104 protein-coding genes and 2 pseudogenes (2 of these 106 cut by a window edge) are annotated in these 115,343 nt (G+C 43.7%); 55 read left to right on the top strand and 51 right to left on the bottom strand.

Annotated elements, in window-relative coordinates:
• Together L3V33_RS00780 and L3V33_RS00775 are read right to left on the bottom strand one after the other, a co-directional pair.
• Positions 1-291, bottom strand: the 5' end (the start) of a protein-coding gene (locus L3V33_RS00780; RefSeq protein ID WP_237288730.1) for a TonB-dependent siderophore receptor. It extends 1,839 nt beyond the left edge of the window; 291 of the gene's 2,130 nt are visible here — the first part of the coding sequence; the start codon lies at positions 289-291; the stop codon falls past the left edge of the window.
• 188 nt (positions 292-479) lie between these two features.
• Positions 480-2,516 carry a TonB-dependent siderophore receptor gene (locus tag L3V33_RS00775; RefSeq protein WP_237288729.1) on the bottom strand — a complete coding sequence of 679 codons (2,037 nt, stop codon included), beginning with the start codon at positions 2,514-2,516 and terminating at the stop codon, positions 480-482.
• 240 nt (positions 2,517-2,756) lie between these two features.
• Here L3V33_RS00775 and L3V33_RS00770 point away from each other — a divergent pair, with 240 nt between their 5' ends.
• The 7 genes from L3V33_RS00770 to L3V33_RS00740 all read left to right on the top strand — a co-directional run bounded on the left by L3V33_RS00770 (position 2,757) and on the right by L3V33_RS00740 (position 11,254).
• Complete coding sequence (locus L3V33_RS00770) at positions 2,757-3,968, top strand: hypothetical protein (protein WP_237288728.1); 1,212 nt, start codon at positions 2,757-2,759, stop codon at positions 3,966-3,968.
• Positions 3,965-5,776, top strand: a complete 1,812-nt coding sequence (locus tag L3V33_RS00765; protein ID WP_237288727.1) for an IucA/IucC family protein — start codon at positions 3,965-3,967, stop codon at positions 5,774-5,776. Before L3V33_RS00770 ends, L3V33_RS00765 begins: the two co-directional genes overlap by 4 nt.
• 6 nt (positions 5,777-5,782) lie before the next feature.
• Entirely contained in the window at positions 5,783-7,000 is a 1,218-nt protein-coding gene (locus tag L3V33_RS00760) for an MFS transporter (protein WP_237288726.1), read from the top strand.
• Positions 6,972-8,837, top strand: coding sequence for an IucA/IucC family protein (locus L3V33_RS00755; protein WP_237288725.1), 1,866 nt, complete (start codon positions 6,972-6,974; stop codon positions 8,835-8,837). Before L3V33_RS00760 ends, L3V33_RS00755 begins: the two co-directional genes overlap by 29 nt.
• A complete protein-coding gene (locus L3V33_RS00750) occupies positions 8,830-10,032 on the top strand; it encodes a type III PLP-dependent enzyme (protein ID WP_237288724.1) in 1,203 nt (400 codons plus the stop codon). Before L3V33_RS00755 ends, L3V33_RS00750 begins: the two co-directional genes overlap by 8 nt.
• 275 nt (positions 10,033-10,307) lie before the next feature.
• Positions 10,308-10,574: a DUF3081 domain-containing protein gene (locus L3V33_RS00745; RefSeq protein WP_171308387.1), complete on the top strand. Its 267-nt coding sequence runs from the start codon at positions 10,308-10,310 to the stop codon at positions 10,572-10,574.
• A gap of 47 nt (positions 10,575-10,621) precedes the next feature.
• Positions 10,622-11,254, top strand: a complete 633-nt coding sequence (locus tag L3V33_RS00740; protein ID WP_237288723.1) for a CIA30 family protein — start codon at positions 10,622-10,624, stop codon at positions 11,252-11,254.
• A 111-nt stretch (positions 11,255-11,365) separates the two neighbouring features.
• Here L3V33_RS00740 and L3V33_RS00735 read toward each other — a convergent pair whose 3' ends face one another.
• Positions 11,366-12,391 (bottom strand): zinc-binding alcohol dehydrogenase family protein, encoded by a 1,026-nt coding sequence (locus tag L3V33_RS00735; protein ID WP_237288722.1) that lies wholly within the window; start codon positions 12,389-12,391, stop codon positions 11,366-11,368.
• 156 nt (positions 12,392-12,547) lie between these two features.
• The gene (locus L3V33_RS00730; protein ID WP_237290150.1) at positions 12,548-13,315 is read right to left on the bottom strand and encodes a glycine betaine ABC transporter substrate-binding protein; all 768 of its coding nucleotides are present in this window, start codon (positions 13,313-13,315) and stop codon (positions 12,548-12,550) included.
• Between the two features lie 267 nt (positions 13,316-13,582).
• On the opposite strand from L3V33_RS00730, the gene L3V33_RS00725 reads away from it, so the two are divergent.
• Complete coding sequence (locus L3V33_RS00725; protein WP_237288721.1) at positions 13,583-14,515, top strand: LysR family transcriptional regulator; 933 nt, start codon at positions 13,583-13,585, stop codon at positions 14,513-14,515.
• A 156-nt stretch (positions 14,516-14,671) separates the two neighbouring features.
• On the opposite strand, the gene L3V33_RS00720 is transcribed toward L3V33_RS00725, so the two are convergent.
• Positions 14,672-15,061, bottom strand: a complete 390-nt coding sequence (locus L3V33_RS00720; RefSeq protein WP_237288720.1) for a hypothetical protein — start codon at positions 15,059-15,061, stop codon at positions 14,672-14,674.
• Between the two features lie 399 nt (positions 15,062-15,460).
• Positions 15,461-16,279 carry a hypothetical protein gene (locus tag L3V33_RS00715; protein WP_054545709.1) on the bottom strand — a complete coding sequence of 273 codons (819 nt, stop codon included), beginning with the start codon at positions 16,277-16,279 and terminating at the stop codon, positions 15,461-15,463.
• A gap of 418 nt (positions 16,280-16,697) precedes the next feature.
• On the opposite strand from L3V33_RS00715, the gene L3V33_RS00710 reads away from it, so the two are divergent.
• The 4 genes from L3V33_RS00710 to L3V33_RS00695 all read left to right on the top strand — a co-directional run bounded on the left by L3V33_RS00710 (position 16,698) and on the right by L3V33_RS00695 (position 21,429).
• Positions 16,698-17,459 carry a winged helix-turn-helix domain-containing protein gene (locus L3V33_RS00710; RefSeq protein WP_237288719.1) on the top strand — a complete coding sequence of 254 codons (762 nt, stop codon included), beginning with the start codon at positions 16,698-16,700 and terminating at the stop codon, positions 17,457-17,459.
• Positions 17,438-17,920 carry a hypothetical protein gene (locus tag L3V33_RS00705; RefSeq protein WP_114634911.1) on the top strand — a complete coding sequence of 161 codons (483 nt, stop codon included), beginning with the start codon at positions 17,438-17,440 and terminating at the stop codon, positions 17,918-17,920. Before L3V33_RS00710 ends, L3V33_RS00705 begins: the two co-directional genes overlap by 22 nt.
• A 169-nt stretch (positions 17,921-18,089) precedes the next feature.
• Positions 18,090-19,715, top strand: coding sequence for an MFS transporter (locus L3V33_RS00700; RefSeq protein ID WP_237288718.1), 1,626 nt, complete (start codon positions 18,090-18,092; stop codon positions 19,713-19,715).
• A gap of 73 nt (positions 19,716-19,788) precedes the next feature.
• Positions 19,789-21,429 carry an MFS transporter gene (locus L3V33_RS00695; protein WP_237288717.1) on the top strand — a complete coding sequence of 547 codons (1,641 nt, stop codon included), beginning with the start codon at positions 19,789-19,791 and terminating at the stop codon, positions 21,427-21,429.
• A 497-nt stretch (positions 21,430-21,926) separates the two neighbouring features.
• Here L3V33_RS00695 and L3V33_RS00690 read toward each other — a convergent pair whose 3' ends face one another.
• The 3 genes from L3V33_RS00690 to L3V33_RS00680 form a co-directional block, all read right to left on the bottom strand.
• The gene (locus L3V33_RS00690) at positions 21,927-23,663 is read right to left on the bottom strand and encodes an amidohydrolase (protein WP_237288716.1); all 1,737 of its coding nucleotides are present in this window, start codon (positions 23,661-23,663) and stop codon (positions 21,927-21,929) included.
• A gap of 821 nt (positions 23,664-24,484) precedes the next feature.
• Positions 24,485-25,678, bottom strand: coding sequence for an acetate/propionate family kinase (locus tag L3V33_RS00685; protein WP_054545715.1), 1,194 nt, complete (start codon positions 25,676-25,678; stop codon positions 24,485-24,487).
• 765 nt (positions 25,679-26,443) lie between these two features.
• A complete protein-coding gene (locus L3V33_RS00680; RefSeq protein WP_017081949.1) occupies positions 26,444-28,537 on the bottom strand; it encodes a DEAD/DEAH box helicase in 2,094 nt (697 codons plus the stop codon).
• Positions 28,538-28,846: 309 nt separating this feature from the next.
• Between L3V33_RS00680 and rnb the strand changes: the two genes are divergently transcribed.
• Positions 28,847-30,853, top strand: a complete 2,007-nt coding sequence (gene rnb / locus L3V33_RS00675; RefSeq protein ID WP_237288715.1) for an exoribonuclease II — start codon at positions 28,847-28,849, stop codon at positions 30,851-30,853.
• 189 nt (positions 30,854-31,042) lie between these two features.
• Positions 31,043-31,849: an AraC family transcriptional regulator gene (locus L3V33_RS00670; protein ID WP_237288714.1), complete on the top strand. Its 807-nt coding sequence runs from the start codon at positions 31,043-31,045 to the stop codon at positions 31,847-31,849.
• 161 nt (positions 31,850-32,010) lie between these two features.
• Here L3V33_RS00670 and L3V33_RS00665 read toward each other — a convergent pair whose 3' ends face one another.
• Positions 32,011-32,373, bottom strand: coding sequence for a DUF3024 domain-containing protein (locus L3V33_RS00665; RefSeq protein ID WP_237288713.1), 363 nt, complete (start codon positions 32,371-32,373; stop codon positions 32,011-32,013).
• Between the two features lie 309 nt (positions 32,374-32,682).
• Here L3V33_RS00665 and L3V33_RS00660 point away from each other — a divergent pair, with 309 nt between their 5' ends.
• Positions 32,683-33,498, top strand: coding sequence for a phosphate ABC transporter substrate-binding protein (locus L3V33_RS00660; protein WP_114634903.1), 816 nt, complete (start codon positions 32,683-32,685; stop codon positions 33,496-33,498).
• Between the two features lie 159 nt (positions 33,499-33,657).
• Here the strand turns inward: L3V33_RS00660 and L3V33_RS00655 are convergent, their stop codons facing one another.
• The 3 genes from L3V33_RS00655 to L3V33_RS00645 form a co-directional block, all read right to left on the bottom strand.
• A complete protein-coding gene (locus L3V33_RS00655) occupies positions 33,658-34,344 on the bottom strand; it encodes a MaoC family dehydratase (protein WP_237288712.1) in 687 nt (228 codons plus the stop codon).
• 333 nt (positions 34,345-34,677) lie between these two features.
• The gene (locus L3V33_RS00650; RefSeq protein ID WP_004731746.1) at positions 34,678-37,830 is read right to left on the bottom strand and encodes an efflux RND transporter permease subunit; all 3,153 of its coding nucleotides are present in this window, start codon (positions 37,828-37,830) and stop codon (positions 34,678-34,680) included.
• A gap of 11 nt (positions 37,831-37,841) precedes the next feature.
• Positions 37,842-38,978 (bottom strand): efflux RND transporter periplasmic adaptor subunit, encoded by a 1,137-nt coding sequence (locus tag L3V33_RS00645; RefSeq protein ID WP_029405039.1) that lies wholly within the window; start codon positions 38,976-38,978, stop codon positions 37,842-37,844.
• Positions 38,979-39,237: 259 nt separating this feature from the next.
• Here L3V33_RS00645 and L3V33_RS00640 point away from each other — a divergent pair, with 259 nt between their 5' ends.
• Positions 39,238-39,681: a cytidine/deoxycytidylate deaminase family protein gene (locus L3V33_RS00640; RefSeq protein ID WP_004731749.1), complete on the top strand. Its 444-nt coding sequence runs from the start codon at positions 39,238-39,240 to the stop codon at positions 39,679-39,681.
• 134 nt (positions 39,682-39,815) lie between these two features.
• Here L3V33_RS00640 and L3V33_RS00635 read toward each other — a convergent pair whose 3' ends face one another.
• From L3V33_RS00635 to pepT, 3 genes are all read right to left on the bottom strand, one after another.
• Complete coding sequence (locus tag L3V33_RS00635) at positions 39,816-40,658, bottom strand: mechanosensitive ion channel family protein (protein ID WP_054545721.1); 843 nt, start codon at positions 40,656-40,658, stop codon at positions 39,816-39,818.
• 150 nt (positions 40,659-40,808) lie between these two features.
• Positions 40,809-41,276 carry a DM13 domain-containing protein gene (locus L3V33_RS00630; RefSeq protein WP_237288711.1) on the bottom strand — a complete coding sequence of 156 codons (468 nt, stop codon included), beginning with the start codon at positions 41,274-41,276 and terminating at the stop codon, positions 40,809-40,811.
• Between the two features lie 76 nt (positions 41,277-41,352).
• Entirely contained in the window at positions 41,353-42,585 is a 1,233-nt protein-coding gene (gene pepT / locus L3V33_RS00625) for a peptidase T (protein ID WP_171315945.1), read from the bottom strand.
• Positions 42,586-42,933: 348 nt separating this feature from the next.
• Here pepT and L3V33_RS00620 point away from each other — a divergent pair, with 348 nt between their 5' ends.
• The 3 genes from L3V33_RS00620 to L3V33_RS00610 all read left to right on the top strand — a co-directional run bounded on the left by L3V33_RS00620 (position 42,934) and on the right by L3V33_RS00610 (position 45,392).
• Positions 42,934-43,080 carry a hypothetical protein gene (locus L3V33_RS00620; protein ID WP_004731758.1) on the top strand — a complete coding sequence of 49 codons (147 nt, stop codon included), beginning with the start codon at positions 42,934-42,936 and terminating at the stop codon, positions 43,078-43,080.
• Positions 43,081-43,429: 349 nt separating this feature from the next.
• Positions 43,430-44,482, top strand: coding sequence for an aldo/keto reductase (locus tag L3V33_RS00615; RefSeq protein WP_267136813.1), 1,053 nt, complete (start codon positions 43,430-43,432; stop codon positions 44,480-44,482).
• Positions 44,483-44,657: 175 nt separating this feature from the next.
• Complete coding sequence (locus L3V33_RS00610; RefSeq protein ID WP_102312690.1) at positions 44,658-45,392, top strand: RNA methyltransferase; 735 nt, start codon at positions 44,658-44,660, stop codon at positions 45,390-45,392.
• Positions 45,393-45,489: 97 nt separating this feature from the next.
• Here the strand turns inward: L3V33_RS00610 and fdxA are convergent, their stop codons facing one another.
• A complete protein-coding gene (gene fdxA / locus L3V33_RS00605) occupies positions 45,490-45,813 on the bottom strand; it encodes a ferredoxin FdxA (RefSeq protein WP_017074827.1) in 324 nt (107 codons plus the stop codon).
• 253 nt (positions 45,814-46,066) lie between these two features.
• Between fdxA and L3V33_RS00600 the strand changes: the two genes are divergently transcribed.
• Complete coding sequence (locus L3V33_RS00600) at positions 46,067-47,698, top strand: NAD(P)/FAD-dependent oxidoreductase (protein ID WP_017074826.1); 1,632 nt, start codon at positions 46,067-46,069, stop codon at positions 47,696-47,698.
• 114 nt (positions 47,699-47,812) lie between these two features.
• Here the strand turns inward: L3V33_RS00600 and bluB are convergent, their stop codons facing one another.
• Positions 47,813-48,481: a 5,6-dimethylbenzimidazole synthase gene (bluB, locus tag L3V33_RS00595; protein WP_237288710.1), complete on the bottom strand. Its 669-nt coding sequence runs from the start codon at positions 48,479-48,481 to the stop codon at positions 47,813-47,815.
• Positions 48,482-48,648: 167 nt separating this feature from the next.
• Here bluB and L3V33_RS00590 point away from each other — a divergent pair, with 167 nt between their 5' ends.
• From L3V33_RS00590 to L3V33_RS00580, 3 genes are all read left to right on the top strand, one after another.
• Positions 48,649-49,845 carry a DEAD/DEAH box helicase gene (locus L3V33_RS00590; RefSeq protein WP_136973988.1) on the top strand — a complete coding sequence of 399 codons (1,197 nt, stop codon included), beginning with the start codon at positions 48,649-48,651 and terminating at the stop codon, positions 49,843-49,845.
• Positions 49,846-49,958: 113 nt separating this feature from the next.
• Positions 49,959-50,363, top strand: a complete 405-nt coding sequence (locus tag L3V33_RS00585) for a PPC domain-containing DNA-binding protein (RefSeq protein WP_237288709.1) — start codon at positions 49,959-49,961, stop codon at positions 50,361-50,363.
• An 84-nt stretch (positions 50,364-50,447) separates the two neighbouring features.
• Positions 50,448-51,071, top strand: coding sequence for a 3'-5' exonuclease (locus L3V33_RS00580; protein WP_108118040.1), 624 nt, complete (start codon positions 50,448-50,450; stop codon positions 51,069-51,071).
• 70 nt (positions 51,072-51,141) lie between these two features.
• Here L3V33_RS00580 and L3V33_RS00575 read toward each other — a convergent pair whose 3' ends face one another.
• Positions 51,142-51,978: a DUF6279 family lipoprotein gene (locus tag L3V33_RS00575; protein WP_237288708.1), complete on the bottom strand. Its 837-nt coding sequence runs from the start codon at positions 51,976-51,978 to the stop codon at positions 51,142-51,144.
• Between the two features lie 302 nt (positions 51,979-52,280).
• Between L3V33_RS00575 and L3V33_RS00570 the strand changes: the two genes are divergently transcribed.
• The gene (locus tag L3V33_RS00570) at positions 52,281-52,454 is read left to right on the top strand and encodes a hypothetical protein (protein ID WP_017087326.1); all 174 of its coding nucleotides are present in this window, start codon (positions 52,281-52,283) and stop codon (positions 52,452-52,454) included.
• Positions 52,455-52,538: 84 nt separating this feature from the next.
• Here L3V33_RS00570 and dbpA read toward each other — a convergent pair whose 3' ends face one another.
• From dbpA to L3V33_RS23220, 4 genes and pseudogenes are all read right to left on the bottom strand, one after another.
• Positions 52,539-53,918 (bottom strand): ATP-dependent RNA helicase DbpA, encoded by a 1,380-nt coding sequence (gene dbpA / locus L3V33_RS00565; protein WP_017074818.1) that lies wholly within the window; start codon positions 53,916-53,918, stop codon positions 52,539-52,541.
• Between the two features lie 176 nt (positions 53,919-54,094).
• Positions 54,095-55,003: an aldo/keto reductase family oxidoreductase gene (locus L3V33_RS00560; RefSeq protein ID WP_237288707.1), complete on the bottom strand. Its 909-nt coding sequence runs from the start codon at positions 55,001-55,003 to the stop codon at positions 54,095-54,097.
• A gap of 217 nt (positions 55,004-55,220) precedes the next feature.
• Entirely contained in the window at positions 55,221-55,814 is a 594-nt protein-coding gene (locus tag L3V33_RS00555) for a hypothetical protein (RefSeq protein WP_237288706.1), read from the bottom strand.
• A gap of 211 nt (positions 55,815-56,025) precedes the next feature.
• Positions 56,026-56,180: pseudogene (locus L3V33_RS23220) on the bottom strand (phosphate ABC transporter substrate-binding protein); the annotation flags it as partial.
• 55 nt (positions 56,181-56,235) lie between these two features.
• Between L3V33_RS23220 and L3V33_RS00550 the strand changes: the two are divergent.
• Positions 56,236-58,083 carry a M3 family metallopeptidase gene (locus L3V33_RS00550; RefSeq protein ID WP_237288705.1) on the top strand — a complete coding sequence of 616 codons (1,848 nt, stop codon included), beginning with the start codon at positions 56,236-56,238 and terminating at the stop codon, positions 58,081-58,083.
• 93 nt (positions 58,084-58,176) lie between these two features.
• Here the strand turns inward: L3V33_RS00550 and L3V33_RS00545 are convergent, their stop codons facing one another.
• The 3 genes and pseudogenes from L3V33_RS00545 to L3V33_RS00535 all read right to left on the bottom strand — a co-directional run.
• The gene (locus tag L3V33_RS00545; protein ID WP_029222415.1) at positions 58,177-58,488 is read right to left on the bottom strand and encodes a hypothetical protein; all 312 of its coding nucleotides are present in this window, start codon (positions 58,486-58,488) and stop codon (positions 58,177-58,179) included.
• A gap of 165 nt (positions 58,489-58,653) precedes the next feature.
• On the bottom strand, positions 58,654-59,688 hold the full coding sequence (locus L3V33_RS00540; protein ID WP_054545742.1) for a porin: 1,035 nt from the start codon (positions 59,686-59,688) through the stop codon (positions 58,654-58,656).
• A gap of 156 nt (positions 59,689-59,844) precedes the next feature.
• Positions 59,845-59,922, bottom strand: a pseudogene (locus L3V33_RS00535) (DUF3187 family protein); the annotation flags it as partial.
• 219 nt (positions 59,923-60,141) lie between these two features.
• Here L3V33_RS00535 and L3V33_RS00530 point away from each other — a divergent pair.
• Positions 60,142-60,936 carry a LuxR C-terminal-related transcriptional regulator gene (locus tag L3V33_RS00530; RefSeq protein ID WP_171311620.1) on the top strand — a complete coding sequence of 265 codons (795 nt, stop codon included), beginning with the start codon at positions 60,142-60,144 and terminating at the stop codon, positions 60,934-60,936.
• Positions 60,937-60,975: 39 nt separating this feature from the next.
• Here the strand turns inward: L3V33_RS00530 and L3V33_RS00525 are convergent, their stop codons facing one another.
• Together L3V33_RS00525 and L3V33_RS00520 are read right to left on the bottom strand one after the other, a co-directional pair.
• A complete protein-coding gene (locus L3V33_RS00525; RefSeq protein WP_237288704.1) occupies positions 60,976-61,809 on the bottom strand; it encodes a RecX family transcriptional regulator in 834 nt (277 codons plus the stop codon).
• Positions 61,810-62,044: 235 nt separating this feature from the next.
• Entirely contained in the window at positions 62,045-63,649 is a 1,605-nt protein-coding gene (locus L3V33_RS00520) for a mechanosensitive ion channel family protein (RefSeq protein ID WP_146456440.1), read from the bottom strand.
• 252 nt (positions 63,650-63,901) lie between these two features.
• Between L3V33_RS00520 and L3V33_RS00515 the strand changes: the two genes are divergently transcribed.
• From L3V33_RS00515 to L3V33_RS00495, 5 genes are all read left to right on the top strand, one after another.
• On the top strand, positions 63,902-64,150 hold the full coding sequence (locus L3V33_RS00515) for a hypothetical protein (RefSeq protein ID WP_004731805.1): 249 nt from the start codon (positions 63,902-63,904) through the stop codon (positions 64,148-64,150).
• A 358-nt stretch (positions 64,151-64,508) separates the two neighbouring features.
• A complete protein-coding gene (locus L3V33_RS00510; protein WP_152960497.1) occupies positions 64,509-64,985 on the top strand; it encodes a hypothetical protein in 477 nt (158 codons plus the stop codon).
• 96 nt (positions 64,986-65,081) lie between these two features.
• Entirely contained in the window at positions 65,082-67,145 is a 2,064-nt protein-coding gene (locus L3V33_RS00505; protein WP_237290148.1) for a protein-disulfide reductase DsbD domain-containing protein, read from the top strand.
• A gap of 3 nt (positions 67,146-67,148) precedes the next feature.
• Positions 67,149-67,718: a protein disulfide oxidoreductase gene (locus L3V33_RS00500; RefSeq protein ID WP_114634850.1), complete on the top strand. Its 570-nt coding sequence runs from the start codon at positions 67,149-67,151 to the stop codon at positions 67,716-67,718.
• A gap of 127 nt (positions 67,719-67,845) precedes the next feature.
• A complete protein-coding gene (locus L3V33_RS00495) occupies positions 67,846-68,565 on the top strand; it encodes a DsbA family protein (RefSeq protein WP_054545746.1) in 720 nt (239 codons plus the stop codon).
• A gap of 291 nt (positions 68,566-68,856) precedes the next feature.
• Here the strand turns inward: L3V33_RS00495 and L3V33_RS00490 are convergent, their stop codons facing one another.
• A complete protein-coding gene (locus L3V33_RS00490) occupies positions 68,857-69,870 on the bottom strand; it encodes a succinylglutamate desuccinylase/aspartoacylase family protein (RefSeq protein WP_102456540.1) in 1,014 nt (337 codons plus the stop codon).
• 376 nt (positions 69,871-70,246) lie between these two features.
• On the opposite strand from L3V33_RS00490, the gene L3V33_RS00485 reads away from it, so the two are divergent.
• From L3V33_RS00485 to L3V33_RS00475, 3 genes are all read left to right on the top strand, one after another.
• Positions 70,247-71,245, top strand: coding sequence for a porin (locus tag L3V33_RS00485; protein WP_146456452.1), 999 nt, complete (start codon positions 70,247-70,249; stop codon positions 71,243-71,245).
• A 153-nt stretch (positions 71,246-71,398) separates the two neighbouring features.
• Entirely contained in the window at positions 71,399-72,289 is an 891-nt protein-coding gene (locus L3V33_RS00480; protein WP_017089881.1) for a DMT family transporter, read from the top strand.
• A 68-nt stretch (positions 72,290-72,357) separates the two neighbouring features.
• Positions 72,358-72,975 carry a glutaredoxin gene (locus L3V33_RS00475; protein ID WP_004731823.1) on the top strand — a complete coding sequence of 206 codons (618 nt, stop codon included), beginning with the start codon at positions 72,358-72,360 and terminating at the stop codon, positions 72,973-72,975.
• Positions 72,976-73,132: 157 nt separating this feature from the next.
• On the opposite strand, the gene L3V33_RS23140 is transcribed toward L3V33_RS00475, so the two are convergent.
• From L3V33_RS23140 to L3V33_RS00465, 3 genes are all read right to left on the bottom strand, one after another.
• Positions 73,133-73,267, bottom strand: coding sequence for a hypothetical protein (locus tag L3V33_RS23140; RefSeq protein WP_267136812.1), 135 nt, complete (start codon positions 73,265-73,267; stop codon positions 73,133-73,135).
• Positions 73,268-73,602: 335 nt separating this feature from the next.
• Positions 73,603-73,953 carry a hypothetical protein gene (locus L3V33_RS00470; RefSeq protein ID WP_065207013.1) on the bottom strand — a complete coding sequence of 117 codons (351 nt, stop codon included), beginning with the start codon at positions 73,951-73,953 and terminating at the stop codon, positions 73,603-73,605.
• A gap of 154 nt (positions 73,954-74,107) precedes the next feature.
• Positions 74,108-75,313, bottom strand: a complete 1,206-nt coding sequence (locus tag L3V33_RS00465) for a multidrug effflux MFS transporter (RefSeq protein ID WP_237288703.1) — start codon at positions 75,311-75,313, stop codon at positions 74,108-74,110.
• A 108-nt stretch (positions 75,314-75,421) separates the two neighbouring features.
• Here L3V33_RS00465 and L3V33_RS00460 point away from each other — a divergent pair, with 108 nt between their 5' ends.
• Positions 75,422-76,318: a LysR family transcriptional regulator gene (locus L3V33_RS00460; RefSeq protein ID WP_004731832.1), complete on the top strand. Its 897-nt coding sequence runs from the start codon at positions 75,422-75,424 to the stop codon at positions 76,316-76,318.
• Positions 76,319-76,449: 131 nt separating this feature from the next.
• Complete coding sequence (locus L3V33_RS00455; RefSeq protein WP_237288702.1) at positions 76,450-78,288, top strand: bifunctional diguanylate cyclase/phosphodiesterase; 1,839 nt, start codon at positions 76,450-76,452, stop codon at positions 78,286-78,288.
• A 122-nt stretch (positions 78,289-78,410) separates the two neighbouring features.
• Here L3V33_RS00455 and L3V33_RS00450 read toward each other — a convergent pair whose 3' ends face one another.
• The 3 genes from L3V33_RS00450 to L3V33_RS00440 form a co-directional block, all read right to left on the bottom strand.
• Entirely contained in the window at positions 78,411-79,703 is a 1,293-nt protein-coding gene (locus L3V33_RS00450) for a peptidoglycan DD-metalloendopeptidase family protein (protein ID WP_017077403.1), read from the bottom strand.
• Positions 79,704-79,926: 223 nt separating this feature from the next.
• Positions 79,927-80,226 (bottom strand): isoamylase early set domain-containing protein, encoded by a 300-nt coding sequence (locus L3V33_RS00445; protein WP_009845720.1) that lies wholly within the window; start codon positions 80,224-80,226, stop codon positions 79,927-79,929.
• Between the two features lie 126 nt (positions 80,227-80,352).
• A complete protein-coding gene (locus L3V33_RS00440) occupies positions 80,353-81,006 on the bottom strand; it encodes a hypothetical protein (protein WP_146456460.1) in 654 nt (217 codons plus the stop codon).
• 32 nt (positions 81,007-81,038) lie between these two features.
• Between L3V33_RS00440 and L3V33_RS00435 the strand changes: the two genes are divergently transcribed.
• The 4 genes from L3V33_RS00435 to L3V33_RS00420 all read left to right on the top strand — a co-directional run bounded on the left by L3V33_RS00435 (position 81,039) and on the right by L3V33_RS00420 (position 86,276).
• On the top strand, positions 81,039-81,521 hold the full coding sequence (locus L3V33_RS00435) for a GFA family protein (RefSeq protein ID WP_017077401.1): 483 nt from the start codon (positions 81,039-81,041) through the stop codon (positions 81,519-81,521).
• A 150-nt stretch (positions 81,522-81,671) separates the two neighbouring features.
• Entirely contained in the window at positions 81,672-82,346 is a 675-nt protein-coding gene (locus L3V33_RS00430; protein WP_004731845.1) for a YoaK family protein, read from the top strand.
• Positions 82,347-82,575: 229 nt separating this feature from the next.
• Positions 82,576-83,946 carry a YjiH family protein gene (locus tag L3V33_RS00425; RefSeq protein WP_237288701.1) on the top strand — a complete coding sequence of 457 codons (1,371 nt, stop codon included), beginning with the start codon at positions 82,576-82,578 and terminating at the stop codon, positions 83,944-83,946.
• A gap of 458 nt (positions 83,947-84,404) precedes the next feature.
• Positions 84,405-86,276 (top strand): methyl-accepting chemotaxis protein, encoded by a 1,872-nt coding sequence (locus L3V33_RS00420; RefSeq protein ID WP_114634832.1) that lies wholly within the window; start codon positions 84,405-84,407, stop codon positions 86,274-86,276.
• A gap of 148 nt (positions 86,277-86,424) precedes the next feature.
• Here the strand turns inward: L3V33_RS00420 and L3V33_RS00415 are convergent, their stop codons facing one another.
• Together L3V33_RS00415 and ppiC are read right to left on the bottom strand one after the other, a co-directional pair.
• Complete coding sequence (locus tag L3V33_RS00415) at positions 86,425-87,831, bottom strand: alpha-amylase family glycosyl hydrolase (RefSeq protein ID WP_237288700.1); 1,407 nt, start codon at positions 87,829-87,831, stop codon at positions 86,425-86,427.
• Positions 87,832-88,114: 283 nt separating this feature from the next.
• Positions 88,115-88,393, bottom strand: a complete 279-nt coding sequence (gene ppiC, locus L3V33_RS00410) for a peptidylprolyl isomerase PpiC (protein ID WP_004731852.1) — start codon at positions 88,391-88,393, stop codon at positions 88,115-88,117.
• Positions 88,394-88,675: 282 nt separating this feature from the next.
• Between ppiC and L3V33_RS00405 the strand changes: the two genes are divergently transcribed.
• Positions 88,676-89,590, top strand: a complete 915-nt coding sequence (locus tag L3V33_RS00405) for a chemotaxis protein (RefSeq protein WP_054545755.1) — start codon at positions 88,676-88,678, stop codon at positions 89,588-89,590.
• 125 nt (positions 89,591-89,715) lie between these two features.
• On the opposite strand, the gene L3V33_RS00400 is transcribed toward L3V33_RS00405, so the two are convergent.
• The 4 genes from L3V33_RS00400 to hutW all read right to left on the bottom strand — a co-directional run bounded on the left by L3V33_RS00400 (position 89,716) and on the right by hutW (position 93,030).
• Positions 89,716-90,258, bottom strand: coding sequence for an ATP:cob(I)alamin adenosyltransferase (locus L3V33_RS00400; RefSeq protein WP_065207004.1), 543 nt, complete (start codon positions 90,256-90,258; stop codon positions 89,716-89,718).
• Positions 90,259-90,369: 111 nt separating this feature from the next.
• Positions 90,370-90,900: a heme utilization protein HutZ gene (gene hutZ / locus L3V33_RS00395; RefSeq protein WP_237288699.1), complete on the bottom strand. Its 531-nt coding sequence runs from the start codon at positions 90,898-90,900 to the stop codon at positions 90,370-90,372.
• 141 nt (positions 90,901-91,041) lie between these two features.
• Entirely contained in the window at positions 91,042-91,563 is a 522-nt protein-coding gene (gene hutX, locus L3V33_RS00390) for a heme utilization cystosolic carrier protein HutX (protein ID WP_237288698.1), read from the bottom strand.
• A 57-nt stretch (positions 91,564-91,620) separates the two neighbouring features.
• Positions 91,621-93,030 (bottom strand): heme anaerobic degradation radical SAM methyltransferase ChuW/HutW, encoded by a 1,410-nt coding sequence (gene hutW, locus L3V33_RS00385; protein ID WP_237288697.1) that lies wholly within the window; start codon positions 93,028-93,030, stop codon positions 91,621-91,623.
• A gap of 160 nt (positions 93,031-93,190) precedes the next feature.
• Here hutW and L3V33_RS00380 point away from each other — a divergent pair, with 160 nt between their 5' ends.
• The 6 genes from L3V33_RS00380 (at position 93,191) to L3V33_RS00355 (ending at position 98,094) form a co-directional block, all read left to right on the top strand.
• The gene (locus L3V33_RS00380) at positions 93,191-93,994 is read left to right on the top strand and encodes an energy transducer TonB (RefSeq protein WP_237288696.1); all 804 of its coding nucleotides are present in this window, start codon (positions 93,191-93,193) and stop codon (positions 93,992-93,994) included.
• A gap of 2 nt (positions 93,995-93,996) precedes the next feature.
• Positions 93,997-94,698, top strand: a complete 702-nt coding sequence (locus L3V33_RS00375; RefSeq protein ID WP_054545760.1) for a MotA/TolQ/ExbB proton channel family protein — start codon at positions 93,997-93,999, stop codon at positions 94,696-94,698.
• Complete coding sequence (locus L3V33_RS00370; protein WP_017077389.1) at positions 94,695-95,108, top strand: biopolymer transporter ExbD; 414 nt, start codon at positions 94,695-94,697, stop codon at positions 95,106-95,108. Before L3V33_RS00375 ends, L3V33_RS00370 begins: the two co-directional genes overlap by 4 nt.
• A gap of 149 nt (positions 95,109-95,257) precedes the next feature.
• Positions 95,258-96,148, top strand: coding sequence for an ABC transporter substrate-binding protein (locus L3V33_RS00365; protein ID WP_237288695.1), 891 nt, complete (start codon positions 95,258-95,260; stop codon positions 96,146-96,148).
• Between the two features lie 126 nt (positions 96,149-96,274).
• A complete protein-coding gene (locus tag L3V33_RS00360; RefSeq protein WP_171311591.1) occupies positions 96,275-97,312 on the top strand; it encodes an iron ABC transporter permease in 1,038 nt (345 codons plus the stop codon).
• Positions 97,312-98,094 (top strand): heme ABC transporter ATP-binding protein, encoded by a 783-nt coding sequence (locus tag L3V33_RS00355; RefSeq protein ID WP_108187788.1) that lies wholly within the window; start codon positions 97,312-97,314, stop codon positions 98,092-98,094. Before L3V33_RS00360 ends, L3V33_RS00355 begins: the two co-directional genes overlap by 1 nt.
• Positions 98,095-98,520: 426 nt before the next feature.
• Here L3V33_RS00355 and L3V33_RS00350 read toward each other — a convergent pair whose 3' ends face one another.
• Positions 98,521-98,982, bottom strand: a complete 462-nt coding sequence (locus L3V33_RS00350) for a TetR/AcrR family transcriptional regulator (RefSeq protein WP_004731875.1) — start codon at positions 98,980-98,982, stop codon at positions 98,521-98,523.
• Between the two features lie 530 nt (positions 98,983-99,512).
• Here L3V33_RS00350 and L3V33_RS00345 point away from each other — a divergent pair.
• Complete coding sequence (locus tag L3V33_RS00345; protein ID WP_065206993.1) at positions 99,513-99,812, top strand: YfcZ/YiiS family protein; 300 nt, start codon at positions 99,513-99,515, stop codon at positions 99,810-99,812.
• Between the two features lie 39 nt (positions 99,813-99,851).
• On the opposite strand, the gene L3V33_RS00340 is transcribed toward L3V33_RS00345, so the two are convergent.
• The gene (locus tag L3V33_RS00340; protein WP_237288694.1) at positions 99,852-100,151 is read right to left on the bottom strand and encodes a DUF1496 domain-containing protein; all 300 of its coding nucleotides are present in this window, start codon (positions 100,149-100,151) and stop codon (positions 99,852-99,854) included.
• Positions 100,152-100,252: 101 nt separating this feature from the next.
• Between L3V33_RS00340 and L3V33_RS00335 the strand changes: the two genes are divergently transcribed.
• Positions 100,253-100,852, top strand: a complete 600-nt coding sequence (locus L3V33_RS00335) for a hypothetical protein (RefSeq protein ID WP_065206991.1) — start codon at positions 100,253-100,255, stop codon at positions 100,850-100,852.
• A gap of 141 nt (positions 100,853-100,993) precedes the next feature.
• Here the strand turns inward: L3V33_RS00335 and L3V33_RS00330 are convergent, their stop codons facing one another.
• The gene (locus tag L3V33_RS00330; protein WP_171311585.1) at positions 100,994-102,100 is read right to left on the bottom strand and encodes a 1-acyl-sn-glycerol-3-phosphate acyltransferase; all 1,107 of its coding nucleotides are present in this window, start codon (positions 102,098-102,100) and stop codon (positions 100,994-100,996) included.
• 175 nt (positions 102,101-102,275) lie between these two features.
• Here L3V33_RS00330 and L3V33_RS00325 point away from each other — a divergent pair, with 175 nt between their 5' ends.
• A complete protein-coding gene (locus L3V33_RS00325) occupies positions 102,276-102,902 on the top strand; it encodes a hypothetical protein (protein WP_017077381.1) in 627 nt (208 codons plus the stop codon).
• A gap of 112 nt (positions 102,903-103,014) precedes the next feature.
• On the opposite strand, the gene L3V33_RS00320 is transcribed toward L3V33_RS00325, so the two are convergent.
• Together L3V33_RS00320 and L3V33_RS00315 are read right to left on the bottom strand one after the other, a co-directional pair.
• Entirely contained in the window at positions 103,015-103,506 is a 492-nt protein-coding gene (locus L3V33_RS00320; RefSeq protein WP_171316001.1) for a hypothetical protein, read from the bottom strand.
• 22 nt (positions 103,507-103,528) lie between these two features.
• Positions 103,529-104,050 (bottom strand): nicotinate-nicotinamide nucleotide adenylyltransferase, encoded by a 522-nt coding sequence (locus L3V33_RS00315; RefSeq protein WP_017081421.1) that lies wholly within the window; start codon positions 104,048-104,050, stop codon positions 103,529-103,531.
• Between the two features lie 109 nt (positions 104,051-104,159).
• On the opposite strand from L3V33_RS00315, the gene nadE reads away from it, so the two are divergent.
• Positions 104,160-104,990, top strand: coding sequence for an ammonia-dependent NAD(+) synthetase (gene nadE / locus L3V33_RS00310; RefSeq protein ID WP_237288693.1), 831 nt, complete (start codon positions 104,160-104,162; stop codon positions 104,988-104,990).
• 97 nt (positions 104,991-105,087) lie between these two features.
• On the opposite strand, the gene L3V33_RS00305 is transcribed toward nadE, so the two are convergent.
• On the bottom strand, positions 105,088-106,944 hold the full coding sequence (locus L3V33_RS00305; protein WP_237288692.1) for a hybrid-cluster NAD(P)-dependent oxidoreductase: 1,857 nt from the start codon (positions 106,942-106,944) through the stop codon (positions 105,088-105,090).
• Positions 106,945-107,160: 216 nt separating this feature from the next.
• Here L3V33_RS00305 and L3V33_RS00300 point away from each other — a divergent pair, with 216 nt between their 5' ends.
• The 4 genes from L3V33_RS00300 (at position 107,161) to L3V33_RS00285 (ending at position 111,013) form a co-directional block, all read left to right on the top strand.
• On the top strand, positions 107,161-107,319 hold the full coding sequence (locus L3V33_RS00300) for a YqaE/Pmp3 family membrane protein (RefSeq protein ID WP_004731890.1): 159 nt from the start codon (positions 107,161-107,163) through the stop codon (positions 107,317-107,319).
• A 202-nt stretch (positions 107,320-107,521) separates the two neighbouring features.
• Entirely contained in the window at positions 107,522-108,550 is a 1,029-nt protein-coding gene (gene pyrC, locus L3V33_RS00295; protein ID WP_171316009.1) for a dihydroorotase, read from the top strand.
• A 275-nt stretch (positions 108,551-108,825) separates the two neighbouring features.
• Complete coding sequence (locus L3V33_RS00290; RefSeq protein WP_237288691.1) at positions 108,826-109,920, top strand: GGDEF domain-containing protein; 1,095 nt, start codon at positions 108,826-108,828, stop codon at positions 109,918-109,920.
• Positions 109,921-110,086: 166 nt separating this feature from the next.
• Positions 110,087-111,013, top strand: coding sequence for a M14 family metallocarboxypeptidase (locus L3V33_RS00285; RefSeq protein WP_237288690.1), 927 nt, complete (start codon positions 110,087-110,089; stop codon positions 111,011-111,013).
• Between the two features lie 252 nt (positions 111,014-111,265).
• Here L3V33_RS00285 and L3V33_RS00280 read toward each other — a convergent pair whose 3' ends face one another.
• From L3V33_RS00280 to L3V33_RS00265, 4 genes are all read right to left on the bottom strand, one after another.
• Positions 111,266-112,873: a BCCT family transporter gene (locus L3V33_RS00280; RefSeq protein WP_146456493.1), complete on the bottom strand. Its 1,608-nt coding sequence runs from the start codon at positions 112,871-112,873 to the stop codon at positions 111,266-111,268.
• A 486-nt stretch (positions 112,874-113,359) separates the two neighbouring features.
• Positions 113,360-113,932 carry a malate synthase gene (locus L3V33_RS00275; protein WP_017094519.1) on the bottom strand — a complete coding sequence of 191 codons (573 nt, stop codon included), beginning with the start codon at positions 113,930-113,932 and terminating at the stop codon, positions 113,360-113,362.
• 236 nt (positions 113,933-114,168) lie between these two features.
• The gene (locus L3V33_RS00270; RefSeq protein WP_237288689.1) at positions 114,169-115,089 is read right to left on the bottom strand and encodes a cache domain-containing protein; all 921 of its coding nucleotides are present in this window, start codon (positions 115,087-115,089) and stop codon (positions 114,169-114,171) included.
• Positions 115,090-115,100: 11 nt separating this feature from the next.
• Positions 115,101-115,343 carry the 3' portion of a TRAP transporter large permease gene (locus L3V33_RS00265; protein WP_004731904.1) on the bottom strand. The gene runs 1,098 nt beyond the window's last position, so 243 of the gene's 1,341 nt are visible here — the last part of the coding sequence; its start codon lies beyond the right edge, outside the window; the stop codon is at positions 115,101-115,103.

The raw sequence follows: 115,343 nt of genomic DNA, 5'->3' as shown, positions 1-115,343 counted from the left end.
AATGCCCGGTACACTTTGGAAGGCCGAATCAATCGAAAGTGCGCCAGTCTTTTTAATTTGTTCGTTAGTTAGAACGGTACGCGCTCCCGGATACTCTTTCACATCCTCTAGCTCTGAGTTACCGATCAAGCTACCTGTCACGACAACCGTTTCCATAGTCGTTGTTTGAGGATCAGACGCTGCAAATGCGCTCATGGAAGTCACTGAAGCGATGGCCATTGCAAGGGTACTTAGACGCAACTTTTGGTGTGATTGAGTACAGGGTTTACCATCCAAATTCTGGTAAGGCATGAAAATCTCCTAAGTAGGCAGGTTAGGATCAAAGGCCGTGTTTTCGGTTATATCGGCGCTTTGACCCTATGGGCTAAATGGCCTCAAAATAAGACCAACTGTTCACTCATTCGTAGCGAACAAAACAATCGTTTTTAGAGTAGAAAGAGCTCTTAGAAATGAACTCATTCTTAGAACATAATTAGCTTTTAAAACTGATAGCCGTAGCTGAGCATGAATTCGGCTGGCGCTCCGTAACCAATCTGGTTAGTACCAGACGTGCCGTTGGTTGCACCCAGAATGTATTTCTCATTAAGCACGTTGTAAGCGTTCGCTTGAACTTTGTGACGACCCGTGGTGTACGCTGCCATCAAGTCAACCGTGGTGTAGTCACCCAGAGCTACCGCTTCATCATTACCCGCGTAACGGTCACCTACGTATTTCACGCCACCACCTAAACGCCAGTTATCATCTAACTGATAAGTGCTCCAAAGAGAGAACAAATGATCAGACACATCGTTTGGCTTTTTGCCTGTCTCTTTGTTCTCCGCGTCTAAATAGCTGTAGCCCACAGAAATGTCCCATTGCTCTGTAAACTGACCGCGAGCTTCTAGCTCAATACCTTGGTGACGAGCTTCGATCTTGTTAACAACGTCTCCGTCTATATTGGTTTCAGGTTGTTCTTGATCAATTTGGAAGATTGCGGCATTCAGCATCAAGGCGTTATCGAGTAAGTAAGCTTTTGCACCCACTTCTTTTAGATCGGTATGGAAAAATTCAGCCAATTTAGGATTGATATAGATACCCGAGTAAGGCAGTTGCCATGAACGAGCTAAACTCGCATACACTGACATATCATTGTTGAGACGGTAGACCAAACCACCACGGTAGCTCACTTTGTCATCGTCTAGATTCTCATTTGCTGAGCCCGCTTTTTGCTGTTCAAGCTCCATCGAGTCGTAACGCACGTTACCGATCACTGAAAGATCACCAAAGGTGTAAACGTCTTGAATGTAAACACCTGTCGTCGTTGTGGTGTTATCACGGGAAGGTTTAAACCCCGGATCAGGCGTTGGGCCTGCTACAGGGTTATAGATATCTTTCGGAGGTAAGGTTTCATCTCTTGCGAGCATTAGGTCGATATTGATCTGATTATAATCCGCACCGATCATCATTTGGTTCGAATCCGTTTCCCAAACTAGCTCAGATTGAAGAGTCGTCGTGGTACGAGGGTCGTAACCGAGGTTATTTACACTCTGAGATACTCCATTCCCAGTTACCGTCCCTTGGCGTGTACCTTTTTGCTCAAGTTCGATATGGTTGTATGCTGCGCGGTTTGTCCATGCCCATTCGCTATTCAAAAGCCATTCATAATTAACGCCAACACGAATGCTGTCCGACTCTTGATAATCGTTCGTGCCACCGTAAAACGTGCTTTCAGAGACGTCGACAGGCTTACCATTCTTTGATGGAACACCACGATATGGCACCAACTCTTGGTGAGCATATTCGACATCGAGATCAATAATGTGTCCATCAGAAGGCATCACTCGAATTGTTGGCGCAATAAAGAAATCATTAGAGTCGACATGGTCTACATAGGAATCAGACTGTCGACTTTCCACGTTGATACGACCACTGACCTTGTCAGTAAACGCCATCGAACTATCAACTTGACCAACAAACAAATTGTTGCTGCCAACACTGCCATTTACGTTGGTGAAGTTATCACCGTTAGCTCGCTTGGTGACCAAGTTAATGATACCGCCCGCGGAGCCTCGGCCATAAAGTGCGCCCGCAGGGCCTTTTACCACTTCGACACGTTCGACATTCGCTAGGCTTCGGTACGATTGCATAGTCCCGTCATCACGCATACCATCACGGTAGATATCGTTGAGTGCATCAAAACCACGAATCACAAATTGGTCTCGGCTTCCCTCACCCAGGGTATTGTTAACCCCTGCGACACCATCAAGTGCATCCACTAAACGTACCGCGCCACGGTCTTCCATTTCTGTCTTTGTAACAACCGATACCGCTTGTGGCACATCTAACCACTCGACATCCGTTTTGGTTCCTGACTGAGGCATATGCTCTGCATAACCTTCGTATTGATGGCCAATAATTTGCACTGTTTCATCTACAGTGGCTTGTTCTTCCGCCACTGCAGTTGACACACCAGCCACCGCCGCCAAGGCTCCGCCAATTGCCAAAGCAAGAGGGGACAAGGTCAATCTCATGTTCATTTTCTAATTCCGTTTTAGTTTATAAAATAACAATATTGCGAATAAGAACAAATATCATTTATATTTGCAATATATATTTTTTGATCTATATTTGCTTTGCAATATGCAACACTACTAATGACATAAGAATCAATAAAAACAATAAAATAGAAAAATTCTCTTTCTTTTAACCCCGAAAGAGAGCACTTGAAAGCGAGTTGTGAGCAGGCGACAACAACGTTTTAAAATTAGGAAAGCCCCATGAAATCTACGATTATTATCGTAAGTCACGTCGTGAATGATGCAGTCACTCACGGCTTCGTACCTACCGCAAAGGCGATGGGTCTTCACGTCGTTTTGATCACAGATCACAAGCTCAATCACCTGAAATTGAGCAGTGATGATGAACGCTTTAATCCCGATGAAATTTTAGAATGCGATGTCTTCAACCCTCTTGAACTCATCGAAATCATCACCGAGAAAAATCTAGCACCTCATGCTGTTTTCAGTAATAGCGACCACCTACAAACTTCCACTGCAATCTGTGCACAATTCTTTGGTTTACCCGCTAAAGTTTGGAACGTGACGATTAAGGCGAAAAACAAATACTTAACTCGTCAGGTTCTCAACGAAAAATCGTTACCTAATACTCGAAGTGTTTTGTTAAGTCGAGAGAGCGCTCCTGTATTCGATTTCGATTTTCCTGTCGTTGCGAAGCCCAAGGAAGGCGTGGCTAGTTTAGACGTGCAGCGCTGCGATTCTGCGGCTGAGCTGGATAACTATTGCGATACGTTTTGGCAAAGGCACCCTACTACTCCCATCTTGGTTGAGGCGTTTTTGCAAGGCCCATTGATTACTGTCGAAACCATTGGCGACGGGGATCATTTGGTCGCGCTTGGTGGGTTTGATGTAGAGCTCTCAGCACCACCCTACTTCATCGAAACAGCGGCGAGTTGGAATGGTGTTAACAGCGTTCACTACCGTGATGAATGTATACGTCAGCTTCAAGAATTCGGGGTGGGGTTTGGTGTCTGTCATAGCGAATTCATCATCACAGATTCGGGGCCTGTACTGGTCGAAATCAACTATCGAAGTATTGGTGATGGACGAGAGTTTTTACTTGATAACCTTAGTGGTGGGAATTGGTTCAATACCATCTTAAGCCTTCACTTGGGTCACAAGCTTGATCCTACATTTCGTATTGATGGCAGTGCCCTTGTGCACTATGTAGTGGCCAAACAAAGCGGTTTAATTGAAGGGTCATCAACCTCTTTCATTCACCAAGAGGGCGATATTGTCATTCAGCAGCAAGTGCTTAAAAAAGTTGGTGATACGTTCCAACAAAGCTATTCCAACAAGGATTACTTAGCGAGAATTTCGGTCGTTTCTCCTTCTGGTCGAACACTAGAACCCGCGCTACAACAGGCAATCTCTCGCTTCAATCTAACAGCAACAAGCGAGGTAACAGCATGAATGAAAACGCGTTATACCTCACTCAGCGACTAATCGATACTTGCTTGCGTGAAGATTTGTTTGGATTAGTTTCCCAAAGCCAATTTAAATCTCAGCTACCAAATACACTCAAACTATCTTCTTATCCTCGTAATCAAATTTGGGCTATTTTTGCGGGTTCAGACTTTACACTCTACTTGCCCGTTACTCCCAGCTATTACATGCAGCGTTGGGTATACGGCCAACCAGATGGCTCGAAAGGTGATGGTTGGTTCATCGAGAGAAATGGTGTCGTTGAAACCCAGCAGCACTATCAAGATTGGATCGAATTATTGAAAGCAAGTGCTCACGAAAGCTCGCATTCGTTATTAGATGGTTATTTGCAAGAACTCGAATGCGCAGAAAAACACAAAGGATTGTGTGATAGCGCCTTCAGTCAGCAATCCGAATCACTCATGCAGCCGATTTCTCAACTAGAACGTTGGGAGAAAAAGTTATTACGTGCCGATCAAATCGCATCCTATCTTGACCACCCTTACTACCCGACAGCACGTGCTAAGTTCGGTTTAAGCGATCACGACCTAGAGCAATTCGCGCCAGAATTTGCACAAAACTTTGAACTTCGTTGGCTCGCAATCGAGAAGTCACTCGTTACATTGACCAGTCCACAACCAGAATGTTGGCCAACGATGGAGCAAGTAGGTCTGCCCGCCGATTTTGCTCTTAGCCATGAGCTATTCCCCGCACACCCATTAACACTAAGAAGTCTTGATGGCATTCCTGACGGTGTCATTGAAGCACCGGTTGCGTATCTTGAGGTAACTCCAACCCTGTCAGTGCGCACTGTGGTCGTGAACACAGCACCACAGGTCCATATCAAGGTGCCGCTGATCATGCGATCTTTGGGTACTAAAAACATTCGCCTAATCAAACCATCTACGCTCTATGATGGGCATTGGTTTGAACGTTTGTTGACGCACTTAGAGCAAACAGATCAAGACTTACATGGCACGCTTTTCCATTGTAATGAGAAACATGGCGGCCATGTTGGAGACGATAAAACCTTTGCTTACATTGTGCGTGAATACCCGCCGAATTACTTCCAAGACAAAGCACTGGTGCCTGTGGCTGCGCTTGCCAGTCCAATGCCTGATGAACGTTTGTTCTTGGAACACCTCGCCGAGCAGTATTATCAGCAAGATACGCTGACTTGGTTTAAAGATTACGTTGATCTACTTTGCAAAGTGCACCTTACATTGTGGATTCGTTACGGTATCGCTTTGGAGTCCAACCAACAAAACGCCATCATTGCATTCGATGAGCAAGGTAAGATGACCTTAGCCATGAAAGACAACGATGCAGCGCGTATTTGGCCAGAACGTTTCCAAACCTTTGAACAACAATCGCCTGTAAAATGTGCGCAGCTTTTAGATCAACGTATCACTGTAGATAACGAGCTTGCTCTTGGTCAGATGTTTACCACGATTACTTTGCAGTTAGACATTGCCGCGATTGTCGAAGCAATGGCGACGAAAGGAATCGCCACTTCAGCTTATCTGTATGAAATGGTCGCCAATAGCCTCTCCCAACAACTTAACCAGTTGGATGAACAAGGACACAACACCAAGCTCGCAAACGAGATGTTGTTTGAATCACCTAACCTATACGCTAAGTATCTATTGAGCTCGGGTAGCTTATTGTCTAAAGAGGCGTCTGGCGCAAGCGATATCAATAAGTTCTATGGCTTGTCGGCACCGAACTTTTTATTGCTAACCAGCGAAGAAGCACAACACGCTTACCTTGAAGACATCAAGCAGAGCGTGAGTTAACCCATCATGACCAAACTCATCTATTGCGTGCTTTTAAGCCACTTTATCGCCGCGTTTGCAGCCTTAGGCATGCCGCTGTTTTTACCAATGGTATTGCCAACACTGGATGCAAACATTACTTCGGATTGGGCGGGGGTACTGTTCATTTTGCCGACCTTTTGCACTGCCGTTGCGGCGCGATTTTGGGGGCAGTTTGCTGATAAATATGGCAGACGTCGCTCTCTATTACGTGCTCAACTCGGGCTTGCAGCAGGCTTCGCGCTGTGTGGCTTAGCCGATAATCTCTCAATGTTTGTGTTTGGTCTTATCGTTCAAGGAACCTTTGGTGGCACCATGGCCGCCTCAAACAGCTACTTATCCAGCCAAATCAAGGATGCAAAATCACTCGGTAAGTCACTCAATAAAACTCAGCTTTCTGCTCGTCTGGCGCTAATTATTGCTCCGATAGGGCTTGGCTGGAGCTTATCAGAAACAAACCCGCTGAACGCGTATCTGTGGCTGTCCGCTTTACCGCTATTCGCGCTATTGATCACCTTAACATTACCCATCGATGACTTAGCGAAATCTAAGGGGATTGTAAAAGATCAGGCGTCGAATAAAGCTCAAAGCAGCCAAACTAATTCGTTAAATACGCTTTATTGGGTGTTTGGCGCGCAGTTCAGCTTTGCTTTCGCCATGGTCGTCACGTTCCCCTATTTCTCGCCTTATGTGCAGCAATATGGCGTGACAAGCCAAGCGTGGATTGGGTTTTTATATGCCCTCCCACATGGTATTTATCTGATCTTTGCAGGAAAAGTTCATCTGTTCTCAGAATGGGTTGATCGCCACCAGCTTGAACGCAATCAAGCGCAGCGTACTTTATGGCTAGGCTTTGGTTTGCTTTCACTCAGTGCAGCAATGCATCTCACTCCTTATCAAGAAGTGTTGATTATTGCTCGTATTGTTTTCGGACTTGGCATGGTTTGCTGTTATCACGGCTTGCATCAAGCGTTAGCAAACCAAATTGATCGACGACAAAGCGGCAAAGTATTTTCGCGCTTTGATGCCATGTCTAAATGGGGTGGCGTTGCGGCTGGATTGAGCGCTTCTTTTATATCAAGCCTGGGCTGGCTTGAGGTTCCTTTCATACTTTCTATGTTGGTCAGTGGCATTGCGGCGATCGCGCTGATCATCCATTCAAAATTTGGACATCAACATGTTACAGACTCAATTATCTCCAAGTGAATATTCCGATGAAGACCAAGTTCTTCAAAATCGTAAAAAAGTACTGCTAAACCGAGAAAAAGCCCAACTCAATACCATCATGGGCGTGGTGAACTGTTACTTACGTGAATACGCGATACCAAAGAAACAGGTTAATTGGTGCTACAGTTCGGCCTCTCTTCCTCAAACTTTGAAAAGAAACTACAACGCTCACCAACGCGTGGCCATTCACCTACCTCACCAAGATCAACCTCAGAAATATGGTCTGATGGTTTTGCCCGTTGAGTACACCAGTAAACTGGGGAAAGTGAAGCTCAGTGATACACCTTGGGCCAAAATGCCTGGTGCAACTTGGTGCAAATTGGACGCAACTCAAACCCTGACGCTTCTACTCAGTTACCTAAAAGAAATGATGACGATTCCATTCAATCACGAGTTGGTCGAGCAAATGGAAAACAGTTTGTTGATTACCGAGCAGTTCCTAAACTCAGACAACTCACCTCAGCATCACAATGCGTTTATCGCATCAGAGCAATCGTTACTTTGGGGACATACTTTTCATCCAACGCCAAAGAGTCGATCAGGTGTCAGTATCGATGATCTGCTCGCGTGTTCCCCTGAGGTTGGCGCTAAAGTTCCTCTCTATTGGTTTAAGGTCGACACCACGTTGCTCGATGTCTTGAGTTCAGATGACCGTACCTCACCAACGACCATGCTTGAACAACTTGCACCTGATGAAAACAATTCAGCAGGTACCATGCTTTACCCTTGCCACCCTTGGGAAAGTTACACACTTTTGCAAAACCCAGTGGTCAAAACGGCCATTGAACAAGGCAGAATCATCCCGCTTGGATTAGGTGGTGAAAAACTCTTACCCACTTCATCCGTGCGCACTCTGTACCACCCAGATATGGATTGGTTTGCTAAGTTCTCTATCAATGTACGTTTAACCAACTGCGTACGTAAAAACGCATGGTATGAGCTCGATAGTGCCGTTCAATTAACCTCGATTCTGCATCCAATCAAAGAAAGCGAACAGTTACGTAATCCAGTATTCAAGGTAATGACTGAACCTTACGCGACCACATTGGATCTAGAGTCGGTTGCCGAGCAGGAACAAACTGAGGTTATTAAAGCTCGCGAGTCGTTTGGTATTTTGTATCGAGAGAATTTCACCTTAAGCGAAACCGATATTTTGCAACCAACGTTAGCGGGAGCCCTCTTTGCTTACGATACAGACGGGAACAGTTGCATCGCCACTCAGCTCAAACAAAAAGCGCAAACAACCCAAAGCCAATATGAAAATGTCGCCACACTGTGGTTTGAGCGTTATCTGCATTGTTTGATTCCGGGCGTCTTTAACTACTACTTCAAACATGGGGTTGCGTTTGAACCGCACTTACAAAATACATTGATTGGATTTGAAAAAGGCATGCCTTGCTGTGTATGGATTCGAGACTTAGAAGGTACCAAGCTACTACAAGAGTTTTGGCCATCAGAAACACTTCAGCAACTTTCAGAACGTGCTCGTCAATCGGTGTACTACAGTCGTGAGCAAGGTTGGAACCGTATTGGCTATTGCACCTTCATAAACAATATCAGTGAGGCCATTTTCTTTATCGCTGAGGGTAATTCGGCACTTGAGAGCTCGTTATGGGGAACTTTAAAAGACGCTATCGTCCGCTGGCAGTCGATCAATGGTCAGCAACCTGAGCTAATGGCATTGCTCAACGATGGTCATTTCCCAAGCAAAAATAACTTCACAACACGTTTGATGCAAAATGCCGATAAAGAGTCAGGGTACACCCAAGTTGCAGCACCGTGGCCAACTTATTCGAAAGGACCTCACCATGCTTAATTCACCTCAACTTCCTGCGAGCATCCACCAAGAAATACAGCAATTGGCCAAGCAACAAACGCAACCATTATGTGCTTATCTTTATGATCTCCACGCGTTGGAGCAGCACATTAAGCAGATGCGCCATGTATTGCCGAAAAACGTCGAACTATTTTATGCCGCGAAAGCAAATCCTTCTGCGCCAATACTGCGCACTTTAGCCCCTTATGTTGATGGTTTTGAAGCGGCATCAGGCGGTGAGCTTACACACCTCCACCAACAACAACTCGACAAACCACTGATCTTTGGTGGCCCGGGGAAAATGCCCAGTGAGCTAGAGCAAGCAATTGAACTCGATGTTGATGCGATTCATGTAGAGAGCCTCACCGAATTACAACGCATTGGTTCTTTAACACAAAAGTTGAATCGACCTGCTTCGATCTTCCTGCGTATGAACATAGACATTGGTGACATCACACTTAGCAAATTAGCCATGGGAGGAAAGCCAACCCCGTTTGGCCTAGATGAGAGTGAGTTAAGTAATGCCTTGATGTACCTACGCGATTTCCCCTTAATAAAGTTGAAAGGCTTTCACTTCCATTTGATGTCACATCAACTCGACGTTGATCGCCACCTCGCCTTGATGCAACGCTATTTCCAAGTGGTCAAAGAGTGGCAAAAAACGTTCTTACTCGATGAGTTGATCATCAACCTCGGTGGTGGCATGGGGATCAATTACCAAAACCCTAAACAACATTTTCCTTGGATGGAGTTTTGCGACAAATTGGAGTTCCTGATTTCCAAGGAACATTTACAAGATTGGAAGCTGCGTTTTGAATGTGGCCGCTACATCTCTGCACCTTGTGGCTATTACGTAATGGAGGTCTTGGATATTAAGCAAAATCTTGGCGAGCATTTTGTGATTGCCCGTGGTGGCACGCATCATTTCCGTACTCCGGCAGCGCAAAGCCATGACCACCCTTTTGTAATCGTGAAAAGTAATCAGCAAACCACTATTTCATATCCGATAAACCATGCCACAGCCACGTTGGTTGGACAGCTTTGTACGCCAAAAGATGTTCTGGCACGAAATCAACATATCGAGCAGGTCGATATCGGTGACTATGTGGTGTTCACTCTAGCAGGCGCTTACGCATGGAATATATCGCATCAAAACTTTTTAATGCATGAACCTCCGGTGTTTCATTACTTCTAAAGCTCTCCAGTGCTCTATGATTTCTAACTTACGGGTTGAGTCAAAACGCCATAGAGCCAGCTAAAGACACTAAATATAAAAGGCACTCAATAAAAAGGCGTTAGTAAACTCAAGCCTACTAACGCCTTTCTTCTGTTTATCGTAGCCCTTTTGCAAAACAGCTGCAGTGATTGAGTAACCGACTCCCCACAGTGATCGTAATGCAGAACCAAACCGTAGTTAATTCAAATACAAGCACTTAGCATTTTTCATCGACTGCGCAGCGGGAGTGGTACATGGACAACAGAATCACCATTTTAGAGTTTCTCAGAGTGTTCGACTGCATTCGCTCCTCGGGCAAGCAATTGGATAGCAAATATCAGTTGGACGAGATGGTAGCGTGGCACGATTACGATGGTTACACCTGTTGGTTGAGCTACCGAGACGTTACGGTAACCCTGATGTTCCACGGCTCATTGAAGATCGAATACGACAAGGCGTCGAACTATGAAGACTTCATCAATCGTTGTTTAACTATGCTTGAAACTGAGCCTTCTTCATAAGTGAACCATCGCTATCGAGTAAACAACGCATAGCCTACGGGGAAAGAGTGGAGAAAAAGATGAACGGAACCCATTGTAAAACGCAGTTACTCCTTAGGTTAACCACACCTTTATTCCTTCTACTCTGCCTACATTCGTTAGGTCTTAAGGCTGAGGCAATAGGAACAATCATGATCGACTTTACACAAGCGAGTGAGCATCAAAACTGGACAGTGACCAACGACGATGTAATGGGCGGCATCTCAACAGGTGAGCTCATTTATGTTGATAATATGAGTCGATTTAGGGGCGAGCTATCGTTAGAAAACAATGGTGGTTTCAGTTCTGTAAAGCGCTCCATTGAATCACCTGCCCATGAAATAGATAGTGCAGAGCTGATATTCGTTGGTGATGGTCGCACCTACCAACTGAGGTTCACCACTTGGAAGGAGGGTAATCGAGTTCAATACAAACACGATTTCGATACCATAAAGGGAGAGCAGCTAAACAAGGTCTTCCACTTCAATGATTTTCAAGCGGTGTTCAGAGGTCGGCTACTGAGCGATGCCCCGGAACTTAAGGCACAAGACATCAAGCAAATTGGCTTTTTGATTGCAGACAAACAGCCCCTGCCCTTCGAGCTAAACCTAATCCAGATTCAATTCAAAGTATCCCAAAAACCTGAGCAAGACTCTAAGTAAACCACAGACGAACAAAAGCCCCTGATATCTTACCGATTCGCGAGTAATATAAGGGGCTTGCTGTTCAAGAGATCATTACTTCAAACCGTCAAAGATCTAAATCATTAACTATTAATATTTAATGGCTGTTTTACCAATCGAAGCGCTGCTTTCAATACGTTGATGCGCATCTTTAATTGTGTCTACACTAAAGCCACCTAGGGTCGTGGTCAGCGTCGATTTAATACGGCCTGCATCAATCAGATTCGCTGCTTGGAATAAGATATCTTGTTGCTTCTGGATATCGTCGGTGTTGAACAGTGAACGTGTAAACATCAATTCCCAAATAAAGCCTGCTGATTTGCCTTGCAGCGCTGATAAGTCAATCCCGCCATCGAACTCTACAATCGAACTGATCAGGCCTTGTGGTGCAATCAGCTCTACCATTGCATCCCAATGACCTTTGGTATCTGCAACATTAAAGATGTAGTCGACATGTTGAATGCCCTGCTCTCGCACAGACTCAACCAAATTACGGTGATTAACCACATGGTCAGCCCCCATGTCTCTTACCCACTGTTCCGTTTCAGGTCTTGAAGCTGTTGCGATAACATTTAAGTTAGTGAGTTGCTTAGCCAGTTGAATAGTGATCGAACCTACACCGCCCGCTCCACCAATGATCAGGATAGACTTTTTCTCTTCAGGACGAACACGCAGACGATCGAACAAAGCTTCCCACGCCGTAAGTGTTGCTAGTGGCATAACTGCTGCAGCTTCATCAGAAAGGCTCTTAGGCGCTTTAGCGGTAATACGGTAGTCCACAGCTTGGTATTCTGCGTTAGCACCCATACGCGTTACATCACCCGCATAGTACACACGGTCGCCAACCTCAAAACCTTCAACGTCTAGGCCTTTTGCAACCACTTCCCCTACTGCGTCATAGCCAAGCACTTTAGGTTGTTCGAGTGTTTTATCCTTGGCATTGCGAATACGAATTTTTGCGTCTGCAGGGTTGATAGAAGTCGCGCTCACTTTTACCAACAAGTCATTATTTTTTAGTTCTGGCAGACTCGTTTCAAACTCAAATAAACTGTCTTGCTCTGTAATCGCAAGTGATTGAGTAAATCCGATAGCTTTCATTTTTGATGGTACTGACATTGTGCTTTCTCCTTGAATTAGACGAGTTAATCTTAGTCAATTCTCACTCTAGATAAACCGCCTAATATTTGAATAATTCTCAAATAATTTTTGATAATGGTGTTACCGCTATCTGGGTAATGCAGACATCTAACTGCATTGCCAAAGACTGAGAGGTTAAATCAGGCCTTTCTCAATCAACCAATCATGTGTGACTTGATCTTGTGGTTTACCTTCACGGCAAACTTTGTAATCCAGCTCTGCGATAATGTCATTCGAGAAGCGTAGGGAATCCAACTTCTGAATCTGCTCTTCGTTAAACAAGTGCTTCTTGTCATCTCTTAAAAGCAGTACCGCTCTGTCAACGATTCCGAGTAAGCCTTTAGGCTCTTTAAGTTCTCGAATATCGTAACGATGGTGCAAAAACTGAGGTTTCCACAGTGGCACTACCACCCACTCTTTGTTTGCCACTGCACTTTCAAAGGCAGTGAAACAATCGTCTTCACTGCCAGGCAAGAACTGGTAACCAGCATCGCTCAGGCCATAGTCTTTCATCATCTGGATAGAGAAGCGTGTGATACCAGCACCGGGGTTGATACCCTGGATGGTCGAGTTCATTTTCTCGATCACTTCGGCTTTTAATAAATCAGATACTTCAGAAACCGCTTCTTCAGGGACATAATCAGGCACACCCCATAACGCGTAAGGTTCATAATGAAGCCCAAGCTCGATAAGCGGCTCAACTTCTTCAACGCCCGCTTTGTAGATGCCGTGACTTGATGGCAGCCACGCAGAAGAAAGCATATCCACTTGGCCTGTTTTCAGCTTTTCAAAGTTCTCCTGATGTGGAGAGAAAATGCGCTCTACCTCAAAACCCATGGTTTTCAATACATTGGCAACCAATGAAGCGGTCGTACGGTGGAACGACAAATCCGTTACACCCATTGTGATTTTCTTAGTCATCTTGTCCCCCTAGATCGTAGGCTTCGTCCATACGGTGTGTACTGCGCTACGTTGTCGATAGGGGAAATGATAGTGAGAAAATTACTAATGAAAAACAGCTTCACATTTGAATTATTATCAAATTAATTTTGACAATAAAGTGTTTGAAGCTAACTTAGAAGCGACAAGTAGAGATAATCCATTTGCAGATTGTGATCGAGAAATATCCCAACCCCATGTTTAGAACATAATTCAATACAGGTAGATAATATGCTTCTTGAAGACTTACAGGTCATCTTAAAAGTGGCGGAGTTTCGCAGTATTACCGCAGCCGCGACGAACCTTGATATGCGTACTGCTACCGCAAGTGCTGCCGTGAAACGTGTTGAAGCCGCGTTAGGCGCTGAACTATTTGTAAGAACCACTCGCCACTTAAGGCTCTCTTCAGCAGGCGAACGCTATTTACCTGAATGCGAACAAGCCTTAAAAATATTAGAACAAGCGAAGCTCAACATGCGAGAAGAGTTGGGCATCGTTGATGGTGAGATCCGTATTGCGCTTTCATCGGATCTAGGGCGAAACTTAATCACACCTTGGCTTGATGAATTTTTACTGGAATACCCTAACGCCGCACTACGTACTAGCATCAGCGATAGCAATATCGATTTTTACCGTGATTCTGTTGATATGGCACTGCGCTATGGTTCGCCAAATGACGCCAACATGTACGGTTTTAAGATATGCGATGTTCCTAGAGTATTGTGTGCGACTCCTGAATACTTGGCAGACAGGGGCACACCCAATGAGCCTAGTGACTTAACTCAGCACAATGGTTTGCTCTACCAACTTCATGACATATTGCAAGACGAGTGGATATTTAACGATGGTACTCAAGATCATAAAGTGAAACTAAAGGGCAATCGCGCATCTAACGACGCCGATTTGGTGAGACGTTGGTGTATTGCAGGGAAAGGAGTCGCGATAAAATCTTGTCTAGACATGTCCCCTCATCTGCTTTCAGGCGAAGTAGTTAAAGTCATGCCTGAATTTAAACCAACATCTACAGAGTTGTGGTTAGTGTGTCCAAGTCGTCAATCCATCACCCCTACTGTGCGTCTACTGAGAGATTTGTTCAGAGAGAAGACCGCGGAGATCCTTTCGCAACTTAGTGAGCAAGGCATTATAGAAAGCAAAATATCATAGGATCTAATACAGCTTAGAGATAAAAAGTAGAGATACAAAAAAGGCGTTAGCGAACTTCAATTCGCTAACGCCTTTAATCATTTGAACATCATATGGGTATGATGAACATACTGACTTTATTACAAGTACTTGGTTTAATAACCTTAATACAAGAGTTTAGTTTGACTCGTCTTCAACAACGTCACAACCTGCACAGCACTGAAGAGCAATTTCATGTTCGAAGGTGATGGTGTCTTCGCCTTCTTCCAGTAGCTCAGCTATTTCATCCGCGACTTCTTTCTCATCATCCGCTTCGATGTCGCTTGCTAGCTCTTCTTCTGAATAACCGAAGAAGTTTAGTAGTAGGTACTCACGAGCTTCCTCTTTAGTACAGACCACGTTTGCTGAAAGATCAGGTGTAACCTCACCTTGCGCAAGCGTCGCTGTCAGTTGAGCGAGAGCATCCTCTTTCATCGCAGGCGTTAACCAACCAAGATCAGTACTTACTGTTGTTTTTTTACAGTCGAAGCAAGGCAGTTGGTGGAAGTAGTATTGAAAGGTAGTCATAGGTAATTTCTTCGTTAAGTGTTGTATAGCAAGATTATGCGCGTTTTGTAGCAAAATACTATCTCAATCAACAACGAAGACGGATTGGTCGTTGATAATTTATACTAAACACATAACAAGGTAATGAGTGAAGTAACTCAGTTGTTTTTTAGACGACCAATACATTTCGTAAACTTACTGTAAGACGATAAACGAAGCCTCGTAACTGCCACGATATAATGTGTCATATGTAGATGCTCTAGCGATAAAGAAAACTAGAGCAATTTGTTTATGGTCTTGAAATTCAGTGAGGAAAACAGAACAACAAGAATGAAGTCTTGCGATCTCACATTATTTAAATAAACCTAGAAACAGCACTAGATGAAGTAAATAGCTCACTAAGACTTACCTTATACCCAGTTAAAAGTAATAGCTGTAGGTAAACTTTAATTCTGTTCCCTGTCTATTGTGACCAAAGCTTTGCTCCGTATCATCGAAGAATTCCGTATACGTCACTTTACCCCAGTGCTTGCGGTTGTCCGATAGTGGGCCTTGAAATGCGAGGTCAAGTTGCAACTGATTTATAGTCCCGACACTGCCACCAAAATCAAGCAAGCTAAATTGAGGGTTTATTTGTACATGAGTGCCGTTTTCATGCAAATAAATCGAGTTCAAGAAATTAAATTGAACGCCATAAGTATAGTCATCGGTAAGGCCTAAGCGACTAAAATCGCTGTTGTTTTGCCCTACTGCACCGGCCAAAATTGGGAAAGATAACCAGTTATCAAACGGAGTATTTACACGAATCAGACCACCGACTGCGAACAAACGATCTGAAATAGCATCGGTGAAACTGGTTTCTATATAATCAAGCGATACACCAACCATTGGCGCATGCTGCCAATCAGTTCGACTTACTTCGAAATAACGAGCGCGAACTTGAGATAGGTTAAAGTCTTCACTCCCCACTTTTCCGTTATCTTGACCTTGTATTGTTAACTGCCCAAGAAACAAGTTCTCATTGCTCTTTTGTCCGGAAATCTGAGCCTGGATTTGCGCGAGGTCGTTATCTTCTTCTCTGAAACTTTGCTTCCCGTAAGTCACGTTGATAACAGATGAAACTTTGGTGTGGTCGCCGGGGTCTGGGGCATCATCTGGTGTGATGTGGTCATCTGACAATGCATGAGATGAGAAAAGAATAAGGGCACTACTGAGTGTTATTTTTTTATAATTAGTCATGATCAAAAACCTATTATACGTTATTGGGTTCTTAGCCTAGTTAAGCCAAGTTCCAAAACACTTTAGAGAAATTCGATCCCGCTAGATAACAAAATAAAGAGACAAAAAATAAAAAAAAGTAGGGCTAAAAGTATCAAATGACAAAACCTTAAATAACGTTAACTTTGTCACTCTTTCCCATACATGAAACTCGTCCTCCTCTAATTTAATATTCAATAAATTTATATTTAGGCAAAACACATTCACTAGATATAGTTTCATTAATATTTAAATACACATGGTTATTTTTATTTCTGCTTAAATTCTCATTTTTTAATATTCGCATTTCGATGTGAAACATTTATTGCTGTGGATCAAAATGAAAAACCACATATACCAGTTAGCATATTTAAAGATGTTACGTAAGTGAGAAGACTAAATGCTCAAACTATGCCTAGAGCCACCAGTATATAAAGTTGGTGAACTCTATTATTCACCAACTTCTGCTGTGATAGATAGCCAGGGAGAGCGAAGTCGCCTAAGAGCACGAGAATCCAACCTCTTTCACGAACTCATCAAGACATTCCCTGAAGTCCTTTCACGTTCGTCGATCGAAGAAACACTTTGGAAAGACTCTTACGCGACAAACGCAACAATTAATCAAACAGTTAAAGCGTTGAGGTTTTCTTTAGAAGACACTGATAGAACTTTGATTAGAACCATCCCCAAGCAAGGCTATGTTCTGGCAGTTGCACCAAAGATTGACAACAACACAGTACCAAAACTCAACGAGTCAAACGCTAACGAGTTGGCCGTAGACGTATCAATAACTGCCCAGACAATATCAAGTACTGAGGTAGAGACAGTTGACACCGCCAGCGAACAGAGCAACTCAGTAACTACTAATAATACCAAAACAGAAGCCACACCACGGAGTATCGTTAATTCAATCACTCTATTACTGGCTATCTCTATCGCTACTTTCGCCCTCTGCGCATCTGGCCTTTTTACTGATCAACCTGAGCGTATTAGCCACCAATATGGCAATCACTGGATACTCTTCAATGCTACAGAGCAGGAGCTCAGCTCGTTACCTATACAACCCGGAGACTCGACAAAATATGTGTCTAAGAATAAGTCGTTCTATCGAATTTGTTCAGAGATAAGAGGAGTTTTGGAATGCCAGCAAGTCGAACTTTAACCCTTTTATCCATAGTCATTGCCATTGTCGTTTCTGGCGTACTTGGCACACAAGCTTATCAATATTTAAATAATCCTCTCCGATTAAATGAAGGGGCATGGGAAGGGAAAGGGGCTGTCTATATTGATGACTCAAGGATTGACAGTAATGCAATGATGTTAGTCGCAAACGATGGGATTCGACTTTCAATAAGCAATCGGTACAACGAATTTAACTACACCTACGATGTCACATTAGAATTGAAACGTGTTGATCACGTCAGTACCGATTTCGAGATAAAAAAGAGAGAAGTGCGAGGTTTAGAAGCGTTTATCGAAAATACCAATATTGACATACCACTGGGTAGTAATTTGATCCGTCTGAATGCTTGGAACCTCGATGAAGGTCGAATTTTTATTGAGGTCGAGCAAAGTGCAGGCTTAGATGTATCTTATATTTTAGACAAGAAATCAGGTAGTTAGTACTAATTTACTTTTTTTTATCTCTCAATTTACAAATACAATTTTTTTTCTTCTAAAGATACTTTTTTTGGTTGGAGAGTAAGTGAGCTCACAGGTTTAAATGGTGATGAAGATTATTTCATAACTATAACGACTTGAGCTTTCGCTCTTCAACATAAAGGTATCTACAATGACGGTATCCGCAACCACACTCCCTACTCCGGAAGAAAAATCAGGGTTAGCCAAATGGTTCCCTCTGATTGTTCTCCTCGCAGCCCAATTTTCAACCATGGCCGATAACTCTGGATTGGCTATTTCTACTGAGGCACTTATAGCCCTTCACGGTGCAAGCATGCCGCAAATTCAAATGGCTAATGCAATGTACCCGCTTATTGCAGGCGCCGGCATGATCGCTGGTGGCCTGATCGGTCTGATTATTGGATGGAAGCGTCAAATGGTCATCGGAGCAGGCATGCTTGCTGTGGGGTCATTTGCAGCCGCATTCGCTCCAAATATGGAAGTCTTAAATTATGGAGCTCGTGTGGGTTCTGGTTTAGGTGCTTGTTTGCTGATCCCTGCAGTGCTGGCAAACGTGGCAGGTATTTACAAAGGTAAAGACCAAGCGATCGCGTTCTCTGCGATTGCAGCTCTGGTTGGCCTCGCAAGTGCAGTTACGCCATTGTTGTTTGGCTTTATTTTGGATGTCGCGAGCTTCCAAGTCGCTTTCAGTGGCTTAGGCATTTACTGCTTATTTGTGATGTTCGGTAGCATGAAACTACCAACGCTTGAGTCTAGCCCTTTCAAAGGTAAACTCGACACTATCGGTATCGCCTTAGCAGGTGTTGGCCTTCTTTGTTTCGTGACTGGTTTGCTTAAAATCTCTGATTGGGGATTGATCAAGCCCCTAACTGACTTCAACCTTTTGGGCATGTCTCCAGCGATTCCAACGGTACTATTAGGCGCTACACTACTTAAAGTGCTGATGGTGTGGGAGCGCCGTTTTGAAGAGCAAGGTGGCACACCTCTTCTTCCTTCTTCTTATGTTAAAAATCCACAAGTTGTGGTCGGCTTAGTCTTGTGTGCCACGATCTTCTTACTGTTTGGCGCTACGGGTTTCATCAACGTTTCTTACATGCAGCTTGTCGCGGGTATGAGTGCATTCTCATCTGGCATGGCATTATGTGCATTCGCTCTTGGCATGATGATTGGTTCCCTTGGTGCTCCAGTTAAATTGGCTCACTTAACGTGTCAGCGTATTTGCCAATTGGGCTTCAGTATTGCTGCGACAGGTACTGCGCTGATGTTCTTTGGCTTTACCACTGAAGGTATCACCTTCTGGCAATACATTTCTCTAACCATCTTTGGCACAGGTGCTGGCTTACTGGCTTCTCAAGCTTCAATTGTTGTAACGTCTGCACTAAGTGAGCGTGAGGCTCAACAATCAGGTGGCATTCAAGCGACGTCTCGTAACGTAGGACAAGCGTTTGGTGTGGCTATCCTAGGTTCAGTGATGCTGTTCTCTTTAACTGGTGCGATTAAGTCAAACGTAGCTGAACATGAGGCGCTATCAGCAGAAACGAAGCAAATCATTATTGAGCAACCTTCGCTACCATTCGTATCAAACGCTATGGCAGTTGACCTTATGGAGAATCTGATTGCAGATAAAGAAGAGCAACGCATTGTCATCGAAGTCATGGCGGAGTCTCGCTTACAGTCGGTTCACTATGCGCTATTTACTTTGATTGGATTAATGCTTGGTGGGTTAGCCTTGTGCTCTAAACTTCCCCAACGTTCATTAATGAAGAGCGAAGAGTAACATTTCAAGCCTCGGCAATGCCGGGGCTTTATTCGTTTCACCCGACGTAATTTCAATCACCTAATGAGATTTTATGGATAAGAAAAACGATAGCAAAACAACTTGGTTACTCATCGCGCTCTGCTTAGCACAATTCACACTCTCGGCAGATGTCGCCAACCTGTCTATCTCCACCTCCGCACTGGTTAATGTTTTTCAAACAGACATTTCGAACATCCAGTTTCTAAGCAGTGTTCAACCACTTGTTGGCGCGGCTTTGATGCTTTCTGCAAGCATTTTCGGTTTGATTATTGGTTGGCGACGATTATTGATCCTTGGCACAAGCATCGGCTTTATTTCCACACTTGGTTTTATCGCAATCGATGATATAACCACCATATCCCTTTTAGTCCGCCCTCTTGCAGGCATTGCCTCTGCGCTCATACTTCCCGCTGTTCTGGCGCTTGTGGTTGCGCATTTCCCGGGGAAAAATCGCGCTGTTGGATTCGGCTTTATGGCCGCCGCCACCGGATTAGCAGCAGCCATCATCCCTTTGTTGAGCGGTTGGCTGCACGACAACACCGATTGGTATTGGTCTTTCGTTATTATTGCAGTGTGCTATTTCTCAAGCTTAATGGCGGCCATCTTTGCTATTCGTCCTATTCATACTAACAGCCCGACTAAGTTCGATGTTGTTGGTGCAATACTCGGTGCAGTAAGCACGGTCGCTGTTTTTCTAGGGCTAATTAAGATGCCTTATTGGGGCGTATTCACAGTCTTAAACGGCGCAAAGGTTCCCTACTGGCTGAACGTAATTTACCCATTAAGCCCTGCTCTGCTTTTGCTCGGCCTAGGCGTTTTGCTATTTACGCTGTTTGTTATTCAGCAAATTAGGTTTGAACGGAAGCACGGCTTTGCGCTTTTACCATTTAGCTGGTTCAAAAATAGTGCGTCAAGAACGGGATTTATCGTACTCTCACTGATGTACATCGCACTAGGCGGAAGTAGCTTTGTCACCGTCACTTACTTGCAAGTCGCCATCTCGCTCTCTTCTGCTCACTCTGGTAGCATTATTCTTCTGTTCTCTGCCTGTATGATTGTTCTATCAGTGGCGACTCCAATCATATTTAAACAGCAATCACAGAAAAAACTCTGCCAAATTGCTTTCATCACAATGTTTTTCGCCGGGTTAACATTGATATTATCGAGCCAAAGCCAGCAAATATTAGCCCCTTTCTATTTGGGCATGGCGTTGCTAGGGGCTGCGATGGGTATTTTGGCTTCCCAATGTCCCGTCATCATTACAAGCGCCTTAGGTGAAAGAGATGCGGAGCAATCTGGTGGCTTACAAGCAACGGTAAGAAACATTGGTTTGGTATTAGGTATCAGTCTATTTGGCGGATTAAACCAAGGTGCAATGGACCACAACATTCGCTCTAACCATGAGATCGCGACCTACTACCCTCAAGATTTCGTTTCGGATTTGAACCAACTTTCTCATGTACCCTATGTTGATGATAGCCGTGTTAACACATTGATTAAAAATTATCAGTTAGATAACCATCAAGCTGAATATCTATTAAATGAAAATGCAAACGCTCGCGTTTTTGGTTTCAACTTAGCGATGATGGTTCTGGTGTCGATTTCACTCCTCGGTGGATATATCAGCTCTCGAATCGGTCCACCGAAGCTTCAGCCTCGTCCCCCCACTCTCAAACACTCTCTAAAAATCTAGTGAAAGGTCAACCTTAACGGGTTGGCTTTTTAAGTTTTGCTCCTCAGGTCATCAGCTATCAAGCCTTTAGAGACAACTCCACTCATCGATTAAAGCGCCTTAAACACTGTGAAAACGATAGTCCAGTATCAACGCCCTAATATTGTTTCTCTCGACATTCCCCTCTCCATTGGCAACTCATCCAACTTTAGAAAATACATTTGTGAATAATGGCGTTCTATAACCCTCAGCTCGTTAATCGAAAATTTAGATTTAGGGTTTCAGCTGTATTCTTGTCCACTTATAAGTAATCCATAGCGGCGCTAATATCTGCCATTACAGACCTTGGTTATATTGCTTGCCACCAATGCTGGCTCTGAAGCGGCTTCTTACAGCATGTTTTAAAAGGTACCGTGAAACCCTCACGTTATAGTGAATACTTTTAAGGGCTTTCTATAGACACAAAAAAAGAGCACTTACGTGCTCTTTGAGTTGATGTGAAAGTTGTATTTATATGATTAAGCCATTTCTGGTTCTTTCACTGACGTTGTTGCATTTTTGTGTACTGAAACATCGCCACCTAACACCGTGGCATGTACTCGTATATCTTTAATCTCTTGTTTTGGCGTCTCTAGTGGGTTTGCGTCTAGCACAGCAAAATCAGCCAATTTCCCAGCACAAATCGAGCCTTTACTGTCTTCGTGCCCCATTAGATAAGCTGCACCAAGTGTAACAGCGTGCAGAGCTTGCTCAGCGGTTAGGCACTCTTCTTCTCCATACACGTTACCTGAGAAAATGCACTTACGATTCATTGCACCCCACATCATAAACAACGGGTTAACCTGCGTTACGCCATCATCACAGTGAATAGAGAACGGGATGCCTTTTTTCGCCGAAGTTTGGAACGGGTTTAATCGATTGACATACTCAGGCCCAACGGTTTGTGTTGCGTGTACGTCACCCCAAACCGGAATATGAGTACCAAACAAGTTGTGACACACACCTAACTTGACCATTCTGTCCATTTGCTCATCAGTCACCATTTGGTTATGTTCTAAGCAGTGACGAGCTTCTGGCATTGGTGTGTCTTTCTGCATGCGTTCGATAATATTTAGCAGTTTTTCTGTGGTGCCATTACCGTTACAGTGGAACGAGATGTTGTAGCCCGCTTTATGGAACGGCAAAGCAGACTCGTAGATCTCTTCTACGTCGCGAGTCAGCGAGGTACTCGGCTTGCCATTATAATAAGTTTGGCCGTCTAACAGATTCGCAGTGAAACCTTGAATTGAGCCATCGGTATTCACATACTTCACGCTACCGATACAAAGCCTGTCTGTATCGTTCTGCTTCATGGTGTTTACGTCTTCCAAATTGAAAGGCCCTACCAAAGGGTAAGCCGTAATACGAAGCTTAAACGCTGGGTTGGTACTCAATGCTTGGTAAAGCGGATATGGATTCGACGGCAAGCCCATGCCACAATCCGAGACTGTAGTCACACCCAATGAGTGGGCAATATTCGCGTAATCGATCAAGGTCTTTCCGATCACGGCCGGGTCAGTTCCGTAGTTAAATGCTCCAACATCGAGTGCACGGTAGATGTCTTTCATTTCGGCAATATCGCCTGTCAATCGACCATTTTCACGTAATACAAATTCAGCATTGTCGTCCAAGCTGAACCCTGACATTTCAAGCGCTAATGTATTGAGTCCTGCTAAGTGGCAGCTTGCGTGCATAAAAAACACCGGAGAGTCATCAATAACAGAATCCAAGAAATCACGATTCACAATGGTCCCATCAGTCATCAACAGTGGGTCTAAGCCCCAAAGATTGATCCATTCTCCTGTTTTACCTGCCTTGTCGTGCTCTTTTTTAAGATCTTGTAAGTGCGCTTTTAATGTTTCAGCAGTTGCACACCCCTTTAGTAACTTACCTTCTACACCTAGACGGTCGTATTGTCCGCCATATTCAAACATACCTGTAAACAATGCTGCAATCAGTGGATGCATATGCGCTTCAATAAAACCTGGCACAATTGTTTTGCCTTCGAACTGAGTATCTAAGCTATATTCTAAGCTTTTATCGGTTAAAAATGTTTCAGCCTGATCTTTAGTACCTGCGAATAGTATTTTCCCATCTTGTACAATGGTCGCTGCTGCCTTTGGAAGCTCTTCATTCATAGTAATAAAGTTGCCTGTGTAAAGGACAGTTTCGACGTTGTATTGAATACCAGGCTTAAGAGCTGTTTTAGTTGTCATAGTTAAACTCCAGATGTGTAGGGTTCATTGTAATTTTTGTTCCTCTTCAACTTGCCTTAACCTGTCTTTCGTTTCGAGAATTTTAAAATGAAATAAAATTATGAAATAAAATTTCGATATAAAAAAAGATAAAGACGATGATTTATATGGATTTTTAACTATAAGGAATGCCAATGCTGATCAAAAAAAGCATGAACTTCGAAACTGCCCATTGGATAGTGATGTTCAACATCAGGCGTAAAAGAAAAGGAAGAGAGCTCAGGGAAAATCAACAAACTCAATAGTGTCCCCAATATAATGACAACGAACAATTTAAAATAAACACTCATCACTGCATTCCTTATTTATTAGTAATGCAGACTTTATAAGGCTTATTTAACCGTCTTTTATTGACAATCCACGCTGTAAAACAATTTCTTATCTATTATCATTTTTATTTGTTAACCTAGATATCGTTGAATGAAACCATTTAGTAGTTCGCCAACACCAATCATTCGCCAAGCTTAACAATAGCAATGAAATATTGATAAAAACTTAGAACAACAAACAATGAACCCATTAATTTATCCTAAATACGTTCATTCACTCGGCCACGAAGCGCTTTATCGCATACCTCAGATAACAATCGAATAAACTCATATTATTTCTCCCACTACACAATAGGAGTAAGATAATGAACGCTCAGTTAGTAAGAAAAATTTTAAGATGAGCACATGTTGTTTGCACATTATTAGCTACTAAAACATTTCAACGTCCAAAAAAAAGCGAGCCACTTAGGCTCGCTTTTGATTGTCTTTTTCTTGCTTAGACTTCAGTTCAGATTACAGAAGCTCTACCGACTGTTGAGCAATAACGAACTCTTCGTTGGTTGGGATAACCATTGCTACTGCGTCTAACATTTCAGACTTACCGATGATGCCTTCTGCACCAAAGCGAGCCGATTCGTTACCCGCTACATCTTCAACGAAACCAAGAATCTTAAGGTTGTCTAGGATTTCACGACGAATTGGTAGAGAGTTCTCACCGATACCACCAGTGAAGATGATGCCGTCTAAAGAATCTAACGTTGCAAGGTAAGAAGCAATGTACTTTGATACGCGGTAAGTAAACACCTCAAATGCAAGCTTAGCGCCTTCATGGCCCTCTTCCATCGCTTCTAAGATGCCACGAGCATCGCTCGTAAGACCAGACACGCCAAGGAAGCCAGACTCCTTGTTTAGAGAGTTAAATACTTGCTCTTGTGACCAGCCTTTCTTAAGTAGGTATTCGATAATACCTGGGTCTAAGTCACCACAACGTGTGCCCATCATAAGGCCAGAAAGCGGTGTGAAGCCCATTGATGTATCAACACTGTTACCATCTTTGATAGCACATACAGAAGCGCCGTTACCTAGGTGAACAGAGATGAAGCTCGATTCTTCTACTGGCTTGTTGACCATTTTCGCAGCTTCACGGCTAACGAAGTAGTGGCTAGTACCGTGGAAACCGTAGCGACGAACACCGAAATCTGTGTATAGCTCTTTTGCAATTGCACCTGTAAATGCACGTTGTGGCATTGTTTGGTGGAAAGCAGTATCAAACACGGCGAACTGAGGTAAAGAAGGGAAAGCTTCAATTGCAGCACGGATACCGATAGCACCTGCTGGGTTATGAAGTGGAGCTAAGTCAGATAGGCTTTCAATCTCACTCGTTACTTCTTCAGTAATACGAACAGTTTGAGTGAACTTCTCACCGCCGTGAACGATACGGTGACCGATCGCCACGATATCAGCTGTGAAGCCTAAGTCTTCCATCAGGCCAACCAATTTGCCAATGGCAATTTTGTGGTGGTTACCCTCGCCTTGAATAGCAATTTCTGTTTTCTGACCTTGATGCTTCCAGCTCATACGAGCATCTTCAAGACCAAAACACTCCCCTAAGCCACTTAATACTGCGTCACCAGAAACAGAATCGATGACAGCAAATTTAAGGGAAGAACTACCCGAGTTAATAACCAGAACAAACGAATTAGACATTGGATATGGATCCTGTTTCAGTACGAATTTAGTGAAGTTTGCGCTTCAATTTTAGTTAAGTCTATTATTCAATAATTTTTGAATCTTTCAACTTTTGTTTTGCAAAAACCACCAAATGAACACAATTAAGTTGATCTTAGTCATCAATTCATTTCTTTCGAGAACGAAAATTAAAAAATAGTTGAATTAGATGAAGTAAATGCAGTTATGAAACTGATAGGTTCATACAAACCACATTGAGAGCAAAGTCATCTAGGATTGAAATCTTATCCAAGAGTCCAATTCATAAATTAAGCCCATAAAGCAAAAAAACAAGCTGGCGTTCTACGCTGCGACTTAAAAAATACAGCACGACACTTAAATATAGAGCTGTTGGTTGCCAATACCCGCTAATAGACTTTAAGGCGTTTAACTTCGCCTCAGCACTATAAAGAGATCACTTATTTGGATCGAAAGGTTGAATAGATCTTACTTCAAAATCCATTTTCATTTTTCATTATAGCTGTGCATTTCTTTTGCTAGACATCGCTCGACTCCCATACCTCTAGACTAGACACGCTAAACGGCGCTTTACGCACATGTCACTGTGGCAGCCTTATGATGCGAGGCACTATCTTAATCAGGGCTTAGGACGTGCTACAGGCGTAAAGAATAAAATAGCAGGCACAAAAAAGCCGAGCATAATACTCGGCTTCTAATTTCACTGTTTAAGCTATTCGTCTATAAGCACTTGGCTTGTAAATTTCAACTTAAACTAAAGGTTGATTAACCTTCGCTGCGCTCTGGACGACGACCGCGGTTGCCGCCATTGCCAGCTGCTGCGTTGCCATGGCCACGTTCGCCACGGTGGTTACCACGGTGATCACCACCACGGTTACGGTCAAAACGACGTTCGCCATCACGACCACCTGCAGAGTTACCATCACGTGCGCCGTCACGGTTGCCACGGTAGCCACCACGACCGCCATTGCCACCTTCACGGTTACCACCTTCGCGATTACCGCCTTCACGGTTACCACGGTAGCCGCCGCCATCACGACCGCCACGACCGCCATCACGACCGCCACGGTTGCCATCACGACCGCCGCCGCCACGACGAGGCTCACGGAAGTCGTTGAAATCAACAACTACAGCGCCAGCTTCTTTTTGACGAATGCGAAGTTTGCTTAGCTTACCAGCAGTTTCAGAGTTCATTGCTTTTGGCAGTTGAACGTAAGTAGAACCTTGGTCTAGCTTGATAGCACCGATAGAACCTTTAGTTAGGCCTAGTTCGTTTGCTAGTGCGCCAACGATGTCTTTAACCTGAACGCCTTGCTCACGGCCAACTTGTAGTTGGTACGTATCCCAATCTTGAGTATTGAAGTTACGACCACCACCGTCACGGCCATTGTCACGATCTTCACGACGCTCTTTGCGACGGTTCTTATCACGCTCAATAGCAGCGATCATTGGGTCTTCGCCAACGTAGAATAGTGGGCTCTTACCTTGCTGACGCTTAAGAAGCATTGCAGCTAGAGTAGCAGCATCAACTTCTAGAGACTCTTGTAGTGTAGAGATTAAACCTGCGAAGTTTTCTAGAGCTTTGCTCTCTTTCTCAGTTTCAAGCTCAGCACCAAGCTTAGCAACACGTGCAGCAGCAACTTCGTCACGTTGTGGAAGTTGGATTTCTTCCATTTGAGACTTAGTTACACGCTCGATTGTGCGAAGCATACGGATTTGGTTAGTGCGAACTAGTAGGATCGCTTTACCTTTACGTCCAGCACGACCAGTACGGCCAATACGGTGGATGTAAGATTCAACATCGAATGGGATGTCGTAGTTAAATACGTGAGTGATACGTGGAACATCAAGACCACGTGCTACAACGTCAGTTGCAACTAGGATATCGATAACACCTTGTTTGATGTGATCAACAGTGCGCTCACGTAGAGACTGAGGAATATCACCGTGTAATGCAGCAGCTTTGAAGCCACGTGCAGATAGCCAGTCAGCTAGACGCTCAGTGTCTTGACGAGTACGTACGAATACGATTGACGCGTCAGTTTCTTCAGTTTCAAGAAGACGAGACATTGCTTCGTCTTTCTCTACACCTTTAACAACCCAGTAATTCTGCGCTACTTTGTCAACTGTGTGGTTAGTACCAGCAACGTCAACTCGTGCAGGGTTACGTAGGTAACGGTCAACAATAGTCTTAACCATTGGAGGCATAGTTGCAGAGAAAAGTACACGTTGTGCAGATTCTGGAGCTTGCTCAAGGATCCAAGTAACGTCATCTACGAAACCCATTTTTAGCATTTCATCTGCTTCATCAAGAACAAATGTATGCGCTTCATCTAGGTGTAGACGGTCACGAGTTAGTAAGTCTTTAACACGACCTGGAGTACCAACAACAATGTGAGCACCGCGGCTTAGAGCACGCATTTGGTCAACAATTGAAGCACCACCGTAGATTTCAAGAACTTTAAGACCGTTGATGTCACGACCTAAGTTTTTGATTTCCGCAGCAACTTGAATCGCTAGCTCACGAGTAGGAGCCATGATGATTGCTTGTGGTTTGTGTTGGTTCAGGTTGATTTTGTTAAGTAAAGGCAGAGAGAATGCTGCTGTTTTACCAGTACCAGTCTGTGCTTTACCTAGTGCGTCACGGCCTTCAAGAAGAAGAGGAATAGCTGCTGCTTGGATTGGAGTCGGAGAAACGAAACCCATGCTATCAAGAGCTGAAAGAATGTTATCGTTAAGGGCTAATTCATTAAATTGAATTACAGATTCGGACATTGGGATCCCACTATATATAAGTAAACAAAAGGTCCCGGGAGCTCTATCAATTCCAATACTGATCCAATCAGATACTGATTCCATTCAGAGTTACGAAGCAGTAATAAAACACTTCAAGCCATTAGGGACGTCTAAGGGAGGCGGATTATTCCCTAAATGCATAAAAAAATCCAGAAAAAATTGAAATACATCACATATTTTTCGCTTTTACATCAATACTGGTTATCATATCGTCAAAACTTGATGAATATCTCGTCACAGCACCCATCTTCTAGCAAATTGACCTAGTTAAATAAGAGGGCAATTAATTAACGCTCACTTCGCCTTTAAGTAGTAATCAAGCCTCGCAATGATTATAGTGTGCTCAATTGTCCTCGATAGATAAAAGTCAAAATGTTTCAAGATAATCCTCTACTCGCTCAACTCAAACAGCAAATCCAAGAAACCCTCCCTAAAAAGGAAGGTACAATCAAAGCCACTGAAAAAGGGTTTGGTTTTCTCGAAGTCGATAGCAAGACCAGCTTCTTCATTCCACCTCCATACATGAAGAAATGTGTACACGGTGACAAGGTAATTGCCATCATTCGCACCGAGAAAGATCGCGAAGTAGCAGAGCCTGAGGAATTGATTGAACAAGGCCTTACTCGTTTTATTGCTCGAGTGAAGTTGTTTAAAGGTCGTTTGAACGTTGTTCCAGATCACCCGCAACTGAAAAAGCTGCAACTTAAAGCGAAAGCAAAAAAGGGGCTAAACCCTGAAACGCTAAAAGAAGGCGACTGGGTTGTTGCTCATATCATTCAACACCCGTTAAAAGGTGACAACGGCTTCTTGGCTCAAATATCTGAAAAAATCACAGATGCTGACGACAAGATCGCACCTTGGTGGGTAACGCTTGCACAAAACGACCTACCAAACAGCGAACCTGAAGGCATCGACGACTGGCAGATCAAAGACGACGCTGATCTTGAACGTATCGACATGACTCACGTCCCTTTTGTGACTATCGATGGCGAAAGCACAAAAGATATGGACGATGCGCTTTACGCTAAAAAGAAAGAGAACGGTGATTTTGAGCTAACTATTGCGATTGCTGATCCTACCGCTTACATCTCTCCAGATGATGCGATGGATAAAGTGGCTCGTGAGCGCGGTTTCACTATTTACCTTCCAGGTCGTAACATTCCTATGTTACCTCGTGATCTAGCTGATAACTTATGCTCACTAATAGAAAACGAAGTTCGCCCGGCACTTTGCTGCACAGTGACAGTATCTAAAGAGGGTGTTATCGGTGATGACATTAACTTCTTCGCTGCGAACATCAAATCTCATGCTCGTCTTGCTTACGACCACGTATCAGACTGGCTAGAAACCGGTACATCAGACAAATGGCAACCATCAGAAGAGATCGCTGCGATTGTTTCTGACCTTCACCAATTTGCACAAGCACGTTCAGCATGGCGCTCAACAAACGCTGTAGTGTTCCCAGATCGCCCTGACTACCGCTTTGAGCTTAGCGAAGATAACGATGTTGTCGCTATCCACGCAGACATGCGTCGCACTGCAAACAAGTTGGTTGAAGAATCTATGATCAGCGCGAACATCTGTGCAGGTCGAGTATTAAAAGAGAGCTTCAACCAAGGTGTCTTTAACTGTCACTCTGGTTTTAAAGCTGAGAAATTAACAGACGTTCTAGAACTGGTTAACCCAGAAGCAGAAACACCGTTTACAGAAGAGCAGATCGTTTCTCTGGAAGGTTTTGCTACTCTGCGTCGTTGGTTAGGCTCTCTAGACAACAGCTACTACGACAACCGTATTCGTAAATTCCAAGCGTACAGCGAGATCAGCAATGAACCTGCGCCACACTACGCTATGGGTTTAGACATTTACGCGACGTGGACTTCCCCAATTCGTAAATACGGCGACATGATTAACCACCGTATGCTTAAAGCACACATCTTAGGTAAAGCGCCAATTCAAACACCAGACGAAACTATTGGTGATGAACTTGCCCTGCACCGCCGTCACCACGGTATGGCTGAGCGCAATGTTGGCGATTGGTTGTACGCTCGCACTCTAGCAAACGCTCCTGTAGAAGAGACTCGCTTCCAAGCAGAGATCTTCGACATTAACCGTGCTGGTATGCGTGTGCGTCTGCTTGAGAATGGTGCAGCTGCATTTATCCCTGGTTCTCTCATTATTGATAATAAAGAGAGAATAGAGTGCAACGGTGATATGGGTACTGTATCTATCGATAAAGAAATGGTATACAAACTGGGAGACGTTTTAGAAGTAGTTCTCTTCGAAGTTAATCAGGAAAACCGTAACTTAGTAGCAAAACCTACTCAAGTATTTGCGGACTTGCCTAGCGAGCCTGAAACGACAAACGAAGCCGAAGCTTAAGAGCTTTAACGGTTACGGCTTTCAAGGTTAGGACTTGCAAGGTTTAGATCTTTCAAGGTCAAAAGCTTCAAAGGTTCACTTCTAAAGGCGCTAATTATTAGCGCCTTTTTTGTAAATGTCTCATGCTTAAACAATACTTAAAAAAAATAATCAATAAGCAATCAGTTTACAACGTCAAAGAAGCGCACTATGTCATCAATCACAGTTACTCAATACAGAAACTTCATTCCCAGGAAACGGGAACGTTACCCCGCCTCTAAAAACGGTATTTTCATCGTTTCTAAAGGCAGTATTTCTTTCGTGCTACCTGATGGGACTGAAGCCTCATTGCAAGCCGGAGATTTTACTCTTTACAATTCTGGTCAGATTAAAGACATCACCGTTGACACTGAGAATGGCGAATTCAGCGCAACCTGTGTAGATTTTGATTTAGCTATTTTTCAGAAGTTCATTAATCAGTTCAGCGATTTAGAACCCACACGAGTCCCAGATAAATACATTAAGTTTAATCAAACTGATACCGAAATATGCCAATTGAAAGAGCTCATCATGTCGCTCGTTCATTCATCGACTCAGAATGACTACGCACTCACTCAATTAGGTTTAGGTTTGCTCTCTCTAATGGTGGAGCAGCACCCTGCTCTACTAGTTATTATTGCCCGAGCGTCAAGGTTAACCGTGACGCAAAAGGTCATTCATTACATTGAACAGAACATTGAGAATAATATCTCACTCGATACCCTAGCCAGCTATATGGGGATGTCACCAGCCACACTTAAGCGCCGTTTATCGGCTGAAGACCTTTCCTTTTCAAATCTATTAAAGATAAAACGAATCGCCCACGCAGCAACACAGCTCAGAACATCGAATAAATCTATTACTCAAATCGCTTATGAATCTGGATTTAAAAGCGCGGCACACTTCAGTACAGCCTTTAAAACCTATCATGGCAAGACTCCAAAAGACTTCCGCTCTTTGGTTGCACAGTCTTATTAGTTGCATAATATTATTGGCTGTACTGTCTTATTGGTTGAACAGTCTTAGAAAGTACGGGGGCAGGTGCAGGTAAAAGTATAAATCTGAAATGTGTTGATTGGAATTTACGAAGGTCGTTCGTTTTTGGTATCAAACCACCAGCGAACGCCTAAGTAAAATGGTCACGACCAGAAGTAAGATTTAGGGTCTTTTTCTATTTCAGCCAAAATAGCATCAAGATCCTTGGATTGAGGAAGATAAGGGTAAGGTCCCCAATTTACAGAGTCGGTTTCCGCATTACCTTCAAGTGGCACCATCACCAACCAGCAAGATAACGACTCATCAAAGGTAACGCAGGCGATCTCGTTGGTATAATCACTATGAGATGAGTCGAGTAGATAATGCGCCTGAGAAAACAGTACACCACCCTCACACTCTTCATAAAGGGATTTTCCTAGCTCTACAGGTAAACTACGATTTCGTGAAGTACAGAGCCTCTCTGCTCCAATTAAAAGACGATTCAGTTCTATATGAATAACGGACATAACACCCCTTGTAACTTCATAGAAACTTCTAAGTAGTGAATTCCTCTACTTAGCTTAGGACTCAACGATCATTTTAGCGAACAAGTGCAAACAAAATACCCGCCCTGCTCCCAGAAACGAATCCTTCTTCAGTAAACACATTCTAAAAGGGCAAAGCCGTCTAAATTTCATTAACCAGTGCCATTTTGGCAGCCACACTGTCTTTCACTAACCAGACTAACGGCTATAACGTATCCGTATAGAATTTCACAAAAGTGTCATATAACCGACCTATCATAGCCAGCAAATGTTATTAACTAGGAGTTGTTTATGTTACGAGTCGCGCTTGCCTCTCTTTTATCCTTAGCCCTGTCTTCTCAAGCTGCTTTAGCACAAGAAACCAATATTTCGGGCTCCACTTCTGTATCACGAGTGATGGATGTTTTAGCAGAGGAGTACAACAAGACTCACCCTGATAACTACATTGCGGTTCAGGGCATCGGTTCTACAGCGGGTATTACCATGGTTAATAAAGGTGTCGCTGATATTGGTATGAGCTCGCGTTACTTAACTGACCGCGAACAGGACGAAAAATTGAAGGTATTTCCAATTGCCTTTGACGGCCTAGCAGTCGTAACTAACCGTTCAAACGGTGTAAGCAACGTTACACGTGAACAGTTATTCGATATCTATAAAGGAAAAATCACAAACTGGAAAGCCGTGGGTGGTGCGGATCAGCCTATCGCAGTTGTAACTCGTGAAGCTTCTTCTGGTTCACGCTACAGCTTCGAAAGCTTGCTTGGTTTAACAAAAATCATTAACGACCGTCTGGTTTCTGACATCAACCCAAACAACTTGGTTGTAAACAGCAACAGCATGGTTAAAACGATTGTTAACCATAACCCACACGCGATTGGATTTATCTCTGTTGGTTCTATCGACCGTTCGATTAAAGCCATTACCTTTGAAGGCATAGAGCCAACATCAAAGAACATTGCTAACCACAGCTATGAATTGGCTCGCCCGTTCTTGTTGCTACACAAAACTGAATCAGTTTCTGACGAGAGCAAAGATTTCATCAAGTTCGTGAAGTCACAGCAAGGGCAAGATCTTATCGAAGAGTACGGCTACACACGTATTAAGTAGCTATTCACGAATGGAGTAAGATAACTACTTTTAGTGCTGTTATTAGGATGCTGATGATATCGCCTTGATAGACACAAACAAAAAGAGAGAGCCTTAAGCTCTCTCTTTTTTTTCGAATCTATAATCTTCGCTTAAAGCAGTTCCACTTACAAAAAAGCTCTAGAAGTGAAGTTGGATGACCGAAACAATCACAGCGCCAGGACGACGAATACCTTCGATTTCTACGCGAATTTCGCGTTCAATCTCTAGGCCTTTCTTAATTGGCGTTACTTTTGTTAGCGTACTTTTAGCACGAACGTTACTGCCCGATTTTACAGGATATGGGAAACGTACTTGGTTGAGACCAATGTTTACAACCAGCTTCGCTGTTGGGAATTGAGACTTATCAGGATCAACACTGTCAGTCAGTCTAGGAAGCAGAGACAAAGTCAAAAAACCATGTGCGATGGTTGTTTTGAACGGAGAATCTGTTTCAGCCTTAGAAGGTTCAGTATGGATCCATTGCATATCTTCAGTAACAAGGCCGAACTGGTTGATACGGTCTTGACTAACATTGATCCAGTCGCCAGTATGAATAACTTCACCGATCTGCTGATTAAGCTCATCAAACACAAGCTGTGCTTCTCGCGTTAATACGAGTGGCTGTTCTATTGGCATCTCTGGTGCATCTTCATTTACAGCAGGTTTGTGGTGATCACGAACCCAAGCAAAGAAATGGCTATTTTGCGTACGATTCAGAAAGTCACCCCAGTAATCTCTAAGAGCTGGAGACATCCATTGCATAAACTCTGAGTGTTGCGAAGACACGCTATCGCCTCGGTGTTTAAATAAATCAATGACTTTCATGAGAACCTCAATGCACAAAAAATTTCAATATAACTAGTTAATTTTGAAACACTTCACACTATTGTGCAAATGTTTTCGAGCATACACTCGTTAGCTGAACACTGTTATTTCCATAGTAAACAGACACTTAATAATAAAACATCATTTTATTACAAAACCTAAATTAGAGTGTTAGCTCCATCACAAAACGAACATTTGATTATATAAATGGCGTTTTTATTCACAAGCGGAATAAAAAAGGCTTAGCGCAATGCTAAGCCTCAGTTTTTATAAGGATTTAATCCTGTAAGGGATTAGCCTTGCAAGGCGTTAATCTTACCGGAGTTAAGTCTCCTATTCGTCATCAAGTGGAATCAACTTAGTCGTGCCACCGTGTGCCTTCTCACGCTTACGTTGCACGAATGCATAGAAGCCTGGGATTAGGAACGTACCCGCTAACAACACACATAGCAGACCGCCGATCAGTGAAATACCCAACGAGTTCTGGCTCACGTGACCTGCGCCCGCTGCGAAGATAAGCGGGAAGATACCTAAGATGAACGACCAAGAGGTCATGTTCACAGCACGGAAACGCAGCGTACCGCCCTTCACTGCCGCATCTTCAATTGATGCGTCTTTCTCTTCACGCTCCACTTTTGCGAACTCTACAATCAAGATTGCGTTCTTCGCGGCCAAGGCTATCAAGAGAACCAAACCTATTTGTGCATAAAGGTTTAGCGGTGTGCCCGTCAGATTCAATGCTAAGAAGGAACCTAATGTTGCAACCGGTACCACTAAGATAATCGCTATCGGTATTGTCCAACTCTCGTATTGAGCCACCATAAACAGGTAGATGAAGATCAGAGCCAGTGCAAAAGCAAAGATCGCTTGGTTGCCTGCCAATACTTCTTGGTAGGCCATGCCTGTCCATTCGTACTGATAGCCCTGAGGTAAGACTTCAGCGGCTACACGTTCCATTGCAGCAATCGCATCACCACTTGAGTAACCCGGTGCTGGTTGGCCTTGAATCACGGCACTGCGGTACATGTTGTAACGCCATGCGACATCTGGTTCAAAGATCTGGTCGTACGTTACTAATGTACTTAGCGGGATCATTTCACCATTAGACGAACGTACGTGGAATCGTTGGAGATCATCCATGCTGCTACGGTGTTCACTGTCAGCTTGCATGGTCACGCGGAAGTTCTTACCAAACATGGTGAAATCGTTCACATACAGAGAACCTAGGTTACCTTGTAGTGTTTGGAAGATTTCCGACAACGGAATACCTAACTGTTGCGCTTTCTCACGGTCGATATCGACATAGTAGTGAGGAACGTTGGCACGGAAAGTACTGAACGTATGTGAAATCTCAGGCTGTTTGTTCGCCTCAGCAATCACGTCATTCATTACCATCGCCAGATCAGTACGACTACGACCTAATGTATCTTCTAGAACAAATTCGAAACCAGAAGCAGCACCCATACCCGGAACTGCTGGAGGTCCCATTGCAAACACAATAGCTTGAGGCAGTTCTGTGGCCGCTCGACCATTAATACGTTGTGAGATAGCTTGTGCGGAATGTTGACCATCCAGTGCGTTACGCATATCCCAATCATGCAGTTTGATAAATAGCGACGCGCCATTCGAAGCAGAAGCGCCTGTCATGAATGCGTAGCCGTTTACCAGTGTCACACCATCAACACCCGGCTCTTGCTCAACCATCTCTAGCAACTGCTCAGTCACATCTTCTGTACGAGACAGTGATGCCGCGTCAGGAAGCTGCACGTTAACCAGCAAAATACCTTTATCTTCTTGAGGTACAAACGCGGTTGACGTCGTTTTCGCGAAGTAAGTAACCGCTGCTAGCGCCACAACAAAGAAGGTGAACAGCAGAACACCTTTTTTCACAAGGAAGCCGGCGATTTGGCCGTATTTGTTAGTAACAGACTCTAAGCCACGGTTGAACGCTTGGTACCAACGAGCTGTGTTGCCACCGCCCTGCTTGAGAACCAGTGAACACAATGCTGGTGAAAGCGTTAGAGCATTAATAGAAGAGATAACAACCGCAATACAGATGGTCAGAGCGAACTGACGATACATGATGCCAGTAATACCCGGCAACATCGCTACAGGGATGAACACCGCTAACAGAACCAAGGTTGAGGTAACGATAGGTCCCGTTACTTCTTTCATCGCAATCAGCGTTGCTTTACGCGGTGAAATCGTTGGGTCTTTAGCCATCGTGGTATCGACATTCTCGATAACCAATATCGCATCATCTACTACGATACCAATCGCCAATATCAAACCAAACAGGGTTACCGTGTTGATGGTAAAGCCGGTCATCTGCATGACGGCAAATGTACCAATCAACGACACCGGAATCGCAACCACAGGAATCAAGGTTGCACGCGCACTGCCCAAGAACAGGTACGTCACCGCGATAACCAGCAAGATAGCTTCGATGAGTGTTTTGACTACGCCTTTAATCGATTCAGCAACGAATACCGTGGTGTCATAACTCGCCTCGTAAGCCACACCTTCAGGGAAGTTAGTGCTTAGATTGTCGAGCATCGCCATGACCGCTTTACCACTTTCCAACGCGTTTGCGTCTGACTGAAGTGACAGCGTTACGATTGAAGCGTCTTGTCCTCGGTATTTACCATTGCCATCGTAGAATTTTTTACCTAACTCAACGCGTGCAATGTCTTTTAAGTAAACGGTTGAACCATCTTGATTTGCGCGAAGTACAACATTTTCAAACTCATCAGCCGTTTCTAAGCGGCCTTTTGTCACCAAGTTGAACTGTACTTCTTGTGGATTGGCGTATGGTGCAGCACCAATACGACCGGCAGCGACTTGAACATTTTGTTCGGCCAATGCGCCATACACATCAGATGTTGTTAGGTTCAGGTTAGCCATTTTCTCAGGGTCTAACCAAACACGCATCGAATACTCACCGCCGCCCAACACGTTTACTTCACTAATACCCGACACACGTGCCAGTTGGTCTTTAATGTTTAAGTTTACGTAGTTGATTAGGAACTGATCGTCATACTCACCGTTTGGAGAGTAGAAGTTCAATACCATCAAAAGGTCAGGTGAACGTTTCTTAACCGTTACGCCGACCATTCTAACTTCTTGTGGAAGCTTCGATTCGATTTGGGCTACTCGGTTCTGAACGTTGACCTGAGCCATATCAGCATCAGTACCGACATCAAAGGTCACATTAAGATTGTATGAACCGTCGTTAGCACTTTTAGAAGACATGTAGATCATATCTTCTACGCCATTCACCGACGTCTCTATGGGGTCGGCTATCGCCTGTTCCACAACTTCAGCACTGGCACCCGTGTAGAATGCCGATACACTGACCGATGGTGGGCTAATTTTTGGATATTCGGCCACTGGTAAGATAGCGAGAGAGATCGCACCCGCCAGCGTTAATATTATGGATATGACAAGGGCAAACTTAGGCCTTTGAATAAAGAAACGACTTAACATAAATAGCCCTCTTACTCAGCTTGTTCAGCAGAAGCTTGAATACGAACGGACATACCATTACGTACACGCTGTAGGCCTTGAGTGATCACCGCGTCGTCTTTCTCTAATCCAGATTGAACAATCACGCCACCTTCAACTTGTCGCCCCATCTCAATATTTCTACGCTCAGCGACTGGTGCAGCTTCGCCTTCAACCAGTACCATTACAAAGTCACCTTCTAGGTCGGTTTGAACTGCACGTCGCGGGATAGTCACAACATCAATAGATTGCTTTTCACGTAGATCAACGCGAACGTGTTGGCCTGGAAGTAGTTGCTGATTCGGGTTATCAGCAATGGCGCGCATCGCGATTGTACCAGTATTAAGGTTGATACGGTTGCCCAAGAAATCAAGCTGACCTAGATGTTCAAACGCTTCACCATTCTCAAGTATGATCTGAACTTCAACCCCTGCAGAGTCACTGCTGCCGTCGCCTTCAATGCGATCCATCCCTAACTCAATACGCTCACGTTCACTGATGCTGAACGACGCATGGATTGGGTCTAGGCTAACCAACGTAGTTAATACACCTGAAGACGGCGAAACCAGATCACCCGTACTCACTTTGGTGTCGCTGATTCTTCCAGAAAAAGGCGCGGTAATTTGGGTATGGGAAAGCTGAACATTGGCTGCGTTTAGCTGAGCATGGCTAGCTTCAAGTTGCGCTTGAGAACCTAATAAGTTTGCCGTCAATGCATCAAATTCCGATTGAGAAATACTGCCTTTAGGAAGCAGATTCTTACCGCGGTTGAAATCAAGTTCGGCTTTTTTAAGGTTTGCATTCGCTTGAGCAACAGACGCTTTTGCGCTTGCGACTTCAGCTTCAAAAGAAGATGGCTCGATCGAGTAAAGCAATTGGCCCTTTTCGACCATTTGACCTTCATTGAAATGACGGCTTTGTAGATAGCCTGAAACCTGCGCGGTGATAGCCGTGTCTTCAACGGCTTCAATACGACCGATGTACGACTTACTTTGCTGGTGAGAAACAACGCTAACATCCTGTACAGCTACGAGAGGTAGAGGCGCTTGCTTGGCATTTTGAGCATCTTGCCCACACCCAGCAAGAATAAGAGAGCTTGCAAGAGCCGTAAGGATCAACTTTTTACGCATGGTTATACCGTCACTTATTAGTATTTGAACAGCATAAAATTTACGTAACACACTCGTCACCATTGTCCGAGGAATATCAATTATAACTAGCCAAAGTGTATCAATATGTTAATTGAAACCAAGTGCTTATAAAGTGATTACAAACGCGTTACAATTTCTAAGTAAATCAACCTCTCAGCTTTTGTTCTCTATGGATATTGTCTAACATCATGTATTGTCGGACAGATAAGCATTCACATTTAATTGTTAAGGAATTCTCATGATTTCAAAATGGGCTAAACGTTTCTATCAAATGGCGGAATTGGTCGGTTCTTGGAGTAAAGATCCTTCAACTCAAGTCGGCGCCGTAATCACTAAGCACAACCGTATTGTTTCCGTTGGTTTTAATGGCTACCCACATGGCGTGTCTGATAGTGCGGATACTGATGACAGAGAAATGAAGTACCTTAAGACGCTTCACGCTGAAGAAAATGCAATCTTGTTTGCTAAACGTGATTTAGACAGTTGTGAAGTTTGGGTGACTCACTTCCCTTGTCCGAACTGTGCAGCAAAAATCATCCAAACTGGGATTTCAGCGGTACATTGCCCAGAGCAAAGTGAAGACTTCCTTTCTCGTTGGGGCGATAAAATCAAGATAAGCCAAGATATGTTTGAGCAAGCTGGTGTGGAAGTAGACTGGTTACCACTCGCTGATCTGGACTAATATCGAAGCTGAATTTCAGATACAAAAAAGCCGAGAGTCGATATATCGCTCTCGGCTTTCTTTTTTTCGGGCGCTATAGTTTGGACACTATAGTTTAGACGCTGTAGGTTGGTCGCAATAGACTGACGAGTAAATTAATCGTTGCTTGGGAATGCAAGAGCGTAAGCTTCCATGAAATCCTTACGGATATCCTGTTCAAGGTGAATCGCTTTTTCGGTCGGACAGAAGATCATAAAGTGCACTTCTTGCTCACCCGTCGAACTGCTCGTGATATGGATATGAGGCTCAGATCCCGGAAGGTCAACGCCAGCGTGTTTTTCGATCACACCGTTATAACGGCGGGCAACATCGATAAATTCTTCACAATGCTCTTCAATTTTAACGATAAGGCCCGGCACCATAGGGTATAGGTTTACAAAGTCTTTTACCGTCACAAAAAAGTTATGATAAACGTAGCGCTTCATGAAATTAAGGTTCTTGACCGGGTAGGTGAAGAACATGCTATTGGGCAGCGTAGCGGTCTTACCTGTGAAATGGTATTGCCCATGATATAGGTCGATTTCTTGAATCACAGTCGCCATCAAGTTGTGCTCAATCACCTCACCGCTGATTTTACCTACTTCAATCCAGTCACCAATTCTAAATGAACGAGAGCTTGCGCGTTGAATCGACCCCGTAAAACACAAGATGATCTCTTTTGAAGCAACCACGATTGCAACAGCAATAGCGGTGACCGACAGTGCAAATTCGCTGATTTCAGATTTCCACAGCACAAATAAAGTGACCATAATAATGGCAAACGTACCGTTCTTGGTACGTGACATCCAGTTACGTTGATCTTCACTGAGAAAAGCGACATCACCACGGATTCGAGACAGAGTGATTCGTCGGATTATTAATATAATGCAGATGATCAGCACACTAAAAATAAACTTATTAGCGAGTAAGAAATCGATCACTTGCCACAACTTTTCCATTACGTATTCCTTTGTATTACAACAATTAAGCTTTATAACGACGAACTTTACAGCAATTGGCATTTGAAGAACTAGCTGGGCAAGCATTATAAAAAAGCGCTCAAAAATAGAGCGCTTTCTTTCATGCCTAAAGCAGCTTAGGTAAGGCTATCATTTTATCTTGGCAGAAGTAATAAATTGGCCAAAAGTTTCACACCAAATCACAACCGTATTAAATCGATTGAGATCAGCACCCTCGGGAAGCTCAACCATAAATCGGTCGAATGTTTTTACATCTCCGACTCTCAGTAAATCGCTTTTACTATCATTGAAGGCCTGTTCGGTTTCAATAAACTTAGGTGATAGGTAAACTTTATAATCCGGTCCCGGTGCCAGTTCACCTTCAAAAGCTATCGCACTTTCAGAAACCGAAACGATGCCTTCTCCCCAATGCAAAAAGTCACTGTCTTGTCGGTCTTTGGTGAACTCACCTGTGTAGATAGCCTGCTGACTGATCGCTTCAACAGAACTTGAGGAAGGAGAATCAGGCTCAATCAAGATAGGTAATGCATAGACACCAAGCCCAAAACCAAAAGCACCCACGGCTAAGTGGGTGCAAAGTAAAACTAACTTTTTCATCGCGTACTCCCTTATGCTTAAAGAGAGTATTAGTGAATACTCATAAAAATACAAAGAGATATAACGCTTTGATATCCTATTTTTGGTAATGAGTCGCCGTACGCTGAGACAATTCGATAATCACTTTTACCGCTTGCTCCATGCCTTGAATGGTAATGAACTCATGAATACCGTGGAAGTTATAGCCGCCAGTGAAGATATTCGGACACGGTAGCCCCATGAAAGATAAGCGAGCGCCGTCTGTACCGCCTCGGATCGGTTTGATCATTGGCTCAACATCGCACTCGATCATCGCTTGCTTCGCTAATTCAATAATATGTTGATGCGGTTCAACCATCTCTTTCATATTGAAGTAGCTATCGGTTAGCACCAGCTCAACACGGCCTTTCTCAAGACGCTCATTCAGCTCATCCACTTTCTGTTGCATGAATGCCTTACGCGCTTCTACACCCTCACGTTCAAAATCACGGATGATGTAACCCAGTTCAGAGCGAGCCACACCCATTTCAGCTGATTTCAGGTGGTAGAAACCTTCATAACCTTCTGTGCACTCTGGTGTTTCTTGCGTTGGCATCATCAATTGGAATTGCGCCGCGATGTTCATCGAGTTCACCATTTTACCTTTTGCGGTACCCGGATGAACGTTCACGCCATGACAGACAACATCGGCGCTCGTGGCATTAAAGTTCTCAAATTCCAACTCCCCTACCGGGCCACCATCAATGGTATACGCCCATTCGGCACCAAACTTCTTAACATCAAACAAGTTAGCACCACGACCGATCTCTTCGTCTGGCGTGAAGCCAATACAAATATCGCCATGTTTAACGTCTGGGTTTGCTTTAAGGTAAGCAATCGCGCTGATGATTTCAGCGATACCCGCCTTATTATCAGCCCCAAGCAGAGTCGTACCATCGGTAGTGATGAGGTCATGGCCATGCAAGGCATCAAGATCTGGGTATTGGCTTGGATTCAGGCATTCACCGCTTGCACCTAATTCTATCGTTCCACCTTGATAATCTTTAATCACCTGTGGTTTCACGTTCGCGCCGGAAGCATCAGGAGCGGTATCCATATGTGCGACAAAGCCAATGGCAGGCACATCGTAATCGACATTCGACGGCAGTTTCGCCATCAAATAGCCATTTTCATCTAAAGAGACATCAGTTAACTCTAATGCGATCAATTCTGATTTTAAGGCTTCAGCAAATGTTATTTGACCCGGTGAACTTGGGCACTGCTGATTAGAAGGATCGGATTTAGTATCAAAAGTAACGTAATTCAGAAAACGTTCTACAAGCTTTTCCATAATTCATCTCACCATGGATTAAGTAATTGATTTACTGACTTAATTATTATGTCGATAAGCGATACATCGTTAAATTAAGACGAACATAGAGTCAGTAGCGAGGTTTTTCATCTTACGCCCCTGACCATGTATGTAATTGCTCTACATCATTATTGTGCGAAATTAGACGAGCTTCCTATACTTGAAATAAGAGGGTTTCGTCAGTTCAACATTGCATACGGATGATAAGAGATCGCTTTGTACGCATTCTACGCCCTCCGCTCTCAGCCTAAAAAAAGTACAAAGTGGATGATGATCACAATTTATCCTTGATGCAGAATCTGTCATACGTTACACGGAGACACAGTTATGACGATTAATAAATATTTCATTTTATCTCCTCAAGCCTCTGAGGAAACGCTTCAACCAGCATTAACTGAGAAAGAAGTTCAAAGGCAGGAAGCTCTAAGACAGGCGCAATCTCAAGGTGGGTTTGACACCAACGCGACCTCGTAACTTAATCAATACTCAGAACATATTTAAGAACCCCTAATAAAAGAGCTCTACTTCTCTATGATGTAGAGCTCTTTTGTCTTTGACTCTTCTTCTCTCTTTCTATGATGTCCTATTCAGGCGTCGAACCCATTCACGTTTTGTGACTCCCCTGCTTTATATCTATAGCTCCACGACTATGCAGCTAGCTCATTCGCTACGTTGAGAAATGACTCATTAAACTTCCCTCAGCCATACCTTGTCGTGTCATTTTGTGCTAATAATTTATATTCGTTTTCATTCCTCACTCGCTCTCTTTTCAAAAACTCTAATGCGAGTACCAGAGAACTTAACCACAGGAATCCCGAATTCAATGGAATATTCAAAACTAGGAAGTAGTCAAATTCCCGTTTCCCGCATCTGTCTTGGCAGCATGACTTGGGGGCTGCAAAATACGCAACAGCAAGCCGACCAACAAATCGAATACGCACTAAGCCAAGGTATTAACTTCATCGATACTGCAGAAATGTATGCGGTTCCCCCGTCTCCAGAGACCTACGGCAAAACAGAAGCGATTATTGGTAACTGGCTATCGCGCCACCCGCAGCGCCGCCAAGAACTGATCATAGCGAGTAAGATTGCAGGCCCAGGTCTTCCTTGGGTTCGAGATGGTGGTCCTATAACGGGTGAAGCCGTAATCGAAGCGGTTGATGCGTCATTAAAGCGTCTACAGACTGATTATATCGACCTATATCAACTGCATTGGCCAAATCGAAATACACCTCACTTTGGAAAACAGTTCCCAAATCAAATTCGCTTCAGTGATATCGACCGAAAGCAGCATGAAGGGGAAATGTTGGAGATCCTTCAAGCCCTAGCGAGCTGCATTAAAGCAGGAAAAATCCGTCATGTTGGTTTGTCAGATGACACCACTTGGGGCATCAACACTTATCTCAAGCTGAGCGAAAAACACGATTTGCCACGCATGGTCTCGATTCAGAATGAATTCAGCCTACTTCACGCAAAAGACTGGCCGTATCTGATTGAGAACTGTGTGCATGAAGATGTCGCTTACCTGCCTTGGTCACCGTTATCTGGAGGAATGCTCAGTGGCAAATACATTGATGGTGCAAGACCAGAAGGAAGCCGTTGGACTTACATGCAGCGTAAAGGCATTTTCCGCGACACTGAGTCTGCCAATGAAGCCGTAAAAGGATATGTCGAAGTTGCGAACTCTCATGGATTTACGCCGAGCCAATTGGCTTTGGCATGGTGTAATCAAGTCGATGGCGTGACTTCTACAATTATTGGAGCGACGACCATGGAACAACTGAAAGAGAACGTGGTCGCTTTCAGTAAGCCGCTATCACAAGAGATTCTCACCGATATCAACACCGTCTTTAAGCGCTACCCTGCTCCGTATTAAATAATAGGGCTAGCCTAGTCTTAGGCAGTAATTCACGCAAGAGCGCACTATTTAGTGCGCTTTTCTTTGTTAAGTGGGTCGCTTTTGCTTTTTATGTGGATCGCATTGAGCTCTCACGCTTTTGGTTCTCCAACCTTTGCTCTATAATGCGCGGGCTTATATCTAGGATAAAAACATGATTTCAAAAAACCAATTAAAACTCCTTCGTGCTTTGGGCCAAAAGAAACAACGTAAAGCCCACGGCTTGTTTCTAGTTCAAGGTGAAAAGAACGTTCTTGAGCTGTTCAATAGTGACTTAGTCGTGAAGAACGTCTTTGCTACCGCTGATTTCTTATCTGAAAATCACGCTTCACTGTTTGAGTTTGATTGTGTTGAAGCCTCGCTGGATGACCTAACCAAAGCGAGTACTTTGGTGAGTAACAATGCGGCGATTGCTGTCGTTGAGATCCCAACATTTGAACTGCCAGAAGCAACTGGGCTGATGATTGCACTGGATGGCGTTTCAGACCCGGGCAACCTAGGTACGATTATTCGTGTAGCAGACTGGTATGGCATTAAGCATATCGTTGCGAGCAGCGATTGTGCAGACCCATACAACCCTAAAACGATCAGTGCAACCATGGGTAGCTTTGGCCGAGTACACGTAAGCCAAACAGACTTACCTGAATACTTAGAGCAAGCTAACCTGCCTGTTTACGGCGCGTTTTTAGAAGGTGAAAGCGTTCATAAGACGGAGTTTACTGCCAACGGTATTTTATTGATGGGCAGTGAGTCTCACGGCATTCGTGAACATGCGGCTAAGTACGTAACTGATAAGATTACGATTCCAGCATTCGGTGGCGCAGAGTCTTTGAACGTGGCAATGGCGACAGGCATCATTCTCGACAACATGCGTCGTCAGCATAGCTAGATTTCATAAGCTAACGAGCCAGTCGACAGTGTTCAGACATTAAAAAAGGCGTATTGATCAAATCAGTACGCCTTTTTATTTGAGTTCTTTTCAACAATTACTTTTCTAGCATTGCCAACTTATCAGACACACCATTCCACTTTTCAGCGTCATCCATCGGTGCTTTTACTTCTGTTTGTACAGGCCAGATTTCTGCAAGCTCGGCATTCACTTCAATAAAAATCTTTTGGTCTTCTGGAAGATCATCTTCTTGGAAGATCGCTTGAGCGTCACATTCAGGTACACACAACCCACAATCAATGCATTCGATTGGGTTGATTACCATGAAATTCGGGCCTTCATGGAACGCATCTGCGGGGCATACCGCCACACAGTCTGTGTATTTACATTGGATACAATTATCGCCTACGACAAATGCCATGATGCTCTGCTCTATAAGTTAGTCAAAATTGAAGAATGGGGGATAATACTCATCCCAAGGCAAAATTCAACATCATACGACTCTAATATCGTGTCTATTTGCTCGATGCTTCCAAATTAGTATGACAGATAAATCAATTTCTCGTAAAATGCGCGCCATTGTGAGCTTATCGCTTCTTTCAACACCAGCGTTTTATCAAACTCTGTATTAAGAAACGATCTAGCTAAGACACCTATAAAAACGAGACATCAAAATGATACGTTTAACCGAAATTAAACTCCCACTAGACCATGAAGAGTCAGCCATTCAAGACGCTATTGAAGCAAAGCTTGGCATTAACGCTGATCAGGTACTTTCTTTTAATATCTTTAAACGTGGCTACGATGCTCGTAAGAAATCAAAAATCTTACTTATCTACACGCTTGATGTTCTCGTTGAAAACGAAGCTGAGTTGTTAGAACAATTCATCAGCGACCCACACGTAAAAGTGACTCCTGACATGGAGTACAAATTCGTGGCTAAAGCGGTTGAGAACCAAACTGAGCGCCCTGTCGTTATCGGTTTTGGCCCTTGTGGTTTGTTCGCAGGCCTAGTGCTTGCTCAAATGGGCTTCAATCCAATCATCGTTGAGCGTGGTAAAGAAGTTCGTGAACGTACGAAAGATACCTTTGGTTTCTGGCGTAAGCGCACACTGAACACTGAATCAAACGTACAGTTCGGTGAAGGTGGCGCAGGTACATTCTCTGACGGTAAGCTATACAGCCAAGTTAAAGATCCAAAGCACTACGGCCGTAAAGTAATCGAAGAATTCGTAGCTGCTGGCGCACCAGAAGAAATTCTATACGTAAGTAAGCCGCACATCGGTACCTTCAAACTGGTTACCATGATCGAAAAAATGCGTGCTTCTATCATTGAACTAGGCGGCGAAATTCGCTTCAGTACGCGCGTAGACGACGTTCATATGGAAGATGGTCAAATCACTGGCTTGACGCTTTCTAACGGCGAAGAAATTAAATCTCGCCACGTAGTACTGGCCGTAGGCCACAGTGCTCGAGATACGTTTGAAATGCTCCACGATCGTGGCGTTTACATGGAAGCGAAGCCTTTCTCTGTTGGTTTCCGTATCGAACACAAGCAAGCAATGATTGACGAAGCTCGCTTCGGCAAGAATGCGGGTAACCCTATCTTAGGTGCTGCGGACTACAAATTGGTTCACCATTGTAAGAATGGCCGAACTGTATACAGCTTCTGTATGTGCCCGGGTGGCACTGTAGTTGCTGCAACGTCTGAAGAAGGCCACGTGGTAACGAATGGCATGAGCCAATACTCTCGCGCTGAGCGTAACGCAAACAGCGCCATCGTGGTGGGTATCGACCCTGAACGTGATTACCCAGGTGATGCATTGGCTGGTATCCGTTTACAACGTGAGCTAGAAAAAGGGGCTTATGTACTTGGTGGTGAAAACTACGACGCCCCAGCACAGAAAATCGGTGACTTCCTAAAAGGTCGTGATCCAAGCGAAATCGGTGAAGTAAAACCATCATTCACACCAGGTATACACCTAACGGATATTTCAAAAACGCTACCTGATTTTGCTATCGAAGCGATTCGCGAAGCAATCCCTGCGTTCGAGAAGAAGATCAAAGGCTTCTCTACACCAGACGGCCTACTAACCGGTGTCGAGACTCGTACGTCGTCTCCTGTCTGCATCAAGCGTGGCAAAGACTATCAAAGCATCAACTTAAAGGGCTTCTTCCCTGCAGGTGAAGGTGCAGGCTATGCTGGTGGTATCCTATCTGCTGGTATCGATGGTATTAAGGCTGCAGAAGCACTAGCGATATCAATGGCAGAACAGAACCAAGCTGAGAAAATTGAGATCGCTTAGGCTCTCGGTTTGTATATCTAAATCAGATAACAGCAAGCAAATATCAAAAAGGGCTCAATGAGCCCTTTTTTAGATCTTGATACTAGCCATCGAGATTAATGTCGGTAGATGCAATTACTCTTCGTCTGACTTGATTTGGTCTGAGTTCCACTTCCCTTCATGAATCGCTGAATTGACGTCCCTTCTTGGTAGCCAGCCCATGGTTTCAAGTTCGGGTTTATCTTTGAAGTGTTCAACGTAGCCGATACATAAGTACGCCACGATATCAATGTCTTCCGGGATATCTAATGCGTCTCGCAGTGTTGAGTCATGCAGGATGCTCACCCAACCTAACCCTAGGTTTTCAGCTCTTGCCGCCAGCCATAAATTTTGAACCGCACACACGGTGCTGTACAGATCCATCTCTTGTTTGATGGTTCTACCTAAAACGACTTTTCCGGTTCGATTACGGTCACAAGTGACGCAGATACCGATAGGTGATTCGACGATACCTTCGAGCTTTAGACGCTTATACATCGCCTGTTTTTCATCGGTGAACATTTCCGCGGATTCTGCATGTGCTTTATTGAAGCCGGCTTTGATTTGTTGCTTGGTTTCAATATCACGGACAACGACAAAGTCCCAAGGCTGCATAAAACCAACACTCGGCGCATGGTGCGCTGCGGTTAGCACACGCATCAAAACGTCTTCTGGGATCTCATCAGGAAGAAACTGACCACGAACATCTCGGCGAGAAAAAATCGTTTTATATACTGCATCGCGTTCATTCGGCGTAATTTCCATACATCCCTGTCTTATCGTCGTCTTATTGAGCCAGTATTATCCAACTAAAGTGTCTATGTTACTAGCGGTACACAAGCAACATGGTAGAATGCCGCCATTAATCTTATCCTTGTATAAGATTGTTGAACCTTTCCATCGCTATTTAGCCAAATCATACCGAGAAACTTATGCCATTTTCCAAGCTTGGATTAAGCTCACCTATTGTTAAAGCCGTTGCAAAACAAGGCTATGAAAAGCCAACCTCTATTCAAGAAAAAGCAATTCCGATTGTGCTTTCTGGTAAGAACCTAATTGCTGCTGCACAAACAGGTACAGGTAAAACTGCGAGCTTTGTTCTCCCTATCTTAGAAATGCTAAGTAAAGGTGAAACACAACGTAAAAAACGTATTCGTGCTGTTATTCTTACACCTACGCGTGAGCTTGCGGTTCAAGTTGAACAGAACATTACTAAGTACGCGAAATTCCTAAACCTTACATCATTAGCGATGTACGGTGGCGTGTCTTACCAACACCAAAAAGACCGCTTGATCGAAGGTGTTGATATTCTTGTGGCAACACCTGGCCGTTTGATCGATATGTACGGACAACGTGCCGTTCACTTTGATGAAGTTGAAGTTCTGGTTCTTGATGAAGCTGACCGCATGCTAGACATGGGTTTCATCGAAGACATCAACAAGATCATCGCGCGTTTGCCACAAAACATTCAAAACCTGTTGTTCTCAGCAACGCTATCAACGCCAGTTCGTGCGCTAGCGAAAAGCGCAATCAGTGAAGCGGAAGAAATTTCTATCGCCAAAACTGACGCTTCTAAAGCGAACATCGAACAATGGCTAGTTACCGTAGATAAAGACCGTAAGTCTGCGCTATTAAGCCACATGATCACTGACGGTGAGTGGGACCAAGCGCTTATCTTTATCGAGACTAAACATGGTGCCGCTAAGTTAGTTGCTCAACTTGAAAAACGTGGCATCCAAGCAGAAGCTTTCCACAGTGGACGTAGCCAAGCGATTCGTGAAAAGATTCTGGCTGACTTCAAAAAAGGTCGTCTAAAATATCTAGTTGCAACAGGGGTTGCTGCTCGTGGTATCGATATCGATAACCTAAGCCGTGTAGTGAACTACGACATCCCATTCCCAGCAGACGACTATGTTCACCGTATTGGTCGTACAGGCCGTGCTGATGCATCTGGTGAAGCGATCTCTTTCCTATCGAAAGATAACTTCAAGAACCTGTGCATCATTGAAAAACGTCTCGGCCACTTGATTGAACGTCGCGTTGTTGAAGGTTTCGAACCACGCAAAGAAGTACCAATTTCAGTATTGAACTTCGTTCCTAAGAAGAAAAGAGAACAGCAACAAGACTAAGTAATTTTAGCGACAGAAAATGCTACAGTCACGTTAGCCAAAATGAAAATAAAACGAAGCCCTATGTGGCTTCGTTTTGTTCTTTGAAATACAAATAAAACTGAGGCAATAAGATGATCACTCCTATCGCAACGAGATTAACCCGCGGGCAAGATCTAAAACTTGAGCTCCAAAAGCTTGTGACAGCGCACAATATCTCAGCGGGCTCTGTCGCGTCTTGTGTCGGTTGTGTTTCTCAACTCAATATTCGTTTGGCTAATGCGAACAACACCAAGCTAATCACAGATCCGTTCGAAATTGTGTCACTTATGGCGACGCTAACCCCAAACCACCAGCATGTTCATATATCCGTTGCTGATCAAAATGGAAATGTGATTGGTGGGCATTTGCTTGAAGGGACGATTATCGCAACCACCGCTGAATTGATTGTTCACTGCTACGATACTTTGACCTTCAACAGAGAGCATGACGATTCTACAGGTTACACTGAGCTCACAGTCAGCAGCAACACGCAATAGAACAACAACACGCAATAGATCGCCCCGTAGCAACACTAAGCGCCCCATATAAAGCGATACAACCAAATAGTATTAGGAAACACGATGGCTCCAAACTCCGCAGACTCCGTTATCGTTCTCGATTTCGAAACCACAGGCTTATCACCAAACATGGGTGATCGAGCGATTGAAATCGGTGCGGTTAAACTCGTTAACGGCGAAGTCGTCGACACCTTCCAGCAGCTAATGAATCCAGGGTTTCGTGTTAGCGGGTTCATTGAAAGCTATACCGGAATCAGTAACCGTATGTTAAGCACTGCGGCCAGTTGCAGTGAAGTGATGGATGAGTTTGCAGACTTTATCCAAGGCAGCCAACTTGTTGCTCACAATGCATCGTTTGATAAGCGCTTTCTCGATGCGGAATTAGACTTTATTGGCCGAGACTACATAGGCAAGTTCGCTTGCTCAATGTTGATTGCTCGCCGTCTAATCCAAGACGCACCGACTCATAAGCTAGGCGACCTTGTGCGTTTCAAAAATATCGACAACGACGGTACTTTCCACAGAGCGTTAGCCGATTCAGAAATGACAGCACGGTTATGGTTATTGATGATTGATGAACTGCAAAGTGATCACGGTATTCAACAGCCGAGCTTTCAATTGATGCAAAAAATATCTAAGACAGCTAAAGGCTCGATTCCAAAGCTGCTGATGAGTAACAGAGGCTAACTCTCTGCATTCGGTTTAGGGTTTGTCAGAAGGCTAGTAGCAAACAGTCACTAGCCTTAATATAGCTACCCTACTCCTGCAGTGACACTAACGTCGTCTTGAGGCTTTCTAGTTCACTCATAAAATAAGCCCATTGTTTATCACTGCTCACTGCGGCGATATCCACCAAGAACTTCGCTGATGTTTGCATATTCTTATCAAGCTTAGACTCCAGTTCTTGCGGATAATAATCTTCATTGTTCAAAAGTAGCTTCATAATAATTGGCTGTGCAATATGTAAATAGGTCTTCTTTTGCATAAGTGTCGTTAGGTCTTGATACGTATTATTTTGATATTGTCGCCAGCTGTCGTTAGTATTTACCCACTCTTGAGACCACGTCAAAATAATCGTTTTTTGCTCTTTCGATACCGACCCTAACCATCGCTCTAGCCTATCTTCTATTCGACTTCGATATCGTTCTCTCGAATCTTCATCATTCAATGATAATCTTTCTTCGTAATACTCTTGCTGCTTTTCTCTAAAGTTCTTTAAGAATTCGTTATCTTGCTCAGGGGTAAGCTGCATACTTAATGCGTAAATATCAGGAGAGAACTTGTTAACGATTAAGCGAATATGATTTTTAGTTTGTTCACTTTGATCAATGATAAAAGCTGAATTCATATCAGAACGGTCTAGGTTTTGAATCGCTTGCAGTTGCGACATATACAGCGGAAGTTGGGTTTCTTTATGCCATTGCTGTAATAAGTCGAGGCGCTCTTCGAGCTCTGATTCTTGACTGTTGGATAGAGAAACAAAGTCTTCAATATAGCTAACCGCAAACCAGCTTATATTGTTGTAGGCAAATTTAGTCCCGCAACCAGCGAATACAAAACAGACTAATAAGACTAACCATCGACACTTTCTCATTTAACCCTCTCACGATATTCAACAAATCCACAATCCATTAACTCACCCTTTTAAGGTTAGCTCTAGTTCTTATAACGCTCGTTCTAGCTCTTATAAAAGTAGCCTTAATAAGCAGTGGCTGTAAAAACTTTGAGATAAATTGAGACTCAGACTTGCTAATCTAGCTATTTCGGCAAATGATTAAACTAAAAATAATTAATGGCAGTGATGTAACTTGATTTTTATTGCTCATTTGATGTAAACGAAACCTATAAACGAATGGTTTATTTATTTTCAAATGATTAATATTTGGGAGGTAAGCTATGGCCGCTACTCCTCATTATACAAGCGAGTTAGAGTACGAGCTTTGTTATTTTGACGATGGAAGACTAACCACAATTACGATATCCGCTAATAATCGACAGGAAGCGATGATTTGGTATCTTAGCGAAGGAAGACATATCAACGATTTCTATTCGATCAGACCTGATGAATAAACGTTTGATACGTTACTGGCTGTGGAACACCCTTTACTGCATTATCACTAGCATGACTTAGCAGTAAAGGGAGACAATCTCGAATTACTTCAGAATTCGGGCGCGGAATTGACGACCCTTCATTTTACCTGATTCGATTTTACCTAATGCTTTCTTAGCCATTGATCTTTCTACAGCAACGTAAGCACGCATCGCGAACAAGTTGATCTTACCTACTGACTTACCATCAATACCGCCTTGGCCTGTCAACGCACCAAGGATATCGCCTGCGCGAAGTTTCGCTTTCTTACCACCATCAATCTGGATGGTTACCATGTTTGAGTAGTACGGCTTAGCGATTGGTTTAGCTGGCAACTGAGATGGTTCGATTGGCATATCCATGTACTCATCAATTTGAGCAACACGGTGCATCTCTTTTTCGCTAAAGAAGCTGATAGCGACGCCTTTGCTTCCTGCACGTCCAGTACGACCGATGCGGTGTACGTGAACTTCAGGATCGCGAGACAACTCAAAGTTGAACACAGCATCTAGGTTATCAACATCAAGACCACGAGCGGCAACATCGGTTGCAACCAAGATAGAGATGGTTTTGTTTGAGAACTGAACCAAAGCTTGGTCACGTTCACGCTGTTCCATGTCGCCATGAAGCTCGATAACACTGAAACCACGGTGGCTTAGCTCATCATTTACGTTCTGTACTTCTTTCTTAGTATTACAGAACACAACCGCTGACTCTGGTTGATGATGAAGAAGCATTAGCTCTAGTGCGTCATCACGAGCTTCAGTACCTTCAACCTTATAAAAGTGTTGTTGGATGCTTGAGTGATCGTGCGTTGATTCAACCTTCACCATTTCAGGGTTATTCATGATGCGGTCTGCAACAGATTTAATCTGTTTAGGGAAAGTTGCACTGAACAATAACGTTTGACGATCTTTTGGTGCTGCTTCAATAACAGCATCTAGTGCATCTTGGAAACCCATTTCCAGCATGCGATCGGCTTCATCTAACACAAGTGTGTTCAACTCAGACAGGTCAATACGCTCTCTCTCTAGGTGGTCCAGGATACGACCAGGAGTGCCCACAAGAATGTGTGCGCCATGCTCTAATGAACCAATTTGTGGCCCCATTGGCATACCGCCACATAGTGTCAGCACTTTAATATTGTGAATGCCACGAGCAAGAGTACGGATCTCTTTTGCTACTTGGTCTGCAAGCTCACGAGTCGGACATAACACTAAAGATTGAACACGAAAACGCTTAACGCGTAGGTTTTGCAGCACGCCTAAACCAAAGGCAGCTGTTTTACCTGAACCCGTTTTACCCTGACCGATAACATCCTTGCCATCCAGAATAATAGGAAGACTTAACGCTTGAATAGGCGTCATTTCAGTATAACCAAGAGAATCTAACGTATTTAGAAGCTCTGGCTTAAGGGCGATTGAAGAGAATTTTGAAGTGCTCAATGGAAATATCCAACTGGTGAAAAACAGAGTGCATTATGAGTGTTTTTGAAAATTATTCCACCTTAATCACAGTTTTGGAGCAACATGTTAGGCGAATACAAAAAAACCAGCTGGGGTGCTGGTTTTTTACGTTGAAACATCTAAGTCTGTGGATAAATGCCAGACCCCAAAGGTCTCTATGGCACACCGTGGCCTTTAGATGCAACCCATACGCGATACCATTGCTCGCGAGTCAGTTCTATTTTCAGCGCATCAACGGCCGTCTTCACACGTTCAATCTTACCTGAGCCAATAATCGCAATTGGATTAGACGGTAAACGACGAACCCAAGCGTAAATCACTTGGTCAATGCTGTCTGCACCCACTTCTAGACGAATCGTCTCTAGCTCATCACGAACGCGAATCGCTTGTTCTGAATCACCACTGAAGATGCTACCGCCACCGAGACAAGACCACGCCATTGGACGAATACGGTTCATCTGCAGTTGATCCAGCGTACCATCATGGGCGACTTCGAAGTTCAATGGATTGATTTCAACTTGGTTAGTCACTAGTGGCTTACCTAGTCGAGATTGCAGTAAGTCGAACTGACGCGGTGAAAAGTTAGAGACACCGAAGTGCTTAACTTTACCGACCTTATGTAATTCAGCGAACGCTTCTGCTACTTCATCTGCATCCATCAGTACATCTGGACGGTGAATGAGTAATACATCAAGTTCGGTTACACCCAAACGCTCTAGAGAGTTATTTACCGATTGGTAAATATGATACGCGCTGGTGTCATAGTGATTGATCTTGCGATCAGGAGTGTGGTCACCACACAAGTTGATGTCGCACTTGGTGACGATTTGGATATCATCACGAAGGCTTGGCTCAAGCGCCAATGCTTCACCAAACAACTTTTCACATTGGTAGTTACCGTAAATATCCGCGTGATCAACAGTTGTGATGCCAAGATCAATGTGCTGCTTCAGGAAAGTCAGGCGTTGTTGCGGGGTCATGCCCCACTCTGCTGTACGCCAGTATCCTTGCACCAACTCAGAAAGTTCTGGGCCTTGTGGCGCTGTCGTTACTCTTGCAACCATGGGTTGTCTCCTTTATCAATACTGCACGTATCCTAAGATCGTTTTACCGAAGGCTCAACGTATAACAAATGGCAAAGGTAAACGCTTACGAAAAATGTGAGAGCCACAGAAAAACGAACACTTAAATAAATAATAGCTTGCTGTCTGCCCGTCAACCGTTCTCCTGAAAGGCTTGTTTACTCTGATGAATGACGAAACCATCTATAAATTTGAGCAATTAAAAGCGATTTAGTTCAACCGTTAAGTTGTCACCATCACTATGCAGCTGAATCCAAGGAACTGAAGAACCAGAAGAAGATGAGGAAGAACTAGGCACATTCCATACACTCATTTTCTCAGAGGAATGATGTGGTGAGTTGATGAATTCAACGAGTTGTTTATCTACCATGTCGTAACCAACTCCCTCACGCTTCGCTTGTTCGAGTTGAGCGACCACATCAAACTCATCTTCCCCAATACGAATAGAACTGAGAGCAAAGCCATCTTGGCGAAGGTAGGCTTGAAGCTTTGTGTAACTTAGGTTCGAATATGACAGGTTTAAGCGAACCACCTCGACACTTGAGCCACCCAACTCCAGTTCAACATAAACATCCAAATCGTAATATTGGGTTAAGTCACTGCACAACAGAGTGCCTTCAACTTCGCCACAATCCATGAGTTCAGTATCGTTAATATAGTCTTGAGAACTCGGCAGACTTGCGCTGCTGTTAAATACTGTTCTTAGCCACCAGCTTTCGGTTGCTTGCGCGGAAAATGCAAAAGCATTAAGGGACAGCATTAGAGGCAAGATTAGAACTTGAAGGATTTTCATCGACTGGGCTTATTTAGCGCTATATGAAGTGTCCATTATACGTGACCAATCGACAAACAACTGCTCGAGTCGCAAATTTTAGGCGAAAAAAAAACGGGCATACATGCCCGCTAGATAAATTCATCACCGAATAACGTAATCCGTCACGTTGAGAACCATTACGAAAAAGATAATATCACTCCCCTGTAAAAGTTACAACATATCGTACCCATTACTCATATCCACCTTCAATAGCAGGTCTTCAAGCGACAATCTAACTTTGTTACGCTGAATAGTTTCTGGTGGAAAGCTGATGAAACCGTATTGGATCAACACGGCTTTATAGCCATGTAATTTACATTCCGTTATATGCAACATCACAAAATACATTCAATGAATGTGTCATAATGTTGAAATTACTGGTTAATTTTCAAGGAATGTCATGACTGCAACGAACTATCTCAACCAATTGAATCAAAAGTATCTTGCGACTCATAAAGCGAAAGAAGACTTCTTTTGGGATACATATATGGGGATCAGTGACGACCACGATGGCTCGACACTCGCGCAGACTCAATGGACTGAATTTCTAAGCTCTGCCGAACAGATTGCTGCTATCGAAACTCAACTAGCTGCTATCGATAAAATTCAAGATCCCCTAGAAAAAGAGAGTACGCTAACAGGCTTGAATGGTTGGTTAGCGACCTTTAGATCTCACGCTATTGAGTCTGAGCAGTCACAGAAGCTTAAAGCCGATCTCATAAAGTTTGAGGCTGAACTGTTTGAGAAAAAACAGAATCATGTGATGACTTACGTAAATGAAACAGGCGACGAAACAGAAGGATCACTGCCAGTTTTAGGTTCAGCCGTTAGAAGTAATGGTAATGAACAAGTCAGGCTTTCTGCACACCAAGCACTATTAGATTTAGAACAGTGGCTGCTGGCTAACGGCTTCATTGAACTGATCAAAAAACGTAACCAATTTGCTCAATCACTGGGTTTTAAAACCTTCTTTGATTACTCGGTGGTTAAAACCGAACAGATGACGACAGAGCAACTGTTTACGATTCTTGACGACTTCGAAGCACGTACACGCGATAGCCATCAGCAAAGTCTAGCCAATTTAGCAGAACAGAAAGGCGAGAATGCACTTCAAGCCCATAACTTTACTTACTCTTTTGCAGGTGACGTTATGAATGATCTTGATCCTTATGTTCCGTTCTCAAAGTCACTTCGACGATGGATTGAATCTTTTGGTCGCCTAAACATCGAATACTCTCAAGCGACATTAAAATTGGATCTGCTTGATCGTAAAGGTAAGTACCCTAATGGTTTCTGCCATGGCCCTATCCCATCTTTCTACGATCAAGAAACTTGGGTAGCCGCTCAAGTTAACTTCACGAGCAACGCCAAGCCCGATCAAGTTGGCAGCGGTTATGATGGCATCAATACACTATTTCACGAGGGTGGTCATGCGGCCCATTTTGCTAACGTGAAAATGAACGCACCGTGTTTCTCGCAAGAGTTTGCACCAACCTCGATGGCTTATGCCGAAACTCAATCCATGTTCTGTGACAGCTTATTGAATGACGCCGATTGGCTCAAACAATACGCGCTTAATGCAGATGGCCAAGCAGTACCTGATGAGTTAATCAAAGCAATCATCGATAACAAACAACCTTTCAGAGCTTATCAAGAACGCAGCATTTTAGTGGTTCCATATTTCGAGCGAGCACTTTACGAATTGGCGGATGAAAATCTGACACCTGAAAAGATTACCGCTCTTGCTCGTAGCAGTGAGAAAACGATTCTTGGATTAGCTTGTAGCCCTCGCCCATTAATGGCGATCCCGCATCTGTTGTCAGATGAAGCGTCTTGCGCGTATCAAGGTTACCTGCTGGCTCATATGGCGGTGTATCAAACTCGTGCATATTTCACCGATAAGTTTGGCTACTTAACGGATAACCCAGAAATCGGCCCTTTGTTAGCTAAGCACTATTGGCACCAAGGCAATAGCGTGAATCATAATGGGACAATCGAAAGCCTGACTGGGGAAGGTTTTAATGCCAAATACCTCGCTGACGAGTGCAACTTGTCGCCAGAAGAAGCTTGGGCTATTGAGGAGCAAAAAATCAAACAGCTGTCGACAAGAGAACGAGCACCAGTCGCTGATTTGAATGCGAAGATATCGATCGTTGATGGGGCCACCGAGTTGGCGAATAATGATAAGTCAAACCATCAGATGTGTGATGAGTTTGAACACTTTATCGTTGGGCAATACGGCCGATAGCGGGTGCTGAGCATCTGTAACCAAGGTTGAACCAAAAAACTCAAACGAAAAAAGGACGATAATTTATCGTCCTTTTTATATTCAGCGTTGGATCTATGCCGTGACACATATCGAGCGAGTTTCACAATTAAACTCAACATCAACAGAATCAACACTTCGCAATGATTTTCGATGAATGCCAAACACTTGCCCCGTCAAAACAATATAAAACTTCTCTGTTTTGAGTAGATTCCAAGCTTCATCAAGAGATTCAGCATAAACCTTGTTCTTGAGATCTTGCGGGCGAGTACCGGCTACTCTTCCATGTTTGCGCGCCAATTCAAATAATCCATTACGATTCGGTTTACACGTAAACAGGGTATCATTTCCGTAAATACTACCCTTAGCAGTAATGTTTTTAACCATTACATTTCTCCAAATAATAATTCCACTCGTAACACCTTAGTGGCATACCACATGTCGAACTGTGGATATTTAAACTGCGTAAAGAAGAGAAGATGGTGTAAAGACCGGGCAAGCTATTACACCATTATCATCAAATTTCTTAGAAGTTCTTAAGTTCTTAAGTTCTTAGAAATAGTAGTAAGCTGCTGCGAATACGTGTGTTTCTTCGTCGTATTGCGCGCTAGTTTTACCCACACGGTAACCGTCTAAGTCTTGCTTGATATCAATACCCATGTCAGCGTTGTCAGCAATACGGTACATTGCAGCGATATTGATGTAAGAAGAATCTACGTCAGATTGACCATCTAATTCATTGCTGCTAGACGCGTAACCTGCTGCGATTGTTAGGTCTTCAGAAACTGTGTAGCCACCTGAAACGTAGTAACCCGTATTCTTAGCAGAATCACTCTCTTCAATCCAAGAGTTCATACCTAGTTTAAGAGCACCAACCTTAACGTTACCTGTCACTGTGTAAACTTCGTAATCAGCATCGTCATCACGAGCTTCATAACCTGCGTATAGATTGAATACCTCTTGCTCTAAACCGATGTAACCGTTAATGCCTTTATCCGCATCATTATGATCGTCACCTGTTTCAAAGTAAGAAATACCATAAGCGATACCGTTTGTTGCGCCTTGGAATTTAACAACATTGAAGCCGTCAGATGCATCACCAGCAGAAGCGCCAAACTCGTAAGTGTTATCGCCAGCGCCATCCACTTTGTCTAGTGCTGTGTCGTTTTCCCAACCGAATGAAGCAATACCGTAGCCAGTATCGAAACCTAACCATGCTTTGTCTACGTCTGTTGCTGGACCAGTATCGATACCGTTTGTCCAACCAGCTGTTGCTGCGTCGTTCGCAGATACGTTGTTGTCTGTCGTGTAGTTCACCATCAAATCAGTTTCGAAATAACCAACAATACGGTTGTTACGGTAGTTTACGGCAAGAGTAAGACCCGTTGCCCAGTCATCGTAGAACGCTTTAGAGCCAGTGTCGTAGTAACCACCAACACCGAAAGAGCCTGATACTGAGAATTGATCTTTGTGCATTGAATCGAATGCAAACATGTCTTCGTTTTGGCTGTTTTGGCTGCTTGTGCTTACTGCGAAAGCTGAACTTGAAATGCTCGCAATCGCAAGTGCTACTAATGTCTTTTTCATGATAACCACTACCTATATATTAATTCGGCCTTGTTAGTCCGGCCTTTTGGAGTGGCGCTATTGTTCAAAAAAATACGTTATTGATATACCGTAAATTTACTGAAAATTTTATAGCTTTGGTGAATTGAATTACATAATGATATGTTGATATGGCTTTTATATTGAGAATCGCAAGCCGAGCTTAAACCCGATATCCGTGCTGTTATCCATATTCCGGATGTTCTCAATCATCACGGGGTTTGTTAGGCAGAATTAAAATCCTGAGCCTATAAAAAACACCGTTCAATTAATGCAGTAAATGTACTGCTTATCATTCGACAATCTAGAACTAAGAGTTATAAAAAACTTAAAAATAGAACCTATGATATATATAAGAATCTTATCTTGCACTGAGCCACTCGAACGAATATCTTCTGAGTATTGACCTAATGAATATATCGAGAAAGGAAAAACGTGCCTGCTTTAAGCCTAAGTTTTGAACAGCTATTAATGAAACAATCAACCTCTCTTATTAATAGCGATCCTAAAAACTTTCAAACAACGTGGTCAGAAGCAAGCTTTGACGTACTCGATTGGTTCGGGATTGATCGTTTAACGCTATACCCGAATTCAATGGTCTTACTCGAAGACGGGAAAACTTGTTCAGTATCCAAAGCAAACATACCTCCTGTCGATAAGAAAAGTTTGGTTGGCGGTAACTACCTTGATTACCTAAAGCTATTGAAAACCAATGAAACATATCTCACTTTTACCAGCGACGAACTCGTTTCAACCAAAAACTATGTGTTAAAGAGGATCTATAAAGAAGGGGGAAGATGGCACTGCATCATTCCTTTGCAGCTGTTTAACCAACGCTGGGGAGCATTGTCTTTCACTAACTTTCACGACAACGATACCACCTTCGATCTCGAAGACATCCAGCGCTTAAAGTTAGTCTGTGAACTTTGGCTCTGTTATTGGCAGCACTCAACGCTAGCGAGGACACTAAAGCAAAATGAGAATCGGCTAGCAGATGATAGTGAGAAGCTATTATTACTCACAAAAAAACAAACCAAGGTTTTGGCTCTCATTGCTCAAGGGTTTAGTGCAAAAGAGTGTGCAGAACAGCTCCACCTTAGCTCTCGAACGATAGAATCGCATAAATACAGAATGCTTGGATTGCTCGATTTAAACAGTCACAATGACCTGATTCAATTCGCCTTACGCAATGGCCTAGGTCTTACAGAAAACCTACACACGACACGTTAAAGTAAGGCTATGTGCACTCTTTACGCATAATATTGGTTGTTATTCGTTGCCTTCACTCAGAGCAAATTTGATTTCATCCGACGAAAAGCCCTTTCGACTTAACATTGCGTACGCCTTTGAACGCTCTTTGTGATCGTTGAGGTCATATGATTTCTTCTGCAGCTGTTCCAAACAAGATGAATAGAAATCCAGTTGCTCCTCATTAGTTAATCGGTCGACCAACGATGACAACTCGCTGGTGTCGATTTGTCGCTGTCTGAGCTCTTGCTGAATAGCAGTCAAGCCTTTGCCTTTACGAGCATACTTAAGCACCTCTTTTTCCAAATCAGCTTTCTCAGCCTTAATTTGAATATTACTTTTCAGTTCATGCGACTGCGTGTGCTGGTCAATCGCTACCTTCACCTGCTGGTAGCTAAAACCGCGCTTTTGCAGGGTCGCGACCAGCTTTTCACGGCTCATGGTAAAACTTGTATAGTAATGGTTGATGCGGTCTATCAAGATGGTTTGTTCATCAATAGACTTTTCGAAAGACACCTTATGGATTGCATCAGAAATCACTGAGTCCGTCAGGCCCTTCTTTTTCAATTTTTCGACAATGTATCGAGAACCAAATTCACCAGAGAAAGCTTGTTCCACGAATTGTTCAGCAAACACTTGGTCAGACTTGAGATACCCAAAGCCTTTCAAAGTATTCAACGTTTCATCGATCCATTCTTGATTGTCGGTTTTCACTTTGAGCTTCGCAACCAACTCGCTTTCCGTCATATCTCTCTGGGTTAGGTGCCACATCGCAGAGTTCATGACACTTTCAATTCGTGTTGCTTTTCTTACCGTTGTATTTCTACTATTCGTTTTTTGCTGTGAATCATCCATTCGCTTTCAACTGTCCAAACTAAGCCTACCCCATCATAACGTAATTCTAAGGCGGTTGAGTGACATAAAAGAATGAAGCTCAATATAAACGGAAGCCAATAAAAATGGACGCTTATTCAGCGTCCATTTGATATCACATTAAGAATGATGGCTCTAAGCCATGCTTAGCTTTTTCGTATTAGCTTTTTTCGTAATAGCTCTATTCGAAATTACTTCTCGTACTTAGCTCTTTCGTTTAGTTCTCTTCGTGATTGTAAATATGCACATCTCGTTGAGGGAATGGGATCGTGATGCCTTCTTCATCGAAGCGTTTCTTCACGGTTTCCGTCACATCCCAATACACATCCCAATAGTCATCGGTCTTAACCCAAGGTCTGACGACAAAATCAACAGAAGACGTATTCAAGGTATGAAGCTTGATCATATGCTCCGGTTTTTTCAGTACTAGAGGGTGCGCAAGAATGATGTCGTTCAATACCGCTTTCGCTTTATCGATATCATCTGAGTAACCAATGCCGAAGACCATATCAACACGTCTCACACGTTCTGCAGTGATGTTGTTGATCACGTCACCCCAAATCTTGTTGTTCGGGATCACCAAGCGTTGGTTATCGATGGTTTGAATGGTCGTCGACACTAAGCTCATGTCTTTTACTGTGCCTTGAACGCCGGCCACTTTAACCATGTCGCCCACATCATAAGGACGATAGATCAAGATCATCAAACCTGACGCAAAGTTAGACAGTGTGTCTTGTAATGCGAAACCAATAATGACACCCGCCACACCGAAACCGGTTAATAGTGGCGCTAGCTCAATCCCAATTTGAGACAGAGCGATAAGCAAACCAATAAACACGACCGCTTTAGATGCGATGGATACGAAGAACTCCTGCATCAATACGCTAAAGTCCATTTTAGAGTGCGAGACACTCTTACGAACGGTCTTACGAGCCACGTTAGCAATAAGGCGAGTTACGTATAAAATACCGAGAAACAGAGCTAGTTTAACGATAAATGAAGGCGTGTTGTCAAACGCCCATGAACTGAACGATCGAAGCCAGCTATCCAATAGATCCAGTGCAACATCGACATCCAACACATCGGCGTTAATGTCCCCAGTAGTCGCTAATAGAATGCGCTTGTACGAAGTGACATCCACACCAAACGGGGCCATCATAGAGATACTGGTCTCTAAGCTGGCAACCATTACACTGGTTCGTTCGCTGAAACGTATTAACTCAGTTTTTATTGTCGCCTTTTCGTCTTCACTAACAAAAGACAAACGACGCTCTAGATCTTGACGCTGCGTGTCTGTATACAGGATCGCATTGGTCAGATATTGAGAACGAGAAACCAATGCGGTTTTTAACTGACTTTCCGCAGCCGATACATCAACGCCTCGATCTTTTGACCAACTTAAGGTTTTAGAGAGTTGCTGATAGTAATCATCCATCATTCCGATACGTTTTTGAATCAACAATTCAAGACGCTTTTTTGAATCCCCCTCAGCCGAACGGTTGTCTTTGCTCATAGAGACAATTTTGACTTCGTTCAATGACAGTAAATGTTGTAAAAGATCTACCTGTTGGGCAAGAACAGCGTCTAAGCCTTCCTTCTTATCGGATGATAATTGGGAGGAAATCTCTTTACGTAGTGCTTGGTTCTTTCGTCTTAATATATCTTCTAGAAACGGCTTCTCAGCATCGTGCGCTGTTTCTAATGTTGTTAGGTCCAGCATTAGCTGGTCTTGTACTTCTGCTATTTTATCGACACTTTGTGCAAAACTCCCTGATGCAACAAACGCCAACATTAAAAATAGACAACGCCAAACCTTTATCATGTTAATTCCTATGAATGTCTAAATTGACCCCTTAAATAGTAGTAAAAAGAATATGGATAACAAGCATTTAAACGTATGTTGTGTTAAAAATTCGCAAAATATCAGTACGTATCTAATATTTGAGAGTTCCAATCCCCTCTTATGATCTGTAGAGTACGCAACCAACAAAGAACAACAGCCAATATCGTCACTTAAGCACATGCACAAAAACGCCTTAAATCCGATGTTAGCTAACAGCAAGAGAGCATAGAAATGAACAACGAACTTGATATTATCGAATCCTTAGAAGAACTAGAAAAGTTCCTAATCTCAGTGGAAGCTGGCGGTTTGGGTCTTGAAGGCGTTGAAGGTGTAGGCATGGCAACCAATAATTCAGATGGTCGTCACTTCGTTGCTGTATTCAACAGCAGCCACAAAGTTCTGCTCGCTCGCTGGATCACCAAAGAAGTTTTCGAAAATGGTAAAGACTTGGTACGTAATGGCCCTCGCCGTACTCACTAAGCCTTTCCAATAGAACCAACGATTAAGCCCAATAAGTTCCTCTAAGATCTGTTGGGCTTTTTGCATCTCCTCATCGTGAATAAACAAATCGACACAGAATAAATTAGTTCTAATTGCCGGTTGTTGTGAACTTTAACCAGAGCCCAATGTCGTACTCGCGTGAGTTGATGTTTATACGTCTTTTATCGTGTATATGCCGTTTCCCGCGTTTATATAGTTTCTCTAGTTTATACATGGTTTCACTTTAACAATTTTATGACTTGTGGCGCGAAGAGAACTTATCTAAGCTAGCCACAATTCAATGAGCTCGCTTTAGCTATTAACTATTAACTATTAACTGATTTGATTACTGACTAATTTGCTGAACACATCGCTACTTTTCTTACCCACACAGAATCGCCAACAAAAGCAATCGCTTTGGGCGCTTCTCCTTACCGGACTGGTTATTGTAACTTGTCTGGCGAGTACGCTGTCTGCAAATAAAGTAACGGCTTCAGCTTCCTTAGTTGGACAATCAATATTTGTCGGCGCAGAAACCAGCAACCCACATGCTGTCATCGCATCTTTAGATAAAATGTCTGAGCTTTATGCCAGCGTTTTTGGTTCAGAAGCATCTAAAGCTCTGACAACACCAAATTCAAGTTCATGCAGCCTGAGTTCGAAAATGCTGACCTTTGCCGCCCCGAAAACCGGCTGGCTGATCCCATTCGTACTTATTATTGCTGTTGCATTTAACTTACCTCCTCACATCTCGAGATTATCTAGAGACAATCATCGCTCTGCTCGACCTACAAAACACCGCTTACACCTAAAGCACTGTATATTTAGAGAGTAAATAACCGGGCTATTCCACCCTTTTATTTATTTTTTTGGAGATACATTTGTGTACAACACACTACTAACTAAGTTTGTCGATTCGTTGGCATTCTGCATGCGCACATGCGCAAAAGCTTTCGTCACTGCAATCTTAGTCATGACGTCATTTACCGCCCTGGCTCAAACCACGGGCTGGATAAGCGTGCCTGAGCATCCGCCAGTTAAGATGCGAATGATGTCGACGGGTGAACAGTCGGATAACGGTGGTACCGTTCAAACTGTATTGGACGTTACACTCGACGGTGACTGGAAAACCTATTGGCGCAGCCCAGGTGAAGGTGGCATTCCGCCAAGCTGGGATTGGTCTGATTCAACTAATATAGAGTCTGTAGATTGGCATTGGCCGATCCCTAAATACTACGAACAACTTGACGTAATGACGCTGGGCTACAAAAAGCACGTAAGCTTTCCTGTCACCCTAACGTTGAAAGACAAAACGCAACCCGCTGTATTTAGGGCTTCTCTCTCGTTCCCGTCGTGCACCAATATTTGTGTTTTGACTGACTATGACATCGAACTCCCTATCGACACGCAGCAATTGCAGTTCGATGAAGAAGCGATGTTCTTGTTCAACCAAGGCATGAGCCAATCTCCAAGAGAAGCGAACCGGACTTCAGTGAACGGTCTATTTTGGGACAAAAGCAAGCAACAACTGGTCACTCAACTAACCAGTAACGAAGGCTGGGATAAGCCGATGGTGTTGATTGACGGGCAAGAAGTCATCGATGACTTCTTTGCTCAACCAACCGTCCATATCACCGGCAATACGATGACCGCGGTATTTGACGTCAGCAACTGGATAGGCGAAGTCGACTTAACGGATCGCACCGTTAGTGTCACAGTTTCAGACACTAATTTTGCCGAAGAGATGACGGCTCAAGTCGGCTCAGAACCTATCGCTTATCAAGCAAGTAACAACGGTTTTCTTGCAATGATCGGCTTTGCTTTGATTGGCGGTTTGATCCTCAATATTATGCCATGTGTATTGCCTGTATTAGGAATGAAGTTAAATAGCATCATTCAAAATCAAGGTGCATCCAATCGACATATCCGACTCTCATTCTTAGCTTCTGCGTCAGGTGTCATTACGTCATTTGCACTCCTAGCCCTTGGCATGACCGCTCTAAAAATGGGTGGCAATGCGATTGGTTGGGGAATCCAGTTCCAAAATGTTTGGTTCATCGGGTTCATGCTGATCATCACTTTGCTGTTCTCGATTAACCTACTTGGGTTATTCGAATTCAGACTACCATCAGGTTTAAACACTTGGATGGCGACTAAAGGCGACGACTCACATTCAGGCCACTTTATTCAAGGCATGTTTGCTACGCTGTTGGCAACACCGTGTAGCGCTCCATTCCTAGGAACCGCAGTCGCTTATGCACTTGGGGCAAGCTACCAAGAGTTGTGGGCTATCTTTATCGCACTCGGCATCGGTATGAGTGCACCTTGGTTGATTTTCGCGCTGTTCCCAAGTCTTACAAAACTGCTTCCAAAACCTGGGGCATGGATGTTCAGAGTTAAGCTGGTATTTGGCTTAATGATGTTCATTACCAGTCTATGGTTAGCAAGCCTAATGAGCCCATTCATTGGTAAATTTCCGACGATCCTGTTGTCACTGTTTATCGTGATTACAGTATTGATTTGGATTGGCCGTAAGTTGGGTCGCAAGGTACTTATTCCTATCGTCGCAACCACAACCTTGGTGTTTGGTGCTGCATTAATCGTAGGCAGTGTGACCGCAGACAATTGGGCGACACCGATTGTTGACGATCTCGCTTGGCAAAAGCTAGATGCTCAACAAATCCCTCAATTGGTTGAGCAAGGCAAAACGGTATTTGTCGATGTGACCGCTGATTGGTGTATTACCTGTAAAGCCAACAAAATCGGCGTCGTTCTCCAAGACCCTGTCTACAGCCACCTACAGCAAGAAAACATTGTTTTGATGAAAGGCGATTGGACAACACCAAGTGAAAGTGTCACTCAATACCTACAAAGTAATGGTCGATTTGGTGTGCCATTTAATATCGTCTACGGCCCAAGCTATAAAAGCGGTATTCCACTGCCTGTCATTCTCGACAGTGACACTGTCGTTCAAGCCATCAACGCTGCGAGATAATTGATGAAGACTCCCAACAATGAAGATAAATCTAGCACGACTGAAGACAGCGCTGTAAAGGGTGAAACCAAAAAGCCAAGTCGTCTTAAGAAGTGGGGAAAGGAACTGGTTTCAATGATATTGATCGTTGGCGTGGTTTCATTTGCGATGGACTTTTATCACAGCAGAAGCATGCCTCAGGGCGACGCGATTCCAATTGTGGGTCAATCACTCAAAGGCAAAGATATTGATGTTATCGAGCTAAGCAAAAATGGTAAGCCAGTCATTGTCTATTTTTGGGCAACTTGGTGTGGCGCCTGCAAATTTGTGAGCCCAACCGTCAATAGCTTCAACGACTCCCATCAAGTGGTTTCGGTCGCTCTGTCATCGGGCCCAGACGAACGTGTTCAGCGCTACTTAGAGGCAAAAGAGTATGACTTCCCTGTGATCAATGATCTTTCTGGATCTATCAGCAGAAGTTGGGGCGTTAATGTCACTCCAAGCATCGTCATCATCAAAGATGGAAAGATTAGCAGTATCGCAACAGGCGTTACTTCCCCGATAGGGCTCTGGTTAAGAACCTACTTTGCATAACTCGCTTACAAAGAAAAACTGAGCAAAGCAAGGCGAATAACTCGATTTAGCCCGTTTAACGAACAGTATTACCGTGATCGCGACCCAATGAGCGCTCACGATTATCAAGAATTAGAGAATATATAGCATGAAAAAACATCTGATTAGTACACTGATTTTAGGCTCACTAATGAGCACCGCTGCCTTCGCTGAGTTAAGTACAGAGCAAACCCAGCAACTTGAAGAGATTAACCAATTTCTGAAAGAGAACCCTTCTACGATCTCTGGCTTACATACCAGCTTAGAGCAGTACGTAGCAGGGCAAGAACAGTCGAAGAAAGCTCAAGCAGGAAGCCATGATTGGTTATACAACAATGACGCTCACCCAATCACGGGCAACCCGGATGGCAAATCAGTCATCATTAACTTTACCGACTATAACTGTCCTTACTGTAAGCGCTTGGAAAAAGGCTTGGTTCAATTAGCCTCTGAAAATAGCGACATCAAAGTGATCAACGTGTACTTATCGTTTAAACAACAACAAGTTGCAGGGCTAGACACCAACGCTGCGCTATACGCGATGAAAGTATGGAAAGATAACCCAGAAGCATTCCCTGAAGTTAATAGATTGCTGATGGCCAAAAGCGGTATTCACTCGAAAAGCTCACTAGAAGCCGTTGCCAAGAAGACGGGAACAGAGGCGGAACTAAAAACAACTAAAGAACAAAACCAGGTTCTAACCACTAACCACCAAACGTTCAGTGCACTCGGCTTAACGGGCACTCCAACCATGATGATGAACGGAAATGTTTTACCAGGATATGTGCCTTACGACCGACTTAAAGATATCGTGGATGACGCTTTTTAATCGAGTGTAGATAGAGATAAAGACTCGAAAGAGAAGTGAATAAAAGCCGACTCGCGCAAACCGCAGTCGGCTTTTTCATTGCTTCGAAACAATAGAACACTTTGAAACGACAGTTCTGAAGTCATGGTTTTGAAGTCATGGTTTTGAAACAAAAAAAGTCGAAGTGTCACCATCTCGCAATAGATTCTTAATTAACCCTCTCTAGGCTAAAAGCAGTTCTGTCGATGAGTCAAAGACGTGTTAACTCAAGACAACTGTCCTTTGACCGAGCCTTGCTCGGTCTTTTTTTGCTTAACTCAGCAAGCGACAAACAAGCGCGCCCGGCTCCCTTAATGCATCCACGTTATAGCTGAGTACACGACCAGAAGATGGTGCGTGATAACGACGACATTCATTACCGAACGCATCATATTGGATGGCGAGCAGATCATCTTGTTCGACACTTTGCAAAAGCTCGACCTGAGGCAGCACAAAGCCACCTATGTCGGCGCGGATAGACACAACGTTGTTACCTTCTATCCAGTCCATACTTGGCAGCTGATTTGCCTCAAACGGGTCTTCACCATCAAGCATCTCGTAGTAAGACAGCATATTAAAAACACCGTCCACGGCTCGTTGAATCATATCAGGCTGAGTAAACTTACCCATCCCCACTTCCACCGTAATACTCGGAATTCCACTTCGATTCCAAACCGTTTCAAGAATACCTGGATCGCCGGGATCATTGAGAACACAATCTGGTGTCATCAACCTTGCCATTTCAAGGCATTGTTCAATTCGGTAGTCAGCAAAAACATAAAGTGGGTAGACCGCGCCACGAGTTTGGGTATGCAGGTCAACGGCGAATGTCGCATTGTGTTTGAGTAAGCGATCCCACAAAGACGCAACAAAGCGCTCTGCCGCTAAGCCATTCGCATCCCCTGGAAAGAGTCGATTAAGGTTGGCAGGGCAAGAGCCCGGATCCGAAGAGATAAAATCGCGGCTATGGTTAAGCAAACCCGACAAATTCACAGTAGGCACTATCGTTACCGTGCCTTTGAGAGTTTTACCGACTAAGTCTCTGATAATTTGCTGAGCAGCCAACACACCGTTGAGCTCATCACCGTGAATACCAGCGGTGATCATCAACTTAGGACCTGCTTGACTGCCTTTGAAAACAGAAACCGGCATGTTCTTGGGTTGCCCTAGCCCATCACTGGTTACTTGAAACCAAAACTGGTGCTCTCCAACGGGTAGGTCTTCAACATTCAAGGAGCCAATAACCTGCCTACCTTGTAAAACATCGCCTAAGTACTCTGTTTTCATCCAACGTCTCCATCTTGTTGAGCAAAATCTATTCTCGTCTAAGTTTTTGCATCATAGAGGATATCTTAATCAGTACAAACAGTTAATAAGATGAACGAGCTCTGACTTCCCCATAATACTCACTCATATCATCATCACTTCCCCTAAATAGAAACTCGCAAAAGTAACTACACAAAAACAGATAAGTTGTATAACCATTCACAAATCACTCAGTCTATTGAAATAAAAGTGCAATAAAATCAACACTTAAAAAGTCCCCTATTCACGAAAATGTAATTTTATAGAAATGAAAGCTTAATTTAGCTGCTCTAAATTAGCTTCATATCGAAACGGAGAGCACATTGCTCACGGATTTTAAAATACAAGGTAAGTGATTATGAAAAAGGCAGTTCTAGCTTCTGCAGTGGTAGCGGCACTAGTTTCAGGTTCATCTCTAGCAGCAACAGTTTACAGCTCTGATGGTACAGAACTTAAAATTGGCGGTCGTGCGGAATTCCGTGGTGATTTCATCGGGTCAGGCGGTAAAGAAATCGACGGAACCATGAAAAATAAAAGCCGTGTGCGTTTAAATGTTGGCGGTACTACTGAAATCACTAGCGATCTATCTGGTTTCGGTTTCTACGAAGCAGAACAAGGCGTAAATTCTTCAGCGGATAACGATGAAACTGATAACTTTAAACAACGCTATATGTACGCTGGCCTTGAAGGTAACTTTGGTGCTGTTTCGGTAGGTCGTCAAGATACAGCTGCTGCTCAAATCTCAGAAATGTCGGATGTTACTATCTACTCAGGTGATCAAAAAGCCTTCATTAACGCGGGCAACGAGCAGATTAACAACACGTTCGTGTACGCTTACGATGCTGATGCTCTTTCGTTGAAGGCAAGTTTAATCGCTGGCGAAGATAAAGATACAGACGGTTACGGTATCTCTGGTATCTACACATTACCTATGGGCTTAGGTTTTGGTCTTGGTTACTCAGGTAATGACAATGGTGCAGGTAATGGCTCTGCAACCGCTGTAATTGCTGGTATCAACTACAAAATGGATGCTCTATACCTAGGTGCCACCTACACAATGGGTGACCTAGACGACAAAGCTAAGACTGAGTTCTCTGGTGTAGAAGTTGCGGCGAAGTACAAACTTACCGATCAATTTGAATTGGCTGCTTTGTACCAAAAACAAGAAAAAGACGCGACACAGAACATCACTGTAGATACAGCTGATTTCTTCGAGCTAACGGGTACATACAAGTTCAACAAGTCTATCCGTACTTACGTTGCTTACCAATTAAACAACCTAGACGATGTACAAGTTGCAGGTCTAGAGACACAAAGCGAAGATTCTCTTCGTCTAGGTCTACGCTACGACTTCTAATCTAAATCGGCTTTAGATACAGACTAAAAGGTTGGGCAATAGCTCAACCTTTTTCATATTCAAATATTCTGACTAACTTCATCAATGCTTTTTCTGGTTAAGTGGTGCTAAATCCGTATCATAGGTGAACCACATCAAATAATTAGAAGCATCATGTCACAACACCATCCGATCCAAGGCGCTAGCTGGATGCTAACCGCAGGCCTAGCCTTTGCCGTCATTAACAGCCTAACTCAAATCGCTAGCATTCATTTCGGACTTACTTCTACTACCGTTGCCGTCATTCAATACGCCATCGCGTTGTTCGCTATTCTTCCTTATCTGAAAACGCTGGGCATTCGCCGCGCGCTAAAAACCGACAACCTCAAGTTGCATGTATTCCGTGTGTTTTTATCGGTAATTGGTATTCAACTTTGGATATGGGCGCTGGCTTACCCTGTTCCTATTTGGCAAGGCATTGCCCTTCTCATGACGTCACCACTGTTTGCAACCATAGGTTCAGGGCTTTTCCTCAAAGAGAAAGTTGGAGCTGCTCGCTGGGGTGCGACCTTAGCAGGTTTCGTGGGTGCGATGGTGATTCTAGAGCCGTGGGCTGAGGACTTTAATTGGGCAACGCTACTACCGATTGGCGCCGCTTTCTTTTGGGCATGCTACTCACTAATGGTGAAAAAGCTCTCTTCACAAGACAGCCCTTCTACCATGGTGGTCTACCTTTTACTATTGATTACGCCATTTAACATCCTACTTGCTGCGCCAGATTGGCAGACTCCAAGCGGCGGTACGATTTGGGCGATCTTAATTGTCATCGGTGTTATGACGGCACTCGCTCAATGGGCAATTGTAAAAGCCTACTCAGTCGCTGATGCTTCATTCGTACAACCATTTGACCACGCAAAATTACCGCTAAATGTCCTAGCAGGTTGGATTGTATTTAGCTGGGTTCCACCGGGTCGTTTATGGCTCGGGGCTGCTATTATTATTGCGTCAGTCGCATTTATAACGCACTGGGAAACGAAAAAGCCGTCAAAACTGAAGAAAGTTTAGGGTTAGTGAAATAAATAGTTCAACTGTCCGTTCTATATGGATAAGAGAATTCAAACGAGGCCGTAACCATGAAGAAACCAGTCAAGATTACACTATACCGTTGGGCAGGCAGCTGGGGTCCATTTAAAGTTAATATCCCATGTGGGGAATGTACCCTTACCAAAGACATTCTTAAGGATACTTTTGAGAATGAATTATCAGATGTCGATGTCGAACTGGAAGTGAAAGATTGGTTGTCTCACTGGTGGGAGCCTCTAAAACTGGGCTCTTGGCATGCTCCAATCCTTGTTGTTGAAGGCAAGGTTGTAAGCCAAGGCGAAGCGCTTAACCGCGGTGTGTTAGTTCAATCCGTGATCAAAGAGTGGACCAAACGCGACAGTCTAAAAGGCAACATCGTTTATGGTAAAGCGACCTGTCCATTCTGTGTTAAGGCAAAGAAAATGCTTGATGAAGCGGGTGTTGAATACCAATACCACGATGTTGTAAAAGACAGCGCAGCTTTGTATCGCATGATTCCAGAGGTCAAAGCGCACATTGGTGAGAAAACACCAGTAACCGTTCCTCAGATCTGGCTCGATGGTAAATACATCGGTGGAGCAGACAACTTAGAAGCGTGGATGAAAGAAAATGGTTTAGATACCATTCCAAATAACGTTGTCGACCTGTCCAACCAATCGGCAGGCTAAACTCACACAGAGTTACAAATCCGATCGTGAATTAATCAGTGTTTTTTTGTGTCCATCCACAACAAAACGAGCGATGACCTTCATTAATCGCTAAAACGAAAAAGGCCTTAAACTTCATCGAGTTTAAGGCCTTTTTAAATTCCGTTTTTGAAAATGCTTATTTCGCCATTTTCTTCATCATTCGCTTAAAGAATGATGCTTTTTTTTGCTTTGACTTGCCATACAATGCTTCGTGCATCATGTTTTTTGCTACCATTTGACCAAGGTATGCGTGGCCTAGTTCGTAATTCATGCTTATCTCCGCACATAATCGATTTTCTTATGCGCGAATTCTACACTTAAAGCGCTCAAAAACAAGATCTAAATCACACTTTAATGCAAGCAAACCATCCTATTGCAAAATCCGTATTCTTGTCTCTGCATCAGTCAGCATTGTATCGTTATATCATGAGTTAATGTTAAGCCCGTCTAACCTTGATTCACCATACCCACTTGCAATCCAAGACATTGGTTTAGACATTCATAAAAAAAGCAGCTCAAGAGAGCTGCTTTTTAAATACTTAGCTTAGAAACACTGACCTTAAAAGGACACTATTTGCTAATGCCTAATAGTTAGTAACTAAAACACTAGCTACGCTTTGGCTGTCTGTAAGTTTTACCCGCAATTTGGTATGTGTCTTTTTGCTTTAATTCAAACATAGTTTCAAAGAACCAAGCTGCAAATTTGATTAAGTCATCGCCTTCATTCATGACATGTTCGATGTACTCTTGCTCTTCGCCTTGTTCATTTTCTTGAAGCGTCACGTGGTAAATACGCTTTTCGCCTTCTACTTCAGCTAGCGCAAATTGACCTGTTAGTGATCCAGCAGCCTCAGCGACTTCTGTATCCTCATTGGATTTCAATAGCTCAAGCGCTTGAGGCAGGCTATCTAGTGCGCAGATAGCTTTTACCAGTACTTCAAATTCATTTTGCTGCATGTTTATTACCTATTAAATGGACGCAGGTATTGTAGAAAACCATCCATACAAATACAACGTATTAACGACTGTACTCTGAACTATAGCGAGCTAATTGTTTAACTGTACTCTACTTCAACTGTTTAACTGTTTAACTGTACTCTACTTCAGCTGTTTAACTGTATTCTACTTCGGTAGCTGCGACTTTCTTATTCATTTTGGTTGAAGACCAAAGTACTGTGCCCATGCAAGCACCAATAATCAGATAAAACACGCCTAACTGTAGATGAGTCGTGACCCAACTTTCTACTAGATACCCACCCAATAAACCCGCTAAACACATCTGAATTGAGCCAGACAATGCAGACACTGCGCCCGCTTGTTTCTTATGGGGTTCTAATAACATGCTGATTGATAGTGGGAACGAGATGCCTTGTGCTATCGCCAACCAAGTAAACGCCCAAACTAAGTTAAAGATGGATAACTCATGACTAAGAAGCCAAGTTCCCGAAGCCAAAATAATCAAAATCGCAAGGCTCATCAATTGCGGAGTGCTAAACCTACGATTGAGCAAGTTCAAAGCCACGCTACCTATCAGTAAACCTGCCGAAGGGACAATCATCAATGATCCATATTCAGCGGCGGTCAGCCCCAATTGCTCTTGCATTAAGAATGGAAACAGCGATAAAGATACCAAACTTGCCATGTAGCTCATCCAGTTATAACTGGCACTGGTCAACACTTGGCGGTTAGTCAACAAGCGTCCGTAGTTCTTCACTACTTGGCAGGCATCAAAGCGACTCTTTCCATATGGCAAAGTCTCAGGCAACACAAAGTAACCCAGCGTAAATATTGCCAGTAGATAAAGTAGAACAAACAGGAACACCGCCTGCCAACCTAGGTGAAATGAAATCCAACCACCAAATACGGGGGCAATGATCGGCATGATCGAAGCGGTGATCGAAATATAAGACAACGCTTTGGTCAGTTGAGGGCCATCATAGCTGTCGCGAAGCACACTTCGTCCGAGAACCGAGGCGCTACCCGCCCCTAAACCTTGCAACAAGCGACCAACCTCTAGCGCCGTCATGTTGTCAGAAAAAACAACACAAACGACAGTACCAATCAAATAAACACCCTGACCTAACAAGAAGATAGGTCTTCTTCCCACTGCATCAGACATCGGTCCGTAAAATAGCTGAGACAAGCCAAAACCCACCAGAAACAGCGTGACAAGCAGCTGTACATCTACCTGAGTCACACTTAAGTCAGAAGCAATTAACGGCAATGATGGCAAGTAGATGCTCACACCCACCTGTCCCGTAGCAATAATCATCATTGCTAAAAGTAACGGCGTTTTTTTAAAGGTCGATTGGCTCAAAAAATTCCCTATTCGTTTGATATTTGTTCATGATATAAGTTTATATTCAAAACCAGTAATTGATAATTAACCAAATTGGAATTTAATTAAGTCCTAACAGGAAATAATATGGATTGGATTCTCAACGTAAAAAGCTACGTTAGAGTGGTAGAAGAAGGCAGTTTCAATGGCGCCGCTCGCAAACTTAACACCACCAGCTCGGCGATCAGCAAAAGAGTAAACTGGCTCGAAGAACGTATCGGTACTCAACTTTTAAAACGGACCACTCGCTCGATTAACCAAACCGAAGCGGGTGCACTCTTTTACTTACGGGCCAAGGATCAACTCGACAATTGGCAATCAATTATTGATGAGACTCGCTCGGTTAACCAAACCCCGGCAGGCCTCTTAAAGATTGGCGCGACGATTGCTGTTGGCTCTAAATTTCTCGTGCAATACATGGACGACTTCTTAGAAAAATACCCAGATATTAAGGTGCAGCTGATCACGACCACGCCAGGCCAATTGCCTGAACTTGGCTTGGATCTCGTGATCAGTCGTGAACTGGAACAGCTCAACTCATTAAGCTTCAAGAAAACACCGCTGTTTGAACACAAGGCCAGTTTCTATGCTGCGCCGAGTTATCTTGCCAAACATGGTTATCCCACCAACGAGCAAGACTTAGAACAACACAACTCCTTAATATGGGGAGAGCGCCCTACCCGCGAAGTCACACTCACCAAAGGGCAGCGCATCACTTTGAACGGCAACTTTGCGACCACCAACCCTGAGGCTTTGTTTCACGCGGCGAAACGAGGAATGGGTGTGCTGTTAACCATCAAAGCAATGATCAAAGAGGATCTTAAACAAGGGACATTAGTTCCAGTATTGCCAAATATTACCGCCGACGAAGTGATGGTTTACGCGTACTACCCTAAACTTGATTACTCACATACGCGAACCAAGTTATTTTTGGACCATTTGAAAGATAGGCTAGATAAAGAGAGAAATAACCAAATTTTGTGAAATAAGTCTCAACTTAATTTGAAAAATGATACGACGCGGCCAATAATAAACTAAGCGCATATAGAAATAGATGCGTACAAACTAAACACACAGGCTTACACGCTGGATCTGGTTAACTAGGGATGGTAGCTATGACTCAACAAACGTACAACAATATGATAGACACTGAGCGTATAGGGCGCTTGCTCAAGTTGGAAGGTATCGACCTTTTGGAATCAGCAGTGCTTACTCTACACCAAATGTTCGATACTAAGTACACCACTATCATTGAGAAAAAGTACTTTCCAGACCAAATTGTTCCTTTAGTTATTGCTCACTCTGATCACGTCTTGCATGACAGAATCAACCCTCGTCATGGGCAAATCTATCAGCAAGCCGTTAATCAAAACCACCCTGATTGCTCATTTGCTCAATACGTTGTCAAATCACTACCTACATCTGCCTTTCGGCAAGAGATTACCTCACAGAATTCCATTGCGATTCCTACACGGACTCAAAGCGGTGAAGTCATGGGGGTACTTTTTTCTACGTTTACTTCCCCAATGAGTAATGCTCAGCAACAAGAAGCGATTAAACATCATCAACTTTTTTCGGATATCATCATCCACACCCTGCGTGAGATGTGGTTCAACGATCGCTCTGAGCAATTGGTCAATCAACTCAGTTATGAGGTCTCACACGATAGCTTAACAGGTTTACTTAACCGCAGTTGCTTATCCGATACGCTAGAATCAATCACTCAGCAAAACTCAACACCGTTTACGTTAGCAATACTGGACATTAATAGTTTTAAAGCGATTAACGATCTTCACGGCAACTATATCGGAGACAAAGTACTGCAACATCTGGCTGAGATTTTGAGACGAACACTCCCAGAAAATAACCTCACCTTTAGAACGGCAGGAAATGAATTCGCCTTCATCACCTATTACGCCGACCCAACCGCAATTTGTGAACAAATCATCGCCAAAGTAAAACAGGGGTATAACAGTATTGATCTTAGGATCGATTTTGATATCAGCATAGGCATCGCAGGATCAGCCGGAGATAGCAAAGACGTAGAGCAAATCATCTTCAACACCAGCTTAGCGTTAAAAGAATGTAAGCAAAACTCGGGTACCCATATCAAGTGCTATGACACCCACTTAAGATCTCGATATCAGAGAAAGACCGAGTTAATTGCGGCCTTGAGAAATGAACTTGAAAACTCTATCTCGCTGAACAGCGGAATGTATGTTGTGGCTCAGCCGATTGTTGGTCAACAAGACAAACGTTGGAAGTATTTCGAAGTACTCACTCGTTGGAAAACAGAAAAGCACGGCGACATATCCCCAGTTGAGTTTATACAGGTAGCAGAAGAATCCGGGCTAATTGTCGAGCTGGGTGAACGCATTATCGAACTGGTATGCCGAGCTAAAACGACATTAGAACAAGGTTTAGGATACAAGGTTAAGCTCGGAATAAACTGTTCCGCCCATGAGCTTACCGACTCTAGGCGTTACATTTCCTACCTCACTCGGACCATTGAACAGCATCACTTTAAGGCTGATGAGTTTGTTATTGAGCTGACCGAAACAGTATTGCTATCTCCAACTCAAGACACCAAAGACGCACTCAACTTTTTGCGAGAACAAGGTTTTACGATTGCGCTAGACGATTTCGGCACCGGTTACTCTAGCTTGAATTACATTCACAGCTACCCGATTGACTGCATTAAAATTGATGCCATTTTCATTCAAAATTTACTCACCAATTCGACATCAGAGAGCGTTGTTTGGTTGATCATCCAGCTCGCTCATCGACTCAACGTATCACTTGTCGCAGAGGGTGTGGAAAAGCGTGAACAGCTAGAGAAACTTCACGATATGGGGTGCGACAAGATCCAAGGATACCTATACTCGCCTCCTATGCGACCTGAAGCTATCGTGAGTTTAGTGACTCATTCAGAAGCACTCATTCAAAGCCCATAAAAATTAAAAATATAAAGCAGTAGCCAGACCAAAATCTAAAAAGCCGCGAAGCATGACTAAATACTTAAATATTTAGAAAAACTCTCGCGGCTTGATTAATCGGCCTAATTTAGAGAAATCTATTAACTGTTATTAGATTGTGCTTCTAAAGCTACCTTTAACAGCTTATCAGCTTCATCTCTTGACGCGACGAACGTCGCTTTTTCCTTTTTAGGCACTGAATCAGCCATCGGAATATTCGCTGTCATCGCATTCACAGGACGACCACGTTCGATTAACTCATAATGCAAGTGTGCCCCCGTCACTCGGCCAGTTTTACCTGACAAGCCAATACGCTGACCACGAGATACCGTTTGTCCTTTACGAACTAAGATCTTACTCAAATGGAGATAACGCGTTTTGTAAGTGCTACCGTGCTGAATAACCACGTAATTACCGGCGTATGGGTGTTTACGGGTCATGATCACTTTACCATCACCCGTCGCTTGAACTGGCGTACCAATTGGCGTCGCGAAATCTGTACCGTTGTGAGGTGAGACTCGGCCTGTCACAGGGTGTAAGCGCTTGGGGTTAAACTGAGAACTCTGACGCCATCCACTGCTTACAGGGTAACGCTGGAAAGCACGTTGTAAGCTATCGCCATTGGCATCGTAATATTGCCCATCAGTGTGTAAGTACGCAGAAACAACACGATTACGATTCATGATCTTAATCGCTTCGATTTCACGCTTTCCGGTTGCGACACCATCAACAAATTGCGCTTTCTGAAGCACTTCAAACTGATCGCCAGCGCGCAGGTCGCGGCTAAAGTTCAGCTTATCTTTAAGAAGCGTCACAATATGGTCAATCTCAAGACTATTCAGGCCAACCTTGTTCGCCGACATAGAGAAACTGCCGTGAATATCACCCACTAAAGGTTTTTGCTTCCATTCACCAGGAATAGAAATGTCTTCAAATTCATAGCTGCCATCTTCAAGTCGTCGGTAAACCGCTTTATCCGCAACACTAAATTGAATTTCCATTTTGGAAAGATTGCCCGTCGCCTCATCACGCCAAAAACGTAATGTGTTACCAGGACGAAGTGTGTCTAGGGCAAGGAAGTTTAAATCGGTTTCCATCACGCTCATCATCGATTTATAAGAAAATCCAAGTTGAGTGAAGATGCTACTCAAGTTATCGCCCGTTTGAATTTGATACTCAAACGTCGGCGGTTCGATAATAGCGACAGAAGAAGGTGATAGGATTGACTCAATAACGGTTGAGTCAGGTAAATCAAGATCGATCGTTTTCGTCAGATCCGATTCTGAAGATTGCAAAGCAATACCAAACGCTGCAATAAGTGGCAGTCCTAAAATAGCTACTTTTTTTACAGGTGAAAGCTCAGCAAACGGAGAAGAAAATATTTTTGAATACACGGTAAACAGGTCTTTCTACGATATAAAGGCATAGGATATGCTTTTCAAACGCATAAATCATCATTGCATTGTCATAATATGATGTGAATCTGCCCAATTTGGACTAAGTCATTGAGTTACCGTAAGTGAAAACTCGCTACACGATTAATAATATTAACCGCCAAATAAAAAAGCAGAAACGGCTAGTTTCTGCTTTCTATTGATTCACGCTACTTCATCTCGATTAAGCGTTAACCGTCGATACCAAGCAATTGTCTTCACCAAACTCATTCGGGATATAACGATCAGCATTCGCATCGTTCACCCATTGTTGGTCATCAACTAGATAGCGGAATTGAAACTCGCCATCTTTAGGTAGGCGAGTTTTAAATTTGTAAACCTTCCCTTTGGCCAGTTTTTTCATTGGGGTGGCTTTCCAATCAAGAAAGTCAGCAACGATGGATACAGAGTTCGCTTCTTGAGCTTCTAGCTCGAAGGTCACTTCAACTTCATCTTTCGTCTTAAAAAAACGTTTATTAATCATTCGCAAGCTCCATTTGTAAAAATAGGCAGACACCAAGCATAAGGAGTGTCTAAATTTCATTCATCTAATTAAGATAATATGTAATTTAGCTCACATAAACAACAGATCCTTGCATTAACGAAAACGTTATTGCTTACCAATTGATTGCGTATCAAAAGAAAAGCTCATTAACACCTTTTCAGAAGGGGATTCTGCAAATGATTGTTCCGCAGAATGCTGAGTAAAGCCGATAAAACCTTCCCCTGTTTGTTTGCTAGCGGATTGTAAATCTTGCTGCTGAGCGACCTCTAAAGTCTGAATTTGCACTCTATCGCCTAGAAAAAGCTGGTTGACTAGCACGACACGGCTTCGCTGCTGGTCATGTTTAAACAAGCCAAGATAATAGAACACGCCACTGCCTTGGTTAGATACCCACATCGGTGCGACAAAGAAACTCGCCTTGCCCAACGTGACGGCTGAAAGGTTGTTGGTGTCTACCGTTACCACACCACGCTCAACACCCGAGTCATAGCGTCCAAAGGCTATAGTTCTAGGTTCATCGACTTCATTAATAAAAGCGTACGCGTTGGTTTCGGGTACTTTAATTGTCCATGGGTTGGTCGTCTTCAAATCAAAAACGGTTTCAACAACAGGGTCATAACTGACTTGAGAAGAAGGAAACTTCGCCAAGATCTCTTCGTCACTTAAGCTAAAGCGATAAATACCCGCCAGTATCACCACAACCAGCATGACAATTGGAATCAGTAAAATCAGAGGTATAGGTAAGATTTTCTTTTTCATGAGCAATTATATTCTTTTGTTTTCATCCAGTTGTGCAGACCATAAAGGGCTTTAGTATAATTATCAATACAGGGTTAACCAGAAGTGGAGCATGGATGGATATCAATCATATTAAAGATAGAAATATCAGAAGTTGCGAATGCCGCTGTGGAGCAGTCAACCTAGTATGCAGAGGCGAGCCTCAACGAACCTCTGTATGCCATTGCTATGAATGTCAGAAACGCACCGGAAGTGTGTTTGGTGTTCAGGCTCGATTCCCAATAGAACAAGTCACATTAAACGGAGAAGTCACTTCTTTCTCACGCATCAGTGATACGGGCAGTGAAGTGACCTATCAGTTTTGCCCTAAGTGTGGCACCACCATGCTCTTACAATCTGTTGCTGCTGCCGATTTTTATATCGTCCCGCTCGGATTATTTAAAGAGCAAGACTTTCCGCTACCGAGCTTTTCAGTCTACGAAGAACGTAAACACGGCTGGGTCAAATTTGACCATCAAATGAGTCACTACAACTAGCCTGTTACTGACCTTTATCTCGATAAAGCAACGGCATTAGAACAAACTGCAATACTGTTGCCTAAGATCAAATATCAACGCACCACAGCGCTAGCGTATCTTTTCGCTAGCGTTATAATCGGCTCCTCTTTTTAACCCAGGGTGAACCACATGATTTCTAAGCTACCTCGCTGGGTTGAATACGGCGCTTTGTTGCTCGCAGGCCTTGCTGGCAGTGTTAATGCGATTGGCTTACTCGGCTTTCAGCATCAAGCGATCTCCCACATTTCAGGCACCATGTCTTTATTAGGCAGTAGCCTGCTCACACCAACTTCGGCTTCTTTACATCTTTTACTGATTATCATGAGCTTTATGTTAGGTGCAGCCTTCAGCGGATTCTTTATTGAGAACCAAGCACTGAAGTTAGGGCGTCGTTACGGCGTTGCTCTGTGCATTGAAGGGGGGTTGCTATTTTTAGCACTTTGGGCACTGTTACAGGGCTACACTTCAGGCCAATACTTCGCTTCAGCAGCCTGTGGTTTGCAGAACGCGATGATAACGACTTACAGCGGTGCGATCATTCGAACAACGCACATGAGCGGGATCATCACGGATCTTGGGATCATGATTGGTGCTCGCTTAAAGGGGATGCCTTTTGACCGTCGTAAAGCCAAACTACTGATGTTCATTGTGGTTGGCTTTCTGTTTGGTGGTTTAAGCGGAGCTTGTCTGTTCCAGCGCTTTGAAATTTTGGCGCTGGCTTTCCCTGCCTCTTTCGCCTTCATTATCGCATTTAGCTACTGGCTCTACCTGACCTATCGAACTGAAACGCCAGTCAATTTATAAATATCTGGCAATATATCCTCAAATTACGTAACATCCGCAACACTTTATTCTAAACTCTTAATGAGTTGCAGAATAACCAGTGTGAATAGTTAGCGATATTTGATGAATAGTATTGCAAGCACTATCAATACTGGGTAACCTTGCAGCCAGTGAGAAAATACGGATGTTTAGAGAATAAAAACGCCAAGGATGTGGCTTTTTTACATGTAGAAATACGAGAACAATTAACATGTCTAACAACACGAATACTGCTCAACCAGAGAAATCTAAAGGCAGTTTCTGGGTTTTCTTAATCCCATCTCTGATTGGTTTATTCCTTTTCATGGCGCCAATCAGCTACCAAGGTGATCTAACGATCCCTGTCGCTATTCTAGCCAAATCAATTCAAGCGGTTTTCGGTGAGTCTCTAGTTGCTATTATCACTGCAATCGTTGCCTTCATGTCTGTAGCTTCAGTTTTAAGCACCATTTTCAAACCTGCATTCATTACATCGAACTCATTTTTAAGCGGCCTTTTCAACCCATCTCCACTGTGGTTGTTGGTTCGTCTTATCGGTGGTGCTGCAGCATTCATGGCTTTCTTCCAAGTCGGCCCTGAATTTATTTGGGAAGAAAACACCGGCGGTCTCGTGCTAGAAGGCCTATTGCCGACTCTATTTTCAGTGTTTATCTTTGCTGGTTTGTTACTGCCACTACTGCTTAACTTTGGTTTGCTAGAATTGTTTGGCACCTTACTAAGTAAAGTAATGCGCCCAATCTTCAACCTGCCTGGTCGTAGTGCTATCGATTGTATGGCTTCTTGGTTAGGTGACGGCAGTGTCGGTATCCTGCTTACAAGCAAACAATACGAGAAGAAATTCTACACCCAGCGTGAAGCCGCTGTAGTTGGTACGACTTTCTCTGCAGTCTCTATCACGTTCAGCCTTGTGGTTATTGCTCAAGTAGAGCTAGAGCACCTATTCCTACCTTTCTACGCAGCAATCTGTCTAGCGGGTATTGTGGCTGCGGTAATCATCCCTCGCCTTCCGCCACTAAGCATGAAGAAAGACACCTTCATTGATGGCAGCAAGCCTCACAAAGACGCTGACGCGATTCCTGCAGGTCACTCAACATTCTCTTGGGGTCTTGAGCTAGCAGTAAACAAAGCATCACAAGTTAAGTCAGCTAAGTCAGTATTTGCTGAAGGCATCCGTAACGCCGTAGATATGGTATTTGGTGTACTGCCTGTTGTTATGGGCCTTGGTACGATGGCACTGGTTATTGCGGAATACACATCGGTATTCTCATTCCTAGGTCAACCTTTCATTCCATTCCTAGAGCTACTTGGTGTTCCTGAAGCGGTTGCAGCATCTGAAACCATCGTGGTTGGTTTTGCAGACATGTTCATCCCGGCAATCCTTGCGGCTTCTATCGACAACGAGATGACTCGCTTTGTTATTGCAGCAATGTCGGTAACTCAGCTGATCTACATGTCTGAAGTAGGCGCTCTGCTTCTAGGCAGTAAGATTCCAGTGAACATCCTCGAGCTGTTTATTATCTTTATTCTGCGTACGTTAATTACACTTCCGGTTATCGCTGGTGTAGCACATCTAATATTCTAAATTAGACCCTACTGATATAGCGTAATTAAGAACTATTTTATAAAGCCTCACTTTTGTGGGGCTTTTTATTGCCAGTAAAGACATTCCCTACCCGCTCAAAATACATTCACCTACCCACCAAAAATACAGCCAAGATATAAAATTGGCATATCATTTAATTTCATATCTGTTTAACTTCCTTCTCGTCTTAGAATAGAAAACCACACACATAAACGTCTAATTAATAAATTATCAATACCAGTAGGCTCTAGGCTCACGTGTATCTTCAACTCATTGAACCAAATGCTAAAAGTAACAAATATATGATTTAGTGAATTTTGTATTGTTTAGGTTGTTGTATTTTTGTAGTCTATTTTGTGAAATTACATTCAAGTAAATTTCAATCTCGTCGATATATATAATTAGAAAAACACGATTAACTTTAGACTTCGCAAAGCCTGTGAGAAGGGGAACACTCAATGAAATTTAGCCATAAGGTGGTTGCTGCATCATCAGCCTTGCTGCTAGTGACAGTATCATTGCTTTCAATACAACAACTTTACACCGTAAGAAGTGCTGTAGAAAACCACGTCAATGCGAGCCTAAAAGAGATGGTCTCTGGCGTAAAAAATACAGTCGTATCAGAAATGAACGCCAAGAAAGCGTTGGCTCAATCGACGACTGAAGTCATCGAGATTAACCCTCAAGATCGCACTTACGTAAAAGAAATCCTAGAAAAACCAAAGCTTAAAAACAGCTTTCTTGCAGTTGGCTTTGGTTATGAAGCAAACGGTTTCGTCATTGAGAATGATGATGGTTGGGAAGCCGGCCCTGATTACGACCCACGAATCCGCCCTTGGTACATTGATGCTAAATCCAAAAACAGTTTAGTTGTTACCGCTCCTTATGTGGATGCATCAAGTAAGAAAGTCATCATCTCTGTGGGTACGCCAGTTAAAGACAGCGGCCGCTTCACGGCAGGCATGTTCTACGACCTAGAACTGACCAACCTTGCGACATTGGTAAACCAAGTGAACTTGTTTGATGCCGGCTACCTATTCCTAGTCACTGCTGACGGCACAACGATTGCTCACCCGAATGCGAAAAACAACGGTGAAACGCTTTCAAGCTACATGCCACAAGCAAGCATTCGTGAAGGCTCTCAAGAAATTGAAGTCGACGGAAAAATGTTCCTAGTTAACTTCACCCACATCCCAAGTGAAGATTGGTACATTGGCGCAATCCTTGATGAAGAGATCGCGTTCCAAACCGTGGAAGATCTGAAGAACAGCTCGATGATCTACTCATTGATTGCGGTAATTCTCAGCATCATTGCACTGACTGTTCTGATCCGTGTGTTAATGCGTCCACTTGATGTGCTTAACCAAGCAATTCAAGATGTGGCGAGCGGTCAAGGTGACTTAACCAAACGACTAGACACCAACACAGACAAAGAGTTCTCTGACCTAGCAAAAGGTTTCAATACCTTTACTGAAAACCTGCAAAACCAAATCATTCAATCAAAAGCGATTGGTGTTGAGATTAAGCGTGGTACTGAAATCACGGTTAAAGGTGCAGGCGAATCAGCAAACGCGATGAATACCCAACTGCAAGAGCTTGAGCAATTAGCGACTGCAATGAACGAGATGGCAGTGACTGCAACAGAAGTCGCGAACAACGCTCAAGGCGCAGCAGCAGCGGCTCGTGAAGCTGACGAAGCAACGCTAGACGGTACATCTGTAGTCAGTGATACCACTCAAGCCATTGATAACCTTTCAGCACGTATCGACCAAGCGGTTGCAGAAGTACAAGTACTGGAATCAGCGACAGCCAACATCGAAACGATTCTTAAAGTAATCAACGATATTGCAGACCAAACTAACCTACTCGCATTGAACGCAGCGATTGAAGCGGCACGTGCTGGTGAATCTGGTCGTGGTTTCGCAGTCGTAGCCGACGAAGTTCGAACTCTGGCGCAACGTACTCAAGAATCGACCACTGAAATCCGCAACATGATTGAGCAACTCCAAGCGGGTGCAAGCTCAGTATCGAACGCGATGAACCAAAGTAAAGACACAGCCACTGACGCCGTTGAACGCGCTCAGCAAGCAAACTCTTCACTTGACCGCATCCGTGACGCGATTCAGCGTATCTCTGATATGAATATTCAAATTGCTTCAGCAGCAGAAGAGCAGAGCTTAGTAGCGGAAGAGATCAACAACAACACAGTTAAGATCAAAGACCTTTCAACACAAGTATCCAACGCGGCTCAAGAAGCAAACACGGCAATGCAGGTACAAACTGACAATGTTCGCCAACAAGACGAGCTATTGAACAAGTTTACGGTTTAACAGAAGTTTGTGTTAATCAGCGCTTAGCTTAACCAATACATAGGCTTAACCAACGTTCCGCCAAGAACCTAAAAAACAAAAGACCCGTTTACTAGATGCTAGTAAACGGGTCTTTCTTTTTTCGACTTCTCTTTCTAACCGATCAGACTTAACTCATCACAGGTTCGAACTCATTGGTCGTCAGCATCATGCACTGATTAGATTCAACCTGAATGGTTAGCGTCCTATCGACACAATCAAACACTGCACCAGACAATAAGTCCGTTACTGTACCAGTCCAAGCCAGTGATGCCGTTTTACTTCGCTTCGACTTGTTGATCACCACAATGCCTTTGTCTCCACGGACAAACACCAGCAAATCATCATTTGCCTCAACCACACGCATCGCTTCGCCATGAACATGGTTATGAAACTGAATCATGTTTTTCATGTAAGGCGCTTGCCAATCGTTAAGCCAACGAGGCTGACCGTTCTGATCCAGAATGCCGCTGGTACTTAGCTCACTGTAAACAAGCGGCACACCGCCGTCTCGACCAAGAATAAAGGCGTGAGCTAATCGCTCGTCAACTTCACCCATTACGTGATCCAAAAATACTTCATTATTTGGAATATCATGAGTGACGGCAAAAGTGATTGCTCGCATATTCGATAACGCCTGACCAAAACAGTAAGGGTTGATCAGAGATTTAAAGCTGCCCTGCTCTTCAAAGGATTTGAAGATAGTATTGAACAGAGGGAAATCGTAAGCACCTAAGCGAGTGTGTTTGAGGTAAGGCTCAAGGAACAACTCATACTCTTCTTTGGTCGCACCACCATCAGTAATGATCTCGCCAAAGATGTGCATTTCTTCGCAAATATCATCAGTCCACACCTTACGTAGATGTGACAGTGTCATGTGTTTTGCTGCGTCTATGCGAAACCCTTTCACGCCAATCTCTTTTAAGGCTTTTAGGTAAGCTCTCTGCTGCGCGACCACATTGTCGTTGTCTAACAGCGTTGGCAAGCCAGGGTCACTAACTCCACCGGTAATACGTCCGTTCTGCACTTCCCAAGTGTCTTTCCAGTTTTTGATACCAAACGCTTCAACAAAGTCGTTTTCATCAAATAAAGGCTTAGAAAGATCGCCAAACAAACGTATGGATTCGTAATAGTCAGCATCTTCTTGATAAGACGCCATATCTTGCTGATTTGGATACGTTAAATCGCCACGGATACCCGACTCATTGGCCATGTGGTTAAACACGACGTCCACATAGGTACGAAGCCCGTATTGCTTTAACGTGTTCACCATCGCAGTGAAATCTTGCGTGTCACCAAGCTGATTATCAATCACACGATAATCTTGTGGTTGATAGCGCTGCCACCATTGGGTGCCAGAATCACGGTCGCAACCTTTAGGTCCGCGTAACGACTTCATTGCCGGTGATACTAAAACAGATTTATAACCCAACTCTTGGATCAGTGGGGCGTTCTTCATTACGTCAGCGTAGCACCAGTCAAAGGCATGCAATATCACATCTGTCGCTGGGTTGCTTAACATAGCTGAACTATCCATGTTGTTCTCCTACCAAACTTGTTTACAGCTTTCTAGATAAATACAAAGGCTAAAAGGCAAAGCTGCATAAATTTCCTTAAGAATGGTATTTATTATATGAGTTACTCATTAAAAACCCTCCTCCTCCCACCGATTAGTCACGGCGGATAGTCAAGGGCGTAGTGCCAATTATCGCATAACGTCTGGGATGAACACTCAACCGTAGTGCTTTAAACTGCACAAAAAAGTGACAAAAAAGGAGCGTACATACGCTCCTTTTATTCAATCTAACACATATTTATGACTAAGTTCTGTAAAGAACCTTCACTACGTGCCAGCCAAATTTTGTTTTAACAAGGTGTGGTACTAGCGTCTCACCAGAGAAACAAACCTTATCAAACTGAGGCACCATTTGACCTTTTTTGAACTCGCCTAGGTCTCCGCCCTTTTTACCAGATGGACACGTTGAATGCTTCTTCGCTAGCGTTTGAAACTTAGCACCTTTTTTAAGCTGCTTGATGATGTCTTCTGCTACTTCTTTGTGCTTCACCAAAATATGAAGCGCTGCTGCTGTTCTTGCCATGATAATTCTCAGTGCGTTGCGGTCAGTTTACTTACGATGGTTGCTTAGAGCATCGTTAATGAACTGACTGTTGTAATTCTGTTTATCGCTAACGACTTGTCGACATAAAACCATCGACAGCGCGCGTTTAGCGTGATTTTAACCCAAGAACTGCCAATCTTCACTCTATAACCGAAAACAACTGCCTTAAAACCCCTAAAAACCGTATAGTGACTTGCCGATATCCCTGTTTCCCTTTAAATTAATCCTTATAAATTAAGCGCGTATTAAGTAGGAGCCACTATGGCCAAACCGATCAGTAAAGCGAGTCAGTCACAGGGAATGTTGATGTTCAAATTATCCCTTACTCAAAGTTTTGCGATTGGCACGCTTAAGGTAAGAGAAATAGTGCCTTTTCAGCCGATGACTCAAATCCCATACTCCCATCATCACGTGATTGGTACGGTGACCATCCGCGATCTTACCGTTCCAGTCATTGATATGTCTGCAGCGATTGGCTTTCGACCGATAACACCCTCTGAATACCAAGATTGTGTGCTCATCGTCACCGATTGTTTAAGAACAGTAGTGGCATTTTTGGTTCGTTCGATTGATAAAATCATTGAATGTGATTGGAAAAGCATTGAATCGCCACCCGCCAGTGTGGGTCGTAATGTGTTTGTTACTGGTATTACGCGTTTTGAAGATCGTATCGTGCAAATGCTCGACGTGGAGTTATTACTTTCTAAGATCTACCCGGCTTATGAAAACGCGCATATTCCAATGCTGACCGATGTAGAAAGGGAGCGTCTCAAAGCGCTGAATATCTTATTGGTTGATGACTCTTTAATCGCGAGGAAACAGCTATCTGATGCCTTGGACAGTATCAACATCCCTTACAGTATTTGTAATAATGGTTTAGATGCGATCGATCTAATGCGTCGCCAAGCCAGCGCTGGCAATGCAATTGATCTTCTCGTGAGTGATATTGAGATGCCTGGACTCGATGGCTATGAGCTTGCGTTCGAAGTACAAAATGACAGCGCACTGAGTCATGCCTACTGTATTTTGCATACCTCACTGTCCAGTGAAATCTGTGTCGACCGAGCCAATCAGGTAGGTGCACATGAAGCGCTTGAGAAGTTCAATGCGGGCGAATTAATCGAAGCCATGCTACGCGGCGCAAAAGTCTTAAACGAAGCATCTACGGCTGCTTAGACGCTATTTTGGAAGCTAAACCTAGCATCATGCTTAATGGTTTAGCTTCTTAGCTTCTTAGCTTCTTAGCTTCTTAGCTTCTTAGCTTCTTAAGGATTAGATATGAATCAATATGGATCTTTTCCTTAAGATTTCTTTGGCATAGAATAACTCTTACTCACAAATTCCACTTCCTCAACTTCATTGACATGATTGGTAAAAGACGCCAATGCATAGAGTGTGTTCGCGACTAAGTTAGCGTATTTAAAAAGAATCGGGTCTGGCGATTTTTTGCTTTCATGATGCTCAATACTCACCAATGCTCGCACGACTTTTTTAGCCTGACAGCGACACAAGTGAAGCTCGCCGGACACTCGGTGCCCACCGGGCAAAACAAACCCTTTGAAACCACCTTCTAGCTGATCGCGAATGTGATGATAATCTTGCTTGAGCTCGACCAATTCAGACTCGGTGATGGCTAATTTCCCACGTACAGAACCATTCAAGTGATAGATGTTCGGCTGCAAACGTTGCAGGATCTCACGAACCTGAGGCTCTAGGTCTAAAGACAATACTAATCCAACTCGGCAACAAAGTTCATCCGACAAAATCTCAAAATCACAGATAGGACTGTCTTCATAGATAAATGGGTAACAGAATTCATCCCAATCTCGACTTACTGGTTTCACACAACAATCCTTAAACTTGAAATAATCTGACACCAATATATCAAAATCTTTGATTTAGACATAAAAAAGCCCTCACATTGGAGGGCTCCTAAAGAAATCGGTTAAACGAGCTTATTCGTTAGACACTTTTTTATGGCCTTCTTGCAGGTGAACGAAATCCACCAAATCGTCGCCAGACACTTGGTATGCCTGACCAAAGCCTTTCACGAACAGGCCGTTCTCTGCTTTAAGGTTGAATAGAGAGAAATCTTGAAGCTGGCTCAAACCATCAATGACTTCGCCAAAACGCTCTTGCATCTGTCCAATCACTTGAGTCCATAGTACCGTCTCACGCTCTACAACACTTGCTTGAGCATCAAACGTCAAACGCTTACGTGCGTAAAGCTGCTTAGAGCTCTCTTCGTCTTCAATCATCATCAAAGACACTTGAGGGTTTGCTTTCAAGTTACGAGCATGACGAGCAATATCAGAAATTAGAACAAAGTAACCTTCTTGGTTCTGAACGAAAGGTGCGTAACTTACGTTCGGGCGACCTTCTTCATCAACCGTTGCAAGTTGAAGGGTACGGCGCTCTTGGCGAAACTCTTTAATTTCTGGACCTAGGCGACCTTGTAGACGTTCTTGTTTTACTTGCTGTTCCATGGGTAATTCCTTTCTTCACTTTCTCTGATTTATTATTTTTGCTCAAGGTTGAGCGATCATTAGCAAACTAAACGATCCTCGAGCATTCATGTCTTGTTTAAACGAGTTGGCAACCTTAGTTAAGCTTGCCGTTAATTATGCTTAAGCTTGTTCTTTTAGTGCTTTGAAGCGTTCTACTTGGTCGACAATAAGCTCACGCTTTTCATTGCGGCCTAGGTAGATCTTAAAAATGTTCTCGCCCGTTTCACTGAAGAAACCGAAGTAATGACTTTCACGACCCATGAACGCCTTGCTCACCAAACCGATATGTTTAACGTTATCAAGTTTCAAGTGGCCATGAAGCTCGCCCTCTTTGCCCATTAGGTTGTAGTAACCACGTGCGACTTTGCCTTTAGGGAACGGCGCCTTTACTTCGAAGATTGAGCTAAATGAATGCATAATTGTGGTCACCGGGCCCCAGCCCACTAAACCTTCTAGAATCTCTTGAGCTCGGCTGCCATCTAGCATCACCGCCATGTCGCTTGGAAAGGCTGCTACTACTTCAACCTCTGAAACACCTAGCTTCTCAGCAATTGCTGTCGGCAGTAGTTTTGGCTCTTCTTCTAAAATTCGAGCTACGCTTTGTTCTAGAGTTTCTGTCATTTCTAATGTTGTATCTGTCATTGAATATGTTCCGTATAAACGAGTAATTTACGTAAGTTATAAACTAAAAATTCGATATTAAGCGTGCTTCAAGCTTGCATGCGGGTGAACGCCCGAACCTGACACTTTCGGCGCTGGGTGCATCGCTTGATATTCAGCGTTAAGCACTAGAATTACACTCTGCGCTAGGCTTACCGCCCAAAAACTACCCGCGATAGTCAGGCTCAAATAATCTTCCGAAAGCTCGACTAGACCATTCTTTTCCCAGTGCATGAAAAGAGGCTTCAAGTAATCGAATGTGTCTTGTCCCATAAAGCTCGGTAACGTGCTTCTTCTAACAACACCAGAATCAAAACCTGCCTTCAATGAAGAGAAGCTTGGCTCTAGTGAGCTTTGCTTCGTCATCATGGCAATAGGTAATTGACCTTGCTTTATAGACTCCATGTAGCTGTCTAAAGTTCGATGTTGCATTACTCCATGACCACCGATGTTGCCACCAGCGCCACAACCAATGGGTAGAACTTCGGCATAAGTTTTCGCTAAGCTGTTGTAAATGCTGCGTTCTCGGTTATCACGCGTCCAGTGATTCACGCTCAGTTGCTTGACCTTATTTTTTGCCATGAACTCGACACCCGCCAAGTACATACTCGCTTTATCTGGCGTGTTCGCTGGTGGTGGAATTTTTCCTTTCTCAACGAGATTAAGCATAGGTGCATTACCCCCAACAATCAGTTGATAGAGGTCAATACCGTGTGCACCAGTAGACATGTAGTCTTCTAAATCTTGTTGGAACACTTCCATTGACTGGTATGGTAATCCATATAACAGATCAAGAACTATTGGCGCTTGCTCGGTACGACTCAAAGCACTGATACGTTCTAGCACAACCTCTCGGTCATCTAGGCGCTTAGCACTGCGTCGAACCTGAGTATTGAAACTTTGAATACCGAATGAGAAACGATTGAAGCCACCTTCAAGCGCACGATCAAACATCTCGTCGCCAAAGCGATTGATGCGCCCTTCCAAGGTCATTTCCACATCGTTTGCTAGCGGGAAATATTGGCGAATAGCCTTGCCTAACTGCTCTACTTGTTGGGGAGACAAATCGGTAGGTGTTCCACCACCAATGTAGACGGCGTGAAATAATCCAGACTGAGCCCAAGGGGTTTTGGCTTTTTGCTTCAACTCAACCATCAGCGCATCGAAATACTCATCCACTAATTTACGGCTTGCGGCATTTTGGAAGAAATTGCAGAACGTACAGCGCACGCGACAAAAAGGAATGTGGATATACAAGCAACGCTTATCCTGTTTTTTCCCTTCACTCAGCATCAGTTCGTCAAAGAGTTCTAACTTCTTACTGGGGTCGACCGGAATTGAACTTCCTCCGGCATGGGCAGAATGCTTTTTAGCAAACGCAAAACGAAGCGGATCAGGGCTAGAAACACCCAAGATTGATTCGTCATACTTATAGATATTAAGACTCATATAATCTCTCTAAACACTTACATAGCAAAGTCTGGAAGACTATTCGCTAAAACTGAAATAATCATAAATAGACGCAAATGATAATGCAATTGATAATTGATCTTATTTAGATTCTAGGCAATAATCCGATACAGATTTTGGATTTGGTAAAGGATTGAGTGTGAACGTTCCTAGATATGTTATTGCAGGCGGTGCATCGTTAGTGATTCATGCGGCGCTATTATTTGTTGCTCAAGAATCCAAAGTATTCGCGATGCCTGCAGGTAGCCAATCGAACACGGTATCGATCAACTTCACTCCCAAGAGCACGCCTTCTCCAGCTCAACAAAAAACCATCACAGAGCCGGTTGAACCAGAACCAATCAAAGAAACGGTCTCACAAGCTGAACCTAAACCTGTCGAACCCAAGGCAGTCGAACCAAAGCAAGCCAAACCGACACCAAAGAAAAAAGCGATCACCAATAAACCTCAACCCAAGAAAGTAGAGAAAAAGGTTGTTGAAAAGAAGCCGATTCAAAAGAAACCAGTGACTCAGAAAAAGGTCGTTAAGAAAGAACGCCCAGAACCAAAGTCCAAACCAACGCCTCAACCAGAAAAGTTGGCCGACAAGAAAGTCGATAAGAATATGGACGAATCAGCCAATCAACCTCAGGAAGTAAGCCAAGGCGTATCAAACCAAGAGCCCGTATTAGTCACTAAGCCCTCTTTTTCTTCACGCCCCACACCACCAAATTACCCACGCCAAGCTAGACGTCGTGGCGTTGAAGGTGTCGCTACTTATGAGGTCTGGTTAGACGCTGAGGGCAAACAAATTAAACAAGCATTAGTAAATTCATCAGGCGCACTAATGCTCGACAACGCCGCTTTAGACGCCATTAAACAATGGAAATTCTCACCTCACACTGTCAATGGTCGAGCGATTGCTCACCGTGTACAAATACCTGTTCGTTTTAGGTTGGATTAATCATGCAACAAATCAGTTACTTACAAGATCAACTTGGCTTAATGACTTGGCCTCTTCTCATCTGCTCAGCATTAACAGCAATGATCATCGCTGAACGTGTCTTCCAAGTGATGTTAAGCATTGGTGTTGGCAAACGCGCCATTCGTCGCGAGCTCAATCAGATCTCGCCAACCAACAGCAAAGAGATTGAGGATCTCGCTCAGTCTATTTCAGGGAAAAGACCGCTGCTGTACAAGGGCGTCTCGATGTTGCTTGCTCACCACTCTTTTTCGAAAGGACTACGTGAAGATGCAGCAGGCATCTGGCTACAAGAAAAACGCCACCAGCTTCATGCAGGTTTAAGGCTGCTTGGTTTGATTGGCGTGATCAGTCCACTAATTGGCTTGCTTGGTACGGTGCTTGGTCTTATTGAGATGTTTAAAGGTGTAGCTGCTACCACCGGAAGTATTACACCAAATGATCTAGCTGACGGCCTTGGCTTAGCAATGAGAACCACAGCGGCAGGTTTGATGATTGCACTGCCTGCGATCTCAGGGTCTCAACTGCTTGGACTTTGGGCCGATAGGGTTTTGGCGCAGCTAGAACATACTTTGAATTATGTGAATGTGTGGTTAGAAGGCATGTCGATTCAAACTAATCAGTCTGACGAAACTAAAGATTCATCATTAAACAAAGTCGCTGTCGGTGATGCGAGACAAGCATGATTAAAACGCCCCACTCATCTCAAACACAAAGTTTAGCTCCGGACTTAACACCGCTGCTCGACATCATTTTTATCGTGATGGTTTTCCTGCTGCTGACAGCATCGGTGAAGTTGGAGTCATTAGAAGTCGAACTGCCGAGCTCTGATATTAAGAACGTTTCTGAAGTTCATAAAGATTCGATTAGCGTCAATATCTTAGACCACGAACCCTACTGGGCGATTAACGGCCAAGAGTACATCGACTGGGAAAACTTCAAGATTGCATTGCTAGAAGAAACAGGCACATCAGACAAGAAGCCGATCATCATTGGTGCAGATAAAGCCGCCAACGTTGAGAACCTAGTGAAATTGCTGTCTTTCCTTCAAGAGAACGGAATACCAGCGACTCAATTGCTCACTGAAGATGGCTAGAACAACTCTCTATTTTCATGAAGTTTGGCTCTTGATGACTAACACCAAAGAAGCAGAACTAAACCTCTCTATCGATACGAACTCACAATGCGAACGGACTGCTCACTGAGAATCTTCGCGAAACAAGTAGATAATATAAAGAAATGATTATGAACAACTTAAACGTGCTCAATAAATTAACGACCAAGAGACATCTCCTTTCAGTAGCTGCAATCAGCTTGGCACTGACTGCGCCAACGGCAATGGCCAATGACGTAGAACAACCTCGAATCATAAGTGCAGGCAGTGCTGTGACTGAATTGGTCTTAGCATTAGGCGCTGAAGAGCAGTTAGTGGCGATTGATGTGACCAGCCATTTCCCTCAAGCAGAGAACCTGCCGAAGATTGGTTACCACCGAAACCTTTCAGCAGAAGGCTTGATTGCCTTAGAGCCAACGACACTGATTGGCTCGGATGAAATGGGGCCAGACAACGCGATTTCTCAATTGAAATCTGCCGGTGTCGATGTCGAGATCGTTAACACCGAAGCAAACGTTGAGGGGTTATTAAAGCGTATCGACCAGATCGCAAAAATTACCCACACCGAAGCTCACTCACAGCAAGTCAAAGCTGAAGTAAATAAGAAGATTGCGGCACTAAAAGCAAACCAAGTACCCAACAACGAAGCGAAGAAAGTTCTGTTCTTATTATTGCATGAAGGTCGCCCGGCGAACGTTGCTGGCGGTGAAACGTCACCAAACGCGATCATTGAATTGGCTGGCGGTGTAAACCCTGCGGCTAAAAACCTGACGTCTTACAAACCACTATCGATGGAATCACTCGTTGAAATGCAGCCTGATGTCATCTTGGTGAGTGGCCGCAGCTACAAAAAAATGGGCGGCGCTGACGCCATTCTTAAATCGCTGCCTATGTTAGCAGCGACTCCTGCTGGCATGAACAAGCAAATCATTACCGTAAAAGGCAGTGCATTAGTCGGCGGACTTGGCCTCGAAAGCCTTTCAGAAGCCAAGCGATTAAACGCTCTTATCTATCCGTTATAACTTATCTACCCGCTATAACTCGACCACCCTATTCTTACTGTTGCTAGCTCAGTTTCCATTACCTACCCGCTTTTCCGCAATGTTGGTGATGGATATTGAAGCTAGCGATGGACATTGAGGCCCTTTATGTTGCTACGATCCGTCCCACTGAAAACATCGATGTTAGGCCTAGGGGCTACCCTAGTCTTCGTCGCACTGTTCTCAATTACCGTTGGGCCAATGAACATTAGCTTAGCTGACAGTGCAGCGAGCTTACTCCAACCAAACAATGATTTAGCCCCACACATCAATTTGGTGATTCAAGAAATCCGTTTACCAAGAACCATCTTATGTATGCTAATCGGCGCGATTCTCGCATTATGTGGTGCCGTCATGCAGGGGCTATTTAGAAACCCGCTTGCTGAGCCAGGGATCATTGGTGTGTCTGCTGGTGCGGCGCTAGGCGCAGCACTGGCCATCGTACTTTTCTCTCAGCTATCGCTTCAATACCCTGCTTTCATGAACTTTGCTGCGGTTCCTGTGTTCGCTTTTCTTGGTGGCGCTTTAACCACACTCTTGGTCTATAAACTAGGCACGGGTAAGTTCGGCACTTCTGTCACCATCATGTTGTTGGCGGGTGTGGCGATCAGTGCGCTCTCTGGCGCTGGTATTGGGTTCTTGAACTTCATCGCTGATGACCAAATGCTGCGTGATCTTTCATTATGGTCGATGGGTTCACTAGCAGGAGCGAAGTGGTCAGGCATTTTGCTTGCTGCAGTTACGCTCGTAGCACTCTTTATTGTTTTTTACCGTCAAGCGATGTCACTGAATGCCCTGCTCTTAGGTGAGTCAGAAGCACAACACCTTGGCATTCCAGTACAAAAACTCAAACGAAAGCTCATTCTACTGACAGCCGCAGGCGTTGGTATCACAGTGAGCCTGTCTGGCATGATCGGATTCATCGGGCTCGTTATCCCTCATTTAGGTCGTATGTTGGCAGGCCCAGATCACCGAGTTCTTTTGCCATTGTCAGCAGTACTAGGCGCACTACTGCTAACAGCCGCAGACATGTTCTCTCGTGTGGTACTGGCACCAGCAGAATTACCTGTGGGCATTGTTACCGCGATTATCGGCGCTCCATTCTTCTTGTACCTTCTATTTCAACAGAAAGGGAGAATCCTTTAATGTTTCCTTCAGCGTTAAAAGCGACCGATATCGAAGTGAAGTTCGGCAGCAAAGTGATATTAGATGGCGTTTCTATTGAGATTGAGGCAGGAAAGGTAACCACACTGCTTGGGCCAAATGGCGCAGGGAAAAGCACGTTACTTAAAGCCTTGTGCCAAGAGATATCAAGCAACGGCGATATCCAATATTTTGGACACACCAAAGACAAGTGGCCTTCTCAAAAATTGGCGAAGCATCTGGCTATGCTACCTCAGCACAGTACGTTGACCTTCCCATTTTTGGCACATGAAGTTGTCGAGCTTGGTGGAATCCCTCTGCAAGAGTCCAACAAGAAGCTCACCAACATCGCCAGTCAAAAAATGGATGTTGCCGATGTGACTCACCTGAGTGAAAGGCTCTACCCTTCGCTATCCGGCGGTGAAAAACAGCGTGTTCACTTGGCTCGAGTGCTAACCCAGCTTCACTATTCTGGTGACCAATGTATCTTGATGCTTGATGAACCCACATCAGCACTGGATCTTGCCCACCAGCACAACACCTTAAAGATCGCGAGAGATCTCGCCGACAACCACAATGCCGCGGTTATCGTGGTGTTGCATGACCTAAATTTAGCCGCTCAATATTCCGACCGATTAGTGGTATTGAAGGATGGACACTTAGTTTGCGATGGAAGTCCTTGGGAAGCGCTAAAGCCGTCAATGATTGAAGACGTATACGGATACAAAAGTATCGTCGAAAAACACCCAACCATGAGCTTCCCTCAGGTTCATCCCGCACAATAAACGCAACCAAAAACTGGCGCACTTAAAGTATTCGTTCCTTCTAACGCCGACACCATTCAAAGCCTCGATTTAGTCGAGGCTTTTTTATTGGCTCACAGCCTCTCTCTCGCCTTAAACTCAATTTTGTTAGTAACCATAGCAATAAGCTCTCAAACGGCTCACCCAGAGCGTTTGAGGCTCTAGAAATAAACATAATCAGTTAGTGTTGCTAAACTTTTCGCAATTGAGGTTGAATGTAAGACTCGAGCGTAAGCATATAAAAAGAAAAGAAATAACTTCATTTGGCACAAAGCAAGATAGCAGAAGCGATATGAGTTCGAGAGAGAAAGAGAAAGAGAAAGAGAAAGAGAAAGAGAAAGAGAAAGAGAAAGAGAAATTGCAGACACAAAAAAAGCCCCCGTAGGAGCTTCTTTTATCGTGTGTTGATTACTGACTCATGCGAATCAATGACTTACCAATCAACCACTCTAGTTCTTTACCGCTAGTATCACCAAACTGAGTTTCAGTCAGCTTGTATAGACGGTCAATACCGTTTGCAGCGAACTCATGAGCGCTCTCAGCAGTAACGATATGATGGAAAAGTAAACGTAAAATTGCTAGGAACTCAGCGTCTTCAAGTGCTGCAACCCAGCTAGCTGAAAATGCGTCAAGGCCATTTTCAAAGTCAATGTGTTCCATAAACATCTTGAAAATACGACCGTCTAAAGCAGCAGTAAAATCCGTTTTCTTAGGAAAGTGATGACTAATACCTGTACGAGAAACGCCTGTTTGTTGACTCAATGTCGTGTATGACATCTTGTCGTAACCCAATCTCAATAGCTGGTCCACAACGGCATCCATGATCTTCTGGATCGTGATTTCTGTATCTTCTTTACTACGCTTTGGCATATTCAGGCTCTTCTCTTTGTAAATCCATCTAACTCAATCAAATGAAGTCAGAATGAAAATCGTTATCAGCATTATGTGAGCAAGATGTTTTTTCGCAAGTATTTAGAACTAAATGCACACAAATACTATGTACGAACAATTTTACAGTGATGTCTCTTTGGACACTTTGTCTAATTATTCTTCGAAAATCACCTTACAATCCTAAGTCGATAATTTTAAATAACGACTTAGAATATGAAATACCCAACGAAAAATTCATTGTATAAATACCTATCAAGCGATAGATAGTCTTATAAAATCATTCCTGACGCAACTAAGTGAATGATATTCTGACAAATTAATAACATTCCTTTTCAACAAAACGTGAGGTAAATCACATACATATTTATCGGCGCGAATGTAGATATTCATTAAACACCTTAACAAACAACATAGCATACCAGTATAAATTAGTTCAAAGGTTTTAATTTTTGTAGATACAGTTCTAATTGCTCGTTAGAATAACCTCAGACTTTGTAAGAGGATTATTTATGAGCCAAGATATTGGTAACAACGATGTATGTGAGGCTTGCGGTTGCGCAGGTGAAATTGGCTTCATCATTAAAGAAGGCGACGAGGTTGCTGAGGTAACGGTTTACGGCAACTCTAAAGCCCTTATTGAAACTGAATTAGCTAAGTACGTTGAGTTAGCAAAGCAAGTGTCTAGCAATGTTGAATTTGAAGCATCAGAGATGACTGAAGACAGCACAGAATTGCACGCACGCTTTAAATTTGAAGTAAGCGCTGAGAAAATTATTTTCGAACTTAAGACTCGCTCTCTAGCGCGTTAATATAAGCACTTACACTCATAAAATTAAAAGACGAGTTTATTACTCGTCTTTTTTTATTATTTCAACCCAACCTAGAGCACCATTGGTCTCAAAGTCATTTTCAGCCGCACATTTAATCACAACACCGGAGACCTCAACGATAGCACCAACACTATATGCCTTATCATTGTAATAACAAACTCGTTGCTGTGAAGTACTCTGAGTGACAACCACTGCCGCTTTTGCAGGCGTTGATATTATTTTATTAGCATTTACTGATATTGAACAAAACGCAGAGGTCAGAATCACAACGCATTTTAGAATTTGATGCTTTATTCGAACCGAAAATTTACCTTTCATTGTCTCTTATTCCTTTCTACCTACCAACAAATGAGTAAAACACTATGCGAGAATAATTTTTTCTTTATAGTGTTAACGTCTATCGTAATAAGAAGCTTGTTATGCTCCGAATAATTGCACTTATTATTGGTTCCTTAACCATAACAAATGTGACTGCTGAACCACTCGATCAGTATCAAATATTGAACCATCTGGATAATTACGGAAACTTATATTTACGAAATAAGCCATACACATCACTGCCAACAGGGTTAATCGTTGATGGCAACCTCAATATTGAGAACACTGCGATTACCCGCCTACCCAAAGGGTTGGAAGTAAACGGAAGTCTTAAAGGCGGTAACAGCCAACTCACGCGGGTTCCCTCGGGAGTAAAGATAAAAGGCTATGCCGACTTGATTGGTAGTCAGATTACCAGTTGGCCACGAGGTGTGAGAGTGGGCGGATTTATTAACCTCACGGATACTCCCCTCCAGAGGCTACCCAATGGCTTTAGAGTGAAAGGCGACCTGAGCGTGATTCGTACGCCTTTGACAGAGCTACCAAACGGGATAGTCATTGATGGCGATTTATATATAGGCGGTTCTGGGATCACAACATTTCCTGACACCATGACAGTCAAAGGTAATATCTACCTCGGTGGTAACACGATTACCACGTGGCCGACCAGTCTAGAGCTCGGTGGCGCTGTCGCTCGCTAATTCAGCCTAAAGCTCTAATGCTCTATTGCTCTAAAACTCTAATGCAGCAGCAAGTAGTAATTCAGAAACAAAAAAGGAGCCCAAGGCTCCTTTTTCAATTCAATCAAGTTACTACTCAGCTAACAAGCTAACTAACGCTCGTTAACCAATGTTCTTCACTGGATTCGCATAGCTGTCGATTAAGTACTGACGAGCACCTTGTGGCAAGCCAGATAGTTTATCTTCAAACTCCTGCTTAACCGTTGCTGTAATCGACTCGTCTTCTTTTTCCGCTGCCAGCAAGTTTACTGGAAACAGTTTGTAGTTGTCGTGGATCTGGCGGTCGATCTCTTGAGCAAGAGCTTCTGGAGTGTCGAAATCTTGGTCGATAACCTGACCGAAACCAACATGAACACGTCCTTTATTGCCGATGATACCTTGAATGATACTTTCGATATCTTCAAATTCACCCTTTTCGTAACTGCCGTTTACGTCTTTCTCAAAAAGCTCGATCGCTTTCGCGATGTCACATGGATCGTTTTCGTAAGAAATAGACACAGGAACGATCTTCAACGACTTCACGTATTCAGGGAATGCGATTTTTTGCTTACGACCTTCAACGTGGAACATCTTTAAGATTGCTGGCTCAGTAAAGTCATTGCCGTCTTTTGCACGGCCTTCCTTTTGAGCGATCCAGATAGAATTGCCCGTTTCCAAAGAATGCTTAATGTACGAAGACAACTGCCCTAGTGCTTTCATCATCTCGCGCGGCCCTTTCAAAGAACGCTTTACAATAAAGCTCTTATTAAGGCGCATCAGTTCAGTCGCACATGGTTTCTTCAACAAGTTGTCACCAATTGCAATACGGCAAGTTTGGTGATTGTTGTGATGCAATGCATAGTTAACTAACGCCGGATCCATAGCAATATCGCGATGGTTTGAAATAAACAGGTAAGCTTGACTAGCGTCCAGTGACTCTACACCTGTGTATGTCACACCATTGGTGGTTTTCGCTAATGTATCTCGCAAGTATTTCTTAACTTCAATCTGAATGGATTCAACGCTGGTCAGCTTACTCCATTTCATTTTCAAGTAAACGCGCAAGATCGGGCTCATTAATGCTTTAAACCAAGACGCATGGTTTGAAAAACGATAGTGCAGAATCGCACTGATAAATTCTTCATCATTAATAAGACGGTTTAGTGCCGCTGGAATTTCATCATCGCCGTAAGGACGAATATCAACATATGGATCGGTCGGAGAGGTCATTTTTTAATTCAAATAATAAAAATCTGGCTCATTCTACGCGTTGTTTTGACTTCTCGCAGCTACAGAGTCCATACTTTTGACAAGGTCAGACCAGAAAGATTGAAAATACCCTGTTATTGTTGGCATTCTTTAAAATTAACGGTAATCTTGACGCCCCAAAATTAAGGTACTATCTATGAACTTCGCTATTGAATATACATCGGCTTACTTTTCACACTTGGTGATTACACCTCGCAAAAAAGTACTTAAACATAGCCTTGTATCGGTTCAAAGTGGCTTGGTTTTGATAAAGCTGGGTAAACAAGAGTATGCCGTCGAGCCAGGCCAGAGTGTATGGATTCCATATGACTGCCTAACATCACTGACCTACTTTCCAAACACCCAGGTTAATCGTGTCGATTTCTCAGTTCGTTTGACCGACTCATTCCCGAGACAAGCAGGATACATCACGCAAACCAACCTCTCTTCTGCGTTACTGGAAAAGTTGGAGCTAACCAAAGCTCGCGCTTCAAATGCCAATAATACGGAGCAAGCGTTTAAAGATATGCTTTCTGTTCTCAAGCAAGAAGTGTTGGCATTTAAGCCACTGCTTTGCGAAAGTGCTTTGTCTCAGCGATTCAATCAGTGGAACATCGATGACTCGAACCTACCGCAAGAACACACCTTGGTGATGGTAATGCGCGAGGCAAAGAAACGTATGCAGTCGGGTCAGAAACGTGCACTTGTGATTGATGATTTGTTCTCAGGCAAAGAAGAAGAGTTTGAACAGCTGTGCATGCTTGTTTTTGGTGAAGATTTATAGCTCAGCGATAAGTTATAGCTAATATGAAAGCAACAAACCAGATACTAAAAAGCCGCAAAAACTCAGTTTTTGCGGCTTTTTAATTCTTAGCATCGATTAATAACCTAACGGTCTAGAACGGCAATTCAACCTGCATCATGAGGTCAGCGTCTCGTGAGTCATGCCAACGGTAATCAAATCGCATGCGAGGTTGCCCGTCGACTTTCTCGCCAAAACCTATGCTCAGCTGAAGGCCATGATTCATCAACCACTCTTCTGTCGACATATCATACTGATCATCTTCGAGATCTTCTGGGAACCACATACCTAATCCAACGTAATTAGATTCAAGGCTTTGAGTTAATAGAGGCGCATCTTTGCTCTGAATAACCCAATCAGACCAATAGTCTGCCGTCGATTCAGGTTCATCTTCGCTTAATCCACTGAGCTCCATCATACGTTGACCGAAGGATTCAAGGCTCGTAGATAAATCTAAACAGTTATTTTCATCGTCAGAAGTCAGCATGATCGAATCTAAGCTAAAGAAATCACAATCAGCGTGAGCAGGCATACTGCATGCTGCAATGATCATCGTCGCTGGTATCGCGCGCTTTAGCATAGTCATCAGACCTCTTAAATTAGTGAATCTACATTATTGTATACAGTTCACCATCTTGCAATATCTTTGTAACTGACTTTGTACTCAATTTCGCCACATTGCTCCCATTTTGCAAAGCAAGGCGGATATCGGTACTACGAATCTTTACTTTTTCAGGGCAAGCCATCACAGACCACTGCTTGGTAATCTCATCTGATTTATAGAAAGATGAGAATTTAAAGAAGTTATCTGGGCCAATAACAAACGTCAGTTCAGCGTCACGATGTAACTTTTGGAGTTCACTGAGCACTGCATAAGTCGTGACGCTTTCACCTGGAGTAAATAGGCTCTTTTCGATCAAAGAAAGCTCCACTTGATCCAGTGAAAGATCGCTAATAAATGCGTTAACTAACTGACATCTCGTATCAAAGTCTAGCATCTCTTTTCCCCAAGCATGGGCAATACTTGGAACAAGTAGAATTTTGTCAAAGTGAGCCAACGAATCAATCACACTTTTGTGCCCTAAGCTCGGCGGATTAAACGCACTACCGAAAATGGCTATTTTTTCCATTATTTATTACTGCCTTCTCTTTCTAAGCTTGTGCAAAGAGGTTTTTAAATCAGATGATTTAGGTATGATAACACTAGATTTTTAATTTGCTTGCAGGAAAGGAATACGAATGGAACAGTTAATTCGTGACGAAATGCGCGTACTACCTTCAATTGACCCTCACTTCGAAGTGACTCGTCGTGTGGACTTTATTAAAACGAAACTTCAGCAGTCAGGCTGCAAGTCTCTGATCCTTGGTATCAGTGGCGGTGTAGACTCAACGACCTGTGGCCGTTTAGCACAAATGGCAATCGACAGCCTGAATGAAAACTCTGGCAGCAATGAGTATCAATTCATCGCGGTTCGCCTACCTTACGGCGAGCAAAAAGATGAAGACGAAGCGCAACTTGCTCTCTCTTTCATTCAGCCTTCTCAATCTGTTTCTGTAAACATTAAAGCGGGTGTTGATGGGCTTCACGCTGCATCTCATGTTGCTCTTGAAGGCACTGGCCTGCTACCAACAGATTCTGCAAAAATCGACTTTGTGAAAGGGAATGTAAAAGCACGTGCTCGCATGATCGCACAATACGAAATTGCAGGTTACGTTGGCGGTCTTGTAATCGGTACTGACCACTCAGCGGAAAACATTACTGGCTTCTACACTAAGCACGGTGATGGCGCATGTGATTTAGCACCGCTGTTCGGCCTGAACAAACGTCAAGTTCGTGAACTAGCAGCAACGCTGGGCGCTCCAGAGCAACTTGTTAAGAAAGTACCAACTGCTGATCTAGAAGAGCTTGACCCTCAGAAAGCCGATGAAGCAGCGTTGAATCTTTCTTACGATCAGATCGATGATTTCCTTGAAGGCAAAGAAGTCTCTCAAGACGTATCAGATCGCTTAGTAAACATCTACAAAGCAACACAGCACAAGCGTCAACCTATCCCAACGATTTACGATTAATTTTTGAATTAATCTAAGAATCAAAAAGGCCGGAAGTTCATTTAACGAACTTCCGGCCTTTTCTATTTAGTGTTTTTTCTTTTGACCGAACGTGTCGTTAATCAACAACTTCGATATCGGTTTGAGGCACACTGCAACACGCCAGTATCTGACCCATATTGCGTTCATGCTCTTGCAATGCAGGCACATCAGGTTGATGAACTTGCCCAGACTCGAGGGTCACTTTACAAGCGCCACAGAAACCAGCACGGCAGCTTGAAGCGATAGACACACCCGCCGACTCTGCTTGCTCTAGCAAGGTTGACTGATTATTCCCTTCGAACAAGTAGCCATTGACACTTAACTGCAGCTGCTTTACCGCCTCTTCGGTAGACTGAGCAACACCAAACGCTTCTTGATGATAATGTTGAGGGTTAAGCCCCATTTGAATCAGCAGTTTCTTGGCATTATCCATAAAGCCGTCAGGACCACATACGAATGCTTGACGCTTATGTAGCTCTTCAATTTTAGCGACATGAGACACGCTCAAACGGCCTGATAAACCATCCCACTCTTTCGTTGGTTGGCTTAGTGAGTAAATCACCTGTAAGCCTCGATGTTCATTGGCAATTTGATCGATCTCTGCTTGATAAGGGATGTCTTCTTCGCTGCTACATTGATGATAGAAAACCACATCATCAATTTGACCATGGTCTGCCAAGTAACGCAGCATCGACAACATTGGCGTAATACCGCTTCCTGCAGACAAAAGCAGTAACGGGTGCGTTGGATTTGCTTCTAAGTAGAACGCACCATCTGGGTTTTGAGCAACTAGAGTGTCGCCCACTTGGAAATGATCATTGAGCCAGTTTGAGATTTGACCATCGTCCACTCGCTTCACTGAAATCGCCAACCGACCTGCGCGTGAAGGACTAGAAGATAACGTGTAACGACGAGACACTTTTTCGCCATTAATCACCATCTCAATCGGTAGATGTTGCCCTGGCTGATAGCTTGGCAATGAATGGTTTTCTTTGGCAGGCTCTAACCAAAAGGTCGTAAAGTCACGAGCGATCTCTTCTCGCTCAACACACGTTAAATGTAACGACTCAACCCAAGTGTCTTCATAGTGCTCTTTCTCTTTGGTTTCGAGTACTTCAACGACATCACCGGCTTTGACTAAACCTTCATTTTTAGCCACAAGATTCTGGCCAAAGAAAACGCCACCGCGCTCGTTGGCTCTGAATGATGAAAAGGTGTTAAGCGGCTCTTTTGTCGCTCTAAGCTCGCCACTCTCGACATCAACCGTGGTTAGGATACATCGTTCACAAGGCTTAACGGATTCAAATTCAACCTCACCAATTCGGATACGCTTCCAGCTATCTTCAGCAAAAGGTTCTGTGTTGGAAACAACAAAGTTGGTGCGGAACTGATCCATTGAATGGGTTTCAGGGCTGCGGCGATTGAGTTCATCAAGAGAGGCTTGGCTGATCACTAACATTGGGTAACCGTCGGCAAAGCTCACATTATGACCGAGCTTTTCTCGAACACGATTCGATTGATCGCCAGAAAACAGTAGCTCAACGCGCACGCCCAACACATCACTGAACCAATCATCGGCTTCATCACATGTCGTGTATGCCGTGAAGCTGTCTTTCCACACCGTTGCTGGTGCTTCTTGCATCTTGAAGCTCGCATACTTTAGGCGCAGCGCTTCTTTACCTTCATAAGTGAAGATCAAACCATCTGGTTGCAAGCTAGAAGATACCTTGACCATTTTAGGGTACTTACGTGCCGTCACCATTGAGCCATCAGCCAACGCCAACATAAAGCGTCTGTCGAAAGTAAGACCTTGTTTTTCGACCCAAGCAGAAGAGAGCGCAATCCCGCCCACTGACTTAACCGGAAATACATTGATTTGAGATAGAGAAGGCACTTGCTGTGAAGCCTTTTGATCTGACGGTAGCTGCGACATAACGATTCCAATGTTTGTTGTTTGTCCCAATGCTAACAAATGGTTATAAATAGATAAACTGGCAGGCATTAAACACTTGATACTAAGCTATTATCTTGAGATGTTTAGCTTTCTATTTTGATACATTAAGGCAGCAATGCAGTAACACTCTCCATACGTTCTATACTCTGAACACGATTACTGCATTGAACTTTCATTGAATAAAAAGGATTTATCATGAACAAACTCGTCATTATCATCTTGTGTGTACTACTTCCGCCTGTTGGCGTGTTCTTCGCTCGTGGCGCAGGTAAAGACCTATTGATTAACATCATCCTGACTTTCTTCTTCTGGGTACCAGGAATGATTCACGGACTCTGGGTGGCGACTCGTTAACCCGTCTCCGACCACCTCCGAGAATTAATACCGAATAAAATACTCATAAAAACAAGCTCCTAGCCCTGAAGAGTTAAAAATAGGATGAAATGAAAGTGCTTTTCCACTATCATCCTGTCGCCTAAACGTAAGCGATTGCTTTCACAGATTTCGCCGAGTTTAGGCTCCAACTACATAACACTTCAAATGGTGGGAGCCTTCAATGACACAACTTACGATTACTCGTCCTGACGACTGGCACGTTCATCTACGCGATGGCGAAGTATTAAAAGATACAGTGCGCGATATCAGCCGCTACAATGGTCGAGCGTTAATCATGCCAAACACCATCCCACCGGTAACCGATACCGAAATGGCTTTAGCTTACCGTGAACGCATCATGGCAGAGCAGCCAAGCGAGCAATTCCAGCCTCTAATGGCACTTTACCTGACAGACAACACAACACCTGATGAAATTCGCAAAGCGAAAGAGTCTGGTGCAGTAGTGGCAGCAAAGCTTTACCCAGCGGGCGCGACAACTAACTCTGATTCAGGCGTAACGTCTGCACAAAAGATTTACCACGTGTTAGAAGCAATGCAAGAAGTGGGTATGTTGCTGCTGGTACACGGTGAAGTAACAGCTCACGATGTTGATATCTTTGACCGTGAAAAAGAGTTCCTAGACACAGTGCTAGCACCAATTGTGAACGATTTCCCTAACCTGAAAGTCGTTCTAGAGCACATCACTACTGCAGACGCAGCGACTTTCGTTAAGAATGCTAACGACAACGTAGCGGCAACCATCACAGCTCACCACCTGCTTTACAACCGCAACCACATGTTGGTTGGCGGCATTAAGCCTCATTTCTACTGTCTTCCTATTCTGAAGCGTAACACGCACCAATTAGCGCTTATCGAAGCTGCAACAAGCGGCAGCAAGAAGTTCTTCTTGGGTACAGACTCTGCGCCACACGCTAAAGGCGCAAAAGAGTCAGCATGTGGTTGTGCCGGTTCTTACACTGCGCACGCAGCGGTAGAACTGTACGCTGAAGTATTCGACTTAGAAGGTAAGATTGAGAACCTAGAAGCGTTTGCAAGCCACAACGGCCCTGACTTCTACGGTATCCCACGTAACACGGACACTATCACTCTTGTTAAAGAAGAGTGGAACGTTGCTGAAACCATGCCTTTCGGTTCAGACATCGTAGTGCCAATCCGTGGCGGCGAGACGATTGCATGGTCTGTTAAATAGATTCTACGCAGTCAAATAAAACACTTATTAAAAAGCCCTTCACATAAGTGAAAGGCTTTTTTTCTTTCTAATCTAATTCGCTTGATTCTCGGCCATTAGCATCTAACCTTATCTCATGACCTCATATTTAATGAGGTTAATGATAAAAAGAATAATGGTTAAGTATGAATCTAGGCTTAGATATACGCACTCTGTGTTTAATTATGGTGTTCTTGTCTGGTACATATTGTATTGGTCTGATAATTAAACAACAAAATCAAACACGTGTTCTGGGAATGCGCAGCTTTATTTGTTCCATACTTTTATTCATGGCGGGCTTCTCTTTGCTGAGTTTTGGTCCTCATATCTCACCATGGCTTTCAAAAATCACTGCCAATATAACAATCGCTACAGGTTTCGCGTTGATGGTATTTAGTCTTACTCAATTAAGGCAGTCCCCTACCATTTACACAAAAATCGTGTTGGCTGTATTACCCATCGTTATGGTTGCCTTGATTTACTTCACCTTTTTTGAAACTTCAACCAATGCACGTGTCGTGACAATGAGCCTCTACATCACTCTATGTACGATAGCTAGCATGTTAGTCATCAACACAGGGACTATGGCCGATGTCAAAGCGGCACTGTATCTATTAATCGCCGTATTTGCCGTCCACTCACTTTTCATGGTGTTTAGAGTTTGGGTGACACTCAAAGAGCAGACTATTGAGGATTTCTTACAAGCCAGTGACATTCACCAACTGGCTATTATCATGAACGCAATCTTACTGAGCACACTAGGCTTTACGTACAACTGGCTTCTCAATGCGAGGATCATGCAGTCTCTCTATAGTTCTTCAATGAAAGACAGTTTGACAAACCTTTATAATCGTCGAGCAATGAATGACATGCTGAAACGAGAATGGATGCGCAGCGCAAGGCATCAACACCCTCTATCAGTGATAATTCTCGACCTCGACCATTTCAAGCAAGTAAATGATCAATATGGTCACCAAATTGGTGATTGTGTATTGAAAAGAATGGGACGCGTTCTGCTCGATAATCTACGAGCAGCCGACGTCCCTTTCCGATTTGGAGGTGAAGAGTTTTTAATTATGCTACCTGACACCAATATTAATGATGCATACAAAGTAGCTGAGAAACTAAGATTGATTGTTGAAGAAAGCAAATTTTGGCGACAGCAAAGTAATCATTTAACGGCAAGTTTTGGGATTTCTCAACTTCGTTCAGAAGATAAAATGACAGATATGATTAAGCGTGCGGATGAAGCCTTATACTATGCGAAGGAGCATGGTCGGAATACGGTTTGTCATTCAGAAAACGTTCAAGGCGCAACCAAAACCGGTTGCCTGTCTTCCTTCGTTTCGTAAATACAACACTAACTTTGAGTCAAAAACACCATAGACGAACACTTCTACGGAACATTATTTAAAATACCAATCGTTTGTAACATAAGCCTACTCAATAAGAGTTGCACGATACTGTTCTGCTGATTATTCTCATTTAATCGCAACGTACCCCAAAGAGATATAAATAATGGAAAGTACTTACTCCTACCCAATTGGTAAGCCAGGACAAAAATGGCAAGAAGCAGAACGTCAAGCATGGTTCGCTCAAAGAACCGTTAAGCGTGAATACCAGCAAGAAGTCGTGCCAAAAATCCAAGCATTGGCAGACCGCTTTGACATCGAGCAATACGGCGCACTGAGCTACGATGAAGCTCGCTTCCCTCTTTTTGCAATAAAAAGCAAAAACTGGGACGCATCAAAACCGACGATCCTTGTAACGGGTGGTGTTCACGGTTACGAAACCAGTGGTGTGCATGGCGCGATCAAATTCGCCGCAACTCAAGCAGAACAATACTCAGCGCACTTCAACATTGTTGTTGCACCTTGTGTGAGCCCTTGGGGTTATGAAGTGATCAACCGTTGGAACCCAAATGCTGTCGATCCAAACCGCTCTTTCTACGACGGTACGCCAGCAGAAGAATCAGCAAACCTACGTGCATTAGTGGCCTCTTTGCCAGAAGTATTGGTTCACGTTGATCTGCATGAGACGACGGATTCTGATGAAACTGAATTCCGCCCGGCACTCGCAGCGCGTGATGGCATTGAGTACATCGAAGGTATGATCCCAGACGGTTTCTACACGGTTGGTGATACTGAAAATCCACAGCCTGAGTTCCAAGCGGCGGTAATTGCTTCAGTTGAAAAAGTAACGCACATTGCGCCAGCAGATGCAGACGGCAAGATCATTGGTTCTGAAGTCGCCCAACATGGCGTGATCAACTACCCTATGAAGAAACTAGGCTTGTGTGGTGGTGTGACTGATTGTAAGTACGGCACAACCACTGAGGTTTACCCAGACAGCGATAAAGTAACAGATGAAGAGTGTAATGACGCTCAAGTTGCTGCGGTAGTCGGTGCTTTGGATTACGTAATCCAACACGAATTAAACGCTTAAGCGACTACTTAAGACCTCGCACCAAGCACTTAATAGCGAGCTCCCTAATAGCTAGTCTCCTAAAGCGAATCCCTAAAACTAAAAAAGAGCCATAAGTGACGATTCACTTGTGGCTCTTTTTTGTCTTATCTGCTTGTCTTTGATTTCTTCTTGGGCATAAAAAAGCTCCCTTGCACACAGTACAAGAGAGCTTTGAAATAATACTTAATAAGGAGTAACTAGCGAACTATCTACTCCCCATACTTGATTACTTTATTTAGCGGTTTCGCTAACGTTTTCTTGTCCTTTATCTACTTCAGTCAGTAGACCTTTCAACAAGCTGAAACAACCAATCAGAAGAATGATCGTAAACGGCAGTGCAGCAATGATCGTGATCGATTGCAGAGCTTGGATAGATTGAGTACCACCAATCCACAACATCACCATTGCAATAGCGCCTGAGATAACCGCCCAAACCACTTTCTGTTTCACTGGCACTTCTAATTTACCACCCGCTGTCATGCCATCGATAACGATAGAGCCTGAGTCTAGCGTTGTAACGAAGAACACAATGATCAGTGCAACTGCGAGAACTGACAAAATGCTACCGAACGAGTAAGCATCTAGCATGTAGAACAAGCTTAGAGATACGTCTGTAATGCCTTGGTCAAGGCCAAGTTGCCCTACATGATTAATCACCTGATCGATAGCCACGCCACCGAAGATAGCCATCCAAGCCGACGTTACCAATGTTGGGATAATCAGTACGCAAAGTAAAAACTCACGAACCGTACGGCCTTTAGAAATACGCGCTACAAACATACCGAAGAAAGGTGCATACGCAACCCACCATGCCCAGTAGAACACGGTCCAGCCATGCAGCCATGTTGTGTCTTCACGACCAGAACTTTGGCTCAACGCTACGATGTTATTCGCATAACCCGTCACCGCCGTTGCCACAGAATCAAGCACGGTTGTGAAGTTCAGAATAGCGATAAGACCAAGGAATACGAACGCAATAACCATGTTCAAGTTACTTAGGAACTTAACACCACCGTCCATACCACGTAGAACAGAGATGATCGCCAAGCCCATGATCAGAACGATAATAGATTGCTGAAGGAAGATGTTGTTTTCCAAGCCAAATACATGGCTGATACCACTTGCTGCTTGTGTACCACCTAAGCCTAATGAAGTCGCTAGACCAAACAATGTAACCAGTACCGTCAGTACATCGATCACATCACCGGTTTTGCCCCATACTCGTTCACCCAGAATCGGGTAAAACACAGAACGCATAGATAGCGGCAAGCCTTTGTTATAAACAAAATACGCTAGACAAAGTGCCGTCATGCCATAGATAGCCCATGCATGAAAACCCCAGTGGAACAGTGTCGCACCGAGAGCGAGTTCACGGCCAGCTTCTGTAAAAGGTTCTGCACCTAGTGGCGTTCCGAACCAGTTCGTGAAGAACGCGGTTGGCTCTGCAACACCCCAAAAAATAAGTCCTATACCCATACCCGCTGCGAATAGCATTGCTATCCAAGATGACATGGAGTAATCCGCCGTCGCGTCTTCGCCACCTAGACGAATTTTACCCAACGGTGAAAACGCGAGAACAACGGCAAACGCTAGCATGATGTTGGCTCCCCACATAAAGAGGAAGTCAAACTTTGATAAAACAGCACCCTTAATAGAATCAATAGCAGCTTTAGCATCTGCAGGAGGAAGAGCAAGAAGAGTGATGATGAAGAGAAGAGATAAGCCTACTGAGGCTACGAAGACTGTGTTATGGACATCCATGCCCCATTTACTGACGTTGTCTTGACCAACTTGATAGTCAGTAGAATCAATACTGTATTTTTTTGATTTAAAACTCATAAATTATGATGTTCGCATATCCGAATCAACGAATATAAGGACGCTCTCCATATCCAATTACTACTTGATTGGCTCGCCGCACCACCTAAATAAAAAGGCGATAAAAATCACAATGATTGGTGACAAATGGACTTATTGGCTCAATCCCAAGGCGCGGATTATAGCACAGCTCAAAGCATTTTGACTGAGTTTTAGCTCAATAGTCACCCAAACCACCGTCAATAGTGATAGTTAAGCCAATAAAAACAGAATAAAATAAACAAATAAAAATGTTTAAATACAGTGCTTTAAATTAAAATAACGCACTGTAAAATCTCATTCAAACTTTCTAAAGATAAAATCAACAACAGCCCAATTTATTTATAGCTCTAACAAAAAAGCCCCGCTATAGGGGCGGGGAAATTACCAAAGGTAAAAGAGAAATCAGTATTCAAATGTCAGTGCTACGTCTAGCAGAGCAGCACTTCACATTTCAAAGACAGCACATTAGATCGCGAAGCAAAAACCTAGGTTATAGTCTTCGCCATTTTTTGCCGTGAACTCTTTATCTTCACTTGAAGCGTTCGGTCGACCGCTTTCATCGCCTTTCACTAAGCTCACCCAGTGACGGATACCAGAAGAACGGCTCGCCTCAGTTTGGCCAAACGTGGTGCATGTCTCTAACTGGATATCTTGAATATCAACCAATTCTAAGTAGCCGGTGCCTTTACGAGCACCGATTGTCACTTCAACGTGTGTACCGCTTTCATCACGAAATAGGATTGCTGAAGGCTTAGACTTATCGCCCGTGAAAGCAACAAAATGCTTCGCTCGTTTTAGGCCAGTATGTTCGCCATTTTTGAAGTAAACCTGAACATGTCGGTAGTCAATCTCATAGCTCACTGCGTCTTCGTGTGAACCAGCCTCAAGAGGAAATAGAGTATCAAGCAACTGTTTCGCCATTTTTTGTTTTTCGAGCTGCTTGTCTGCTTTCACCATTTCTACGGCAAAGACAGCTTCAGCAATAAATGTTGAATGGTTTCTGTGAAGTTCTGTTTTGTCTAGTGTCAGCATATTCATAGTCTTTCCCTCTTACGGCTTTGAATTTCATGTCGGTCAAAAATCCTGATTGACCCTTTTCAAAATTGTTCTTTACTGTGTTGCTTCCATGTATTTCATACTACTTGTATTTTAGAAACAATTTCACAACAAAAATTTCACAGTGTTAATTTTACTAAATTGCTTTTTTACACAAACTGGCATTTTGAGCCCCCAGCCCTTTATCTAACTGGGTTGAGGGCTCAGTAGAAACACTTTTACGTGTTGTTTGAATTTGTGTAATAACCAACACCAACCAGCTTATTGTCGATCACTCGATAGTAAGTGTGCTTGGTTTCCACCTTGCTCGACAGCGGGTTTAACCATTGATAGATATAAACGCCTCGGCCATTTTCTTTCGCTAGGTTTAACATCTCAGTGAGAATTGGCTTATCATCAGGGCTTAGGATTTCGTTGTGTGAACGCCCAACAAGCTCAGGGGATACACCGTGCGCGAGCAGCTTTCCAGAGCTCATATCCATCACGAACACATACAAGTCTCCCTCAACAAAGCTGCCTTCGGTATCATTGAACTCGGCGAGACTGTCCTGCTCTGATTCCACTATCGCGGCCATCGCTCGCGCCAATAATCGCTTAGCTTCTGTTGCACTAGAGCGTTCTGGGTAATACCCCACGGCAACAATCACATCACCCACACGTTCAAAGAAAGTGGTTTTAGGCTCGCCCATGCGGTCAGTCGGATTGGTCCAATGGTACTGAACTTCGCCAAACCCGTTGTGCACAGCCTTAGTGATCATTTCACGGAAAAAAGGATTACCGTAAACGTCTTGAGTATCCAAAACACTGTCGCCCACCAACACCATTGAAGAGCCGCCACTGGCAAGGAATTGGCCATCAATACCAAGAGCAAACACATAGAGCTCACCGTCTATATATTCGGCATCACTCATGAAGTCTTTGACACTCTCATCGCCATCCTTTTGTACATGGACAACCGCTTTAGCAAGCAGGGTTTTGGCTCTTCTTTCAGCATCGCTGACGACATGTGGCTCTGAAATATCGAGCACATTAACTGGCTCGTTTTCTTTTGCTGTTTCTGAATGTTCGGCACGTAGTCCAATGCCACTGATTACTGCAAATACGGCACAACCAATAAGGATAATTCTTGATATATTCATAGTGACTTCTCCTAATAGCCCACTAAGGACGGTAGCCAGAGCGTAATTTGCGGGAAGAAAGCGATAACGAAAACGCCAATGACGGATGCAAGCACAAAGGGATGGATCTTCGCGGTAATCTGCTCGACCGTGGCTCCGCCTATCCCTGAGGCGACAAAGATATTTTCACCGAGTGGCGGCGTAGCAAATCCTATCGAGAGCGTACATACCACCACAATACCAACGTGAGTAGGATCCGCGCCGAGCATGTACAT

The organism is Vibrio sp. A2-1, from assembly GCF_021728355.1.
GTDB classification, from domain to species: domain Bacteria; phylum Pseudomonadota; class Gammaproteobacteria; order Enterobacterales; family Vibrionaceae; genus Vibrio; species Vibrio splendidus_K.
The sequence above is the reverse complement of the archived record's forward strand: the minus strand, read 5'-3'. Positions and strand labels throughout refer to the sequence as shown.

Excerpts from the sequence above, each read along its gene's own strand:
- L3V33_RS00775 (WP_237288729.1), bottom strand. The coding sequence starts at position 2,516 with ATGAACATGAGATTGACCTTGTCCCCTCTTGCTTTGGCAATTGGCGGA.
- L3V33_RS00770 (WP_237288728.1), top strand. The coding sequence starts at position 2,757 with ATGAAATCTACGATTATTATCGTAAGTCACGTCGTGAATGATGCAGTC.
- L3V33_RS00765 (WP_237288727.1), top strand. The coding sequence starts at position 3,965 with ATGAATGAAAACGCGTTATACCTCACTCAGCGACTAATCGATACTTGC.
- L3V33_RS00760 (WP_237288726.1), top strand. The coding sequence starts at position 5,783 with ATGACCAAACTCATCTATTGCGTGCTTTTAAGCCACTTTATCGCCGCG.
- L3V33_RS00755 (WP_237288725.1), top strand. The coding sequence starts at position 6,972 with ATGTTACAGACTCAATTATCTCCAAGTGAATATTCCGATGAAGACCAA.
- L3V33_RS00750 (WP_237288724.1), top strand. The coding sequence starts at position 8,830 with ATGCTTAATTCACCTCAACTTCCTGCGAGCATCCACCAAGAAATACAG.
- L3V33_RS00745 (WP_171308387.1), top strand. The coding sequence starts at position 10,308 with ATGGACAACAGAATCACCATTTTAGAGTTTCTCAGAGTGTTCGACTGC.
- L3V33_RS00735 (WP_237288722.1), bottom strand. The coding sequence starts at position 12,391 with ATGTCAGTACCATCAAAAATGAAAGCTATCGGATTTACTCAATCACTT.
- L3V33_RS00730 (WP_237290150.1), bottom strand. The coding sequence starts at position 13,315 with ATGGGTGTAACGGATTTGTCGTTCCACCGTACGACCGCTTCATTGGTT.
- L3V33_RS00725 (WP_237288721.1), top strand. The coding sequence starts at position 13,583 with ATGCTTCTTGAAGACTTACAGGTCATCTTAAAAGTGGCGGAGTTTCGC.
- L3V33_RS00720 (WP_237288720.1), bottom strand. The coding sequence starts at position 15,061 with ATGACTACCTTTCAATACTACTTCCACCAACTGCCTTGCTTCGACTGT.
- L3V33_RS00715 (WP_054545709.1), bottom strand. The coding sequence starts at position 16,279 with ATGACTAATTATAAAAAAATAACACTCAGTAGTGCCCTTATTCTTTTC.
- L3V33_RS00710 (WP_237288719.1), top strand. The coding sequence starts at position 16,698 with ATGCTCAAACTATGCCTAGAGCCACCAGTATATAAAGTTGGTGAACTC.
- L3V33_RS00705 (WP_114634911.1), top strand. The coding sequence starts at position 17,438 with ATGCCAGCAAGTCGAACTTTAACCCTTTTATCCATAGTCATTGCCATT.
- L3V33_RS00700 (WP_237288718.1), top strand. The coding sequence starts at position 18,090 with ATGACGGTATCCGCAACCACACTCCCTACTCCGGAAGAAAAATCAGGG.
- L3V33_RS00695 (WP_237288717.1), top strand. The coding sequence starts at position 19,789 with ATGGATAAGAAAAACGATAGCAAAACAACTTGGTTACTCATCGCGCTC.
- L3V33_RS00690 (WP_237288716.1), bottom strand. The coding sequence starts at position 23,663 with ATGACAACTAAAACAGCTCTTAAGCCTGGTATTCAATACAACGTCGAA.
- L3V33_RS00685 (WP_054545715.1), bottom strand. The coding sequence starts at position 25,678 with ATGTCTAATTCGTTTGTTCTGGTTATTAACTCGGGTAGTTCTTCCCTT.
- L3V33_RS00680 (WP_017081949.1), bottom strand. The coding sequence starts at position 28,537 with ATGGAATCAGTATCTGATTGGATCAGTATTGGAATTGATAGAGCTCCC.
- rnb (WP_237288715.1), top strand. The coding sequence starts at position 28,847 with ATGTTTCAAGATAATCCTCTACTCGCTCAACTCAAACAGCAAATCCAA.
- L3V33_RS00670 (WP_237288714.1), top strand. The coding sequence starts at position 31,043 with ATGTCATCAATCACAGTTACTCAATACAGAAACTTCATTCCCAGGAAA.
- L3V33_RS00665 (WP_237288713.1), bottom strand. The coding sequence starts at position 32,373 with ATGTCCGTTATTCATATAGAACTGAATCGTCTTTTAATTGGAGCAGAG.
- L3V33_RS00660 (WP_114634903.1), top strand. The coding sequence starts at position 32,683 with ATGTTACGAGTCGCGCTTGCCTCTCTTTTATCCTTAGCCCTGTCTTCT.
- L3V33_RS00655 (WP_237288712.1), bottom strand. The coding sequence starts at position 34,344 with ATGAAAGTCATTGATTTATTTAAACACCGAGGCGATAGCGTGTCTTCG.
- L3V33_RS00650 (WP_004731746.1), bottom strand. The coding sequence starts at position 37,830 with ATGTTAAGTCGTTTCTTTATTCAAAGGCCTAAGTTTGCCCTTGTCATA.
- L3V33_RS00645 (WP_029405039.1), bottom strand. The coding sequence starts at position 38,978 with ATGCGTAAAAAGTTGATCCTTACGGCTCTTGCAAGCTCTCTTATTCTT.
- L3V33_RS00640 (WP_004731749.1), top strand. The coding sequence starts at position 39,238 with ATGATTTCAAAATGGGCTAAACGTTTCTATCAAATGGCGGAATTGGTC.
- L3V33_RS00635 (WP_054545721.1), bottom strand. The coding sequence starts at position 40,658 with ATGGAAAAGTTGTGGCAAGTGATCGATTTCTTACTCGCTAATAAGTTT.
- L3V33_RS00630 (WP_237288711.1), bottom strand. The coding sequence starts at position 41,276 with ATGAAAAAGTTAGTTTTACTTTGCACCCACTTAGCCGTGGGTGCTTTT.
- pepT (WP_171315945.1), bottom strand. The coding sequence starts at position 42,585 with ATGGAAAAGCTTGTAGAACGTTTTCTGAATTACGTTACTTTTGATACT.
- L3V33_RS00620 (WP_004731758.1), top strand. The coding sequence starts at position 42,934 with ATGACGATTAATAAATATTTCATTTTATCTCCTCAAGCCTCTGAGGAA.
- L3V33_RS00615 (WP_267136813.1), top strand. The coding sequence starts at position 43,430 with ATGGAATATTCAAAACTAGGAAGTAGTCAAATTCCCGTTTCCCGCATC.
- L3V33_RS00610 (WP_102312690.1), top strand. The coding sequence starts at position 44,658 with ATGATTTCAAAAAACCAATTAAAACTCCTTCGTGCTTTGGGCCAAAAG.
- fdxA (WP_017074827.1), bottom strand. The coding sequence starts at position 45,813 with ATGGCATTTGTCGTAGGCGATAATTGTATCCAATGTAAATACACAGAC.
- L3V33_RS00600 (WP_017074826.1), top strand. The coding sequence starts at position 46,067 with ATGATACGTTTAACCGAAATTAAACTCCCACTAGACCATGAAGAGTCA.
- bluB (WP_237288710.1), bottom strand. The coding sequence starts at position 48,481 with ATGGAAATTACGCCGAATGAACGCGATGCAGTATATAAAACGATTTTT.
- L3V33_RS00590 (WP_136973988.1), top strand. The coding sequence starts at position 48,649 with ATGCCATTTTCCAAGCTTGGATTAAGCTCACCTATTGTTAAAGCCGTT.
- L3V33_RS00585 (WP_237288709.1), top strand. The coding sequence starts at position 49,959 with ATGATCACTCCTATCGCAACGAGATTAACCCGCGGGCAAGATCTAAAA.
- L3V33_RS00580 (WP_108118040.1), top strand. The coding sequence starts at position 50,448 with ATGGCTCCAAACTCCGCAGACTCCGTTATCGTTCTCGATTTCGAAACC.
- L3V33_RS00575 (WP_237288708.1), bottom strand. The coding sequence starts at position 51,978 with ATGAGAAAGTGTCGATGGTTAGTCTTATTAGTCTGTTTTGTATTCGCT.
- L3V33_RS00570 (WP_017087326.1), top strand. The coding sequence starts at position 52,281 with ATGGCCGCTACTCCTCATTATACAAGCGAGTTAGAGTACGAGCTTTGT.
- L3V33_RS00560 (WP_237288707.1), bottom strand. The coding sequence starts at position 55,003 with ATGGTTGCAAGAGTAACGACAGCGCCACAAGGCCCAGAACTTTCTGAG.
- L3V33_RS00555 (WP_237288706.1), bottom strand. The coding sequence starts at position 55,814 with ATGAAAATCCTTCAAGTTCTAATCTTGCCTCTAATGCTGTCCCTTAAT.
- L3V33_RS00550 (WP_237288705.1), top strand. The coding sequence starts at position 56,236 with ATGACTGCAACGAACTATCTCAACCAATTGAATCAAAAGTATCTTGCG.
- L3V33_RS00545 (WP_029222415.1), bottom strand. The coding sequence starts at position 58,488 with ATGGTTAAAAACATTACTGCTAAGGGTAGTATTTACGGAAATGATACC.
- L3V33_RS00540 (WP_054545742.1), bottom strand. The coding sequence starts at position 59,688 with ATGAAAAAGACATTAGTAGCACTTGCGATTGCGAGCATTTCAAGTTCA.
- L3V33_RS00525 (WP_237288704.1), bottom strand. The coding sequence starts at position 61,809 with ATGGATGATTCACAGCAAAAAACGAATAGTAGAAATACAACGGTAAGA.
- L3V33_RS00520 (WP_146456440.1), bottom strand. The coding sequence starts at position 63,649 with ATGATAAAGGTTTGGCGTTGTCTATTTTTAATGTTGGCGTTTGTTGCA.
- L3V33_RS00515 (WP_004731805.1), top strand. The coding sequence starts at position 63,902 with ATGAACAACGAACTTGATATTATCGAATCCTTAGAAGAACTAGAAAAG.
- L3V33_RS00505 (WP_237290148.1), top strand. The coding sequence starts at position 65,082 with ATGCGCACATGCGCAAAAGCTTTCGTCACTGCAATCTTAGTCATGACG.
- L3V33_RS00500 (WP_114634850.1), top strand. The coding sequence starts at position 67,149 with ATGAAGACTCCCAACAATGAAGATAAATCTAGCACGACTGAAGACAGC.
- L3V33_RS00495 (WP_054545746.1), top strand. The coding sequence starts at position 67,846 with ATGAAAAAACATCTGATTAGTACACTGATTTTAGGCTCACTAATGAGC.
- L3V33_RS00490 (WP_102456540.1), bottom strand. The coding sequence starts at position 69,870 with ATGAAAACAGAGTACTTAGGCGATGTTTTACAAGGTAGGCAGGTTATT.
- L3V33_RS00485 (WP_146456452.1), top strand. The coding sequence starts at position 70,247 with ATGAAAAAGGCAGTTCTAGCTTCTGCAGTGGTAGCGGCACTAGTTTCA.
- L3V33_RS00480 (WP_017089881.1), top strand. The coding sequence starts at position 71,399 with ATGTCACAACACCATCCGATCCAAGGCGCTAGCTGGATGCTAACCGCA.
- L3V33_RS00475 (WP_004731823.1), top strand. The coding sequence starts at position 72,358 with ATGAAGAAACCAGTCAAGATTACACTATACCGTTGGGCAGGCAGCTGG.
- L3V33_RS23140 (WP_267136812.1), bottom strand. The coding sequence starts at position 73,267 with ATGAATTACGAACTAGGCCACGCATACCTTGGTCAAATGGTAGCAAAA.
- L3V33_RS00470 (WP_065207013.1), bottom strand. The coding sequence starts at position 73,953 with ATGCAGCAAAATGAATTTGAAGTACTGGTAAAAGCTATCTGCGCACTA.
- L3V33_RS00460 (WP_004731832.1), top strand. The coding sequence starts at position 75,422 with ATGGATTGGATTCTCAACGTAAAAAGCTACGTTAGAGTGGTAGAAGAA.
- L3V33_RS00455 (WP_237288702.1), top strand. The coding sequence starts at position 76,450 with ATGACTCAACAAACGTACAACAATATGATAGACACTGAGCGTATAGGG.
- L3V33_RS00445 (WP_009845720.1), bottom strand. The coding sequence starts at position 80,226 with ATGATTAATAAACGTTTTTTTAAGACGAAAGATGAAGTTGAAGTGACC.
- L3V33_RS00440 (WP_146456460.1), bottom strand. The coding sequence starts at position 81,006 with ATGAAAAAGAAAATCTTACCTATACCTCTGATTTTACTGATTCCAATT.
- L3V33_RS00430 (WP_004731845.1), top strand. The coding sequence starts at position 81,672 with ATGATTTCTAAGCTACCTCGCTGGGTTGAATACGGCGCTTTGTTGCTC.
- L3V33_RS00425 (WP_237288701.1), top strand. The coding sequence starts at position 82,576 with ATGTCTAACAACACGAATACTGCTCAACCAGAGAAATCTAAAGGCAGT.
- L3V33_RS00420 (WP_114634832.1), top strand. The coding sequence starts at position 84,405 with ATGAAATTTAGCCATAAGGTGGTTGCTGCATCATCAGCCTTGCTGCTA.
- L3V33_RS00415 (WP_237288700.1), bottom strand. The coding sequence starts at position 87,831 with ATGGATAGTTCAGCTATGTTAAGCAACCCAGCGACAGATGTGATATTG.
- ppiC (WP_004731852.1), bottom strand. The coding sequence starts at position 88,393 with ATGGCAAGAACAGCAGCAGCGCTTCATATTTTGGTGAAGCACAAAGAA.
- L3V33_RS00405 (WP_054545755.1), top strand. The coding sequence starts at position 88,676 with ATGGCCAAACCGATCAGTAAAGCGAGTCAGTCACAGGGAATGTTGATG.
- hutZ (WP_237288699.1), bottom strand. The coding sequence starts at position 90,900 with ATGGAACAGCAAGTAAAACAAGAACGTCTACAAGGTCGCCTAGGTCCA.
- hutX (WP_237288698.1), bottom strand. The coding sequence starts at position 91,563 with ATGACAGATACAACATTAGAAATGACAGAAACTCTAGAACAAAGCGTA.
- hutW (WP_237288697.1), bottom strand. The coding sequence starts at position 93,030 with ATGAGTCTTAATATCTATAAGTATGACGAATCAATCTTGGGTGTTTCT.
- L3V33_RS00375 (WP_054545760.1), top strand. The coding sequence starts at position 93,997 with ATGCAACAAATCAGTTACTTACAAGATCAACTTGGCTTAATGACTTGG.
- L3V33_RS00370 (WP_017077389.1), top strand. The coding sequence starts at position 94,695 with ATGATTAAAACGCCCCACTCATCTCAAACACAAAGTTTAGCTCCGGAC.
- L3V33_RS00365 (WP_237288695.1), top strand. The coding sequence starts at position 95,258 with ATGAACAACTTAAACGTGCTCAATAAATTAACGACCAAGAGACATCTC.
- L3V33_RS00360 (WP_171311591.1), top strand. The coding sequence starts at position 96,275 with ATGTTGCTACGATCCGTCCCACTGAAAACATCGATGTTAGGCCTAGGG.
- L3V33_RS00355 (WP_108187788.1), top strand. The coding sequence starts at position 97,312 with ATGTTTCCTTCAGCGTTAAAAGCGACCGATATCGAAGTGAAGTTCGGC.
- L3V33_RS00350 (WP_004731875.1), bottom strand. The coding sequence starts at position 98,982 with ATGCCAAAGCGTAGTAAAGAAGATACAGAAATCACGATCCAGAAGATC.
- L3V33_RS00345 (WP_065206993.1), top strand. The coding sequence starts at position 99,513 with ATGAGCCAAGATATTGGTAACAACGATGTATGTGAGGCTTGCGGTTGC.
- L3V33_RS00340 (WP_237288694.1), bottom strand. The coding sequence starts at position 100,151 with ATGAAAGGTAAATTTTCGGTTCGAATAAAGCATCAAATTCTAAAATGC.
- L3V33_RS00335 (WP_065206991.1), top strand. The coding sequence starts at position 100,253 with ATGCTCCGAATAATTGCACTTATTATTGGTTCCTTAACCATAACAAAT.
- L3V33_RS00330 (WP_171311585.1), bottom strand. The coding sequence starts at position 102,100 with ATGACCTCTCCGACCGATCCATATGTTGATATTCGTCCTTACGGCGAT.
- L3V33_RS00325 (WP_017077381.1), top strand. The coding sequence starts at position 102,276 with ATGAACTTCGCTATTGAATATACATCGGCTTACTTTTCACACTTGGTG.
- L3V33_RS00320 (WP_171316001.1), bottom strand. The coding sequence starts at position 103,506 with ATGACTATGCTAAAGCGCGCGATACCAGCGACGATGATCATTGCAGCA.
- L3V33_RS00315 (WP_017081421.1), bottom strand. The coding sequence starts at position 104,050 with ATGGAAAAAATAGCCATTTTCGGTAGTGCGTTTAATCCGCCGAGCTTA.
- nadE (WP_237288693.1), top strand. The coding sequence starts at position 104,160 with ATGGAACAGTTAATTCGTGACGAAATGCGCGTACTACCTTCAATTGAC.
- L3V33_RS00305 (WP_237288692.1), bottom strand. The coding sequence starts at position 106,944 with ATGTCGCAGCTACCGTCAGATCAAAAGGCTTCACAGCAAGTGCCTTCT.
- L3V33_RS00300 (WP_004731890.1), top strand. The coding sequence starts at position 107,161 with ATGAACAAACTCGTCATTATCATCTTGTGTGTACTACTTCCGCCTGTT.
- pyrC (WP_171316009.1), top strand. The coding sequence starts at position 107,522 with ATGACACAACTTACGATTACTCGTCCTGACGACTGGCACGTTCATCTA.
- L3V33_RS00290 (WP_237288691.1), top strand. The coding sequence starts at position 108,826 with ATGCGCAGCTTTATTTGTTCCATACTTTTATTCATGGCGGGCTTCTCT.
- L3V33_RS00285 (WP_237288690.1), top strand. The coding sequence starts at position 110,087 with ATGGAAAGTACTTACTCCTACCCAATTGGTAAGCCAGGACAAAAATGG.
- L3V33_RS00280 (WP_146456493.1), bottom strand. The coding sequence starts at position 112,873 with ATGAGTTTTAAATCAAAAAAATACAGTATTGATTCTACTGACTATCAA.
- L3V33_RS00275 (WP_017094519.1), bottom strand. The coding sequence starts at position 113,932 with ATGAATATGCTGACACTAGACAAAACAGAACTTCACAGAAACCATTCA.
- L3V33_RS00270 (WP_237288689.1), bottom strand. The coding sequence starts at position 115,089 with ATGAATATATCAAGAATTATCCTTATTGGTTGTGCCGTATTTGCAGTA.